106 protein-coding genes and 2 pseudogenes (1 of these 108 only partly in view) are annotated in these 110,877 nt (G+C 57.7%); 49 read left to right on the plus strand and 59 right to left on the minus strand.

From position 1 onward, the window contains the following. Positions 1 to 243: 243 nt before the first annotated feature. The gene (locus ACQ4OB_RS08130; protein ID WP_430955459.1) at positions 244 to 681 is read right to left on the minus strand and encodes a T6SS immunity protein Tdi1 domain-containing protein; all 438 of its coding nucleotides are present in this window, start codon (positions 679 to 681) and stop codon (positions 244 to 246) included. Between the two features lie 1,034 nt (positions 682 to 1,715). Next, positions 1,716 to 2,384: a polysaccharide lyase family 7 protein gene (locus ACQ4OB_RS08135; RefSeq protein ID WP_102616436.1), complete on the minus strand. Its 669-nt coding sequence runs from the start codon at positions 2,382 to 2,384 to the stop codon at positions 1,716 to 1,718. A gap of 344 nt (positions 2,385 to 2,728) precedes the next feature. Here ACQ4OB_RS08135 and ACQ4OB_RS08140 point away from each other — a divergent pair, with 344 nt between their 5' ends. The 4 genes from ACQ4OB_RS08140 (at position 2,729) to ACQ4OB_RS08155 (ending at position 8,285) form a co-directional block, all read left to right on the plus strand. Next, positions 2,729 to 3,820 carry a DUF3616 domain-containing protein gene (locus ACQ4OB_RS08140; protein ID WP_430955460.1) on the plus strand — a complete coding sequence of 364 codons (1,092 nt, stop codon included), beginning with the start codon at positions 2,729 to 2,731 and terminating at the stop codon, positions 3,818 to 3,820. Between the two features lie 439 nt (positions 3,821 to 4,259). Further along, positions 4,260 to 4,838 carry an S-(hydroxymethyl)glutathione synthase gene (gene gfa, locus ACQ4OB_RS08145; RefSeq protein WP_074875900.1) on the plus strand — a complete coding sequence of 193 codons (579 nt, stop codon included), beginning with the start codon at positions 4,260 to 4,262 and terminating at the stop codon, positions 4,836 to 4,838. Between the two features lie 234 nt (positions 4,839 to 5,072). Beyond that, positions 5,073 to 6,104, plus strand: a complete 1,032-nt coding sequence (locus tag ACQ4OB_RS08150; RefSeq protein WP_074875898.1) for a glycosyltransferase family 4 protein — start codon at positions 5,073 to 5,075, stop codon at positions 6,102 to 6,104. 24 nt (positions 6,105 to 6,128) lie between these two features. After that, positions 6,129 to 8,285: an amylo-alpha-1,6-glucosidase gene (locus ACQ4OB_RS08155; protein WP_430955461.1), complete on the plus strand. Its 2,157-nt coding sequence runs from the start codon at positions 6,129 to 6,131 to the stop codon at positions 8,283 to 8,285. A gap of 8 nt (positions 8,286 to 8,293) precedes the next feature. Here ACQ4OB_RS08155 and ACQ4OB_RS08160 read toward each other — a convergent pair whose 3' ends face one another. The 3 genes from ACQ4OB_RS08160 to ACQ4OB_RS08170 all read right to left on the minus strand — a co-directional run bounded on the left by ACQ4OB_RS08160 (position 8,294) and on the right by ACQ4OB_RS08170 (position 11,167). Continuing rightward, complete coding sequence (locus ACQ4OB_RS08160; RefSeq protein ID WP_430955462.1) at positions 8,294 to 8,551, minus strand: DUF1652 domain-containing protein; 258 nt, start codon at positions 8,549 to 8,551, stop codon at positions 8,294 to 8,296. A 206-nt stretch (positions 8,552 to 8,757) separates the two neighbouring features. Next, the gene (locus tag ACQ4OB_RS08165) at positions 8,758 to 10,416 is read right to left on the minus strand and encodes an arylsulfatase (RefSeq protein ID WP_430955463.1); all 1,659 of its coding nucleotides are present in this window, start codon (positions 10,414 to 10,416) and stop codon (positions 8,758 to 8,760) included. A 304-nt stretch (positions 10,417 to 10,720) separates the two neighbouring features. Beyond that, positions 10,721 to 11,167 (minus strand): hypothetical protein, encoded by a 447-nt coding sequence (locus tag ACQ4OB_RS08170; RefSeq protein WP_102616444.1) that lies wholly within the window; start codon positions 11,165 to 11,167, stop codon positions 10,721 to 10,723. A gap of 326 nt (positions 11,168 to 11,493) precedes the next feature. Between ACQ4OB_RS08170 and ACQ4OB_RS08175 the strand changes: the two genes are divergently transcribed. The 3 genes from ACQ4OB_RS08175 (at position 11,494) to ACQ4OB_RS08185 (ending at position 13,979) form a co-directional block, all read left to right on the plus strand. Beyond that, positions 11,494 to 12,762 (plus strand): OmpP1/FadL family transporter, encoded by a 1,269-nt coding sequence (locus tag ACQ4OB_RS08175; protein WP_430955464.1) that lies wholly within the window; start codon positions 11,494 to 11,496, stop codon positions 12,760 to 12,762. Positions 12,763 to 12,809: 47 nt separating this feature from the next. Continuing rightward, a complete protein-coding gene (locus ACQ4OB_RS08180; protein ID WP_430955465.1) occupies positions 12,810 to 13,487 on the plus strand; it encodes a DUF3313 domain-containing protein in 678 nt (225 codons plus the stop codon). 63 nt (positions 13,488 to 13,550) lie between these two features. Next, positions 13,551 to 13,979, plus strand: coding sequence for a hypothetical protein (locus ACQ4OB_RS08185; RefSeq protein ID WP_430955466.1), 429 nt, complete (start codon positions 13,551 to 13,553; stop codon positions 13,977 to 13,979). 26 nt (positions 13,980 to 14,005) lie between these two features. On the opposite strand, the gene ACQ4OB_RS08190 is transcribed toward ACQ4OB_RS08185, so the two are convergent. Together ACQ4OB_RS08190 and ACQ4OB_RS08195 are read right to left on the minus strand one after the other, a co-directional pair. Then, complete coding sequence (locus tag ACQ4OB_RS08190; RefSeq protein WP_430955467.1) at positions 14,006 to 14,908, minus strand: universal stress protein; 903 nt, start codon at positions 14,906 to 14,908, stop codon at positions 14,006 to 14,008. Positions 14,909 to 15,056: 148 nt separating this feature from the next. Continuing rightward, complete coding sequence (locus tag ACQ4OB_RS08195; RefSeq protein WP_076031626.1) at positions 15,057 to 15,677, minus strand: cell wall hydrolase; 621 nt, start codon at positions 15,675 to 15,677, stop codon at positions 15,057 to 15,059. Between the two features lie 174 nt (positions 15,678 to 15,851). On the opposite strand from ACQ4OB_RS08195, the gene ACQ4OB_RS08200 reads away from it, so the two are divergent. Further along, on the plus strand, positions 15,852 to 16,703 hold the full coding sequence (locus ACQ4OB_RS08200; protein WP_430955468.1) for a CAP domain-containing protein: 852 nt from the start codon (positions 15,852 to 15,854) through the stop codon (positions 16,701 to 16,703). Positions 16,704 to 16,899: 196 nt separating this feature from the next. Then, positions 16,900 to 17,898, plus strand: coding sequence for a GTP 3',8-cyclase MoaA (gene moaA / locus ACQ4OB_RS08205; RefSeq protein WP_102616427.1), 999 nt, complete (start codon positions 16,900 to 16,902; stop codon positions 17,896 to 17,898). Positions 17,899 to 17,900: 2 nt separating this feature from the next. Here moaA and ACQ4OB_RS08210 read toward each other — a convergent pair whose 3' ends face one another. Continuing rightward, positions 17,901 to 18,689, minus strand: coding sequence for a DeoR/GlpR family DNA-binding transcription regulator (locus tag ACQ4OB_RS08210; protein ID WP_430955469.1), 789 nt, complete (start codon positions 18,687 to 18,689; stop codon positions 17,901 to 17,903). A gap of 458 nt (positions 18,690 to 19,147) precedes the next feature. Between ACQ4OB_RS08210 and speF the strand changes: the two genes are divergently transcribed. Beyond that, the gene (speF, locus tag ACQ4OB_RS08215; protein WP_430955470.1) at positions 19,148 to 21,343 is read left to right on the plus strand and encodes an ornithine decarboxylase SpeF; all 2,196 of its coding nucleotides are present in this window, start codon (positions 19,148 to 19,150) and stop codon (positions 21,341 to 21,343) included. Positions 21,344 to 21,699: 356 nt separating this feature from the next. Then, on the plus strand, positions 21,700 to 23,376 hold the full coding sequence (locus ACQ4OB_RS08220) for an MFS transporter (RefSeq protein WP_074875878.1): 1,677 nt from the start codon (positions 21,700 to 21,702) through the stop codon (positions 23,374 to 23,376). 299 nt (positions 23,377 to 23,675) lie between these two features. On the opposite strand, the gene ACQ4OB_RS08225 is transcribed toward ACQ4OB_RS08220, so the two are convergent. Then, complete coding sequence (locus ACQ4OB_RS08225) at positions 23,676 to 24,098, minus strand: HD domain-containing protein (protein WP_430955471.1); 423 nt, start codon at positions 24,096 to 24,098, stop codon at positions 23,676 to 23,678. A gap of 65 nt (positions 24,099 to 24,163) precedes the next feature. Continuing rightward, a complete protein-coding gene (locus ACQ4OB_RS08230) occupies positions 24,164 to 24,535 on the minus strand; it encodes a PH domain-containing protein (RefSeq protein ID WP_046049313.1) in 372 nt (123 codons plus the stop codon). A 196-nt stretch (positions 24,536 to 24,731) separates the two neighbouring features. On the opposite strand from ACQ4OB_RS08230, the gene ACQ4OB_RS08235 reads away from it, so the two are divergent. After that, complete coding sequence (locus ACQ4OB_RS08235) at positions 24,732 to 25,157, plus strand: hypothetical protein (protein ID WP_076031423.1); 426 nt, start codon at positions 24,732 to 24,734, stop codon at positions 25,155 to 25,157. A gap of 18 nt (positions 25,158 to 25,175) precedes the next feature. On the opposite strand, the gene ACQ4OB_RS08240 is transcribed toward ACQ4OB_RS08235, so the two are convergent. From ACQ4OB_RS08240 to ACQ4OB_RS08255, 4 genes are all read right to left on the minus strand, one after another. Then, on the minus strand, positions 25,176 to 25,655 hold the full coding sequence (locus ACQ4OB_RS08240; RefSeq protein WP_074875872.1) for a VOC family protein: 480 nt from the start codon (positions 25,653 to 25,655) through the stop codon (positions 25,176 to 25,178). Between the two features lie 103 nt (positions 25,656 to 25,758). Beyond that, positions 25,759 to 27,528, minus strand: coding sequence for a SulP family inorganic anion transporter (locus tag ACQ4OB_RS08245; RefSeq protein WP_430955472.1), 1,770 nt, complete (start codon positions 27,526 to 27,528; stop codon positions 25,759 to 25,761). Positions 27,529 to 27,577: 49 nt separating this feature from the next. Continuing rightward, positions 27,578 to 28,399, minus strand: a complete 822-nt coding sequence (gene ppk2 / locus ACQ4OB_RS08250) for a polyphosphate kinase 2 (RefSeq protein ID WP_074875868.1) — start codon at positions 28,397 to 28,399, stop codon at positions 27,578 to 27,580. A gap of 43 nt (positions 28,400 to 28,442) precedes the next feature. After that, positions 28,443 to 29,105: a hypothetical protein gene (locus tag ACQ4OB_RS08255; protein WP_074875866.1), complete on the minus strand. Its 663-nt coding sequence runs from the start codon at positions 29,103 to 29,105 to the stop codon at positions 28,443 to 28,445. Positions 29,106 to 29,452: 347 nt separating this feature from the next. Between ACQ4OB_RS08255 and ACQ4OB_RS08260 the strand changes: the two genes are divergently transcribed. The 7 genes from ACQ4OB_RS08260 to ACQ4OB_RS08290 all read left to right on the plus strand — a co-directional run bounded on the left by ACQ4OB_RS08260 (position 29,453) and on the right by ACQ4OB_RS08290 (position 36,250). Beyond that, positions 29,453 to 30,763, plus strand: coding sequence for a flavin-containing monooxygenase (locus tag ACQ4OB_RS08260; RefSeq protein WP_076031427.1), 1,311 nt, complete (start codon positions 29,453 to 29,455; stop codon positions 30,761 to 30,763). A gap of 24 nt (positions 30,764 to 30,787) precedes the next feature. Continuing rightward, positions 30,788 to 31,204 (plus strand): RidA family protein, encoded by a 417-nt coding sequence (locus ACQ4OB_RS08265; RefSeq protein ID WP_046027689.1) that lies wholly within the window; start codon positions 30,788 to 30,790, stop codon positions 31,202 to 31,204. 153 nt (positions 31,205 to 31,357) lie between these two features. Next, complete coding sequence (locus tag ACQ4OB_RS08270) at positions 31,358 to 32,035, plus strand: DUF1028 domain-containing protein (protein ID WP_074875863.1); 678 nt, start codon at positions 31,358 to 31,360, stop codon at positions 32,033 to 32,035. Then, positions 32,032 to 33,180, plus strand: coding sequence for an acetylornithine deacetylase (argE, locus tag ACQ4OB_RS08275; RefSeq protein WP_430955473.1), 1,149 nt, complete (start codon positions 32,032 to 32,034; stop codon positions 33,178 to 33,180). The genes ACQ4OB_RS08270 and argE overlap by 4 nt, the downstream gene beginning before the upstream one ends. Before the next feature lie 378 nt (positions 33,181 to 33,558). Beyond that, positions 33,559 to 34,974 carry a purine-cytosine permease family protein gene (locus ACQ4OB_RS08280; protein WP_430955474.1) on the plus strand — a complete coding sequence of 472 codons (1,416 nt, stop codon included), beginning with the start codon at positions 33,559 to 33,561 and terminating at the stop codon, positions 34,972 to 34,974. Positions 34,975 to 35,168: 194 nt separating this feature from the next. Next, a complete protein-coding gene (locus tag ACQ4OB_RS08285; RefSeq protein WP_076031433.1) occupies positions 35,169 to 35,387 on the plus strand; it encodes a PLD nuclease N-terminal domain-containing protein in 219 nt (72 codons plus the stop codon). Positions 35,388 to 35,956: 569 nt separating this feature from the next. Further along, a complete protein-coding gene (locus ACQ4OB_RS08290; protein ID WP_102616204.1) occupies positions 35,957 to 36,250 on the plus strand; it encodes a fructose-bisphosphate aldolase in 294 nt (97 codons plus the stop codon). A 203-nt stretch (positions 36,251 to 36,453) separates the two neighbouring features. On the opposite strand, the gene ACQ4OB_RS08295 is transcribed toward ACQ4OB_RS08290, so the two are convergent. The 12 genes and pseudogenes from ACQ4OB_RS08295 to ACQ4OB_RS08350 form a co-directional block, all read right to left on the minus strand. Then, a complete protein-coding gene (locus ACQ4OB_RS08295; protein WP_430955475.1) occupies positions 36,454 to 37,098 on the minus strand; it encodes a substrate-binding periplasmic protein in 645 nt (214 codons plus the stop codon). Then, on the minus strand, positions 37,082 to 38,335 hold the full coding sequence (locus tag ACQ4OB_RS08300; protein WP_102616202.1) for an ATP-grasp domain-containing protein: 1,254 nt from the start codon (positions 38,333 to 38,335) through the stop codon (positions 37,082 to 37,084). The genes ACQ4OB_RS08295 and ACQ4OB_RS08300 overlap by 17 nt, the downstream gene beginning before the upstream one ends. Then, the gene (locus ACQ4OB_RS08305) at positions 38,310 to 39,224 is read right to left on the minus strand and encodes a hypothetical protein (RefSeq protein WP_430955476.1); all 915 of its coding nucleotides are present in this window, start codon (positions 39,222 to 39,224) and stop codon (positions 38,310 to 38,312) included. Before ACQ4OB_RS08305 ends, ACQ4OB_RS08300 begins: the two co-directional genes overlap by 26 nt. Then, the gene (locus ACQ4OB_RS08310; RefSeq protein ID WP_102616201.1) at positions 39,209 to 39,826 is read right to left on the minus strand and encodes a LysE family translocator; all 618 of its coding nucleotides are present in this window, start codon (positions 39,824 to 39,826) and stop codon (positions 39,209 to 39,211) included. Before ACQ4OB_RS08310 ends, ACQ4OB_RS08305 begins: the two co-directional genes overlap by 16 nt. After that, the gene (locus tag ACQ4OB_RS08315) at positions 39,827 to 39,994 is read right to left on the minus strand and encodes a rubredoxin (protein ID WP_102616200.1); all 168 of its coding nucleotides are present in this window, start codon (positions 39,992 to 39,994) and stop codon (positions 39,827 to 39,829) included. Between the two features lie 44 nt (positions 39,995 to 40,038). Further along, positions 40,039 to 40,854 carry an iron-containing redox enzyme family protein gene (locus ACQ4OB_RS08320; RefSeq protein WP_102616199.1) on the minus strand — a complete coding sequence of 272 codons (816 nt, stop codon included), beginning with the start codon at positions 40,852 to 40,854 and terminating at the stop codon, positions 40,039 to 40,041. A gap of 296 nt (positions 40,855 to 41,150) precedes the next feature. Next, positions 41,151 to 41,669 (minus strand): annotated as a pseudogene (locus ACQ4OB_RS08325) (cupin domain-containing protein). 73 nt (positions 41,670 to 41,742) lie between these two features. Next, positions 41,743 to 42,192, minus strand: a complete 450-nt coding sequence (locus ACQ4OB_RS08330) for a hypothetical protein (RefSeq protein WP_102616198.1) — start codon at positions 42,190 to 42,192, stop codon at positions 41,743 to 41,745. A gap of 67 nt (positions 42,193 to 42,259) precedes the next feature. After that, the gene (locus ACQ4OB_RS08335; protein ID WP_007895886.1) at positions 42,260 to 42,808 is read right to left on the minus strand and encodes a cupin domain-containing protein; all 549 of its coding nucleotides are present in this window, start codon (positions 42,806 to 42,808) and stop codon (positions 42,260 to 42,262) included. 446 nt (positions 42,809 to 43,254) lie between these two features. Beyond that, entirely contained in the window at positions 43,255 to 44,541 is a 1,287-nt protein-coding gene (locus ACQ4OB_RS08340) for an NAD(P)/FAD-dependent oxidoreductase (protein WP_008151838.1), read from the minus strand. Between the two features lie 55 nt (positions 44,542 to 44,596). After that, entirely contained in the window at positions 44,597 to 46,087 is a 1,491-nt protein-coding gene (locus ACQ4OB_RS08345) for an aldehyde dehydrogenase (RefSeq protein WP_430955477.1), read from the minus strand. A 223-nt stretch (positions 46,088 to 46,310) separates the two neighbouring features. Continuing rightward, the gene (locus ACQ4OB_RS08350; RefSeq protein WP_056745147.1) at positions 46,311 to 47,687 is read right to left on the minus strand and encodes a glutamine synthetase family protein; all 1,377 of its coding nucleotides are present in this window, start codon (positions 47,685 to 47,687) and stop codon (positions 46,311 to 46,313) included. A gap of 280 nt (positions 47,688 to 47,967) precedes the next feature. Here ACQ4OB_RS08350 and ACQ4OB_RS08355 point away from each other — a divergent pair, with 280 nt between their 5' ends. From ACQ4OB_RS08355 to ACQ4OB_RS08375, 5 genes are all read left to right on the plus strand, one after another. Continuing rightward, complete coding sequence (locus ACQ4OB_RS08355; RefSeq protein ID WP_076031438.1) at positions 47,968 to 48,729, plus strand: gamma-glutamyl-gamma-aminobutyrate hydrolase family protein; 762 nt, start codon at positions 47,968 to 47,970, stop codon at positions 48,727 to 48,729. A 369-nt stretch (positions 48,730 to 49,098) separates the two neighbouring features. After that, positions 49,099 to 50,241 carry a polyamine ABC transporter ATP-binding protein gene (potA, locus tag ACQ4OB_RS08360; RefSeq protein WP_008151829.1) on the plus strand — a complete coding sequence of 381 codons (1,143 nt, stop codon included), beginning with the start codon at positions 49,099 to 49,101 and terminating at the stop codon, positions 50,239 to 50,241. A 29-nt stretch (positions 50,242 to 50,270) separates the two neighbouring features. Further along, positions 50,271 to 51,152, plus strand: a complete 882-nt coding sequence (locus ACQ4OB_RS08365) for an ABC transporter permease subunit (RefSeq protein WP_162493971.1) — start codon at positions 50,271 to 50,273, stop codon at positions 51,150 to 51,152. Next, positions 51,149 to 52,033: an ABC transporter permease subunit gene (locus ACQ4OB_RS08370; RefSeq protein ID WP_074875836.1), complete on the plus strand. Its 885-nt coding sequence runs from the start codon at positions 51,149 to 51,151 to the stop codon at positions 52,031 to 52,033. The genes ACQ4OB_RS08365 and ACQ4OB_RS08370 overlap by 4 nt, the downstream gene beginning before the upstream one ends. Before the next feature lie 230 nt (positions 52,034 to 52,263). After that, positions 52,264 to 53,361 carry a polyamine ABC transporter substrate-binding protein gene (locus ACQ4OB_RS08375; protein WP_076031440.1) on the plus strand — a complete coding sequence of 366 codons (1,098 nt, stop codon included), beginning with the start codon at positions 52,264 to 52,266 and terminating at the stop codon, positions 53,359 to 53,361. Between the two features lie 282 nt (positions 53,362 to 53,643). On the opposite strand, the gene thpR is transcribed toward ACQ4OB_RS08375, so the two are convergent. Further along, positions 53,644 to 54,183 carry an RNA 2',3'-cyclic phosphodiesterase gene (gene thpR / locus ACQ4OB_RS08380; RefSeq protein ID WP_430955478.1) on the minus strand — a complete coding sequence of 180 codons (540 nt, stop codon included), beginning with the start codon at positions 54,181 to 54,183 and terminating at the stop codon, positions 53,644 to 53,646. Between the two features lie 60 nt (positions 54,184 to 54,243). Here thpR and ACQ4OB_RS08385 point away from each other — a divergent pair, with 60 nt between their 5' ends. Next, positions 54,244 to 54,438 carry a hypothetical protein gene (locus ACQ4OB_RS08385; protein WP_430955479.1) on the plus strand — a complete coding sequence of 65 codons (195 nt, stop codon included), beginning with the start codon at positions 54,244 to 54,246 and terminating at the stop codon, positions 54,436 to 54,438. 14 nt (positions 54,439 to 54,452) lie between these two features. Here the strand turns inward: ACQ4OB_RS08385 and ACQ4OB_RS08390 are convergent, their stop codons facing one another. Both ACQ4OB_RS08390 and ACQ4OB_RS08395 read right to left on the minus strand, forming a co-directional pair. Next, positions 54,453 to 54,806, minus strand: coding sequence for a DUF1428 domain-containing protein (locus tag ACQ4OB_RS08390; protein ID WP_076031442.1), 354 nt, complete (start codon positions 54,804 to 54,806; stop codon positions 54,453 to 54,455). A gap of 16 nt (positions 54,807 to 54,822) precedes the next feature. Continuing rightward, positions 54,823 to 55,890 carry a hypothetical protein gene (locus ACQ4OB_RS08395; protein WP_430955480.1) on the minus strand — a complete coding sequence of 356 codons (1,068 nt, stop codon included), beginning with the start codon at positions 55,888 to 55,890 and terminating at the stop codon, positions 54,823 to 54,825. A 342-nt stretch (positions 55,891 to 56,232) separates the two neighbouring features. Between ACQ4OB_RS08395 and ACQ4OB_RS08400 the strand changes: the two genes are divergently transcribed. Further along, positions 56,233 to 56,493, plus strand: coding sequence for a hypothetical protein (locus tag ACQ4OB_RS08400; RefSeq protein ID WP_430955481.1), 261 nt, complete (start codon positions 56,233 to 56,235; stop codon positions 56,491 to 56,493). Here the strand turns inward: ACQ4OB_RS08400 and ACQ4OB_RS08405 are convergent. From ACQ4OB_RS08405 to ACQ4OB_RS08430, 6 genes are all read right to left on the minus strand, one after another. Beyond that, complete coding sequence (locus ACQ4OB_RS08405) at positions 56,465 to 57,412, minus strand: NAD-dependent epimerase/dehydratase family protein (protein ID WP_074875824.1); 948 nt, start codon at positions 57,410 to 57,412, stop codon at positions 56,465 to 56,467. The two genes, ACQ4OB_RS08400 and ACQ4OB_RS08405, sit on opposite strands and share 29 nt — an antisense overlap. A 3-nt stretch (positions 57,413 to 57,415) precedes the next feature. Beyond that, on the minus strand, positions 57,416 to 58,531 hold the full coding sequence (locus ACQ4OB_RS08410) for an HlyD family secretion protein (protein WP_074875822.1): 1,116 nt from the start codon (positions 58,529 to 58,531) through the stop codon (positions 57,416 to 57,418). A gap of 6 nt (positions 58,532 to 58,537) precedes the next feature. Further along, a complete protein-coding gene (locus tag ACQ4OB_RS08415) occupies positions 58,538 to 59,386 on the minus strand; it encodes a hypothetical protein (protein ID WP_430955482.1) in 849 nt (282 codons plus the stop codon). A 2-nt stretch (positions 59,387 to 59,388) separates the two neighbouring features. Beyond that, positions 59,389 to 60,717, minus strand: coding sequence for a glycosyltransferase family 2 protein (locus ACQ4OB_RS08420; RefSeq protein WP_430955483.1), 1,329 nt, complete (start codon positions 60,715 to 60,717; stop codon positions 59,389 to 59,391). A gap of 5 nt (positions 60,718 to 60,722) precedes the next feature. Continuing rightward, positions 60,723 to 62,111 carry a diguanylate cyclase domain-containing protein gene (locus ACQ4OB_RS08425; RefSeq protein WP_074875819.1) on the minus strand — a complete coding sequence of 463 codons (1,389 nt, stop codon included), beginning with the start codon at positions 62,109 to 62,111 and terminating at the stop codon, positions 60,723 to 60,725. A 504-nt stretch (positions 62,112 to 62,615) separates the two neighbouring features. Continuing rightward, the gene (locus tag ACQ4OB_RS08430) at positions 62,616 to 63,506 is read right to left on the minus strand and encodes a LysR family transcriptional regulator (RefSeq protein WP_102616190.1); all 891 of its coding nucleotides are present in this window, start codon (positions 63,504 to 63,506) and stop codon (positions 62,616 to 62,618) included. A 134-nt stretch (positions 63,507 to 63,640) separates the two neighbouring features. On the opposite strand from ACQ4OB_RS08430, the gene ACQ4OB_RS08435 reads away from it, so the two are divergent. After that, on the plus strand, positions 63,641 to 65,071 hold the full coding sequence (locus ACQ4OB_RS08435; protein WP_430955484.1) for an MFS transporter: 1,431 nt from the start codon (positions 63,641 to 63,643) through the stop codon (positions 65,069 to 65,071). Between the two features lie 13 nt (positions 65,072 to 65,084). On the opposite strand, the gene ACQ4OB_RS08440 is transcribed toward ACQ4OB_RS08435, so the two are convergent. Beyond that, the gene (locus tag ACQ4OB_RS08440) at positions 65,085 to 65,525 is read right to left on the minus strand and encodes a cupin domain-containing protein (RefSeq protein WP_074875813.1); all 441 of its coding nucleotides are present in this window, start codon (positions 65,523 to 65,525) and stop codon (positions 65,085 to 65,087) included. A gap of 569 nt (positions 65,526 to 66,094) precedes the next feature. Next, positions 66,095 to 67,498, minus strand: a complete 1,404-nt coding sequence (locus ACQ4OB_RS08445; RefSeq protein WP_074875811.1) for an MFS transporter — start codon at positions 67,496 to 67,498, stop codon at positions 66,095 to 66,097. Positions 67,499 to 68,189: 691 nt separating this feature from the next. On the opposite strand from ACQ4OB_RS08445, the gene ACQ4OB_RS08450 reads away from it, so the two are divergent. Both ACQ4OB_RS08450 and ACQ4OB_RS08455 read left to right on the plus strand, forming a co-directional pair. After that, positions 68,190 to 69,164 carry a quinone oxidoreductase family protein gene (locus ACQ4OB_RS08450; RefSeq protein ID WP_430955485.1) on the plus strand — a complete coding sequence of 325 codons (975 nt, stop codon included), beginning with the start codon at positions 68,190 to 68,192 and terminating at the stop codon, positions 69,162 to 69,164. A gap of 67 nt (positions 69,165 to 69,231) precedes the next feature. Continuing rightward, positions 69,232 to 70,161 (plus strand): LysR family transcriptional regulator, encoded by a 930-nt coding sequence (locus ACQ4OB_RS08455; protein ID WP_074875807.1) that lies wholly within the window; start codon positions 69,232 to 69,234, stop codon positions 70,159 to 70,161. A gap of 33 nt (positions 70,162 to 70,194) precedes the next feature. On the opposite strand, the gene ACQ4OB_RS08460 is transcribed toward ACQ4OB_RS08455, so the two are convergent. Both ACQ4OB_RS08460 and ACQ4OB_RS08465 read right to left on the minus strand, forming a co-directional pair. After that, complete coding sequence (locus ACQ4OB_RS08460; protein ID WP_430955486.1) at positions 70,195 to 70,608, minus strand: DUF1801 domain-containing protein; 414 nt, start codon at positions 70,606 to 70,608, stop codon at positions 70,195 to 70,197. A 41-nt stretch (positions 70,609 to 70,649) separates the two neighbouring features. Further along, positions 70,650 to 70,886, minus strand: coding sequence for a hypothetical protein (locus tag ACQ4OB_RS08465; protein WP_074875803.1), 237 nt, complete (start codon positions 70,884 to 70,886; stop codon positions 70,650 to 70,652). Positions 70,887 to 71,055: 169 nt separating this feature from the next. Between ACQ4OB_RS08465 and ACQ4OB_RS08470 the strand changes: the two genes are divergently transcribed. Further along, positions 71,056 to 72,819 (plus strand): L-lactate permease, encoded by a 1,764-nt coding sequence (locus ACQ4OB_RS08470; protein ID WP_430955487.1) that lies wholly within the window; start codon positions 71,056 to 71,058, stop codon positions 72,817 to 72,819. A gap of 89 nt (positions 72,820 to 72,908) precedes the next feature. Here ACQ4OB_RS08470 and ACQ4OB_RS08475 read toward each other — a convergent pair whose 3' ends face one another. From ACQ4OB_RS08475 to ACQ4OB_RS08495, 5 genes and pseudogenes are all read right to left on the minus strand, one after another. Then, positions 72,909 to 73,772 (minus strand): methyl-accepting chemotaxis protein, encoded by an 864-nt coding sequence (locus ACQ4OB_RS08475; RefSeq protein WP_430955516.1) that lies wholly within the window; start codon positions 73,770 to 73,772, stop codon positions 72,909 to 72,911. Further along, positions 73,767 to 74,522, minus strand: a pseudogene (locus ACQ4OB_RS08480) (MCP four helix bundle domain-containing protein); the annotation flags it as partial. The pseudogene ACQ4OB_RS08480 and the gene ACQ4OB_RS08475, both read right to left, overlap by 6 nt. A gap of 132 nt (positions 74,523 to 74,654) precedes the next feature. Continuing rightward, positions 74,655 to 75,602 (minus strand): phosphatidate cytidylyltransferase, encoded by a 948-nt coding sequence (locus tag ACQ4OB_RS08485; RefSeq protein ID WP_102616185.1) that lies wholly within the window; start codon positions 75,600 to 75,602, stop codon positions 74,655 to 74,657. Then, complete coding sequence (locus ACQ4OB_RS08490; protein WP_074875795.1) at positions 75,599 to 76,198, minus strand: lysophospholipid acyltransferase family protein; 600 nt, start codon at positions 76,196 to 76,198, stop codon at positions 75,599 to 75,601. Before ACQ4OB_RS08490 ends, ACQ4OB_RS08485 begins: the two co-directional genes overlap by 4 nt. Next, complete coding sequence (locus ACQ4OB_RS08495) at positions 76,185 to 76,817, minus strand: CDP-alcohol phosphatidyltransferase family protein (protein ID WP_430955488.1); 633 nt, start codon at positions 76,815 to 76,817, stop codon at positions 76,185 to 76,187. Before ACQ4OB_RS08495 ends, ACQ4OB_RS08490 begins: the two co-directional genes overlap by 14 nt. A gap of 259 nt (positions 76,818 to 77,076) precedes the next feature. On the opposite strand from ACQ4OB_RS08495, the gene ACQ4OB_RS08500 reads away from it, so the two are divergent. Next, entirely contained in the window at positions 77,077 to 77,508 is a 432-nt protein-coding gene (locus ACQ4OB_RS08500; protein ID WP_076031459.1) for a nuclear transport factor 2 family protein, read from the plus strand. Between the two features lie 269 nt (positions 77,509 to 77,777). Here ACQ4OB_RS08500 and ACQ4OB_RS08505 read toward each other — a convergent pair whose 3' ends face one another. The 3 genes from ACQ4OB_RS08505 to ACQ4OB_RS08515 all read right to left on the minus strand — a co-directional run bounded on the left by ACQ4OB_RS08505 (position 77,778) and on the right by ACQ4OB_RS08515 (position 80,921). Beyond that, positions 77,778 to 78,815, minus strand: coding sequence for a GGDEF domain-containing protein (locus tag ACQ4OB_RS08505; RefSeq protein WP_173860492.1), 1,038 nt, complete (start codon positions 78,813 to 78,815; stop codon positions 77,778 to 77,780). A 186-nt stretch (positions 78,816 to 79,001) separates the two neighbouring features. After that, complete coding sequence (locus ACQ4OB_RS08510) at positions 79,002 to 79,217, minus strand: hypothetical protein (RefSeq protein ID WP_074875786.1); 216 nt, start codon at positions 79,215 to 79,217, stop codon at positions 79,002 to 79,004. Between the two features lie 138 nt (positions 79,218 to 79,355). Then, the gene (locus ACQ4OB_RS08515; protein WP_430955489.1) at positions 79,356 to 80,921 is read right to left on the minus strand and encodes a carbohydrate porin; all 1,566 of its coding nucleotides are present in this window, start codon (positions 80,919 to 80,921) and stop codon (positions 79,356 to 79,358) included. Positions 80,922 to 81,089: 168 nt separating this feature from the next. On the opposite strand from ACQ4OB_RS08515, the gene ACQ4OB_RS08520 reads away from it, so the two are divergent. The 9 genes from ACQ4OB_RS08520 (at position 81,090) to ACQ4OB_RS08560 (ending at position 89,739) form a co-directional block, all read left to right on the plus strand. Continuing rightward, on the plus strand, positions 81,090 to 82,364 hold the full coding sequence (locus tag ACQ4OB_RS08520; RefSeq protein ID WP_430955490.1) for an ABC transporter substrate-binding protein: 1,275 nt from the start codon (positions 81,090 to 81,092) through the stop codon (positions 82,362 to 82,364). A 21-nt stretch (positions 82,365 to 82,385) separates the two neighbouring features. Then, positions 82,386 to 83,348: a carbohydrate ABC transporter permease gene (locus ACQ4OB_RS08525; RefSeq protein ID WP_074875779.1), complete on the plus strand. Its 963-nt coding sequence runs from the start codon at positions 82,386 to 82,388 to the stop codon at positions 83,346 to 83,348. Continuing rightward, positions 83,345 to 84,187 carry a carbohydrate ABC transporter permease gene (locus ACQ4OB_RS08530; protein ID WP_074875776.1) on the plus strand — a complete coding sequence of 281 codons (843 nt, stop codon included), beginning with the start codon at positions 83,345 to 83,347 and terminating at the stop codon, positions 84,185 to 84,187. The genes ACQ4OB_RS08525 and ACQ4OB_RS08530 overlap by 4 nt, the downstream gene beginning before the upstream one ends. Before the next feature lie 27 nt (positions 84,188 to 84,214). Continuing rightward, positions 84,215 to 85,360: an ABC transporter ATP-binding protein gene (locus ACQ4OB_RS08535; protein WP_430955491.1), complete on the plus strand. Its 1,146-nt coding sequence runs from the start codon at positions 84,215 to 84,217 to the stop codon at positions 85,358 to 85,360. Further along, the gene (locus ACQ4OB_RS08540) at positions 85,357 to 86,859 is read left to right on the plus strand and encodes a glycoside hydrolase family 32 protein (protein ID WP_074875772.1); all 1,503 of its coding nucleotides are present in this window, start codon (positions 85,357 to 85,359) and stop codon (positions 86,857 to 86,859) included. The genes ACQ4OB_RS08535 and ACQ4OB_RS08540 overlap by 4 nt, the downstream gene beginning before the upstream one ends. A 75-nt stretch (positions 86,860 to 86,934) precedes the next feature. After that, positions 86,935 to 87,927: a LacI family DNA-binding transcriptional regulator gene (locus ACQ4OB_RS08545; RefSeq protein WP_074875770.1), complete on the plus strand. Its 993-nt coding sequence runs from the start codon at positions 86,935 to 86,937 to the stop codon at positions 87,925 to 87,927. Between the two features lie 200 nt (positions 87,928 to 88,127). Then, positions 88,128 to 88,529 carry a GFA family protein gene (locus tag ACQ4OB_RS08550; RefSeq protein WP_430955492.1) on the plus strand — a complete coding sequence of 134 codons (402 nt, stop codon included), beginning with the start codon at positions 88,128 to 88,130 and terminating at the stop codon, positions 88,527 to 88,529. Between the two features lie 80 nt (positions 88,530 to 88,609). Further along, positions 88,610 to 89,116, plus strand: coding sequence for a peptide-methionine (S)-S-oxide reductase MsrA (gene msrA, locus ACQ4OB_RS08555; RefSeq protein ID WP_074875768.1), 507 nt, complete (start codon positions 88,610 to 88,612; stop codon positions 89,114 to 89,116). Between the two features lie 203 nt (positions 89,117 to 89,319). Then, positions 89,320 to 89,739, plus strand: a complete 420-nt coding sequence (locus tag ACQ4OB_RS08560; protein WP_430955493.1) for an organic hydroperoxide resistance protein — start codon at positions 89,320 to 89,322, stop codon at positions 89,737 to 89,739. An 818-nt stretch (positions 89,740 to 90,557) separates the two neighbouring features. Here the strand turns inward: ACQ4OB_RS08560 and ACQ4OB_RS08565 are convergent. From ACQ4OB_RS08565 to ACQ4OB_RS08575, 3 genes are read right to left on the minus strand one after another with little or no spacing between them, the layout of a single operon-like run. Further along, on the minus strand, positions 90,558 to 92,066 hold the full coding sequence (locus ACQ4OB_RS08565) for a tripartite tricarboxylate transporter permease (protein WP_430955494.1): 1,509 nt from the start codon (positions 92,064 to 92,066) through the stop codon (positions 90,558 to 90,560). A gap of 24 nt (positions 92,067 to 92,090) precedes the next feature. Continuing rightward, positions 92,091 to 92,585 carry a tripartite tricarboxylate transporter TctB family protein gene (locus ACQ4OB_RS08570; protein WP_076027735.1) on the minus strand — a complete coding sequence of 165 codons (495 nt, stop codon included), beginning with the start codon at positions 92,583 to 92,585 and terminating at the stop codon, positions 92,091 to 92,093. Further along, complete coding sequence (locus tag ACQ4OB_RS08575) at positions 92,582 to 93,553, minus strand: tripartite tricarboxylate transporter substrate binding protein (protein ID WP_074875758.1); 972 nt, start codon at positions 93,551 to 93,553, stop codon at positions 92,582 to 92,584. The genes ACQ4OB_RS08570 and ACQ4OB_RS08575 overlap by 4 nt, the downstream gene beginning before the upstream one ends. Positions 93,554 to 93,735: 182 nt before the next feature. Between ACQ4OB_RS08575 and chrA the strand changes: the two genes are divergently transcribed. The 3 genes from chrA (at position 93,736) to ACQ4OB_RS08590 (ending at position 95,974) form a co-directional block, all read left to right on the plus strand. Beyond that, positions 93,736 to 94,944: a chromate efflux transporter gene (chrA, locus tag ACQ4OB_RS08580; protein WP_430955495.1), complete on the plus strand. Its 1,209-nt coding sequence runs from the start codon at positions 93,736 to 93,738 to the stop codon at positions 94,942 to 94,944. A gap of 167 nt (positions 94,945 to 95,111) precedes the next feature. Further along, on the plus strand, positions 95,112 to 95,462 hold the full coding sequence (locus ACQ4OB_RS08585; protein WP_074875754.1) for a DUF6152 family protein: 351 nt from the start codon (positions 95,112 to 95,114) through the stop codon (positions 95,460 to 95,462). Continuing rightward, positions 95,462 to 95,974, plus strand: a complete 513-nt coding sequence (locus tag ACQ4OB_RS08590; protein WP_430955496.1) for a DUF6644 family protein — start codon at positions 95,462 to 95,464, stop codon at positions 95,972 to 95,974. The genes ACQ4OB_RS08585 and ACQ4OB_RS08590 overlap by 1 nt, the downstream gene beginning before the upstream one ends. Positions 95,975 to 95,977: 3 nt before the next feature. Here the strand turns inward: ACQ4OB_RS08590 and ACQ4OB_RS08595 are convergent, their stop codons facing one another. Further along, positions 95,978 to 97,066 carry a polyamine ABC transporter substrate-binding protein gene (locus ACQ4OB_RS08595; protein ID WP_074875750.1) on the minus strand — a complete coding sequence of 363 codons (1,089 nt, stop codon included), beginning with the start codon at positions 97,064 to 97,066 and terminating at the stop codon, positions 95,978 to 95,980. A gap of 51 nt (positions 97,067 to 97,117) precedes the next feature. Next, positions 97,118 to 98,419: an NAD(P)/FAD-dependent oxidoreductase gene (locus tag ACQ4OB_RS08600; RefSeq protein ID WP_430955497.1), complete on the minus strand. Its 1,302-nt coding sequence runs from the start codon at positions 98,417 to 98,419 to the stop codon at positions 97,118 to 97,120. 149 nt (positions 98,420 to 98,568) lie between these two features. Here ACQ4OB_RS08600 and ACQ4OB_RS08605 point away from each other — a divergent pair, with 149 nt between their 5' ends. Continuing rightward, positions 98,569 to 99,471, plus strand: a complete 903-nt coding sequence (locus tag ACQ4OB_RS08605; protein ID WP_074875746.1) for a LysR substrate-binding domain-containing protein — start codon at positions 98,569 to 98,571, stop codon at positions 99,469 to 99,471. A gap of 17 nt (positions 99,472 to 99,488) precedes the next feature. On the opposite strand, the gene ACQ4OB_RS08610 is transcribed toward ACQ4OB_RS08605, so the two are convergent. Then, positions 99,489 to 99,710, minus strand: a complete 222-nt coding sequence (locus ACQ4OB_RS08610) for a hypothetical protein (protein ID WP_074875744.1) — start codon at positions 99,708 to 99,710, stop codon at positions 99,489 to 99,491. A 273-nt stretch (positions 99,711 to 99,983) separates the two neighbouring features. On the opposite strand from ACQ4OB_RS08610, the gene ACQ4OB_RS08615 reads away from it, so the two are divergent. After that, positions 99,984 to 100,241 carry a DUF2790 domain-containing protein gene (locus ACQ4OB_RS08615; RefSeq protein WP_074875742.1) on the plus strand — a complete coding sequence of 86 codons (258 nt, stop codon included), beginning with the start codon at positions 99,984 to 99,986 and terminating at the stop codon, positions 100,239 to 100,241. A gap of 132 nt (positions 100,242 to 100,373) precedes the next feature. On the opposite strand, the gene ACQ4OB_RS08620 is transcribed toward ACQ4OB_RS08615, so the two are convergent. Continuing rightward, on the minus strand, positions 100,374 to 100,772 hold the full coding sequence (locus ACQ4OB_RS08620) for a DUF5329 domain-containing protein (protein WP_074875740.1): 399 nt from the start codon (positions 100,770 to 100,772) through the stop codon (positions 100,374 to 100,376). A gap of 467 nt (positions 100,773 to 101,239) precedes the next feature. Between ACQ4OB_RS08620 and ACQ4OB_RS08625 the strand changes: the two genes are divergently transcribed. Both ACQ4OB_RS08625 and ACQ4OB_RS08630 read left to right on the plus strand, forming a co-directional pair. Then, positions 101,240 to 101,443: a hypothetical protein gene (locus ACQ4OB_RS08625; protein WP_074875738.1), complete on the plus strand. Its 204-nt coding sequence runs from the start codon at positions 101,240 to 101,242 to the stop codon at positions 101,441 to 101,443. Between the two features lie 131 nt (positions 101,444 to 101,574). Further along, entirely contained in the window at positions 101,575 to 102,288 is a 714-nt protein-coding gene (locus tag ACQ4OB_RS08630) for a metallophosphoesterase (protein ID WP_430955498.1), read from the plus strand. A gap of 90 nt (positions 102,289 to 102,378) precedes the next feature. On the opposite strand, the gene ACQ4OB_RS08635 is transcribed toward ACQ4OB_RS08630, so the two are convergent. Together ACQ4OB_RS08635 and ACQ4OB_RS08640 are read right to left on the minus strand one after the other, a co-directional pair. After that, entirely contained in the window at positions 102,379 to 102,576 is a 198-nt protein-coding gene (locus tag ACQ4OB_RS08635) for a YbdD/YjiX family protein (protein WP_007900300.1), read from the minus strand. Positions 102,577 to 102,590: 14 nt separating this feature from the next. Further along, complete coding sequence (locus ACQ4OB_RS08640; protein ID WP_074875734.1) at positions 102,591 to 104,648, minus strand: carbon starvation CstA family protein; 2,058 nt, start codon at positions 104,646 to 104,648, stop codon at positions 102,591 to 102,593. Positions 104,649 to 105,578: 930 nt separating this feature from the next. On the opposite strand from ACQ4OB_RS08640, the gene ACQ4OB_RS08645 reads away from it, so the two are divergent. Both ACQ4OB_RS08645 and ACQ4OB_RS08650 read left to right on the plus strand, forming a co-directional pair. After that, the gene (locus tag ACQ4OB_RS08645) at positions 105,579 to 106,946 is read left to right on the plus strand and encodes a cache domain-containing protein (protein ID WP_430955499.1); all 1,368 of its coding nucleotides are present in this window, start codon (positions 105,579 to 105,581) and stop codon (positions 106,944 to 106,946) included. 31 nt (positions 106,947 to 106,977) lie between these two features. Then, positions 106,978 to 107,610 carry a response regulator gene (locus ACQ4OB_RS08650; RefSeq protein WP_008154581.1) on the plus strand — a complete coding sequence of 211 codons (633 nt, stop codon included), beginning with the start codon at positions 106,978 to 106,980 and terminating at the stop codon, positions 107,608 to 107,610. A gap of 219 nt (positions 107,611 to 107,829) precedes the next feature. Here the strand turns inward: ACQ4OB_RS08650 and ACQ4OB_RS08655 are convergent, their stop codons facing one another. The 3 genes in view from ACQ4OB_RS08655 to ACQ4OB_RS08665 are tightly spaced (at most 25 nt apart) and all read right to left on the minus strand, a layout consistent with a single transcriptional unit that may run on beyond the window. Beyond that, positions 107,830 to 109,176: a glutamine synthetase family protein gene (locus ACQ4OB_RS08655; RefSeq protein WP_430955500.1), complete on the minus strand. Its 1,347-nt coding sequence runs from the start codon at positions 109,174 to 109,176 to the stop codon at positions 107,830 to 107,832. 24 nt (positions 109,177 to 109,200) lie between these two features. Continuing rightward, a complete protein-coding gene (locus ACQ4OB_RS08660; protein WP_074875728.1) occupies positions 109,201 to 109,755 on the minus strand; it encodes a helix-turn-helix domain-containing protein in 555 nt (184 codons plus the stop codon). A 25-nt stretch (positions 109,756 to 109,780) separates the two neighbouring features. Continuing rightward, positions 109,781 to 110,877, minus strand: the 3' portion of a protein-coding gene (locus tag ACQ4OB_RS08665) for an NAD(P)/FAD-dependent oxidoreductase (RefSeq protein WP_430955501.1). Its footprint extends 193 nt past the window's final position; the window shows 1,097 of its 1,290 coding nt (coding positions 194-1,290); its start codon lies beyond the right edge, outside the window; its stop codon occupies positions 109,781 to 109,783.

The raw sequence follows: 110,877 nt of genomic DNA on the forward strand, positions 1-110,877 counted from the left end.
GGTTTTCACTCGAAAAACTGCACTGTCGCTTTACTGCCATTGTTTGGCCAAACTTCAGCGATCACAAAATGTGAGGCGCATATCCGCAATGACCACTTCTGGCCGTTATCTGCCTGTCGCAAGGGGCCGCACTCGACCCAAAGCTGCCGGTTATGGAATTTCTCAGATGCTCAGAAGCAATCTGCAAATAGCCGCCTTCGGCCAACAGCAGTCCAACATCCAGCAAGGAATGCGCATGAATTGCTACTCCGTAACTTTAAGGCGGATTTGTGCACCATCTGGTAAATCGTCGATTTCCTTGGCAAGGTAGCCTGAAATTGCCACCTGTTCGTGAAGTGAGATTGTCGCCAGATTGCTCTCTTCATACTGCCCACCCAACACGGCAGGGATTTTCAGGCAATACTTGTACCCTGGGCGAAGCAGGCCAAGTCTATCCCTTGCCTGTTTGACCAATGTTTCCATGTACCAATCATGCAAAAAATCCTGGTTCTGAGAGAGGGCGTCAAGCCCCGCGCGATCATTTGCGACACGATTGCAGTACAGATCTTCAGGACACAGGCGCCAATAGCTACCCGCTACATCTTTGATGATGAGGTTGCCAAAATCATTATCGCCAACTACTTCTGCAGGTTTGATCCCGGCCCAACCCCACGCTTTTTCAATTTCTTCAATCAATTCCATAGATGCCTCACTATCCTTGCGTTTCCCAATGCCACTGTTATTACTCTTTTTGTTGCATATCATCCAGAGCGGGTGATGGTTGCTTTCTGCCTCTCGCGATGGGCAGAAAACGACCCATAGCTGCCGGTGAGCACCGACAGAAATCGGCCAAAACCGGTCACTCACAAAATAGACTCTCTCGGTGGACCACCTCACAGTGTTGCGCATCGTAGCGGCGATCCGGCTTACTATCGAACGCAGAAAGACAAACGAGGACATATCGATTGAACGCCGTAAGCGAATATAAAGATTGGCTAGTAAATGATCTGGCTCGCTCCGAAAAGGACGAATGGTGTTTGACTAATGCCAGAGAGGAGATCGTGACGAGGCTGAAACCGGACGAAGCTTATGCTGCCCTCGTAAGCGCGCTTGAGCTCACGGTAAAGCAAGACAGTCCATTCTACTTTGCGAACTGTTGCTGGTTTGTCCTTGCTCTGGCTCGCAAAGCTGACACAACGCAGTTTCCTTCAGACGCATTTTCAATTATCCCCGCTCTCGAATCCAAAGCCAGGCTGCTGTGTGAACAGCATGCACTCGAAGGAGTGTTCACGTGGTTTCGTATTAACCCTTGGACAGCCTATTGAAGTTGAAACCATAGGACGTAATACGTCATGCTTTCCAAGCAAAAAAAACACATCTGGCTTTGCTTGTTTTTTCTTTTCCCAAAGGGCCGCTTTGGGTCGATAGCTGCCCGCCGTGAACGACTGCTTTTGGCCGATAGCTGCCCATCGCGAAACGGTGCAATCGACCGACGCCTCCGCCACCAATCTGATGCATTCCTCGTCCCGCTGCGTGCCGCCACCTTCGACACACGCCTGCGATAACAGAGTCCCCCGTATGCGCACGCAATGGTTTTGAAAGGCTTCGAGGGCATCTGCCGCCCGCGCGGTTGAGTTCACTGAAAGCTAGCCACTTGGTAGCCGATCGACGAGGAAACCCACAAAAGTTTTCACCCTTCGGATCGGCGTGCCAACGGTAGTGACCTAAAGAAGCGACTAATTGTTGTGTTGGATCTCCAGCATCCTGAACGTCACTTTTCCACCCTCGGTGGGATAGCCGGTGTTGTCCTGCACATATGCGCCCGCTTTGAAATACAGTGGCTTGGTCTTCCAGCTCGGGTCGATGGTGGTTCTCCAGTTGTTTCCTGCTGCGCTGATGCCCAGCGCGCCCTTCGGGCTGAGGTGGAGCTGGTAGGAAAAGTTGCGGCCGAGCGGCACACCCGTCGCAATGGTAATGACCTGGCCCTCTTCATCGTCGGCGCGCATGCGCACCTTGGCGACAATGTTTCCCGTCGAAGCCGACGTTTTGTATTGGTATTCCAGCTTCACCATGGGACTGTTGCTGTCCTTGTTGTGAATCTGACCAATCACGATCTTGCCGGAGCTGGGCACCTGATTGACGCTCAGATTCGCCCGCAGAATGTTATCCGCCGCTGAATACTGCCAGTTGCGTAGCCTTCCATCGCTATAGGTTTCCCGCAACTCGCTGCGCGGGTAAATAGCGTTGGCCGTCCTGGAACCGGTTACAGGTGCCCAGAAAGAAAGGGTAGCGGCTTCAGAACTGAAATACTGGCCCTTGAAGCCTTGCGCCAGTCGAGGCGTTTCTATGGTGGCCGGTGGGCTGCCTTCAGGGATGCTTAAATTCCAGGTGGCGAGGTCGATCATGTCAATAATCCTGTATGCGGGGAATGTTGCGGCCACAGTTGCGCTCGAACCGACGCTATTGAGCTGTGTCAATTGGGTCTGCTGATCAGGAAAACGGTATGGCAGTAGATTGACGTCAAATGATCGTCGAGGTGATTAGTGCAGGCTTTGTGCCTGCCGGGGTTACCGTTGGTCGGCTATTTTGAACGTTGACGGAACTAATTCTGGTTGCTTGCGGCGAAGGGACCTGAGCCATCAGCGGTGCACAGGTCGGCTAGGATGAGTGGATGCACTGGACCAAGAACACGTTCAGAAGCCGGTTCTGAATAACCGGCGCGCCGCGCCATAAAAACAGGAGACCGCTCATGAGCCACCGAAGCAGTTTTGCGCTGTTGAGCTTTGATCCGGCGTTTGCGTCGTTGCGCAATGGCCTTTCGGTCGCTCAGCAGATTGACGACACACTCTGGGTGGCGAACGACGAAACCACGAGCCTGGAACGCCTGAAAATCCAGGATGCTGCGCCCGGCGGCGTTGTAAGGTGCGACGAGCACAAATCGTTTGCGCTCCTGGACTATCTGGATCTGCCCATACCGAAACAAGACGCCGAGATCGATATCGAAGGCTTGGCCTACGTCCCTGACAGTGGCTACCTTTGGGTGGTGGGCTCCCATAGCCTGAAGCGAAAGAAAGCCGAGGCCGGCACTTCTGCACAGAAGAATATCAAGCGCCTGTCGACGGTAGAGGCGGACGGCAATCGTTTTCTGCTGGCCCGCATCCCTGTGGTGCAACAGAACGACAGCTATGTACTCGCCAGGAAAGTGGATGCCGATGGACGTACAGCGGCGCAACTGCCGGGCAACGAAACCGGTAACGACCTGACCGCGGCCATTGCTGAAGATCCTCAGCTACGCGACTTCCTGCGTATCCCGGGTAAGGACAACGGCTTCGATATCGAAGGGTTGGCGGTGATCGGCTCGCGCCTTCTGCTGGGGCTGCGTGGACCGGTGCTACGCGGCTGGGCCGTGTTGCTGGAGATAGAACCTGAGCTGAACGACGCCTCGACTGACACGCTGGTGCTGAAGAAGATCGGTCCGGATGGGCGCCGCTACCGCAAGCACTTCTTCGCGCTCAATGGGCTGGGCTTGCGTGACCTGTGCACCCGCGGTGACGATCTGCTGATCCTGGCGGGCCCCACGATGGAGCAGGACGGTCCGGTAACGGTCTTCCGCTGGCGCGGCGGTTTCGCGTCCGACGAGGAAAGCGTGGTCTTCACCGATCAATTGGAGAAGGTGCTGGAGGTGCCTTTCGGGCAAGGCAACGATCACGCTGAAGGCATGTGTCTGTTCCAATCGGGCGAGCAGCCCGGGGAGGTTCTGATGATCGTCTACGACTCTGCGGCAGAGAGTCGTAAACACGGCGATACGGATGTGGAAGGAGACCTGTTCATCCTGGATTAGCCACGCACATCTACGTCAACGCGGCCTGTAGATACACGGTGGTGTTGTCGGACTTTTCAAAACTGCTAGCCATTCCTTTGCGGGATGGCTGTGACTTGATGGATGTGATCGGCCGACGCTTGCGGGCTCAAGCAGCGGAATAAATGAAAACGGGCGCCGTGACGGCGCCCGTTTTTTGTGTCCCGCCTTTTATCGTCCCTCCCCCGTGCGCAGGCCCAAGCCGCGCTCAAGGCGTCATCGCAGACTATTCTTGATCTGGGTACCCGACCGGTCGCACCGAAGGAGGTCACTCGTTTATGCGCTGTGCCCTTTTCAAAATCCGCCGCAGTTCGATCTGATGCATGAAGGCAAATCGAGCCGCGCCGTCATCGAGTTCCGATGAACTACCGGTCTGGGGCACGGCCCAGGCACTCTGTCACCCTGAAACGGAGACGCCAGCATGAGCACCTTGCAACTTCACCCCGCACTGGACAATGGTATCCAACCCGCCGCCGAGAATTTCGCCGGTGGCACCCTGCAATGCCTGTGTGCGACCGACAAGGTCGAGGTCAAGATCGACGCACAAACGCTGCATAACCACGCGTGCGGTTGCAGCAAATGCTGGAAACCGCAAAACGCGATATTCGCCGTCATCGCCGTGGTGCCACGAGATAAGGTCAGCGTCATTGCCCATGGCGAAAAACTGGAGATTGTCGACGAAAACGCAACCATCCAGCGCCACGCCTGCAAGCAGTGTCACGCCCATTTATTCGGGCGCATCGAGAACAAGGACCATGCATTTTATGGCCTGGACTTCGTCCACACCGAGCTTTCGCCACAGAGCGGATGGGCTGCGCCGGGATTCGCGGCGTTCGTGTCCTCCATCATCGAAACCGGTACGCCGCCAGCGCAAATGAAGGCTATTCGCGAGCGCCTGCGCTCGATCGGCCTGGAACCCTATGACTGCCTGTCCCCGGACTTGATGGACGCACTGGCGATTCACGTCGCCAAACAGAAAGGCCTGCTCCCCGCCGCCTGATTGATCGGTCGCCGCGGTTGCCTTTTCCGGGCCGCGGCTCCGATTCTCCCTCTAATATTGTGCAATTTGATTCGGGTGGAAAGCGGACGCTGGAGCTACCAGATCCGTCATGCCCATAGGTCTATCTATAAAACCGTTTGTCGCGGCGTTAAACCTTATTTCTCTCCTGATTGGTCGAAAAAACTGTGACGGCATGACGTTGCCAAGACCGTTGACTGATTGGGGATGGCGGTTATGAAAATCGCACAAATAGCGCCACTGTACGAATCAGTCCCCCCTTTTCTCTACGGAGGAACTGAAAGAGTAGTCGCTCATTTAACGGATGCTTTGGTCGAACTGGGACATGACGTCACCCTCTTCGCTGCGAATGGATCCCGTACATGCGCGACATTGGTCGCCGCCCGGGATCAAGCGTTGCGGCTTGACGGCACGCCCTTGAAGTCAGAATTGGCAAGCCATTTGAACTTGCTGTATGAGTTGCGCCATCGAGCGGCCGAGTTCGATGTGCTGCACTTTCATATTGATTTATTGCACTTTCCATTTTTCGAAGATATGGCCCATAAGGTCTTGACTACCCTTCATGGCCGCCTGGATATCAAGGACCTGGATGGCACCTATTCTCGATGGCCTGCCTATCCCCTGGTTTCGATCTCGCAACATCAGCGCCAGCCGTTACCCTGCGCCAATTGGATCGATACGATTTATCACGGCTTATCGCAGTCCAGTTTGACGTTCCAGCCGAGACCGGGTGCTTACCTCGCCTTTCTAGGGCGTATCTCACCGGAAAAACGTCCTGACCGTGCTATCAGCATTGCCCGCGCTGCCGGGCTGCCGTTGAAAATGGCTGCCAAGATCGATGCGGCCGATCGCGAGTACTTCGAACAGCAGATACGCCCCTTATTGACGCTTCCCGGTATTGAATTCATCGGAGAGATTGGCGACGGGGACAAGGCCGAGTTCCTCGGTAATGCCAGGGCGCTGCTGTTCCCCATCGATTGGCCCGAACCTTTTGGCCTGGTCATGATAGAAGCCATGGCTTGTGGTACGCCGGTCATCGCCTGGCGCTGCGGATCTGTCCCCGAAGTGCTTGATCATGGCGTAACCGGCTTCATAATCAATAGCGAACATGAGGCGGTTCTCGCTACCCGCCAAGTGCTTGAGCTTGATCGACAAGTGATACGTGACGTATTCGATAGACGTTTTTCAGCCAAGGTGATGGCGCAACGTTATGTCGACCTCTACCGGACACTTACCGATAGGGTTTGATTTCGTGGTGCCTTGATATAGCCCATGAAAAAAACATTTAGCGTTCCTGAACAGCCTCAACCCAAACAGTGCGCAATTGAACCCATTGCCCAAAACCTGTTTGTGCTGGTCGACCACAACACGTACCTGGTAGCCAACGCGTTTGGCGATATCGACGGCGGCGCCGTGGGCATGTTTCACCACGACACTCGTTTATTATCCAGGTACCAGTTGACCGTGGCGGGCCGGCGTCCATCGCTTCTCTCCGCAGCGGTCAGTCAGGACAATGTCTATTTTCGTTCCCATTTGACCAACCACCCGCTCCCGGCACTGGGAGAAGAAGATACGCCACGGGGGGTCATCCATATCGAGCGCAAACGCTTTTTATGGGAAGAGCGAATGTTCGAGTGCATCAGCCTTTTCAACTACAGCGACCAACCTGGAAAACTGCCGATCGACCTGCGGTTTTGCGGCGACTTTCTCGACATGTTCGAGGTCCGCGGCCAAAGCCGGCCACTGCGCGGCACCTTCTCTGAGCCTGAAATATTCGAACAAGGCGTAGTGCTTCATTACAAGGGATTGGACAATCAGCAGCGTTGCATGGCAATCAGCTTTTCTGAGTTTCCAGGACACATCAGCGGCGACAGTGCCAGTTTCCAGATCTATATCGGCGCTCATCAGAGCCACGAACTTTATATTGAAGTGGGCTCCAGCATCGTCCAGCCCGGGCGGACACGCTACCGGTCCGCCGCCGCTCAAGCTTGCCGGTCCATGCGCAGGAAAGAGCAACGAGGCGCGCGCATCAAGGCTTCTGGCCGGTTGTTCCAGGCATGGGTGAACAAGTCTCGTGCCGACCTTGCTTTACTGACGGCCGATCTTCCCTCTGGCCCCTATCCCTATGCCGGAGTCCCCTGGTACTCCACGCCTTTTGGTCGCGACGCCGTGATCACCGCTTATCAATCACTCTGGCTCAATCCGTCCCTTGCGCGAGGTGTGCTCGCCTACCTGGCGGCTCATCAAGCCAAGGAGGTTTCGACCTTCAGCGATGCCGAACCAGGAAAGATCATGCACGAGACGCGTCAGGGAGAAATGTCGAAACTCAACGAATTACCCTTTGCGCGCTATTACGGGGGCGTCGATACGACGCCTTTGTTTGTGATGCTGGCCGGAGCCTATGCAAAACGGACCAACGATCTGGCGTTCATTGATGCGCTTTGGCCCGCATTGGAATTGGCCACGCTCTGGATGGAAAGCAATGCGTTGAAGAATGCCGAAGGCTTCATCAGCTATCAGCGCGGGGAAGTCACCGGCTTGGCCAATCAAGGCTGGAAAGACAGTCATGATGCTATTTTTCATCGCGATGGCCGTAATCCCGAAGGCCCCATCGCTTTGGTAGAAGTGCAAGGTTATGCATGGCGTGCATTTTTGAGCATGAGCACATTGGCCAGACAACGAGGCAATGAACACGCCGCGGTTCGCTGGCAAAACATCGCAGTCAGGTTACGCCAGGCAGTCGAGCGGTGCTTCTGGATGGAGGATCAGCAATTTTACGCAATAGCGCTCGACGGTAATGGCAAGCGTTGTGAGGTAAAAGCTTCGAACGCCGGCCACCTGCTGTTCACCGGATTACCTTCGCCAGAACGGGGGAAAACCGTTGCCCGGCAATTTCTGACCAGTATTTTTTATAACGGCTGGGGCGTTCGAACACTCGAAACCGGAGCCGTGCGGTTCAACCCGATGTCATATCACAACGGTTCGGTCTGGCCGCACGACGTAGCCCTGTGCGCAGCGGGTATGGCCAGGTATGGCGAGCAGCTGGGCGTTGTCCGTGTCCTGAGCGGAATGTTCGAGGCAGCGACCTTCTTCGGGATGCGGTTACCAGAACTGTTTTGCGGGTTCAAGCGCGGTCCGGGTGAGGCGCCGGTTGCCTACCCGGTGGCCTGTTTACCCCAAGCCTGGGCGGCAGGCTCCATTTTTATGCTGTTGCAGGCATGTCTGGGCATCACCATCGATGCCTCAGACTATCGAGTAGTTGTCAGACAACCTCGACTGCCCATTGGTATTGACCGTTTAGAGGTGCGGGAACTGAAGTTTGATCAACACCGTGTCGATCTCGGTTTCCAACGGATCGGCGAACGCGTCGCCGCTTACATAGAGCGGCAAGACGGCCCGAATCTGATTCGGCTGGACGTAAAACTTTAAATTAGCTGTCAGCCAACAGAGTTCTGACAGGGAAGCTCCGTTTTCAAAGCCAGCATTTCACCTCGTAATTCGCTGATCAACTCCGCGATAGCGTGGCTGGAGGTTAGTGTTTCGGTTCTGACACCAGTGACCAACAATTCCACGTGACCCGTTGACGGGTCGATCACTTTTATCATGAGCGATCCATCCGGATTTGCGGTGCAGGTGCAAGAAAGAGGCAGAAAACCACATTCAATGATGTGGCGAAGCTCAAGTCTGGAGATCATGACTCGCGCCCTCAAAGTCAAAGGTGGTTTGCGTTTCTGTCTAGTAATAATAGGCAAGCCGCCTCGCGGCTGACCGGGATCGCGACCAATTGCATCAGTGGGGCCGCGACCGGCGAAATCCTGCCTCTCTCGACGGTTTTTTTAAAGAACCCGACTCTCGACAGTGGCGACCTCCGGAGAGGCCGCCATTTTTTCAGCGGGTTTGATCAGTTGCCGTTAGGCAGTGACAAGTTGATGCCTTCTTTTTTCAGCGCATCACGCACGTATTGGAATTTCTGATACTGCGACAGCTCCATCGGTCCGTCGTAGGTCATGCTTTGCATCTTGCGAGGCGGGTGATCGACGTAGGTCTTCATCAGTTTCATGATCGCTGCCGAGATCGGCACCATGGTCCAGGTCCGCTCGGTAAAGTTGTTCATGAACAGGTCGTAGCGTTCTTGCGGGTCTTGCCACAAGTCAAAAACCTGCGGCACGGTGGCCACATACTTTTGGGCGCCTTTCCAGCCCAGGTTCGAGTCCACGGCGAGACCGCCTGTTTGTGCGCCATCGTCGCCTCGCAGGTTGAACACCGCTTTGTAGTTCCCGACACGGGCCGCGCCCGGGGACAATTCATTCTCGGTAAAGTAGAACCACTCCTTGCGCGGCGAAGGGGCGCTACCGGTGAGTACTGGCGTCATGTCGTAACTGTCGAAGATGATCGGTTGACCTTCGCGATCCTTCTCGGGCAGCTTCACTCCAGCCACTGAGGCGAAAGTCGCCATCAAATCCAGGCCACCGAGTATCTCGTGGTTTTTCGTATTTGGCTTGATCTTGTCTGGCCACACGGCAATGGCCGGTACCCGGTTCCCGCCCTCACGCACCGTGCCTTTGGTGCCGCGAAACGGGGTGTAACCGGCATCCGGATAAACGTCCTGCCAGGCCCCGTTGTCGGTGGTGTAAACCACCAGCGTGTTCTTATCCAGGCCGAGCGCCTTGAGCTTGTCCATGATGCGGCCAATATGGGTATCGAGTTCGACGACCGAATCGGCATATTTGGATTTGGACATCGATTTATGAACGAACTCCGGGGCCGGCAAGTTCGGTTGGTGCACTTTCATGAAGTTGACGTTGATGAAAAACGGCTTGTCCGATTTTGCCGCGGTGTCGAGAAACTCCAGCGCAGCCTTTTCGACATAGTTATCAAAAAAAGGAATGCCGACCACGCCGGGTTTACCCTCCACGACAGGCGTATCCACGTATTGACCATTGACCTTGAATTCTTCAACCACCTTTTCGCCGGCCTTGCCCGACAGCGCGCCTTTGGTCACCTTCTGGAACATCTCCCGGGTTTCCGGATCCATGTCGGGGAACCACGTTGGGTCGGCGTAGGTATAGGCATTCAGGTGATACAGGCCGACGTACTTCATCACGTCATAACCCTGGGCATTAGGCAGCGCGTAGTCGGCTTCGCCCAAATGCCATTTCCCAGTGAAATAGGTGTCGTAGCCGCCGGTCTTCAACACGGATGCCAGTGTCCATTCGGCTGCTGGCAAACCACCGCCCTGGCCCTGGAAAGCCACGGTGGTCATGCCGCTGCGATTGGGGATGCGCCCGGTTTGCATGGCCGCCCGGCCAGGGGTGCAACTCGGCTGTGCATAGAAGGAGTAGAACGTCACACCTTCTGCCGCCAGCTCATCGATTTTGGGTGTAGGCATGCCGCGCCCGATCCCACCACCATAGGGGCCCAAATCGCCATAACCGGTGTCATCGGAGACGATGAACAGGATATTGGTCTTTTCTGTTTGAGCGGCGTGGGCAAGCCCGTTCAATGACAACAGTGCAGCAAACACGACAGACAACTTGAAACGATCCGATAGCTTATTCATACCAGCAACCTCGTTGTTTCATTATGTTGGCCGGTGACAAGTGCACAACTGCATTGATTCTGGGTGCAACGACCACCGTGCGATTAGCCTAAGTACTGCATACAGAGTCATTCCCCTTTGTTATATGAGCCCGTACGGTTTAAGGCGCACGAGGGAGTCTAGTGCGGTTTTTGCCGCTCGGCGACGGGCGCCTGTTTGGGACGCCCGTCGTTTATGGCAGCTGATCAGCCAGCGTTAGCATCAGCTCCTTCTCACAGAGCAACTGTCCGACCGACAACATGTTCCAGTTGTTCATCGCATCATTTCAGTGCTTTGCCTGCGCGACATCGCCGCAAAAGATATCGACGCTGCCATCTTCGGGTGATGTCCGTACGACGATGGAATATTTTCCGGAAAGCAACTCTGATGTTGCGACAGGCGCATTACGGTAAAAGCTCCAACCGTTGGACCCTGCTTCGCTTTTTGTATTGACCTTATCGTTCATTGCATAGGCGACTGGCCCGGGTTGCTGGCAACTGCCTTTATTGATGAACGTGTAAATGCGCGGGGGCAGGATGGTTCCGTTCGGAACACCCGTGATATAGAAGTCAAAATTGGTTTGATTGCCTTCGGCGGTCAATATGGCGTTGCCAGAATGACCCACATTGGCGTGGGTGGCAGCCAGAGGCAAATTCATTGAGTGGTTTGAAGCGGTACTGCAACCGAGCAGACTTGCCATGAGCAGCGCGAACGGGACGATGCGGGTATTCATAAACAACCTCCAAAAGTGGAAGAAGTGCATGGGGGAATATTGGGTATAGCTCATAACTGATCTCAATAAACCCGCATTTTCACCTGGGTGTGCAACTGTATGCCGCCATTGAATTGGCAGTTATCCCGGTCGCCTGTTGGCTGCTGCGACTTCGCGACCCAGATTAAGCCAAGACCAGCGCCGGCAACTTTATTCGTATCTTGCCCCTTCCAATATCGAGAATATGAACTACCACTTATGAGTGATCGAACCATGCTGGTTCAATGCTTTCTCGATGATGGCTATTACCCTTATTTCGAAAATGCACACTTGCCGGGATCTAATCCATGCAAACCAGATCAGGTGCAATTCCCGCCTTCACGTTATTGGCCCTGTGCAGTCAGCAAGCCTGGGCCGGCGGTATCATGCTCTACGAAACCGGCACCGATAACGTTGGCCTGGCCAATGCCGGTGCCGCCGCCCGGGCCCAGGGTCCTTCGACTATTGCCAGCAACCCGGCGGGACTGAGCTACCTGCCAGGCACGCAGATTACCGGTGGCTTGCAGGTGCTGTATGGCGACCTGAGCTTCGATCGCGATGCCGACACCAATGTGCCTGGCAGCGGCAGTGGCAATGCCCTCGATCCGATTCCCGGCGGCAGCTTTTTCATCAGCCATGAACTGGACGACCACTGGAGCGTCGGCTTCGGCCAGTACGCCGACTTCGGCCTGGCGGTCAACTACGACAACGAGTGGTCCGGGCGTTACTTCGCGCAAAACGCCAGCCTGGGCGGTTTGTCATTGGTGCCCAGCGTGGCGTACCGCTTTAACGAGCAATGGTCGGTGGGGCTCGGCGTAAAAGCCATGTACGGCATGCTCCAGGCCCAGACCGCGATTGACCGTTCGCCGTTCGGCTTTACCGACCGCGGGGACGGCCAGTTCAAATACAAGGATAAAGATTGGGGGTTCGGCGCCAACGTCGGGTTGATTTACGCCCCGCAAACCGGCACTCGCATTGGCCTGACCTACACCAGCAAGGTCGACCTGGATTTCGAAGACGGGCTGGATGTCAAAGGCAACGGCCCGGCGCTGGATCGCCTCGACGGCCTGAACACCCAGCTCGACATGACCGTTCCACAGACGGTCACCCTGAGCCTGTTCCAGCAACTCGACCGACAGTGGGCCTTGCTGGCTTCGGTGAACTGGCAGGACTGGTCGGAGTTCGGCGACATCGCCGTGCAGGTGGACACCTCGGCGCTCGGAGCCCAGTCAACCACGGTCGACGCGCACTTCAAGGACACCTGGCACCTGTCGCTCGGCGCGCAATACCAGGCCACGCCGCAATGGCTGTGGAACGTCGGCGTGGCTTACGACAGCAGCGCCGTGTCCGACAATAATCGCACCGTGACCGTACCGATGGCTGAATCCTGGCGCCTTGCGACAGGAGCCACCTATGCGCTGAACAAGGTCACCGACGTCAATGTCAGCTGGGCCATGATCTGGATTGGCGACATGCCGGTGGACCAGACCAAAAACGTTTCGGGCAATCGAATTTCCGGTCAATTCGACAGTGCCTGGATTCAAGCCGTGACCGGGAACATGACCTGGCGTTTTTGAGTGCTTTACCACACCAGAACGACTTCATCCGAGGAGCACACAGCATCATGAATCTGTCCCGAAATTTGCTCATCGGTGCCACCGTGGCCGGGCTTCTGCTCGGCGGTTGCACTTCCAAAGTCACCGAGAAGGAACAGTACTCCGGCTACCTGTCCAACTACGACAATCTGCAGGAAGTAGCCACTCCCAGTGGCGGCACGACGATGCGTTGGGTGAGCCCGTCGTGGAACCCCGATGCGTACAACACGATTGCGTTCGAGCGTCTGGAACTGTATCCGGCGCCCAAGCCCAATGAGCGAGTCAACCAGCAGACACTCGATGACATCCGCAACTACATGAGCAGCAAGGTCAGGGCAACGCTGGGGCAGAAATACCGGGTGGTCTCGCGCTCGAGTGCCGCGCCCAAAGGCTCGAAAACCTTGATCATGCGCGCGGCGATCACTGGGGTGAGCGCTTCGAACGAAGGCATGAAATGGTACGAAGTGGTGCCCATTGCCGCCGTCGTCGGGGCGACACAAGCCGCTACCGGTCATCGCGACCAGGACACCGAGCTGTATATCGAGGCCGAGCTCATCGACGAGAAAAACAACGAGATCGTGGCCAGGGTTGTACGCAAGGTGTTCGGCAAGCAGCTGTCAAACGAGAGCCAGAAAATCACCGCGCAGGATTTCAAGGCCGCGATTGACAAGTTGAACGCCGATCTCTGGGCATTCATCCGCCGTTGAACCCTGATCCGCCGACCAACAGGCGTTGGCAGTTTAATCACTCCCGGTAAAGGAATGGCTGACATGGCTACTCATGCATTGCTTCGACTCTCGAATTTGCACAGGCCTTTATTCATCGCAGCGCTCATTGTCAGCGCACTTGCGTTAAACGCCTGCGCCACAGTGGATGCGCAGACAACCGCCTACGTTGGGGTCGAGCATCCCGCGCCGACCCTGCCCAGCGACGTGCAGATATTACGCACCGAACCTACGCGCCCCCACGTACGGCTGGGTGAAATCCTCATCGATGCCAGCGTCGAACCCGCACCTCCCATCACCCAGGTTGAACAGAAGCTACGTGAAGAAGGCGCCAAGCTGGGTGCAAACGCGGTGGTGGTGGTTTACGACCAGATCCAACCCGTCGCCGCTTACGTGACGGGTCCTCTGTGGAGCCGCAACATCGATACGATTCAGGGTCGCAAGCTCAAAGGCATTGCCATCAAATACCAATGAGGAGGTGCACAGCGTCGCCAATACATTCACTGATTCGCAGACCCGCTAACGGCAAAAATGTTGCAGGGCACCTGGTACAGAACATGCTCTGTCGTACTGCCCACCCATTTGCCCAGTCCCTTGCGATGCGCATTTCCCATGACGATCACATCGGCCCGGTGATGGGCTGCAAAGTCGGCCAGGGCTTTGCCAGGTGGCCCTTCAACGAAGTGTTGGCGCTCAGTGGGCACGCCGTAGTGGTCGGCCAATGCGCTAAATGACTTTTGCAGTGACTTGCGCACTTCATTACTGAAACCTGGCATCGTCACGGCACCAGCGCCTGCGTCGGATATATGGGTCAGCGACAGATCGTAGGCATGCAGCAAATGCAGTTCCGCGCTGCATTGCATGGACAATCCGTTCGCCGCCTGGATGATGCGATCGTTGATGCCCGTAATCTGAGTCTCAGGTTGTGACGGATCGACTGCCGCCACGACCACCCGCGGAAGTGGGCACCTGATTTCACTGACCAAATGCACCGCCACCGGACATTCGCGCAACAGGTGCCAATCCAGAGGCGTAATGAAAACGCGCTTGAGTGCTGATTCGTGTTGCACGTCCTTGATCACCAGATCCGGCTGCATTTCTGCCACATGTCGAAGTATTTCTTGCAGCGCAGTCCGCGTAACAAGCACTTCGGTACTCACCACGACCCCGCGCGCGCGTATTAGATCGGCCTCATCCTGCAACCATTTTTCGTTTTCTTGCTGACAGGCCTCACGAAAACGTGCACCCGCGCTCTTCAAACCCAACAGGTGGGACTCTTCGATAAACACCGTGATGTGCAGCGCTGCGCCAGTGGCTTGGGCTATGGCGACAGCTCGCTCCAATGCCGGAGTGTGACGCATGCCTGGACCGGCTATCAGAAAGAGTCGTTGATACTGGCTCATGTAACACCTCCAAACGTTCCGGGATATCTAGCTCCCCCAGCGCTCTCGCCTGTCACACCACCGACGATTTACCATCGCCTCAACTATCGGGATCGACACTTTCAATATACGCCTAAGAATGGCGAAGACCTCACCCATGCAAACATCCCTACTTCGCCGACCCGGCACGCGGTTTATAAAAAAGAAACATCGAGGTCTCGGTGGTCTTGATGTATTTCCTGGCCCAAGCGGGTTTCACATTCCTGTCGTGAAAATACATTGCGCCGTGGGTTCGGTCGTTCAGTTGCTTGTTTAGCGCCTTGCGCGCGATTTCCTTGGCAATCGTGTATTGGGATTCTTCCTCGACCTGATCCGAGCGTCCATCGCACCACCACGAAAACTGACAATTTCTGGTTTCCGAACCCTGCTTGACCACGGCGCATACCGTGTCCGGAAAGCCCTCATGGCCCAGGCGGTTCATGACGACACTGGCCACGGCTTCCATGTCGGTGGTCGATTTTCCTTTGGCTTCCCAATAGATGGAGCGGGCCATACAGGTGATTGCATCGTCCAGCGGCGACGCACCGGCGGGATCGACTGCCTGAACTTCGGAGGTGGTAATGGCCTCGGACTTGGGCACCGGTACATCGCTGCCCTTCTCCGCCGCTTTATGCTCAAGAACTTCGGCCTTGTCCTCAGCCATTTCCTTTTTTTGCTGCTGCTCAGACGCGATGGCCTGGCCGGTGAAAAGGGTTATTGCCAAGCAGGTGGCTATCCAGACAACTCGCATGATCGACCCTTCGGATGGAACCGCAAGCACGCCGAACTGGCGACTTTGCTTGATTGTAGTTGCCAGAATCGATTCCAACAGACGAACAAAAAAACTGTCTTCGGGCGTGAAAGTCATTGCGCTCGCGGGGCGGAAATCGCGCATCATGAGCGCAGTCAGCCCAAGGGGATTTCCATGCGTTTCAAATCATCTGCTATGCGTCTTGCCACGTTGTCACTGGGGATGTTGTTCGCCGTGAATGCGTTGGCGGTCGACGAGAAACAACTGATTGATTCGATCAATCTCTACCGCAGCCAGGTGCAGCGCTGCGCAGGTCAGGTCTCGCAGGAACTGCCACCGCTGGCCGGCGACCCACGGCTGGCGCTGAACGCCAACAGCGTCGGCAATCTGCAGCAGGCAATGGCCAGCGCGGGTTATCCAATGAAGAATGTACAGGCGATCAGCCTGTCCGGGCCGCGTGATGCGCCATCGGCGATGAAGGCCATTCAGGAGAGTTTTTGCCAGATCGTGCTGGACCCGCAATTCGTCGATGTCGGCGTCAGCCATCAGGACCGCGAGTGGCGCATTGTGCTGGCGCGCCCACTGTTGAGCGCTCGCCTGGGCGACTGGCAGGCGGAAGGCCAGAAGCTGCTGGCCGAGCTCAACATCGTACGCAGCCAACCGCGCCAGTGCGGCACGCAATCCTTTGCCGCCGCCACGCCACTGGCCTGGAGCGCCACGCTGGCGACGGCGGCCGAGGAACATGCCCGGTCAATGGCCAACAACAATTACTTCGATCACAAGGACCGCGATGGCCGCATGCCGGGTGACCGGGCTGAATTGGCCGGTTACAGCGGCGGGCAGGTCGGCGAGAACATCGCTGCCGGCCAGGACACCGTGCGCAAGGTGGTCGATGGCTGGGTGTCCAGCGCCGGTCACTGCGCCAACCTGATGAACCCACAGTACCGGGAGTTGGGCGCGGCCTATGCGGTTGATCCGAAGAGTGATCCGGGGATTTACTGGACGGCGATGTTCGGGGCGCAATAAGTTCGGAACGCCCGATAGAAAAAAACGGAGCCCTGTCATGGGGCTCCGGTTTTTTTTGCAATCAAATCCTTCATCGACCCTGTCGATCAGCCGGTCACTAATAGTGATTGGACGCCCTCTACAGTTGCTCTTAGTCTGCGCACAACAATTCCGGGGCTAGCGGAATACTCATTTCACGGATGCAGGCGAAGGGTTCATGTCAGAGCGAGTCTTGATCGATGGGTTCTCCAGGCGAGTGGACTATCTGCGGATGTCTGTCACCGACCGCTGCGATTTCCGTTGCGTGTATTGCATGGCCGAAGACATGCAGTTTCTGCCCCGGCAACGGGTACTGACCCTGGAAGAAATCTATCAACTGGCCGAAAGCTTCGTGGCGTTGGGCACCCGCAAGATCCGCCTCACGGGCGGCGAACCGCTGATCCGTCCAGGCGTGGTGCAACTGTGCGAAAAGATCGCTGCCCTGCCCGGCCTGCGTGAACTGTGCATGACCACCAACGGTTCGCAGCTGGGCAAGCTCGCAACGCCCTTGTTCGAGGCCGGGGTCAAACGGCTCAACATCAGCCTCGACAGCCTGGACCCGCAACGCTTTCGTGAGCTGACGCGCACCGGCGATCTGGCGCAGGTCATCAGCGGCATCGACGCGGCCAACGCCGCGGGATTTCGCCACACCAAACTCAATTGCGTGGTGATGAAGGGCCGTAACGACCATGAGATCAACGATCTCGTGAGCTTTGCCATCGACCGACATCTCGACATTTCTTTCATCGAAGAAATGCCGCTGGGCACCATTCATGAACACAGCCGCGCCGAGTCGTTTTACGCAAGCAGCCAGGTCCGTGAGCGGATCGCCGAGCGCTACACGTTGATCGAGTCCGCCGAGTCGACCCAAGGCCCGTCGCGCTACTGGCGCCTGGCCGAGGCACCGCAGATTCGCCTGGGGTTTATTTCCCCCCACAGCCACAACTTTTGTGGCACCTGCAATCGGGTTCGGTTGACGGTGGAAGGCCGTCTGCTGCTGTGTCTGGGCAATGAACACGCCGTCGATCTCAAGGCCGTGTTGCGCAGCCATCCCGGACATCCCGAGCGCCTGGAAAAGGCCATCATCGAGGCGATGAAACTCAAGCCCTATCGACACAATTTCGAAGTGAACGACGATGTCCAGGTGGTTCGCTTCATGAACATGACGGGCGGCTGAACTCACGCCTCCACTTGCACCACCTCAATCCCGAGTTTCCGATAGTCCTCGACATTACCCGACGCCACGTGGCGTTCGGTGATCAGGGTATGAATGCGCTGGCATGGCGCGACCACGAAAGGCTCCACCGCCCCCAGTTTGTCGGCGGTGGTGACAGCAACGACATGGGAGGCGCTGGCGAGCATCGCCTGTTTGACCGGCACCTCATCGAAATGCAGGGAGCTGATGCCGACTTCCGGGTGAATCGCACAGACGCCCGTGAACAGCAGATCAGCCTTGATGCCCTCGATCAGCCGCAGGGTTTCATGCCCGCTGGCCGACATGGTCGCGGGGTTGAGTTGTCCGCCGGCCAGAATCACCGTGATGCCTTTGTATTCGGCCAGGGTGATCGCGATCATCGGCGAGGCGGTAATAGCCGTAATGGCAATGTCCGACGGTAGTGATCGGGCGATCTGCAGCGTCGTGCTACCCGAATCGAAAATCACAATCTGGCCGTTGTGTACCTGGCGTGCGGCGAGTTGTGCCAAGTGGGTTTTCACCTCGTCGGTTTCACTGACGCGGGTGAAATAATCCTTGCCGGTGTCCTTGGGCCGCGGCAACGCCCCGCCATGCACCCGCTGCACCAGCCCGGCGGTCGCCAGTTCCGCCAGGTCACGCCGAATGGTGTCCTCGGACACCGCGAAATGCTGGCTCAGCTCGCCCGCCATGACCTTGCCGTCACGTTCGAGAATCAACAGGATTTTTTGCCGGCGCAACTGAGGGAGTTCGGCGGCCGTGTGTGAATCGTGCATGTTTTTGCCCGCTTTTGCGCGTAATTGCGTGTTTGTGCGAGACTAGCCAAATCACGGGGTAAACACAAACCAGCCGGACATCAATTGTTTCGATGATACAAATCATAAAGCCGAATTTTTTATTTCTTTGTGACCTATTCAAGATGGCGCCATCACATGTGTTTTGGATGAAAACTTCATGAATCTAAATTTTGTCTTCGCCTGCATGATCGTGGTCTCGTTCGCGATTGCGTTGGGTCACGCCTGATCGGCGGAAACCAAGGGGTTGCCGAGGCAGAAGTGGTCGAGCGCCTGTCGGCAGTCCTTGGCAAAAGCCAGTAGAAAAGCCGTAATCCTTCCCAATAGGGTCTAAACCAGTGTCCACATGATGTGGATCAGGGACCATTGAAGGCTGCCTCGCTAAATTGATCTCTTGAAAAAAGCCGACAAGTGACTGTCCGCCAGGAGATTTCCCCCGCATGAAAGCAGCCCTGAAAATTGCCGCCAGTGATTCCGCGTTAGAGTGTTTCCAGACCTCCCGAGAAGTCATTCCGCTCAATCAAACCGACTACACCGATATCGCGGTTGCGGTGTTCTCTGTCAAGGATGTGATGGCGGGCGCCCTGGACACCTTGCAGCGAACCGGTTTCGATATCCCCATTTTCCTCGTCGCCTCCCCCGGTTCCGGCAACCGCGCCCGGGACGTCTACCAGCACCTGCAAGATGTTCTGCTTCAGGTAAATGGCATTTTTGACCCCTCGCGCAACAACGCCGAATACCATGGCAACCAATTGGAGACCGCGGCAAAAGCCTATGAAGACAGTCTGCTGCCGCCGTTCTTCGACGCACTCAAGCACTACACCGAGTCAGCCAACGCGACCTTCGCCTGCCCGGGTCACCAGGGCGGTCAGTTTTTCCGCAAACACCCGGCTGGCCGGCAGTTCTTCGACTTCTTCGGCGAAACCCTGTTTCGCGCCGACATGTGCAACGCCGACGTCAAACTCGGCGATTTGCTGATCCACGAAGGCCCGGCGCTGCTGGCGCAAAAACACGCCGCGAAAGTGTTCAACGCCGACAAGACCTACTTCGTGCTCAACGGCACCTCGGCCTCCAACAAGGTGGTCACCAACGCGCTGCTCACGCCTGGCGATCTGGTTCTGTTCGACCGCAACAACCACAAATCCAATCACCAGGGTGCGTTGATCCAGGCCGGGGCGACCCCGGTTTACCTGGAAACCGCACGCAATCCTTATGGGTTCATCGGCGGGATCGACGCCCATTGTTTCGAAGAAGGCTACCTGCGCGAACTCATCAGCGAAGTCGCACCGGACAAGGCCCGACTGCCACGGCCGTTTCGCCTGGCGATCATTCAGCTGGGCACTTATGACGGCACCGTCTACAACGCCCGGCAAGTCGTCGATCGCATCGGCAAACTGTGCGACTACATCCTGTTTGACTCGGCGTGGGTGGGCTACGAACAGTTCATCCCGATGATGAAGGACTGCTCGCCGCTGCTGCTGGACCTGCATGAAAACGATCCCGGCATCTTTGTCACGCAATCGGTGCACAAACAGCAGGCGGGGTTTTCCCAGGCCTCGCAGATCCACAAGAAAGATCGGCACATCAAGGGCCAGGCCCGTTATTGCAGCCATGCGCAGCTGAACAACGCCTTCATGGCCCAAGCCTCCACCAGCCCGTTCTACCCGCTGTTCGCCTCACTGGATGTGAACGCGCGCATCCATTCCGGCCGTAGCGGCCTGCGCCTGTGGGAGGACTGTGTGAAGTTCGGCATCGACGCGCGCAAGTTGATCCTGGAAGCGTGCACCCTGGTTCGCCCCTTCGTGCCGGACACCATTGACGGTCGCCCCTGGCAGGACCATCCCACCGAAGACATCGCCAACGACATCCGGTTTTTCGAGTTCCATCCGAAGGATCGCTGGCACGCCTTCAGCGGTTACGCCGACAAGCAATACTTCATCGACCCCTGCAAGTTGCTGTTCACCACGCCCGGCATCGACCCGGTCGATGGCAGTTACACCGACTTCGGCATCCATGCCGGCATTCTCGCCAACTTCTTGCGCGAGAATGGCATCGTTCCGGAAAAGTGCGACCTGAACTCGATTCTGTTCCTGCTCACCCCGGCCGAAGACTGGGCAAAGATGACGCATCTCGCCTCACAGATCGCGCGTTTTGAACGTTTCATCAGTGATGACGCGCCGATGAGCCGGGTATTGCCGGCTATCTATGCACAGCATCAGGAGCGCTATCGCAACTACACCATTCGTCAACTCTGCCAGGAAATGCACGACCTCTACCGCACCCACGACGTGCAGCATTTGCAGAAGGCAATGTTCCGCAAGGAACACTTCCCGAAAAAGGCGATGAACCCGCAAGCAGCGCAGTTCGAATTCATCCGTGGCAACGTCGAACTGGTGGCGCTGGCTGACGCGCAGGGTCGCATCGCTGCCGAAGGTGCCCTTCCCTATCCACCCGGCGTGCTCTGCGTGGTGCCCGGGGAAATATGGGGCGGCGCGGTGCTCAAGTACTTCCTGGCGCTGGAAGAAGGTATCAACTCGCTTCCTGGCTTCACGCCGGAACTGCAGGGTGTGTACTTGAAACAGGAAGGCGATCGCATTCGAGCCTATGGGTACGTGATCAAGACGCTCCCACATTAAGTAACGCGCACATCATCTGTAGGAGCATGGCTGCCCGCGATGGGGCCGTCGGGAACGCCAACAGCATCGCGAGCAAGCTTTGCTCCTACAGGGCTGGTTTGCAGAGCCCGCAACCACTGATGCGCCGGATCGCGATGCGGCTCACGCGGGGAATCGGTCTTGGGATGAACTTGATGGCGAGTGGATATCTGCGAGAAGCCGATTATGCTTCAGTAAACCTTGCAGCGATGCGAGGCCGTCAGCCTGTGTGCATGCTTCGCGCAATCCGTAATCCGACGACTTCAGCCCCGGGGCCTGGGTGCGGCAATAAGGTAACGAGGTACTCCGGCCTATAACAAAAACGACGGAGAAGACTCATGGCCGCAATCGACAACACTTCCACGGGCAGCACGCCCCACCACGGGATCACCAAGGAGGAGCGCAAGGTCATTTTTGCCTCGTCCCTGGGCACCGTGTTCGAGTGGTACGACTTCTACCTTTATGGGTCTCTCGCGGCGATCATTGCCAAGCACTTCTTCGCCGGCGTCAATGAGACAACTTCCTTCATCTTCGCGCTGCTCGCGTTCGCCGCGGGCTTCGCGGTACGCCCATTCGGCGCCATCGTGTTCGGCCGACTGGGGGACATGATCGGACGCAAACATACCTTTCTCATCACCATCGTGATCATGGGTATTTCCACCGCCGTCGTGGGCTTTTTGCCGGGCTACGCGACCATCGGCGTGGCGGCACCGATCATCCTGATCACCCTGCGCCTGCTGCAAGGCCTGGCCTTGGGCGGTGAATACGGCGGCGCGGCGACCTACGTGGCCGAGCATGCGCCGAAAGGCAAACGCGGCTACTTCACCTCGTGGATCCAGACCACCGCGACCCTCGGCCTGTTCCTCTCGCTACTGGTGATCCTCGCCTGCCGAACCATTCTCGGCACCGAAGCGTTCGAGGCTTGGGGCTGGCGGATTCCCTTCCTGCTGTCGATCCTGCTGCTGATCATTTCGGTGTACATCCGCCTGCAACTCAGCGAGTCACCGGTGTTCTTGAAGATGAAGGAAGAAGGCAAGTCGTCCAAGGCGCCGCTGACCGAATCCTTCGCCCGCTGGGAAAACCTCAAGATCGTGATCATGGCCCTGCTCGGCGGCACTGCCGGCCAGGCCGTCGTCTGGTACACCGGGCAGTTCTACGCGCTGTTCTTCCTGCTGCAAACGCTGAAGATCGAAGCGCAGACCGCCAACCTGCTGATTGCCGGCTCTTTGCTGATCGGTACGCCGTTTTTCGTCATATTCGGCAGCCTGTCCGACCGCATCGGCCGCAAGGGGATCATCATGGCCGGCTGCATCCTGGCGGCAGTGACCTACTTCCCGATCTTCAATGCGTTGACCCAATACGGTAACCCTGACGTGTTCGTCGCACAGGAGAAGAACCCGGTCACGGTGGTCGCCGATCCCGGCCAGTGCTCGTTCCAGTTCGACCCGGTGGGCAAGGCCAAATTCACCAGTTCCTGCGACCTGGCCAAGACCGTGCTGGCGAAAAGGGCCATTCCCTACCAGAACGAGAAGGCTGAACCGGGCACCGTCGCGCAGGTCCGCATCGGCGGCAAAGTGATCCAGAGCTTCGAGGGCACCGGCATGCCGGCCGCCGACTTCAAAGCCAAGAACGACGCCTTCGCCGCCACCCTCGGTACCGCGCTCAAGGATGCCGGCTACCCCGAGAAGGCCGACCCGGCCAAGACCAATTACCCGATGGTGCTGCTGCTCCTGACCATCCTCGTAATCTACGTGACCATGGTCTACGGCCCGATCGCCGCCTGGCTGGTGGAACTGTTCCCGGCGCGCATCCGCTACACCTCGATGTCGCTGCCCTACCACATCGGCAACGGATGGTTCGGCGGATTTCTGCCCACGGTGGCGTTCGCCATGGTCGCGGCCACCGGTGATATCTACTACGGGCTGTGGTACCCGATTGTCATCGCCGTGATGACGGCCATTCTTGGCACGTTCTTCCTGCCGGAAACCAAGGATCGGGACATTCATCACACCTGAGGCTGGCGCTCGCCCTCTCCTGCCAGGGAGAGGGCGATCCAGAGACGGTCAAACGGTCTACGCTCATCGACATGGCTTCGGGGCTCTTTCCCCGCGCACTGATGATATTGCGCAGTAATGCAACTCGCACTATGTAGCAGCTGGCGAAGCCTGCGTTCGGCTGCGAAGCAGTCGTGAAATCAGACGATGCGGTGTTTCAGACAAAACTTGCACTCAAGTTTACGACTGCTTCGCAGCCGAACGCAGGCTTCGCCAGCTGCTACCAGTGCGGGGTGTTATTGATCTATTTGTTTGGCTTGTTACGAGCGCAACACGCCAATCGCCCGCCGATATTTTTCAACGCGTTCCAGGTCTTCCCACGACGGCTGCGCGATCCGCGACAAGTCGCTGTTCTCTTCCAGGTCCGCCAGTTTCACCACCCGACCTATCGGGTTCTGCGCCGCGCGTTCGACGAAGGTTTCATAGGACTCGCCCGGCACTTTAGTGACGGACTCGATGGCGGTCAGAACGGCTTCGCTGAAGCCTTCCTTGCGCAGGTCATCAAGGCTGAGGCCGCAGTCCTCGACCACGTCATGCAGCACGGCGACGATGCGTTCTTCCAGCGTGTTGACCCGCAACATGACTTTCAGCGGATGCAGAATGTAAGGGGTGCCGCCCTTGTCGACCTGGCCTTCGTGCGCGGAGGCGGCGATGGCAATGGCGCGTTCCAGTGTCTGGCTCATGTCGCTCTCCCTGGGTAATCGGCGTTCGCATTGGAGCTCGCCGTAATAACCGTGAAAATCGGGGCTCAGCCCAACAAATGCTGTGAGATAAGTTTGGAAATCTCGACCATTGACGTCCTGCCGGTGAATTCAAACTTCACTCTGCCCAGCGCCGAGAAGTAGATTTCCAGCTCAGAATCCAGGTCGAACGTGCCCGAGGTTTCCACGGAGTAAGCGACGATGTTTTTGTAGGGCAACGAAGTGAAGTCTTTTTTGCTGCCGGTGATGCCTTGCACGTTCACCGCGATGATTCGCTTGTTGGTAAACACCACGCCATCGCGCATGGATTTATAGGCATCAATGACCTGCTCACCGTCCAGCAGCAGCGCGGTGACTCGCTCCGCGTACTCGTTGTTTTGCTTGAGTTTGAAAAAGCCTTTGTTGTTGAAATCGATCATCCGCCATCCCTTCCTTAAAGAGTGTTCCCTGGATTGCCAGCGCGTGGCGCGGCGAGCATACCATCGGGCCTGCGCTTTTTGCCCCCCCGCCCACAGCGGATCCGAAAACCAATGGAACCCCGCGCTTCATCGCGTTTTCAAAACCTTATCAGCGCTGATTTTGATCAAACAAGGCGCCATTGGAGAGGAAATCGCGATGAACAGTAGACTGCTGTTTTTGCTGGCCAGCCTGAGCCCGACCCTGGTCATGGCTGAAGGCTGTGATGTGCTGACCCGCTCTCAAAGCCCTTCGGTGCCGGTGGTCGAAACGCATAGCTGTTATGAGTACGAAAACATGCCGGTGAACGCGATCGATTGGTCATGCAGCAACGAGAGCAAAGAAATGCTGACCAGCACCAAGAAAAAAGTCGAACAGTGCGCTGATCATTCTCAGGCCACTTGCGTCGCCACGTTGACGCAAGAATCGCTGGCCAATCCTCACTCCACCAGCAAGGACAAGAGCAGCACATCGCTGATTATTCCGAACAATGCCAAGGTCACTACGTATTACTACGGCGCTGAGCACTTGGGTCAGGCAAAAATTGATTGCGAGTCGGGTGGAGGGCACTGGAAAACCCAGTAGCCCCCCAAGCAGCGCTGGTTAACCCTTAACAGCCGCTTCAATCGCAGCGATGTCGATCTTTCCCATCTCCATCATGGCGTCGAACGCGCGTTTGGCCGCAGCTTGATCAGGATTGGCTATCGCGGCGCTCAGAACCCGTGGGGTGATCTGCCATGACAATCCCCACTTGTCCTGGCACCAGCCGCATACGTTTTCCTGGCCGCCGTTTCCGACAATCGCGTTCCACAAGCGGTCCGTTTCGGCTTGGTCGTCGGTCGCCACCTGGAATGAAAAAGCCTCGTTGTGCTTGACCCCCGAGCCCCCGTTCAGCCCCAGACAAGGGATGCCCATCACCGTGAACTCAACTGTCAGGACATCGCCCTGCTTGCCTGCCGGATAGTCACCGGGTGCGCGAAGAATAGTGCCCACCTCGCTGTCCGGGAAGGTTTTGGCGTAGAACGTCGCAGCCTCCAGCGCGGTGCCGTCGTACCACAGACAAATCGTGTTTTTGCTGATCATCCTGGTTCTCCAGAAGAGGAATGGGTTCGCTCATTCTGGTACGGATTGTCTCTTCGCGCACCTTGAAGGCAGGAAACCCCAAACGACTCGGCGCCAATGCGACTCAGCGCGCGCCCTCCGCTGGATGGATCATCAGGTAGCTGTCGACGGCATTGCCGATGGTTGGAAAGAACGCCGTTTCGCCAAGCCGCGCGAACAGCCCGAATCGCTTCAGCTTGTCCTTGACCGGGTCTTTCATCTCGGCCACGCACAACTTGATGCCCGCCGCGTGCAAGGTGTCGTCCAGTTCAGCCAGCATGTCGGCAGAGGTCACGTCCACACTGGTGACGGGTTCTGCCGCCACCACCAACCAGCGCACGGGCGTAGGCGATGCTGCCACCGCATCAAGCACTCGGTCATTGAACAGTTCGGCATTGGCGAAGAACAACGGCGCATCCCAGCGAAACAGCACCAGGCCGGGGATAAGATGCGCGTCGGGATAGCGCTGGATGTCGTGGTAGCCCTTGACGCCATCGACTCGCCCCAGTACCGCGGAATACGGCCGCCAGCCATCCCACAGAAATTCGATCACAGCGATCACGATGGCCAGCCCGATGCCCTCGATCGCACCAAACACGGCCACCCCGACGGTGCAAACGATCGAGAGCCAGAATTCCCAGCGCTGGATGCGATAAATACGTCGCAGGTCAGCGACTTCAATCAGGCCGATGGCCGACGCGATCACGACCGCTGCCAGTGCGCTGGTGGGCAAGTTCTGCAACAGGTTGGGGGCCACCATCAACAGCAGGGCAACGGCCAATGCGCCGACCACCCCGGTCAACTGGGTTTTGGCGCCAGCGGCTTCGGCCACGGGGGTCCGTGAGGAGCTGCTACTGATCGCAAAGCCCTGGAAAAACCCAGCCGCCAGATTGGCAAAACCGAGCCCCGCCATTTCCTGGTTCGGATCGACATAGGTGCGGGTCCGTGCCGCATAGACACGCGAGAGCACGCTGGTGTCGGCGAACGACACCAAGGCAACGGCGCACCCGCCGATGAGCACGGGGACAATATCGGCGCGGGTAATCCAGGGGATGGCGAACGCCGGTAACCCTTGTGGCAGAACACCGAGGACCGACACACCCGCACGCTCGGCAAGGTCCAGCACACCGACGGCGATGGTCGCGCCCGCCACGGCGATCAGGATGCCCGGTACGCGCTTGAAGCCCTTGAGCAGCAGGATCACGATCAAGGTAGCGGCGCCGATCGTGAACGCAGCCCAGTTGGTCTTTCCTTCAATCACCGCGTTGACGATTGCCCATATGTTTCTCAGCGGGCCATCGGACTCAATCGAAAAACCGAAAAACTTGGGCAGTTGGCTGATCAATACGGTCAGCGCGATGCCGTTCATGTACCCGTAGCGAATCGGCTTGGAAAGCAACTCGGTAATGAAGCCCAAACGCATGATGCCCGCCAGGATACAGACGACGCCTGAAACGATCGCCATCATGCTTGCAAGTGCGACGGCGCGATGCGGATCACCGCCCGACAGGGGCAGGACGACAGCCAGGATAACCGCGGCCAGTGAAGAATCCGGGCCGAGCACCAGAATCCGGCTAGGCCCGAACAATGCATAAGCGAGTAGCGGAACGATGGTCGCATAGAGGCCATAGATGCCGGGTACGCCCGAAGCCACGGCATAGGCGATGCCGACGGGCACCAACATCGTGGTGAGCACCAGCCCGGCCATGATGTCGTGACGCAACCAGGCAATCTGGTACTCGCGCAACGTGCGAAGCCCGGGAAGCCAGCGGCTCCAGCCGGATTGCACGCTGGTATTGCGGTGTGCAATCCGGCCCGGTTCCGGGACGGGAGACGAAGCATCCGAATCGCTCATAAAGCTATGGCCTATAGGTGTACCGCGCAGATCCGCTTGAACGTGCCCGTCAGAATTTTTCGGGCACTCGCCGGTGCGGATAATCCGGCTCTTTATAGCCAGCTGGTTTCTGCCGCTTGGGCAACACCACCTCCTCGCGTGGGACTTCCTTGTACGGGATGCGGCTGAGCAAATCGGAGATGATGTTAAGGCGCGCCCGCCGTTTGTCGTTGGAGTTGGCCACCAGCCACGGGGCATGATTGGTGTCGGTTGCCTGGAACATGTCGTCACGCGCGCGCGAATAGTCATACCAGCGGCTGTATGACTTGAGATCCATGGGGGTCAACTTCCAGATTTTGCGCCCATCCTTGATTCGCTCCTGAAGCCGGCGGGTCTGCTCATCTTCGCTGACTTCCAGCCAGTATTTGAGCAGGATCACCCCCGAGTCGACGATTGCCCGCTCCACCAAAGGCGTTGTCTTCAGGAAACTGGCCACCTGCTCTTTGGTGCAGAACCCCATCACCCGCTCGACGCCCGCCCGGTTGTACCAACTGCGATCGAAGATCACCACTTCGCCGGCCGCGGGAAGGTATGGCAGGTAACGCTGGACGTACATCTGGCTTTTCTCTCGATCACTCGGCGCCGTCAGCGCCACGACCCGAAAGACACGCGGGCTGACGCGTTCGGTGATCGCCTTGATCGTTCCGCCCTTGCCAGCGCCATCGCGCCCCTCGAAGACGATGCAGATCTTGACGCCCTTGGCTTTTACCCACTCCTGTAACTTGACCAACTCGACATGCAGGCCACGCAGTTGCTCAAGATAATCCTTGCTTTTAAGTTTCGCGGTTTCAGCAGCTTTACTCTTGGGGGCTTTTTTCTTGTCTTTTGCCATGTTCGAGACCTCGCCAATAAACAGCCTAGGGTTTGCCATCTGCTCATCCGCCGAGGGCGATGATCGCAGTAATCAGTACAGCGCCGGTGACGGCCATCGCGAGTCCGCCTTGCCACGGTTTTGCGCCGGCATACGTCGAGAGCATCCAGCCGGCGATGAACAGCACCACAAGTCCGACCAGGTTAGACATGCGCACAGCGAGCGCTGTCTGGTCGAGCAACAGAAACGGCACGACTAGCGGAAATGTCGAGAACACCACCAACAGGAAAACGCCGAAAGCGCCCTTGAAATCATCCCAACCGAGGTTCGGTTGTACTGGCATGGATGAATACTCGACCAGGCGGCGGCGCAACGATTCCAGCTCATCAGGGCCGGCCGCTGCGGCAAGACGCGGGGGTAACGCCTCGGCAATGAGCGCTTGCCCGGCGGCGGCATCCGTCGCATCACGCAGATTGGTGCGAAGCGTACGGTTACGCGTGCGCTCGATCAGGGTTCGCAGCAAATACATCACCGCGTCTGCCAACCCCCAGGCGAGGTTGCAACCCAGCGCGGCGATCATCATCGTCCGTTCCTCCTCCTGACCAGATGTGGCCACGCTGATCGTCCCAGTGAACGTCATTGCCATGAGCAGGCCGAAAATGACCTCCGTGACACGGTCAACCGGATCAAGAACACGGGCCCGCTTTTGCTCTCCAGTGCTTTGCATGCGCTCATCCTCGCCACGGCGGCCGTGTCAGCGTGATCCTGGTTTTCAGCCGTGCCGGGGCGGTCAAGACCCGCCATCGGCAAGCACATCGAACAGCTTAGTTCAGACTTGATCTATCACAACGCGACCTATCCACAACGACTGATCTTTTGCGCTTGCACCTTGTTTTCAAGGAGATTTCTCTGAGCGCCATTCCCCGTGTCCGGACTCGATGCCGTTCTGCATCAGTTATTTATACTCAAATGCCAGCTTAATAATATTTTACCGATACCAGGGTGATCCCTAGTCTTGACCCCAAGAAATGGCAGGCCGTTACCGACCTAAATCCAACTTCGAAGGGTATAGAGATGACCACTGAAAAAATAAAAACAGATACGCTGATTGTTGGCGCCGGTCAGGCTGGCGTGGCCATGAGTGAACACTTGAGCAAACTCGGCGTGCCGCATTTGGTACTGGAGCGCAACCGTATCGCCGAACGCTGGCGCACCGGACGCTGGGATTCGCTGGTGGCCAACGGTCCGGCCTGGCACGACCGTTTTCCCGGTCTCGATTTCGACGACCTCAGCCCCGACGACTTCGCCCCGAAAGAGCGGGTCGCCGACTATTTCGAAGCCTACGCCAAAAAATTCAACGCCCCGATCCGCACCGGCGTGGACGTGCTGAAGGTTGAGCGCAATGTCGGTCGCCCGGGCTTCACCATAGAAACCTCTGAAGGCGTGATCGAGGCCAACCGCGTGGTGGCTGCCACCGGGCCTTTCCAGCGTCCGGTCATCCCGCCGATTGCGCCGAAAGATCAGCCATTCACCCAAATCCACTCGGCCGAATACCGTAACCCGGCGCAACTGCCTGAAGGGGCTGTTCTGGTCGTCGGTGCCGGTTCGTCGGGCGTGCAGATCGCCGATGAACTGCAGCGTGCTGGCAAGAAGGTTTACCTCTCGGTCGGCGCCCACGACCGCCCTCCTCGCGCCTATCGCAACCGTGATTTCTGCTGGTGGCTGGGCGTGCTCGGCGAATGGGATCAGGCCGCCATGAAACCTGGCCGGGAACACGTGACCATCGCGGTCAGCGGCGCACACGGCGGCCGCACGGTGGACTTCCGCGGGTTGGCCCATCGCGGCATGACGTTGGTGGGTTTGACCCAATCGTTCAACGGTGGCGTAGCGACTTTTCAACCGAACCTCGCCGAGAACCTGGCACGCGGCGATGAGAACTATCTGGCGCTGCTCAACGCGGCTGACGCCTACATCGAGCGCAACGGCCTGGACTTGCCGGAAGAACCTGAAGCGCGCATGACCTTTTCCGATCCGGAATGCGTGACCAACCCGATTCTTGAACTCGACCTGGCCCAGGCCGGCGTGACCTCGATCATCTGGGCCACCGGTTTTGCCACGGATTACAGCTGGCTCAAGGTTGATGCCTTCGACGACAACGGCAAGCCAGCGCATCAGCGCGGCGTCTCGAGCGAGCCGGGCGTGTATTTCCTCGGCCTGCCGTGGCAGTCCCGCCGCGGGTCTTCGTTCATCTGGGGCGTTTGGCACGACGCCAAGTACGTGGCGGATCACATCGCGATCCAGCGTTCCTACCTCGACTATCACGACGCCGCGCAACGCGAGGCTGAAACCGTCCCGGCCGCCCATAAAGCAACCGTCAGCGCTTGAGCCATTTTTCTTTAGGAGCTTCAAATGTCCACGCCAACCCATACCCGTATTCGCATGTTCAACACCAAGGAAACCTACCCGAACCAGAGCCTGGACAATGACCTGTGCCAGGCCGTCCGGGCCGGCAACACTGTGTATGTTCGCGGTCAGGTCGGGACTGATTTCGAAGGCAACCTGGTGGGCCTCGGCGATCCGCGAGCGCAAGCCGAGCAAGCCATGCGCAACGTCAAACAGTTGCTGGAAGAGGCTGGTAGCGACCTTAGCCATATCGTTAAAACCACCACTTACCTGATCGATCCGCGGTATCGCGAGCCGGTTTATCAGGAGGTCGGCAAGTGGCTTAAGGGCGTGTTTCCGATTTCGACCGGGTTGGTGGTCTCCGCACTGGGGCAGCCGCAGTGGTTGATGGAGATTGATGTGATTGCGGTGATTCCTGAGTAGATCGAGTCGCGGCCATCGCAGGCAAGCCAGCTCCCACAGGTTAGTCGTCGTACACAAATCTGTGGCCACTGAAGATCCCTGTGGGAGCGGGCTTGCCCGCGAAGGCGTCCGCCCAGACACCCACTTCGCCAAGGCAATACAAGGAACAAACCCATGACCTTCTCCATCGCAGCACGTTGCCCCGAAACCGGTCAGTTCGGCATTGCGATCAGTTCCTCGAGCATCGCCGTCGGCGCCCGTTGCCCCTGGCTGCTGCCGGGTGTCGGCGCCGTCTCCACACAAAACATCACCTTGCCGTCACTCGGCCCGGAAGTCCTCGCCCTGATGGAACAGGGCCTTGCACCGGCCGAGGCACTGGACAAAGTCCTGACCCGCAACGGCTACAGCCAATATCGCCAGATCACGGCAATTGACCACCTAGGCCGCACCGCGCATTTCAGCGGTTCGCAAACCCTGGGCAACCACAACGCCGTATCCGGTGATCAATGCGTCGCGGCCGGCAACATGCTGGCGGACCGTGCAGTGATCGAGGCCATGGTCGAGGCATTCGAGCATGGCGAAGGCCAACTGACCGACCGTCTGCTCGCGGCCATGAAAGCGGCCATCGCCGCGGGTGGCGAAGCCGGGCCGGTGCATTCGGCGGCGGTGGTGGTGGTCGGCGAATTGACCTGGCCTATTATCAACCTGCGGGTGGATTGGGCGGATCACGACCCGATCGGCCAGCTTGAGAAACTCTGGGACGCCTATCGCCCCCAGGTCCAGGACTACATCGACCGCGCCCTCGCCCCCGACAAATCCCCCGGCTACGGCGTTGCCGGAGACGACCGATGAGCAACAGCCTCGATTTGCTGAAAACGTTGGTGGCCTTCGACACCACCAGCCGCGAATCAAACCTGCACCTCATCGAGTTTGTCCGCGACTACCTCGAGCGCTTCGACGTGCCTTGCGAACTGGTCTACAACGAGCAGCGCAGCAAGGCCAATCTGTTCGCAACCATTGGCCCGGCGGATCGGCCGGGCATCGTGCTGTCGGGGCACACCGACGTGGTGCCCGTCGACGGCCAGCCGTGGACCGTTGCGCCGTTCGAACTCACCGAGCGCGACGGCAAACTGTACGGTCGCGGCACCGCGGACATGAAAGGCTACATCGCCTGCGTACTTGCGCTGGTCCCGTCGCTGGTGAACGCCACGCTGCGGCTGCCGGTACACATCGCGCTGTCCTACGATGAAGAAGTCGGCTGCCTGGGTGTGCGTTCGTTGCTGTCGGAACTGGAAAAGCGCCCGGTCAAACCAATGCTCTGCATCATTGGTGAACCGACCGAGCTCAAACCGGTGCTGGGCCATAAAGGCAAACTGGCGATGCGCTGCGATATTCACGGTGAAGCGTGCCATTCGGCGTACGCACCGCTTGGGGTCAATGCGATTGAATACGCCGCCGAACTGATTGGTGAACTGGGGCGGATCGGCAACCGGCTCAAAGCCCCCGAGCATCACGACGCCCGTTTCGATCCGCCCTTCAGCACCGTGCAAACCGGGGTGATTTGCGGCGGCAAGGCCCTGAACATCGTCCCCGCCGATTGCCGCTTCGACTTCGAAATCCGCGCCCTGCCCTCGCATGATCCGAGTGAGGTTGCTCAGGAGCTGAAGGCCTATGCCGAGCAGCAGGTGTTGCCGCGCATGCGGGCGGTGAGTGAGCAGAGTGAAATTCGATTTAGCGAGTTGTCGGCGTACCCCGGGTTGGCGACCGATGCGCACAGCGAAGCGGCTGAATTGATTGCTGCTTTCTGCGGCTCCCGAGAGTTCGGCACCGTCGCCTTCGGCACCGAGGGCGGCCTATTCGATGCGGCAGGCATTCCCACCGTCGTCTGCGGCCCCGGCAGCATGGATCAAGGCCATAAACCCGACGAGTTCGTCAGCCTCGTACAACTCACCGCCTGCGACGCCATGCTCCAGCGAATGCTGCAATCAATCAGCTAACTCGCCCCCACAAAAACGCGTCCGCAACAGGTTCCTGTAGCAGCTGGCGAAGCCTGCGTTCGGCTGCGAAGCAGTCGCAAAATCTGACGACTCGGTGCATCAGGAAAACCGCGTGCGCAGGGTTTACGACTGCTTCGCAGCCGAACGCAGGCTTCGCCAGCTGCTACACGTTGCGCGGTGTTTCGACGATCCAATCCCCTGTACCCCACAGGTTTTCGGCGACCACCCGACATACATTTTTTAGCGTCTATACCCACAAACTTACTAATTTATCTCTCACTCCCCACCGCACATCATCAACTCCAACAAGAAAAGCGTCGCCCCCGTGCAGCGCTCACCGAAGTACGTCCACGTACTCAAATTGCCTTGGAGTCCGTCATGGTTACCGCAGCAACAACCTCCGCCCCGCTCATCGAAAAACACACCATCGGCTACGTGCCACCCGAAGATCGCCACGGCAAAACCCGCGACCTGTTCACCCTCTGGTTCGGCGGCAACATCGCCCCACTGCCCATCGTTACCGGCGCCCTCGGCGTACAAATGTTCCACCTGAACCTGGTGTGGGGCATCGTCGCCATCCTCGTCGGCCACCTGGTCGGCGGCGTGCTGATGGCGCTGCACTCGGCGCAAGGCCCGCAAATGGGCATCCCGCAAATGATCCAGAGCCGCGCCCAGTTCGGCTCCCTCGGCGCGCTGCTGGTGGTGCTGATCGCCGGCATCATGTACATCGGCTTCTTCGCCTCCAACATCGTCCTCGCCGGTAAATCCCTGCACGGCGTGGTCGACAGCGTGCCAGTGCCGGTGGGCATCGTCATCGGCGCCCTCGGTTCGGGCATCATCGGCATCATCGGCTACCGCTTCATTCACGTGCTCAACCGCATCGGCACCTGGGTGCTCGGCGCCGGAATCGTGCTGGGCTTCGGCTACATCTTCACCCACGTGCAGACCACCGACTTCCTCACCCGCGGCAGCTTCAACATCTCCGGTTGGCTCGCCACCGTTTCGCTCGCTGCGCTCTGGCAAATCGCCTTCGCGCCCTACGTCTCCGACTACTCGCGCTACCTGCCGGCCAACGTTCCCGTGGCCGCAACGTTCTGGACCACTTACCTGGGCACCGTGCTCGGCTCCAGCCTCTCGTTCATCTTCGGCGCCGTCGCCGTCCTCGCCACACCCGTCGGCTTGGACACCATGGACGCCGTCAAACTCGCCACCGGCTCCATCGGTCCACTGATGCTCGTGCTGTTCCTGCTCAGCGTCATCAGCCACAACGCCCTCAACCTCTACGGCGCCGTGCTGTCGCTGATCACCCTGGTGCAAACCTTCGCCTACCGCTGGATCCCCACCGCCAAAAGCCGCGCCGTCCTCTCCATCATCGTCCTCGCCGCCTGCTGCTTCGCCGCCGTCGGCGCTTCCGCCAACTTCATCGGCCACTTCGTCGACATGGTGCTGGTGCTGCTCGTGGTCCTGGTGCCGTGGACCGCGATCAACCTGATCGACTTCTATGCGATTCACAAAGGTCAGTACGACATCGGTTCGATCTTCAAGGTCGATGGCGGGATCTATGGCCGGTACAACCCGCAGGCACTGTTGGCCTACGCGATTGGCATCGTGGTGCAGATCCCGTTCATGAACACGCCGCTGTACGTCGGCCCCATCTCCGAACACATCAACGGCGCTGACTTGTCCTGGCTGGTCGGCCTGCTGATCACCTCCCCGCTCTACTACTGGCTAGCCAACCGCGACACCGCCTACAAACGCCGCCTCTCAACCGGAAAACTCGCCAACTCGATCTAACTAACCCCCCAATCCCCTGTGGGAGCGAGCCTGCTCGCGATGAGGCCATGACAGCCAATATTGATTTAGCTGACAGCCCCCCATCGCGAGCAACCCCACTTGCGCCTTGCCCGCGACTACCCAAAAACCCCGAAATTTAATGAACCCCGCCCACACCCACCCACCTAACTGAATGACTATCAGGAGGGTGAACAATGCAAACCGAAACCATCTGGATCGTACTCGCCGCAATACTTGTGCTGGTCGAGGTATGGGCCATCAACAAAGTGCGCAAAGCCGAAGGCAAATCCAGCAACAAACTCGTATGGATGGTGGTAATCGTGTTTGTACCGCTGTTCGGGCTGATAGCGTGGGCAGTGGCCGGACCGAAACACACCGATCAGAACCCGCATTCACCGCAGGCCAGGCAATAACGTTGGATGCTGTGCGGTAAGGATTTTTTGAACTGCGCAATTGCAAACAACAAAGCCCCGAAGATTCGGGGCTTTGTTGTTCCTGGCCACCCGATTTCATAAACCTGACATCCGAAATTCGCGTAGGAATTCACCCTTTGTGGCGAGGGGATTTATCCCCGTTGGGTCGCGAAGCGGCCCCAAAACCTGCCTCCCATTTCCCAAGGTCCTCCAAACGGCCGGAATCACCGCAACAAGCCCGAAAACAGTGGCATTCAGCCTTGTCACAACAAACGCCAAACCGTCCTACAGCCCGGTTGTGAGCAGCAAAATGGCCGCCTATATTCGACCTGTCGCTGACACAATTAGCGATGGGTTTCGCAGCCCTATAAAACAGATGACCAATACCGTCGCATGAGAACTCTGGCAAAATTCGCCCGCGTTTCATTTCATGGCGGTTGTGCGTGGGAGACTTTCGAGTCTGCCGGGTGTCGGTCATCTCTCGGTCTGCGAACCCGCGTACAACTGCCACCCCATTTGTTTCGCAGCGAAAAGGTGGCGCCTCTATTTACTTCCGTAGAGAACTACTTATGACCATGAACAATCCGCCTCGTCGCTTCACCCCCATGTCCCAATTCGCCACCGACTACCCCGTCCTGCTCATCGACAGCGACGCCCCACTCCAAGAACTCCACAACTGCGTCAGCGAACGCCTCAGCGCAGTCCTCAAATACCTGCACCTCATGGCCTGCACTAGCCTGCCGGACTATGCCGAGAACGACATCAACACCGTCACCAACATCGCCCGGATCATGGTCCAGGATGTGAGCGATGTGTTTCGGGTGATTGAGCAGCGGGGATTCAATACGCATAAGGATCAGTGACCGAATTACCGCAATAAAAAACCCGCATTACTGCGGGTTTTTTACTAACTTTATATATCCAATAAAAAGCTTGATTTGATGGCGTATATTTTCACAAATTGATATGTCGAAAACGAACTAAAGGCAGAATGAACAACCCTGCATCCTATCGAACAAAGTACTCTGACACTCTGCGGCACATTGGTTAATGTACGGCGCAAAAACTAAAGCCGCAAACATCCAAGTTTTGACATCCCAAGATTAAGAGACTCCAGAAGAGCACCTTCAAGCTTATTAACAACGACACACGACCCTTCACCAAAATACTCCGGCGCAACGATCAATTCATCATGCAGTTTTAACTCAAGCGCAGGGAAATTATTAATTAACAAATTTGCAACATCAACCCCCACAAGCAAACTGTCTATCGACTCATCTTGAAACCCTTCAGCTAACGCGTTCAAATCCGAAAACTCAAAAAGCTTGAGCGTGTGAAATTCTGATTGCGCATAGGCATGATGATTTGAACCACTCAAGACACCCATCGATCTTGCTGCACTAAAGCTGTTCAACCGCCCCTTGTAAATAATTGCTTCTGGAGAATCGAAATAGGGCGCCGTAAAATTGTACGACAATGATCTTTTATAAGTTCTAGAAATACTGGAAAATATCGCATGCACTTCTCCTGCATCTAACGCGCGAAAAAGTTCACTCCACTTAATCGGGACAAATTGACAATCAAGTTCAGCGACTTCACACACAGCACGCAAATAGTCTAACTCAAGCCCACAGCCCACCCCACCTCTAACAAAGGTAAACGGCTTATTTTCCGAATCATAACCTATGAAATACTTAGCAACTCGCTTCATACATCGCTCGCTCTAACACTTTAAAATTTTTATAATCACGCTCAAGCGCATCAGCACTCTCATCAACAAAATAGACGATCCCAGGACACGTCTCCATACTGATCGTTTTTGTTAATTTAGATCCTTTAACCGGCAAATGAAGTTCATCAACGTAGGTCGGGAAAGCCCGAACAGCATCCACGTAATAATCATCCACCACTCGGAGATCACAAGGGCACCTCATCAACACCGCAAGACATTTAAAATTGTTACCGGAAAAGCGTTGCATCTGATGTTTGAAAACTTGAGGACTGCCATAAACCAATGCGGTTAAAGTGACATGACTATGACCTACCGCTTTCAAAACCGCATTATGGCAAATAGAACCCTGCATCCGCGCGCCCAGTTCAATCAGCACCGGCGTGTTTCTTTTCGAACACCACATAATTTCTATGTGAGAGGGTCCATGAACCATTCCCAATGCATCAAGACACTGTCTAGCATATTTAACTAATCGTTCAACTTCAACACTCGCGCCCTTAAAGTCAAGAAGGTACTCCTTATCACCAAGATAGCCATGGCACGGGTCCTCAACTCGGTGTTCTTTCCAGACATCCGAAACAAAATGCTCACCTTCACAACTAACCATATTTACAATGTACTGAACACCAGAAAGCTTCTCTTGAATGATTAGGGCTCGATTTATTGAACCCATTGAGTTCACGTTATTCAACAAGCACCTAAAAGCTGAAAATATCTCAGAGACGGTGGTACAAAAAAAGACCCCATCTGAACCAGCGCTGTCCAGTGGTTTCACAACAACCGCCGAACACTCACGACTTTCGAACCAGCTTATTGCAATATCGACAGAGTCGGTCTGAAGACTTTCTATGTATTCGATGTCGGCACTCTTCAAAGCGGACTGCATGAGGTACTTGTTTCGGCGATGCTCAGACTTTTCAATAGCATTGCCCTGCAAACCAAGTCTATTATTCAGTTGATCCGCCAACAGCACTCCCGACTCACAACCCGCAACGACAAACTCAACCCCCAAGCTTCCCAGTTCCGACGCCGTCTGCTCTATTGTTTTCGATATTATGTTCGCCACAAAACTTTCGACCCTAAAACTTTGGCGATCGAACTCAAGTATAGGATCCATTGACTGAACATGGACAATTTTATATCCATACTTCTCAAATTCCGCTGACAAAAAACGCCCTGTCGAATAAGCATCAACTATCGCAGCTAATTTTGGCATACTCGACAGCCCTCATATTCCTAACAACTTGAATTATGGATATTGAAACGATTGAAAAGCAACACACCACCGTTATTAATGATGGCGGATACGGATGTTGTAGCCATTGAAACAAAAGCACGAAAAGTGGCGTACTCGACAATAATATCTCCAAAAGCACGGGCTCAAGATATCTGATACCTTCCTGAAGTAAATACACTGCCGGAATTATTCCGAGCACAGAAATTACCAACGCCACTTCAATGATTTCGCCACTTAAGACAAAAGAGCCCTTGACCAACGAACAAACAAAGGAAATTGCGATAAGCAGATAAAATCTAGAGGAAAGAATAGTTAATGTATTCACACCTTTATCGTACATTGACTTATTGGTAACGGTGAGTGCCGCATCCGAAAACGCCGCAAACGCTGAAATGCAAAGACCTAGCGCCATAACGAAAGGTGCTATCCCTGAACCGACACGAAAACCATCGTAGAATAATAGAAGCGTTATCAGCAGCGAAAGCAGACAAATCACCATGTCGCCGCGATCGCTTTTTGAGTCGGGCCGACATATTCTGTTAATACAGAAAGTGAACGTTGGTGCCAACGAAGTTGCTACACCTATCACCATTGCGGGGGGCAGCAGTGAAATGGCTAGAAAAATTCCGCCCCAACTACCAGTAGTCCAGATATTTAAATACAGTAATTGACGACCACCCAGTGGATATTTTGTTCTTTTTAGAAATGCCACCAACATAAAAAAAGATGCCGTAAGCAACATTGACAATGATGTCATCAGGAAAACATCGTGACTCATAAACGTCGATGAGCGATAAACATCCTGCCACCCAGTAAGAATGTTATGGCTTAAAATCAGCAAGCATCCATAGATCAACCCATTCCCCATAAAAGACCTTTATCCTTAATTAAATAGTGTAATTTCCATATAGAGAATGCAACCAGATAAATACCACCAAGCCAATTTAACACTCGAAAACTGACTCTGCCTGACAATATTTTTCCTATCACATCACCGCCTAATGCATACACCATTTGGCACACGAAACTACCGATAAAAAATCCTGAAAGAAAGGCGGGAATATTGACTGCTTGCGCAGCCGATTGACTGGCAAAAACGTAAGAAGTAATTGCCACGATGGTCAGTGGATTAGTCATCGTCAAAGCAAAAACAGAAATGAACCCTGCCTGCTGCGAAACCGATATATCGGGATCTGTATACTTGAACATTTTTACGCCCAAATAAAACAGATAAACTATAGATACAACGACCAATAAGTTCCGATGTTCAACTACAAACACGCTCACAAGTGCAGCACCCATTAATGCAACCGCCGCATATAGAACATCGGCAATAGCGGCGCCTAGCGCACTCGGCAGCGCACTCAATCGGCCATACAAGATTGATTGCCTCAATATAATTAAGGCAATCGGTCCGAATGAAATCGACAGCACCATCGAAAATAGCAGAGACTGACGAAAATCATGCACTTAATCTACGAGCTCCTTAAACATTTTCTTTTTGGCACGGCAATGAGGACACTTAAAGTCGTCTGCCAGATCTTCCCACTTGGTACCTGGCTCAATGCTTTCCAAAGGCTCGCCATCGCTTTCTGAATATGTGTAATGACAGAGTTGGCACTCATATTCTTTTGACATAACTAATCTCTTTTAAGAAAGCGGGCCGTAGGCCCGCCTAACACTCACTGAATGGATGAACTCAAGCGCTTATTCAATGCAGCGAACATTTGCTCAAATCCATCCATGAAAGCCATCGCCCCTCGCAAAGCTTGCGGACCAATGCTTTCATTTTTCTCCAGATACGAAACAAGTATGTCCCGCCCCGTTGCCACGTGCATAGGTTCTACATCGCAATGAATTGCGAAAAAGGCAAGTACCGGATCGTCCTGATCCGTCAGACCATATTCACTGGCGTACCTCTGGAAGCCTTCAAGGAAGTACTGGAACTCTCTGGATGATGTCATTTCTGACGCAAGATGAAAGCCTAATGCTTCCCCAAGGAACTCCGAACGGTACATTCGGTGGGTGTTATTACCCATCGCAACGCCTTCAGGCAAAACATGCTTCGTATCAAAAAGATCAGCGTCAGAAAGGCCTAGATGGGACGTGAGTTCCTTGAACATTTGATGATGGGTCGGCAGCATGTGTTTGCTGTGTTGATGCAACCCATATTCGTCTACGGAAGCGTAGAGAATATGAGCTGCTTTAGCTGTACCGTTCCAGGTATCTTCTTTGATCCACTCATCAGTGACCCTGGCGGCCAACGCAATAATACCGGCGGGTACGTCTTTGAAGAATGCCCACACTGTTCCAAAGAATACCGCTAAACCCTCATGATCCAGAGGTTTATTCGCCAGAATCTGGCCAAATCTATCAAGTTCTTTAATCGCTCCATGTCGAACGATAGAGCCAGCAATATTATTGTAAGTAGCATCGTGTTTAGTATCGTGTAACGCCTGCTCATTTTCCCTTACATTGAACGCTTCCTGAATGCTCATCAGATTCTCTCCGTGTATTCCTTGGTTTTATTATTGTCGATCCTTGTTGCGCTATCCTGCGCCGGAGAAATATTCAATCTCGCAAAAAAAATGTCAACAGTTTTTTCGAAAAATACTCGACCCCGTAGATACCTATATTGCAGTTCTAACCTGAGACGCCCGAGCTAGAGCGTCACAACCTTGAAGAAATCCAAACTGAAAATCAGCGATTGCTAGCAACTAACTTGTACGAAATACGAGTCAGAATATTCATACAAAAAAAATATAGCCGCCCACCTCATGCAACTTCATTGACGTCAGAAGTTAGCCGGCGCATTCGCACAAATACAGCCTCATCCGCCCCAATACTCCGAAACCGATGCGGCAACGTCGTCGGAAAGTAATACCCATCCCCAGCATTCAGCAGACTAATCTGCCCATCAACCGTCAACTCAACCGTCCCCCGGGTAACCAACCCACACTCCTCCCCTTCCGAATGCACAATCGGCTCTTCCCCCCGAGCACGCCCCTGGCGCGTATTGCTCGCGCAAAAGGCGCATCTGCCCACTCGGCACCTAAGCGCCAATCAGCAGCAACTGCAGCCCATGACGGCCGTGATCCGGCTGTTCATTGGCGCGGAAGACGTATTGGTGTTCGCGGAGCGGCTGGTCGAAGGTGAAGAAGTCCGCCAAGGACATGGGGATGCCTTCGAGCAATTTTTTCAGGAAGCTGACGGAGGGACTGACGCGATTTTGTTCGATCAGGGAGATGGTGGCATTGGTGACGCCGCTACGCCGGGCCAGCTCGCGTTGGGAGAAAAAAGGTGACAGATCTATTTATCCAAATAGATCTGTCACCTTTTTTTGCTGGTCACCTTTTTTGCTGAATTTTTGTTGATCATCGAATTAATTAGTGCCTGCGACCCGGCTTCCAAACATAGTGAGAAAAAACAAACACGGTACATGCAAAAGCAAAAAACAAAACCCCAATGGCACCCCAATGAGGTAAATCACTCAAGAATTTGATCTTATCTATCTGAGGAATAAAAATTATGGTCCCAATTGAAGCACCGATGAAGATTGCTATCCTGGAAGCTCGCACACTGGTGTACCTGTCGTTCAACGTCTCATCGAGTTCCATTCTCCGCAACCTTGGAACGTAGTAGCGCAAGCCGAGAAAGCAAAAAACCACATAAACTGCAAGGCCTACAGCATAGAACTGCGTGTCTTCCAGGGTTATTACTTGCATCAACCCCAACATAAGTATCACGGAATAAAAAGCAGCACAGGCAAAGACCATGATCCATGCCCAGAGGTAATAGCCAATTGTTCGAATATCCTTCAACACATAATCCATCATAAGTACAACGTTCAAAATCTTCAGGGCCCTGCATCCAATGCAGGGAAACACTGAAACAGTTAACTAATTAGAAGTTAGCCGGCGTATTCGCACTAATAATCTCAGCCTCATCCGCCCCAATATTCCGAAACCGATGCGGCAACGTCGTCGGAAAGTAATACCCATCCCCGGCATTCAACACACTAATCTGCCCATCCACCGTGAGCTCAACCGTCCCCCGCGTAACCAGCCCACACTCCTCCCCTTCCGAATGCACAATCGGTTCTTCCCCCGAACTCGCCCCCGGCGCGTATTGCTCGCGCAACAGGCGCATCTGCCGACTCGGCACCGAAGCGCCAATCAGCAGCAACCGCAGCCCATGACGGCCTAGATCCGGCTGTTCGTTGGCGCGGAAGACGTATTGGTGTTCGCGGGGCGGTTGGTCGAAGGTGAAGAAGTCCGCCAAGGACATGGGGATGCCTTCGAGCAGTTTTTTCAGGGAGCTGACGGAGGGACTGACGCGATTTTGTTCGATCAGGGAGATGGTGGCATTGGTGACGCCGCTACGCCGGGCCAGCTCGCGCTGGGAGAGTTTGTAGCTTTCGCGTACTAGTTTGAGTCGTGAGCCCGTGTCCATGACAGCCTTATGCGAGGAATACTTAAGGGTTATGGGGGTGGATGGCGGGCGACTTTTGGCCGCGAAAAACACCGCTTCCCTGTCCCGGAAATTTGAAAGGCGGGTATTAAATCACGTTTGGTTGTGTTGCTCAGCAGGTTCGATGAATGGGTGGATGAAAAGGTTGTTTTAGCCTGAAGTTGGGGGATTTGGGTGTGAAAGGTGTAGGTGTGGTTGCTGTGTGTCAGTTGGGGTTGATAGTGACTGGTATGGCCTCATCGCGAGCAGGCTCACTCCCACAGTTTGGTTTTGGTTGGTCACGGATTTTGTGTATGGCATGGATCTCTGTGGGAGCGGCGGTGCGACGATTCGACTTGCTCGCGAAGGCGGTTTGTCAGTCGACATCAATGTTGACTGTGCCGCCGCCTTCGCGGGCAAGCCCGCTCCCACAGGGATTGTGTTGACGACTAGATGCCGAAACGGTCACGCAGTGCGTAGTACGCGGCGCCCATGGCGGTGAGTGGGGCCTGGAAGGTGCGGCCGCCGATCATGGGCATGTGCGGGAGTGAGGCGAAGGCGTCGAAGCGTTCGGCGTCGCCGCGGATCATTTCCGAGATCAGTTTGCCGGCCAGGTGCGAGCAGGTGACGCCGTGGCCGCTGTAGCCTTGCATGTAGTAGGCGTTTTTTTCGATGCGGCCGAATTGCGGCATGCGTGACATGGTCAGCAGGAAGTTGCCGGTCCAGCGGTAGTCGATCTTCACGTCCTTCAGTTGCGGGAAGGTCTTGAGGATTTTCGGCTTGATCAGTTGTTCGATGTCGTCCGGCTCGCGGGCGCCGTAGACCACGCCGCCGCCGTACAGCAAGCGGTTGTCGGCGGTGAGGCGGTAGTAGTCGAGCAGGTAGTTGCAGTCTTCGACGCAGTAGTTGTTTTTGATCAGGCTGCGCGCAACCTTTTCGGACAACGGTTCGGTGACGACGATTTGCGAGCCGCACGGCATGCTTTTGCGCGTGACGCGGTTGTCGAGGTCTTGCGGCAAATACGCGTTACCGGCGATCAGCAGGTACTTGGCGCGGACCACGCCTTTGGCGGTGCGCACGGTGATCGGTTCGCCGTAGGTGATTTCCACTGCGGCCGATTGTTCGTAGATTTTGCCACCCAGGCCGATGATGGCCGAGGCTTCGCCGAGGGCCAGGTTCAACGGGTGGATGTGGCCGCCCTGCATGTCGAGCAGGCCGCCGACGTAGTTGTCGCAGCCGACTTCGCGTTTGATGTCTGCGGCGTCGAGCATTTTCAGGTTCTTGTTGCCGTAGCGTTCCCAGCTGCTTTTCTGCTCGGCCAGGCCTTTGAGTTGCTTTTTGTTCAGCGCGGCGAAGATACCGCCCGGGCGGTAGTCGCACTGGATGTCGTAGTGTTGAATGCGCTGACGGATGATGTCGGCGCCTTCGAAGATCATGCTGCCGAGGACTTCGGCGGTTTTGTCGCCGTAGCGTTCTTCGATGACATCGACGTCGCGGCTGTAGGAGTTGACCAGTTGGCCGCCGTTGCGACCGCTCGCGCCGAAACCGACTTTGGCGGCTTCGAGCACGGTCACGCTGTAGCCGGCTTCGGCGAGGAACAGCGCCGAGGACAGACCGGTGTAGCCGGCGCCGATCACGCAGACGTCGCATTCCACCAGTTCTTCAAGCACCGGGAAATCGCCGGTGAAGTTGCGGGTGGCGGCGTAGTAGCTGTTTACATGTGTTGTTTGTTTCATAGGTTTCTCCGATGGCCGCTGGCACCTGCCGGCGACCGTCGCTTTTTTATAGGTGTTAGAGCTTTATCCAGGTCGCTTTGAGTTCGGTGTATTTGTCGAACGCGTGCAGCGATTTGTCCCGACCGTTACCCGACTGCTTGTACCCGCCGAACGGCGCGGTCATGTCGCCGCCGTCGTACTGGTTGACCCAGACACTGCCAGCACGCAAGCCGCGCGCGAAGGTGTGGGCCTTGCTCAGGTTGCTGGTCCAGACGCCTGCGGCCAGGCCGAAGATGCTGTCGTTGGCGATGGCCAGCGCTTCTTCTTCGGTGTCGAAGGTGATCAGCGACAGCACCGGGCCGAAGATTTCTTCCCGGGCGATGGTCATGGCGTTGGTCACGCCGTCGAAGATCGCCGGTTCCAAGTACAGGCCGCCGGTGGCTTCGAGGGTGCGGCTGCCGCCCGCGATCAGTTGCGCGCCCTGGTCTTTGCCGACCTGGATGTAGCGCAACACGTTGTCCAGTTGACGCTGATCGACGACCGCGCCGACGGTGGTTTCCGGGTCCAAAGCGTGCCCCGGTTTCCAGGCTTGCAGTGCTTCCACCAGCAGCGGAATGAACTGCTCGCGGATCGAACGCTCCACCAGCAAGCGCGAACCGGCGGTGCAGACTTCGCCCTGGTTGAAGGCAATCGCACCGGCCGCCGCTTGGGCTGCCGCGCGCAAATCCGGCGCGTCGGCGAACACCACGTTCGGGCTCTTGCCCCCTGCTTCGAGCCAGACGCGTTTCATGTTGCTTTGGCCGGAATAGATCAGCAGTTGCTTGGCAATCGCGGTCGAGCCTGTGAAGGCCAGCACGTCGACGTCCATGTGCAACGCCAGCGCCTTGCCGACGGTGTGACCGTAGCCCGGCAGGACGTTGAATACGCCTTTGGGGATGCCCGCTTCCAGCGCCAGTTGGGCGATGCGAATCGCGGTCAGTGGCGACTTTTCCGAAGGCTTGAGGATGAACGAGTTACCCGCCGCGAGGGCCGGGGCGAACTTCCAGCTGGCCATGATCAGCGGGAAGTTCCACGGCACGATGGCGGCGACCACGCCCGCAGCTTCGCGGGTGATGAGGCCGAGTTGGTCGTGCGGTGTGGCGGCGACTTCGTCGTAGATCTTGTCGATGGCTTCGGCGCTCCAGCGGATCGCGTTGGCGGTCGCCGGGATGTCGATGTTCATCGAGTCGTTGATCGGCTTGCCCATGTCGAGGGTTTCGAGCAGGGCGAGTTCTTCCTGGTTGGCCAGGATCAGGTCGGCGAAGCGGATCAGGATGCGCTTGCGTTCGGCCGGGGCGAGATTGGCCCAGATGCCGGATTCGAAGGTGCGGCGTGCGACGGCGACTGCCGCATTGGCGTCGGCTTCGTCGGTGCTGGCGACGTTGGCCAGGAAGCGGCCGTCGACCGGGCTCATGCATTCAAAGGTGTCGCCGCTGAGTGCCGGGCAATATTGGCCGTCGATGAATGCGCGGCCTTCGAGTGTTAGGGACTGGAAGCGTTGTTCCCAGTCGCTGCGAGTGTTTGTCATGGTTGTGACTCGACGCAGAGGAATAAGTAGTTGTCGGATTGAAGCCAACCAGCGAACACCGCCACTCCCTGTGGGAGCGGGCTTGCCCGCGATAGCGGTGTGTCAGGCAAAATCAATGTTGGATGTGCTGCCGTCATCGCGGGTAAGCCCGCTCCCACAGGGATGGGAGGTGCGCACTTGTTTTGTGTGCACCCCATGACCCATAACTGCCGGGTAATAGCCATCAGACGGTGTGCAAATACCAGTTGTACTCAAGGTCCGAGATGGAGTTTTCGAACTCGGCCAGCTCGCTTTCCTTGCACGCCACGAACACGTCGATGTACATCGGGTCGATGTAACGGGCCATGACTTCGCTGTCGTCCAGCTCGCGCAATGCATCGCGCAGGTTGTTCGGCAGGCTCTGCTCGTTCTGCTCGTAGCTGTTGCCTTCAACCGGTGCGCCCGGCTCGATTTCGTTGGTCAGGCCGTGGTGAATACCGGCCAGGACCGACGCCATCAGCAGGTACGGGTTGGCATCGGCGCCCGCTACGCGGTGTTCGATGCGCACCGAGTCCGGCGAACCGGTCGGCACACGTACCGCAACGGTACGGTTGTCGATGCCCCAGCTCGGCGAGTTCGGCACGTAGAACTGCGCGCCGAAACGACGGTACGAGTTGACGTTCGGGCACAGGAACGCCATCTGCGCCGGCAGGGTCTCGAGCACACCGCCGATCGCGTGTCGCAGCGCGGCGTTCTGCTCGGGATCCTCGCTGGCAAAGATGTTGTTGCCTTCTTTGTCGAGAATCGAAATGTGCACGTGCAAACCATTGCCCGCCTGGCCCGGATACGGCTTGGCCATGAAGGTGGTGTCCATCTCGTGGTCGTAGGCGATGTTCTTCACCAGACGCTTGAGCAACACCGCGTAGTCGCAGGCCTTGATCGGGTCGTTGACGTGGTGCAGGTTCACTTCGAATTGCGCCGGGGCGCTTTCCTTGACGATGGCGTCGGCAGGGATGCCCTGCTCTTTCGCGCCTTCAAGGATGTCTTGCAGGCAATCGACGTATTCGTCGAGGTCGTCGATCAAATACACCTGAGTCGACATCGGACGTTTGCCGGAGACCGGCGAGCGTGGCGATTGCGGACGACCGTTCACGTTATCCTGGTCGATCAGGTAGAACTCGAGTTCGAACGCGGCGCAAATGGTCAGGCCCATTGCATCGAACTTGCTCACGACCTGACGCAGCACTTCGCGCGGGTCAGCGAAGAACGGCTGGCCTTCGAGTTCGTGCATGGTCATTAACAGTTGCGCGGTTGGGCGCTTCTGCCAGGGCTCGATGCTGAGGGTATCGGGGATGGGGAAGCAGATTCGGTCTGAGTCGCCGATGTCCAGACCCAGGCCGGTGCTTTCCACCGTAGAACCGTTGATGTCCAGAGCAAACAGAGAGGCCGGGAGGTTGATGCCTTTTTCGTAAACCTTATGAAGACTGGTGCGCTCGATGCGCTTGCCGCGCACCACACCGTTCATATCCGCAATCAGAAGGTCGACGTACAAAACCTCAGGATATTTCTTAAGGAATGCGTTTGCTTCGTTGAGTTGAACGGTACGCAGAGGGACCGACATGATGCACCTATTAGCTGTTAATTATTATGTTCACTACCTTGTTGCGAGCCCAGTCAACCCGAACGGCAAAGTGAAGTCAATAGCGAACACTCAGCCTCTCAACCTTTATTTTCGGGCCTTTCTTGGGCACGAGAGTGCCTAATCAGTCTTGCGCACCGTGTAAATCCTGAAGATCGGACGTGCGGCGTTTAGAATTTTTTACATGAGAGTTGTTAATTAAAATCAACAAGGCTAAGCTCCGGAAAAGCTCGTTCAAGTGTGAAACTTCGAGGTGATAAAAATGGCACTCAAGCCATTGATCGGCGTTACAGCCTGCGTCAAACAGATTGGCCTGCACCCTTACCACGTCAGCGGCGACAAGTACTTGCGTGCTGTCAGCGTCGCGGCTTTGGGGCTGCCAGTCATCATTCCTTCCTTAGGCGACCTGACCGAAATCGATGACCTGCTCGCGCAGCTCGACGGTCTGCTGCTGACCGGCTCACCCTCGAATGTGGAACCCTTCCACTATCAAGGCCCCGACAGCGCTCCCGGCACGGATCACGATCCGCAACGGGACGCCACCACCCTTCCTTTATTGCGTGCGGCCATTGCGGCAGGCGTTCCAGTGCTCGGCATCTGCCGGGGCTTTCAGGAAATGAACGTGGCGTTCGGCGGCAGCCTGCATCAGAAGGTCCACGAACTCCCGGGCATGCTGGATCACCGGGAAGCGAATCATCCGGACCTGGCGGTGCAATACGCACCGGCGCATGCGGTCAACGTGCAACCGGGCGGTGTGTTCCAGGCGCTGGATTTGCCGCAGGTGTTCCAGGTCAATTCGATTCATAGCCAAGGCATCGACCGATTGGCGCCCGGCCTGCGCGCGGAAGCCGTCGCGCCGGATGGTTTGATCGAAGCGATTTCGGTTGAACACAGCCCGACTTTTGCCGTTGGCGTGCAATGGCACCCGGAATGGCAGGTGCTTTCGAATCCGCCCTACTTGAGTATTTTCCAGGCGTTCGGTGATGCATGCCGGCGACGGGCGGCGCTACGTAACAAGCGCTGACTTCAAACACAACTAAATCAATTACTGCCCCCGAGAGTCAGGCGGGCGTGCCTTTGCGCGCCGGTCCCTCACGACAACGACAAACGCGATAACAACAAGTACCACCAGGCAGCCAGGACGGCGGCGCCGAATAAGCCCGAGCATGGGCGATGCCAGTGAAGTAAGCGCAAATCCCTGTGGGAGCGGGCTTGCCCGCGAAAGCGGTGTGTCAGGTAACGATGATGTCGACTGACACACCGCCATCGCGGGCAAGCCCGACTCCCACAGGGTCCGCAGTTGAATTGACTGACACCGTACAGCTCGGGCTTGCAATCAACTATTAAGTCAGGCCGCGTTGGCCCGACGACTGAAACCTGTTGGGAGTTTCACATGGCAAACGCCTCCAGCATCTACAGGAAGGCTCTTGAAGGTCACCAGTCACCGAAAAAGGTGCTGGTGAAAGTCGACCGCGTCACCAAGAAATTCGACGAAACCACCGCGGTGGACGATGTCTCGCTTGAGATCCATCAAGGGGAAATCTTCGCCCTGCTCGGCGGTTCCGGTTCGGGCAAATCGACCCTGCTGCGCATGCTCGCAGGTTTCGAGCGCCCGACCGAAGGGCGGATTCTGCTCGACGGTGTCGACATCACCGACATGCCGCCGTACGAACGGCCGATCAACATGATGTTCCAGTCCTACGCACTGTTCCCGCACATGACGGTGGCGCAGAACATTGCGTTCGGGCTGAAGCAGGATCGTCTGTCCACCAGCGAAATCGACGCCCGCGTTGAAGAGATGCTGCGACTGGTGCACATGACCCAATATGCCAAGCGCAAACCGCATCAATTGTCCGGCGGTCAGCGTCAGCGCGTGGCCTTGGCTCGCTCCCTGGCCAAGCGTCCGAAGCTGTTGCTGCTCGACGAACCGATGGGCGCGCTGGACAAGAAGCTGCGTTCGCAGATGCAACTGGAGTTGGTCGAGATCATCGAGCGGGTCGGCGTGACCTGCGTGATGGTGACTCACGATCAGGAAGAGGCCATGACCATGGCCCAACGCATCGCCATCATGCACCTGGGCTGGATCGCACAGATCGGCAGCCCGGTAGACATTTATGAGGCGCCGGTCAGCCGCATGGTCTGCGAATTCATCGGCAACGTGAACGCCTTCGACGGCACCGTTGTGGAGGACCTTGAAGGTCACGCGATCATTCACAGCCCGGACCTGGAGCAGAAGATTTACGTCGGTCACGGCGTCAGCACCTCGGTGCAGGACAAGTCGATCACCTACGCCATCCGCCCGGAAAAACTGCTGGTCAGCACCACCCAACCGGACACCCGCTACAACTGGTCCAGCGGCAAGGTGCATGACATCGCCTACCTCGGCGGCCACTCGGTGTTTTACGTGGAATTGCCTGGCGGCAAGATCGTGCAGTCGTTCATGGCCAACGCCGAACGCCGTGGCGCCCGTCCGACCTGGGACGACAAGGTCTACGTGTGGTGGGAAGACGACAGCGGCGTGGTACTGCGCTCATGAAAACACTCAATCAGCGGTTTATGCGGCTGATGCCGAGTGGTCGAAAGCTCGTCATCGGGATTCCTTTCCTGTGGCTGTTCCTGTTCTTCATGCTGCCGTTCTTCCTGGTGATGAAGATCAGCTTCTCGGAAGCGGCCCTGGCCATTCCGCCTTACTCGGAGATCTACACCTTCGCCGAGCAGAAATTCCAGCTGTTGCTGAACCTCGGCAACTACACGTTGCTGACTCAGGATGAGCTGTACATCTCGGCGTATTTCGGCTCGTTGAAGGTGGCGTTTTTAAGCACGTTGATGTGCCTGGTGATCGGTTTCCCGATGGCCTATGCGATCACCAAAGCGAACAAGGAAACGCAAAACGTTCTGCTGCTGTTGATCATGATGCCGACCTGGACTGCGATTCTGATCCGCGTCTATGCGTGGATGGGCATCCTCAGCAACAACGGATTGCTCAACGGTTTCCTGATGTGGACCGGGCTGACCGATCACCCGATCGAGATCCTCAACACCAACACGGCCGTGTACATCGGCGTGGTTTACGCCTACTTGCCGTTCATGGTGTTGCCGCTGTACGCCAACCTGGTCAAGCACGACGGCAGCCTTCTGGAAGCCGCTTCGGACCTGGGTTCGAGCAACTTCAACAGCTTCTGGAAAATCACTGTGCCGTTGGCCAAGAACGGGATCATTGCCGGCTGCATGCTGGTGTTCATTCCGGTGGTTGGTGAGTTCGTGATCCCGGAACTGCTGGGTGGCCCGGAGACGCTGATGATCGGTCGCGTGCTGTGGCAAGAGTTCTTCAATAACCGCGACTGGCCGGTGGCATCTGCCCTGGCGGTGGTGATGCTGTTGATCCTGATTGTGCCGATTCTGCTGTTCAACCGCAGCCAGGCCAAAGAGATGGAGGCACGGGGATGAAACGCTTCGGATTTTCAAAGTTCATGCTGATTTTCGGCCTGTCGTTTATCTACCTGCCGATGTTGATTCTGGTGATCTACTCGTTCAACGCCTCGAAACTGGTAACCGTGTGGGGTGGCTGGTCGTTCAAGTGGTACGCCGGCCTGCTCGACAACTCGCAACTGATGGGTTCTGTGGTGCGCTCGCTGGAAATCGCCTGCTACACCGCGATTGCCGCGGTAGCGCTGGGGACGTTGGCAGCGTTTGTGCTGACGCGCGTCACACGCTTCAAGGGCCGCACGTTGTTCGGTGGTTTGGTGACGGCGCCGCTGGTGATGCCGGAAGTGATCACCGGTCTGTCGTTGTTGCTGCTGTTCGTGGCGATGGCGCAGATGATTGGCTGGCCGATGGAGCGTGGCATCGTCACCATCTGGATCGCTCACACGACGTTCTGCGCAGCGTATGTGGCGGTGGTGGTTTCGGCGCGTTTGCGCGAGCTGGACCTGTCCATCGAAGAAGCGGCCATGGACCTCGGGGCGAAGCCGTTCAAGGTGTTTTTCCTGATCACCATTCCGATGATCGCGCCGTCACTGGCGGCCGGCGGCATGATGTCGTTTGCCCTGTCGCTGGATGACCTGGTGCTGGCGAGTTTCGTGTCCGGCCCGGGCTCCACGACCCTGCCGATGGAAGTGTTCTCGGCGGTGCGTCTGGGCGTGAAACCTGAGATCAATGCCGTGGCCAGCCTGATCCTGTTGGCGGTATCGCTGGTGACCTTCATGGTCTGGTACTTCAGCCGCCGCGCCGAAGCGACCCGCAAACGTGCGATCCAGGAAGCGATGGACCAGACCGCCAGCGAATCCTGGCAGCAACCTAAAAAGCAGATGGTAGAAGCGACGGCATAGTGTCATTGCCGATGAGGTAAGTGAACTTCATCCTGTGGCGAGCGAGCTTGCTCGCGCTGGGTTGCGAAGCGACCCCAAGGATTCTGGCAACCCTGCCAATTTTGTGAGTGCTGCGCACTCAAGCGGGAGCAAGCTCCCTCGCCACAGGGTTTGTGTTCGCTGCACAGGTTTTGTGTTCACTGCCTTTTTGCTGTGTGATTTTGAATAAAAAAAGAAATGGAGTTGTACCGATGAAAATGTTTGGCAGGACTCTGCTGACACTGTCCTTATTGGGCGCGATGACCACCGGCGCCCAGGCCAATGACAAGGTACTGCGCGTCTATAACTGGTCGGATTACATCGCCCCGGACACCGTCAAGAAATTCGAAGACGAGACCGGGATCCGCGTGACCTACGACGTGTTCGACAGCAATGAAACCCTTGAGGCACGGCTGCTCGCCGGCAAATCCGGCTACGACATCGTCGTGCCGTCCAACAGTTTCCTGGCCAAGCAGATCAAGGCTGGGGTCTACCAGGAACTGGACAAGTCGAAGCTGTCGAACTGGAAAAACCTCAACCCGGTCCTGCTGAAAAATGCTGCCGCCAGCGATCCCGATAACGGCCACGCCTTCCCGTACATGTGGGGCTCGATCGGCATCGGCTTCAACCCGGAGAAGGTCAAGGAAGTGCTCGGCAGCAACGCGCCGACCAATTCCTGGGACTTGCTGTTCAAACCGGAAAACGCCGCGAAGCTGAAAGCCTGTGGCATCAGTTTCCTCGATTCGCCGACCGAGATGCTCCCGGCTGCCCTGCACTATCTGGGCTATCCGGTGAACTCTCAGGACAAGAACCAGATCGCCGAAGCGGAAGCGCTGTTCATGAAGATTCGCCCTTCGGTGGCGTACTTCCATTCGTCGAAATACATCTCGGATTTGGCCAACGGCAATATCTGCGTGGCGGTCGGTTACTCCGGTGATGTGCTGCAAGCCAAGGCCCGTGCCCAGGAAGCAGGCGATAAGGTGAAGGTCGATTACAGCATTCCCAAGGAAGGCGCCGGCAGTTTCTACGACATGGTCGCTATCCCACGGGACGCGGCGAACGTGGAAAACGCTTACCTGTTCATGAACTTCCTGATGCGCCCGGACATCATCGCCGAGATCACCAACAACATCGGCTACAGCAACGCCAACTCGGCAGCCACGCCTTTGGTGGATGAAGCGATCCGGGATAATCCAGGCTCGTATCCGTCGCAGGCGGTGATGGCGACGTTGTATGCCATTCCAGACGTGCCGATTGGCGTTCAGCGAGTGATGACCCGCGGGTGGACGCGGGTGAAGCTCGGCAAGTAATTCACTCGAAGCCGCCATCGCGACATCCAACATCAAAATTGCAGCCTACCGTGATCGTTCCCACGCTCCGCGTGGGAATGCAGCCCGGGACGCTCTGCGTCCCTTCCAGAGCCGAACGCGGAGCGTCCGTGGAGGCATTCCCACGCGGAGCGTGGGAACGATCGGTTTCAAAGTTTTCCGTTCACGCAGCGCCTTACCACCGCTGCACTCCTGTCTGTAGAACGGCCTCACCTGGCTTCCTCGGTTAAGGTGAATTTGGGCGCCCTCCTCGGGCGCCTTTTTTTATGAGGTAACGAGCGGCCACTCGGCCAGCGCTCGGTAGCGGCCCTTATGGGATTCGAACAGGGTGAAGTGATCGGCCCGTAGATAGAACTCGGGCGGTGTCGCGGACTCTGGCACCGGCACTCGGTAATCACGCATCAACGTCAGATGCGGCCGGAACTCCTTCGGCGAGTCCTCAAACCCGAACGGCAGCATGGCCTGCTCAAGCGCATACACCAACCGCAGCAGTTCCGGGGATGCCTGCTCCGGCGCGAGCACCAACACCCCTGCCCTGCGCCAGACATCCAGCCGATCAAGCGCCACCCTCAAAGGCACGCCCGGCGTTCGAATACTGGCAGCGGCTGTGCAGATATCGGCGATTTTTGCCACCTCGACAGCGCCCAAGAACATCAACGTCAGATGAAAGTTTTCCACCGGCACCGGCCGGCCATCCCTGAGCCCGAGTGCGCTGCGCCATTGGGCAATGGCTCGACGTTGCTCGGGCGTGCAGTTCAAGGCAAAAAACAGGCGTTTTAACGGCTCATGGGATTCGTCGCTCATCGCTGGCACCTCCTGACATCCAAGTTATAGTTCATGCAAACGATTCAACTGGAGGGGGCCATGCGCGAGATCATCAGCAAGGAACCGTGGTGGGCCGTACCACCGAAACCCGGTCAGGATGAGTCCGAGCTGGAATGGGGCTGGCTGGTTCATTACAACGAAGGTGAGCCGCGCTTCGAATTCATCAAAGAGCGGCCGACAGACAACGAGATTCGTAATCGCAAGAGTTGCAGGATCACCCCGACGCCGGAGTGATCCTGTCGTTGGTTTCAGGCTTTGACGATCATTTCGAACCCGCCAAAGATCAGCCTCTGGCCATCGAATGGCATCGGGTTGACGTCCGGTTGCATGCGCGGATCGTTCATGAGTTTTTCCATGCCTGCATCGCGGGTGGTCTTGTCAGGCCAGACGATCCAGGAAAACACCACGGTTTCGTCTTCCTTGAGTTTTACTGCCATCGGAAACGAGGTCACTTTGCCGTCAGGGACGTCGTCGCCCCAGCATTCGGCGACGCTGAGGGCGCCGCTTTCCTTGAAAATGACCGCGGCGGTTTCGGCGTGCTTCTTGAATTTTTCGCGGTTGGCGGTGGGTACGGCTGCGATGAAGCCATCAACGTAGGACATGGGCGTTCTCCTTGGGTTATGGGGCGATCTGCTGGTTAGTCGATTCCGGCGGCGCCCAATCGACAGACCCGCTGCCCGAGCTGACCGACGGTACTTCGGCGCTCCCCGCCAGATTGCCCTCGATCTGCGCTGCCATGTACAACGTACCGGCCATCACGCCGCTGGTCGGGTTTTGCACCAGCTTGAGCCAGGCCTTATCGAACGTGTTACCCAGACTGCTGCGAATCAGCGCCTCGCTGTCGGGCCGATCATTGGCCTGGATAAGCGCGCGAATCCCCGCCACCCCTACGGAAATCAAGCCCCCGGCCAATTTTCCCGCAGCGGCAGCCACGGCACTGGCGGCACCTCGCGGGATCATTTCGGCTTCTATCCGTTTACTGGCGCGCTTGGCCACCGGTGCCATGGCGGTGTCTGTCGAATCAACGCCCCTGTCGCCACCGGCCTTGTGGATTTTCTCGATCAGCGCCGCATAGGCCGGCAACGTATTCAGGGGCTGGGTGTGCACGACCTGATAAAGCGAGGCGTCCCTGGCGGGGGGCGGTCCCAGGGCGATGGCGGGGATTTTCTGGATCCGCCCGTTGAGCTGAGCCATCGGCACGCCGTGGCGCTTGGAGATTTTCTGCAGCTCTTCCTGAAGAATGTCGACGTAAAACGCGGTTGCCAGGCCGAGAATCGCGTCGGGATCGATTTCCACTGCGACCGGCGCCAGCACGCGCCGCTGGTATTGCTCCAGCAGATAGGCCGCCAGGCGCTTGGCCGAGGCATCTTGCTCACCCTTGGCGTTGAGGGTGTACCAGCTGACCTTCATCGACAGCCATTCCTGGGTCCAGTAACTGCTGAACCAGGGTATGAAGTTTTCTTCGGTCAGTTGATAGACCCGCGTTCGCCAGTATTCCATGGCACCGCGCGAGTAGATTTTGGTCTGTTCGGTGGCCGATTGCGACGCCGCGACAATCTCTTGATCGACGATCTGCCAGGTGCTGGGGGAAACAATCACCGGCACCACTGGCACCGGGGCAGGCGCAGTCGTGACGCATCCCGCCAACACCACCAACACGGCGACGATCAGCGAACGCACGTTCAAGATCGCGGTTCCTACAGACTTGCCCGAACGGGATGTCCGGTGTTCAAAGGTCTATTAATTTGAGTATAGGTGTCGGTGTTTGTTCGTTTGGGTTGAGGGTGTTCTTGCTCGCGAATAGGCCGGAACAGTCAGCGATAATCCCACCATCACTTATGTCGATATCCACCATCGCCACGAATGCCTTTCGCTCGAAAATCGTCAGCGTAGGATCGCCCTTAACCCAACGCAAAACCCCGCATCGGAGGGGCGAATCATGATTATTCATCTCTTGACCTGCCTGGCCCTGACGGCCGTCACCCTGAGCGTTTTTTCCTGGTACGTCCTGTCCGAGGAGCGCACGTCATGATTCATTCCGTGACCCTGGCCGTGAGTTTTGCGGCGTTCGGCAACAACTACTATTCCCAGTCATTCGTTTCGCGCAAAACGCTCGAACTGGTGTTCGACGAAAACTTTGAGGCGTTGTTGATGCCGTCCGCCGCCAATCACTTCAACAATGAAGTGATCGGGCTCAATGATCAGTTCCGGTTCTTGAGCGACGTGCTGGAGAAGCACCTGCTGGCGACTGAACTCGCCGCTACCGCCCCCCGGAATCGATACTTCTGAGCAACTGCCCCAGGCCCTCAGAAAAACAGGTCGGCGAGCGCAAGGAAAAACGCTCAAGCAGGCGACTGTTGTCGGCCCGCGAATGCTTGATATCACCGGAACGCGGCGTGTCGTAGTTCAACGTCAGGGACCGCCCCAAAAGCTCGCTCAAGGTCGCCGCCAGTTCGTTAACGCTGGTGGATCGGTTAAAACCGACGTTGACCGGCTCGTTAATCGGTTCTGACTGACTGACCGCCTGTACCAGCACTTTCACCAAGTCATTGACGTACACAAAATCCCTTGTTTGCTCTCCATCACCGTAAACCGTGATGGGGAGTTTTTTTTGCGCCCTCTCGCTGAAAATGCTGATGACACCGGAGTAAGGCGATGAAGGGTCCTGACGGGGACCGTAAATATTGAAAAACCGCAGGATGACCGGTTCGAGCCCATGTTGGCGGCGATAGAAATCAAGAAAATGTTCGCCGGCCAGTTTGTCGGCGGCATACGGCGTCAGCGGATTCTTGGGCGTGTCCTCAGTGATCGCCATGCCCTCGCCATTGTTGCCATAGATCGCCGCGCTGGAGGCGTAAACCACTCGTCGTACGCCCGCCTGGCGCATGGCTTCGCAGATATTCAGGGTGCCGACGAAATTACTCTGGTGAGTCGCCACCGGATCATCGACCGACGCCTGCACCGAGGCCACAGCCGCCAGATGCACCACCGCGCTGCAGTCTTTCATCGCCCGCTCCACCGTCGGTGCGTCGGCGACATCGCCCACAACCAAGGTCAAATGGCAGCGATCAACCGGCAAATTCGACAATTTTCCACTGGAAAGATTGTCCAGAACCCGAACGCTATAACCGCTTTCAAGCAGTGCTTCGACCAGGTGCGAACCGATGAAACCGGCACCGCCCGTCACGAGAATTCGTTCAGCAGTCATGATTTATTTACTCCCCGGTGCAGTGGTGGGTGTTTTATCCATTGCAATGAAGTCGCCTAACTGTTCAATGAGCTCACGGCTGTCACTGAGCATTCGTTGCCAGTCGGTGGGAAAACGAACATTCAACGGCAGTTGATCGATTCTCCAGCGCGGCGACAGAGGACGGTCGAACCGGGCGGCAACCTGCAGACCCATCTCGCTGGCAGCGAACGGCCCACGCAATACCGTCGGCGTACGACCGGCGCTGTCGACAGCCTGGACCACATGGGCGGCCAACCACTCGCCATCGGGCATGCGAACGCGCAGCGGCTGGCCAATCGCGGCGTAGCTGATATTCAGCGGTTCCAGATAAATCCACAGCAGAGGCTCTTCCAGCCGCTCAAGGCGCATCAACAAGGTACCCGCCCCGACGTTTTCGCCAGGCGTGACCAACACCTCCGCAATTCGACCGCTCTGCGTAGCCTTGACCGACAACGCGGCTAGGCGCGTTTTCAACCACTGCTGCTCGGCCGTCTGTTGAATGATCTCGCGCTCAACGCTCAACGGCGATTGACGAGCCAGTTGTTCGCGGCGCTCGAACGCCAACAGGTCGGCTTTGAAAGCGTCGAGTTCGGACTGGGCGGCCAGCACTTCTCCACGAGAGACCGCGCCTGATAAAACCAGGTCCTCGAGTACCTGCACGCGCTCCTCCGTCCTGCTCACCCGGGTCCTGAGCAACTGACGCTCGCGGGTGTCCAGTTTGGCGTTGGTGGCGGGCACCGATTTCTTCGGCATTGCGGCAAGTTGCGAGAGCCGCGCACGCCATTCGGGATTGTCGAGACTGACCAACGGCTGATCGATCTGGACCTGCTCCCCGGCCATGACGAACAGCTGATCGACCCGGCCGGCATCCCGTGCGCGCACCTCAAGAATCGGCAGGCGCAATTGCGCCGGCGCGTCGATCATCACCAGGCCATACGTCAGCTTCGCGCCCAGCCAAATCAACGGGCTCGCGACCAGGAACAGGATCAGATACCACCGCGCGCGAAACGCCATGCGTTTGCCCGGCGCGTAGAGCACAGTCAAACCTTGTTCCTGGGTAGGGTTGAGTTCTTTGCGACTATCGAATCGAATCTTCATGACGGCTCACCGTTTTGGAAAGTCTCGCCAGGCTTGCCAGTCAATACCGGCAATCCCCCGTGGTTGCAGCTGTTCGCGCCAGACGCTGGTCTGGTGCTGCAACTGCTCAGTCGACGCGCCGGCCCAGGATTCAGTGGCATCCAGTTGCGGCTCTGTGCTTTGCGCGAGGCGAAATTGCAGGTCAGGCCAACGTTGGGCGATCTGCTCTGCCTTGCGTGCACTGTTTTTCGGATTACGGGTGTAGATCATAAGGCTGACCTGACGCACGCCCGCCTCGGGAAGCGCGCACGGCAGACAGGTTTTCCCGGGTTTTACCTCTTCAAACCAACGATGATGGCTGGAGATTTCTACCGGCCATTGGCTGGCGGCAGAGGCTGCGTGCAAGGTGTCGAGCAAATCCTTCAAGCGCTGATCAGGGACCGGAACGCCCAGTTGTTCGAGTTCCAGGTCCAGGTGCAGGCTGGTGAATGAAAGCCCCTTCAGTTTGGCCAGTAAATCGGTGAGCTGATGGCGGTCCTGCGGCTCCATCCAGGCCGGATCACCGAGCAACAGGCTGACCTGCACCCCCTGGCCGGCCGCGTCCTGCAGCAATTGCGCCAGCCGTTGGCGCGTGGTGGCAAGGTCTTTCAACTGGGAGGACTTGAGGCCAAGGTAGATCTTGTCCATCCCGGCCTTACGCAATTGTTCGAGTTCCGCCTTGCGTTGATCGGGATCGAGCAATGCTTCGCTGTCCCAGACATAACTGCCTTGGGACCATTGGCTGGACGGCGTCACCGCCGCCTGGGCCGCCAAGGGTTGTGCGGCCAATATCGTCGGGGGTAACGACAGCGTCAGCAGCATCAGTATCGATCGCATAATCAAAACCTCGTGGCTCGTTTAAGTACCCACCACGGCGCCATAGAGCTTTCTTCGTGACCCCTGCGAAAGATCTCGTTGAGCATGGCCACTGCGCTCCAGCACCGCAGGATTAGCATGAACAGCGGGAAGAAAGGCACCAACAACCCCAGGATCACGTCTTTTGCAGGTCGATCGGAGACCATCAACAACATGGCGCCGAATAACATCGCGGTGATCGCCAGGTACAACGCATAAATCAGGATGAACAGGAACAACAGCGTCTTGCCCGGCAGAACGAATAGCGCCAGCAAGGTGTAGCTGAAGATGAGAAACGGCAGCACCAGCTGAAAAAAGAAGCCGCTGAGCAGGATCATCAGAAAGCTCGGCCAGCCCAATAAATTGGGGCTGATGTTGTGGTTGTGCTTTCTGATGTACAGAAAAAACAGGTCGCCATCCCAGCGCAAGCGCTGCATCAGAAACTGACTGAGCGTCGACGGTGCATCGGTGTGCCCAATCGCTTCCGGCTCGAAGGGGATCCTCAAGTCGTGTCGCTTGAAGTAACTCTTGATGCGCAACGTCAGGTCCAGATCCTCGGCGGTGTGCGTGTTCCAGCCACCGATTTTCACCAGGAAGCTGCGACGGAATGCGCCGAAGGCCCCCGAGACGTTATTGACCAGGTTCCATTCGGCCAGACCGATTTTCGACATGTGAATGGACAACAGGTATTCCAGCGCCTGCATCGCGGTCACCCATGACGCCCAGACATTGCGCACTCGCAGGCTGCCAGCGACCGCCGGCACCGACGGGTCCTCGAAATGGCGCACGATGGAGCTGACCATGTTGTTGTCGAAGGACGTATCTCCATCGAGTGCCATCACGATTTCGCCGCTGGCAAGCGACAGGCCGGCGTTCAATGACGACACCCGCCCGCCCCTCTGCCATTTGGCGATCGGGCGCAAATGACGTCTGGGGTACAACTTCGGGTCCACGTTGAACTTGCGAACGGCGCTGAGCGTCGGCTGGTTCACCGTGGCCCCGTCCACCACCGGGATCATCTCGATGTGGCCGGGGTACGTCTGCTCGCACAGGCTTAACAGCGTGGTCTGAACGTCCATCCCTTCGCTGTAACAGGTAATGATGCAAGAGACCTTGGGCCGATAGACACTGATCTTCGGTACACGGCTACGACGACGTGCAAACCAGCGCAATACCCCCAGCATCACCATGATCATCAGGGGTAATTCGAAGATCAGAAACAAAGGGAAAAGCATGAAGAACACCCGGCTCAAACCATCCGGCCCCATGAGCGCACTGAATGCGCTGAAGAGTTGCTCGAAGAAAGGGCTCATGGCGGTCACGCCAATTCACTGGCCAGACGGGCCAGTAGTAGTTCGCCATCTTCCTGCTCGAGCAGATCCTGGGGTGCCGTGATGCTGACGACACGCAAGGAAATGTCGCTGACCTCCGGTGCTGAAAACAACTCGGCGACCCGGCTCAAGCGTTGTTTGACGGTTTCCAGGCCCGTGTCATCGGTATGCGGAAGCATGATCCAGAAATACTCTTCGGTACTGCGAGAGCAGCGGTCCGTGTCCCGGACGGTTTCTTTCAACCGTTCGGCCACGCTATCGATGAAGGCATGACCGTGATGTTCACCCAGGCGGGACAACGTACTGGCCAGGTTGACGAAGCGCAGGCCAAGCACTGAGAAAGCCGGCACCGGGTAGCGGCGCACGACCTGGATCTGCCAGGTCAGCAGGTCATAAAAATCCTTGCCGCCTAACAGATTGAGTCGACCAAAGTGCCTGACCGATTGATCGCTGAATTCCTGACGGCAGCGGAATCGCCCGGCCTCGGCCAGGCGAAAATCCCTGACCTCGCGTACTCGCAACTTGTCAGGCGTGTGCGACAGGCCGCAGTCCAGGCAGCGCGCCTGCACGTCGGCATCGACAAAAAACGCCTGACAGGAGCGACAGCGATAGTTTTCCATTGGACGGTCGTAATCGCTGCCGATATGCCGCAACCGGTTCAAGCAGTTGGGGCACAGCAATACCCCGTCTTTGAGAAAGTTTTCCTGTGGCCCCACGTGCCCACAGGTAAAGCAGTGCAATGAAGGTTGCCGCGAAATGTCCAGGGCCTGGCATTCGGCACACACATCGATGTAATTGAGCCGGCCCGAGCCACACTCGGAACACAGGCGCACGCGATCGACCAGGACCCCTTCTTCCAGCCAGTCTTGCTGCACCATCAAGCTGAGCCAGACAAACGGGTTGATCTGCTCGCTATCAGCCAGGGCGTCCAGCAAGGGGTAGCGATAGTGCTGAGGCACCTCGGGGTCTCGCAGGGCATAAATGTGCGCGTTGTCGCGCAGCCACAACCATGAAAGCACCCGACTTTCAAAACGCTCAGTGGCAGAACCCTGGACGAACAATTTGTAGCGTTCGCGCCATACGCCCCAGAGGGCTCTTATTTCGCTGGAATCGACAGGGCACGCGCCATCACCCAAGGCTTCACACCAGCCGTTCTGATCACGGCAACAGTAAATGAGGCTGTAGCGATAAGGGGGAATCGTACGCAACTTTCGAAGCACCCGCCCTGCGTAAGCGGCGGGCAGATCCAGCAACACGACATCGAATGCGGGGGCAGCCAACAAGCTGGCTATATCGGCAAAGTGTTCAAGTTCTGGACTATTCAAGCTTGGCGCTCTAATACCCAGTATTGCAATCCGTGGAATTGGAGACGGCATAACGCACGGCCTCTGCAGACAGACAAGTACGATTAAGTGGAGTTAGAAACACTAGCACCGCAGCAGAAAAACGTCAGCATTATTATGAAGTTATTTTTCAATTGCTCGACTGCCAACATTTTGTCATCGGCGTTCAGCCAAGCGGCCTATTCAACTGTGCCGCGACACGATTTTAACTGCGATAAAACCAAATTAATATTTTCTTGTTATTCATATACTTACACCAACTAAGTAACTCCTGCTTTACAACCATTTTCACTGCTAGTTAATTGCCATCAATTGATAGCGTTGCGCCACTTCATGGATTAGTAGTCAATTCGCATTTACGATAAACCACCCGCAACACTTGCCTATCATCGTCGTTACCGCATATGCATTAATAAGTTCAAACTCTTTTTATAGCAAAATCGCACACTGTTAATGTCGGCGCTATCAGCCAGTCGTTACATATATGAAACACTGAGTGTTTCAACAATGAACACACGCTAAAAATTGACAACTTTCTTAATCCGCACAAACATCCCGAAGGCAACTGCGCAACCAGCGATGCACAGGATCGGCATCCAGCCGCGGATGCCAGAGCATGGCGACGGTGAACGCCGGCAGAGACAACGGCAGGGCAAAACTGTACAGGCCGGCGCGCAGGCTGGCGGTGTGGCGTTCGGGAACGCTGGCGATCAGGTCAGTGGTCCGGGCGAGCGCCAGCGCGGTGGAGAAGCCTGCAACGATGGTTGCTATGTGCCGCTCCAGTTCCAGCAGCTCAAGAGCCTCATCAATGGGGCCTTTGTCGAGCCCTCGCCGGGAAATACTGATGTGGCTGCCCGCCGCATAACGTGCGGGGGTTATCTGGCCGTCGCTCAGCGGATGCCCACTTCGCACGACGCCGATAAAACGATCCCGAAACAAGCCTTGGGTACGCAACTGCGGGCCAGTGGCCTTGCCCACCACCCCTGTTTCCAGATCGACCGTCCCGTCCCGCAGTGCCGCGCTGTCCTTGTCGGGTTTGTGCATGAAACGCAGCCGCACGCCTGGGGCTTGCTCGGCGATGCGGGCAATCAGGTCCGCGCCAAAATTCTCGACAAAGCCTTCACTGGTGCGCAGCGTGAAGGTGCGGCTCAGCTGTTTTAGGTCGGGTTGCTCGGCAGGCCGAAGGACCGCTTCTGCGTCCTGCACCAGCTGACTGACTCGCTCGCGCAGTTCGAGCGCTCGCGGGGTGGGCACCAGACCCCGTCCGGCCCTGACCAACAGCGGATCGCCGGTGGTTTCACGCAATCGCGCCAGTGCCCGGCTCATGGCCGACGGGCTCAGCCGCAAGCGTTTGGCGGCGCGCGCCACGCTGCCTTCGGCAAGCAGCACATCAAGGGTGATCAGCAAGTTGAAATCGGGAGTGGACATGCGGCGCCCCGTGGCAGAGTGACATGGCGTTGGACGCACGTATGAAGTGCAAACGGTGCGCCTTCCGCCATGTTAGGCCGGGGCGTAGCTTTCTGATAGCTCCGCTTCGGGAGTGGCCAGAAAAGAGGAACCGCATGAAATCAATCAGCGCAATTGCAGAGCGTGCGCAACAGACACCGTCAATTCGGTGGGCGTTGGCCAGTCTTTCACTGTCGATGCTGCTGTCCTCGCTCGGCACCAGCATCGCCAATGTGGGTTTGCCGACCTTGGCCCAGGTGTTCAACGCCTCCTTCCAGCACGTGCAGTGGATTGTCCTAGCCTACCTTCTGGCGATTACCACCCTGATCGTCAGCGTCGGGTGGATCGGTGACATTACAGGCCGTCGGCGGCTGCTCTTAGTGGGCATCGGCGTGTTCACCCTCGCGTCGGCCCTGTGCGGTTTGGCACCCACGCTGTGGTTGCTGATTGGCGCCCGGGCGCTGCAGGGGATTGGTGCAGCAATCATGATGGCGCTCACCATGGCCTTTGTCGGCGAGACGGTGACGAAGGCAAAGACCGGTAGCGCCATGGGCTTGCTCGGGACGATGTCGGCGATTGGCACCGCGATGGGACCGTCGCTCGGTGGCCTGCTGATCGACGGGTTCGGCTGGCAGGCGATCTTCCTCATCACCGTACCGCTGGGCTTGCTGACGCTGGTGCTCGCGCATCGCTACTTGCCCGCCGATCGCCAGCAGCCCAAGACCGATCGCGCCGGTTTCGATCCGCTGGGCACATTGCTGCTGGCATTGACCCTCGCCGCTTATGCTCTGGCAATGACCCTTGGGCGAGGCAGCTTCGGCCCGCTCAACATCGCCTTGCTGTTGGCGGCGGGCGGCGGCGCCTGCCTCTTTGTGTTCACCGAGGCGCGAGTCACCTCACCGTTGATTCGCTTGGCGATGTTCCGTGATGCGGTACTCAGTGGCAGCCTCGCCATGAGCCTGCTCGTCGCGACCGTGATGATGGCAACGCTTGTGGTCGGCCCCTTCTATCTCGCGCATGGGCTGGGGCTCGATGCCGTTCTGGTTGGCCTGGTCTTGTCGGTCGGACCGTTTGTCGCGGCACTGACGGGTGTGCCCGCAGGCCGTATTGCCGACCGCTTTGGCGCCTACCGCATGACCCTCGCCGGGCTCTTCGCCATGGCGATCGGGTGCCTCATGTTGTCTGTACTGCCGGAGTCGTTCGGCATCGGCGGCTACCTCTTGCCGATGGTCGTGATCACGATTGGCTATGCCCTGTTCCAGACCGCCAACAACACGGTGGTCATGGCGGATGTTCAGCCGGACCAGCGCGGCGTCATCTCCGGCATGCTCAACCTGTCGCGCAATCTGGGGCTCATCACGGGAGCGTCCGTCCTGGGTGCGGTGTTTGCGCTCGCATCGGCCGCTGCCGACATGGCAACGGCGCGACCCGAAGCAGTGGCCAACGGTTTGCGGATCACCTTTGCCGTGGCGCTGGTGTTGATCGTTGTCGCACTGGCCACCGCGCTGGGAAGCCGCGCGTTGGCTGTGCGCCGTGACCGCCGGTAAGCCGACGGCTCGTTTACTTTTCCAGCACGACCAGAGGCGTGTCTTTCTTCACGATGTACGTCGCCAGCTCAGACGCTTTGCCCGCGCCGACGTTCTTCGCGACATGCGCCGTGCCTGCGGGGATGTACAAGGAGTCGCCAGCCTTGAGCGTTATTGGAGGCTGACCTTCGAGTTGATATTCAAACGTGCCTTCAATGACGTGGGCCACTTCCACCCCGGGATGCGAATGCTTGGGAGACACCACGCCCGGATCAAAATCAACGAGGACCTGGATCACTTCACGACCGGCGACGTCGAGGTCCTGGCGCAGCAGATCGGTGCGATGAAGACCCGCCTGCCAGCTTTTTGCCGGCGGCGCCTCTTGGGCTTGAGCGAGGCCCGCGAAGGCGGTGAGTGCTGTGGCAACGGCGATGCCAAACATGCTGGCGCCCATACGGTGGTTGAAACGGAACATGGCATTTCTCCAATCTGTGCGCGGGAATGTCGCGCGGAGCCTGCCGCGGATGCGGTGGCTCTATTGGGAGGTTGCCGTGTATCGCGCAAGTGTCGCCAATGCCCTGGTTTTGTATGCGAAGGTAGCTGCGGGTGCGCGGGATACGTTCCGATACAAACCGTTCCGGCGGACATTAAAAAGCCCGCACAAGGCGGGCTTGGTAAATCGAGTAGGTGGCCGGTGCTGGTCTCCGGCTTACAAGGTTTATCAGGCTTCCCACAGAACAGTTTTGTGCTGTCCTGCTTCACACGGCATAAGGGCTGGATCTCAGCGCGGAGATCTTTCTAACCGTGTACCCTTCGGAACGCGCCCCACGTTTCCTCGCCATCCGCTTGCGCATCAGTCTGCGTCTTCACCTACAACTTCAAGATTAGTACAAACTCCAAAGCGCAAGGCGGGCTTTTTAGAACGATTTTGCACAGCGGCAAGCGCAGCAGGATGGAAAAACACTAATGCCCGTACTCCCTCACGGGTTCGGACCGGGCGAATGGCCTGCGCACGGGAAGTCAGCAGGCCAGGCGCGTCGTCGTTTACAGGTCGGTGATTTCCTTATGGCGTGGCACCAGCGCCTTCATCACGCTCCATGCCACCAGATAGGCCAGCGCACAGATGGCAAACATGATCATGTAGCCGGTGTGGATATCGCCGATCAGTTTGTAATGGTCGATCACCCAACCGCCGGTCTTGGTCATCACGACGCCGCCCAAGCCGCCGGCCAAACCGCCAATGCCGACCACCGATGCGATGGATTTTTGCGGGAACATGTCAGACACCGTGGTGAAGATGTTGCACGACCACGCCTGGTGCGCCGACGCGCCCACGCCGATCAACAGCACCGGCACCCAGTAACTGATGTAACCGAATGGCTGCGCCAGCAGTACCAGCAGCGGGAAGAAAGCGATCACCAGCATGGCTTTCATGCGACCGTCATACGGCGCATCGCCGCGTGACATGAAATAGCTCGGGAACCAGCCGCCGCCGATGCTGCCGATCATGGTCATGCTGTACAGCACGGCCAGCGGCAATACGATGGCCTGGCCCTTCATGCCGTATTGCGCCGACAGGTAGGTCGGAAGCCAGAACAGGAAGAACCACCACACGCCGTCGGTCATGAATTTGCCGAAGGCAAAGGCCCAGGTCTGACGGTAGGTCAGCAACTTGAACCACGATACTTTTTTGGCAGCGGCACCCGAGTCGGTGCCGGTGAGCGCTTGCGCGCCCTGATCGCTGCGGATGTAGGCCAGTTCCTGCACCGACAGGCGTTTTTGCTGCTCCGGCTTTTCGTACAGCGCAATCCATACCACCACCCAGACGAAGCCCAACGCACCGATCACGATGAACGCCGCTTCCCAGCCCCAAAGGCCGGCGATCAGCGGCACGCTGATCGGCGCCAGGATCGCGCCCACATTGGCGCCGGAGTTGAAGATGCCGGTAGCGAAGGAACGTTCCTTCTTCGGGAAATATTCGGCGGTGGCCTTGATCGCAATCGGGAAGTTCCCTGCTTCGCCAATCGCCAGTACGGCGCGCGACAGCATGAAACCTGCAATCGAAACCGGAATGACGGCAAGGCCCAAGGCGCTGCTGATGCCGGCAATACCCTCGCCCATCGGCTCTGCAAAGGCGTGCATGATCGCACCGGTCGACCAGATGCAGATCGCAATCACATAGGCCTTCTTGGTGCCGATCTTGTCAACGAAGCGGCCGGCGAACAGCATGGAAATCGCGTACACGAACTGAAAGACAGAGGCGATGTTCGCGTAATCGGTGTTACTCCAGCCAAATTGCGTCGACAGATCCGGCGCCAACAGACTCAGTACCTGGCGGTCCAGGTAATTGACGGTGGTGGCAAAAAACAACAGCGCGCAAATCGTCCAGCGGTACTTGCCGACGGCCTGGCCGACGCGTTGCACATTGATGGGCTCGTTCAGATTCATGGCATCACTTTATTGTTGGATTAGGGTGATGATCTCTCGGTTTCAAGCGAGATCTAGGGTGTCGTGAAGCATCGTCAAAACGCGATGGAGCCACGCCACGGTATTGCGGGATCGAAAATGGGACTCCAAGCTCAGCGGCTGGAGTCGGACATTTGGCAAGAGCTATCGAGCGTTGGGCGGGACAGTCGTATGCGACGGGCCTGACCGTGGGGATGGGCAAGCAGTCGAGGTCGAACCATAGGAAGCGGCATTCAGGGGGATGCGCAGACGGGTTGAATTCATGATGGGGCCGACACTCGTTTTTATTTTTAGTGTTTAACAGTCGATAATCGTCTGTCGTCGTACAACTGCGCCTTTTATATCGAGTTCAATGCCGGGCTGTCAATCTGAAAAAACAGCCGTTCGTCTCGACAAAGTCTGCCCATTAAAAGTGCAACTTTGTACAGATGCCGCTGGCTGTAGGGCCATCAGTTTTTTATTTTTCGGGTGTTGCTCGCTAGGTCTGAGCGTCTTGATATCAAAAAAAGTCGTACGACAACGCCATCCAGCATGATGACAGGCCAAATCCAGACCGTATTGTCTCGCCGACCATTGCTGCACCTGCTACAACAATGAACTGCAATTACCCTTACTAGTGCTTCACTGGCAACTCATTAGACTCCCAGCACGACCAACGCATCGGGAGTTCCAAATGGTAAGCACCGTTACACTTCAGGAAACTGGCGGGCCTCAGGTTTTGCAGCTCGAAAAAACCACGGCGCAAGCACCGGGAGCCGGAGAAGTCTGGCTGGCGCAAGCGGCCATCGGGGTGAACCCTTTGGACGTGAGCCAACGCTCCGGTGCTGCCCGTGTTCCCCTGCCCTCAGGACTTGGCCTTGAAGGCGCCGGACAGGTGACGGCGATAGGTCCAGGCGTCACCGAAGTTGCCGTTGGGGACCGGGTCGCGTACGCCACTGGCCCGATGGGTGCCTATGCAAGCGGTCGCCTCTATCCGGCGAATCGGCTCGTGAAGATTCCCGATGACCTCGGTTTCGACGAAGCAGCGGCCCTGCTCTTCAAGGGCATCACTGCCCACTATTTGCTCAAGACGACCTACCCCGTTGGCCCAGGCACCAGAATGCTGGCGTATGGCGCCGCGGGTGCGTTGGGGCAAATCATGGTGCCCTGGGCCAAACACCTTGGCGCCTTCGTGATAGGTGTGGTCTCGAAACAGGACAGCATCGAGCGGGCCAAGGCCGCCGGTTGTGATGAAGTACTGGTGTTCGACGCAGCGACATTGGCCGCCCAGGTTGCCGAGGTCACCCACGGGCAAAAGGTTGACGTCGTATATGACCCTATCGGGCGGGTGTCTTTCGAAGCCTCCCTCGACAGCCTTCGACCGCGTGGCTTGATGGTGTCTTTCGGCATGGCCTCGGGCATCCCGCCGGCTGTCGAGGTCAGCACCCTCAACGCCAAAGGTTCTCTGTTCCTGACCCGACCGTCTCTCGCCGCGCATACGGCCACCGCGCAGGAGTATCAGGAGCGCGCACAGGAGGTGTTGCAAGCGGTCGCCGCCGGTATCATTCAACCTCGAATCTGGCGTCGCTACCCATTGGCTGACGTAGCACAGGCGCACGCCGATATGGAAAGTGGACTGTCGCAAGGTGCAATTGTCCTTACGCCCTGAGTAGAACCTGGGACGATGCCTGCGGCCCGTGCCCTTGTTTCCTTGAATTTGCGAGGTTTGCCGTTGCATGGATCTGTTCGATAGCCGACAGGCAGATGAACTCGCCACCCTCTTGGCGCTGTCCGAACACGGCTCTTTTGCGGCCGCCGGAAGGATGCTGCAACGGCATCCGTCGGTGCTGTCCAAACGGCTCAGTGCCTTGGAACTTCGTCTCGGAATACGTCTGGTGGAGCGGACGACAAGGCAACTGCGTTTTACCGACGAGGGACAGCGTCTGGTCTCACAGCTTGGTCATGCCGTCAGTTTAATTACCCAAGCGGAGCAAGAGGCGGCCCAAGGCGCGGCACAGGTCAGGGGACGATTGCGACTCGCCCTGCCAGCCGCGATGGGGCGATTATGGCTCAGCGCGATGGTGTCCGAGTTCGCCCTGGCTTACCCCGAGGTGACGCTAGAGGTTGAATACTCGGAGAGATTCGTCGACATCGTCGCGGAGGGTTTCGATGCCGCGATCCGAATCGGTGAGCTGTCAGACAATCGACTGGTGGCCAGGAAGTTGTGCGATCACCGCCGAATCCTCTGTGCGGCACCCGCCTACCTGCAACGCCAAGGCGAACCGACGACACCGGCAGACCTCGCCGAGCACAATTGCCTGGGCTTCACCGGGCTGCATTCGTACCCGGAATGGAAGCTGACACGCGATGGCGATCAGCAGAGCATCAGGGTGCGCAGCGCCATGGTCAGTAACGACAATGAGGCCCTGCTGTCCGCCGCCCGCATGGGGCTGGGCATTCTTGCCGGCGGTGAGTGGCTCATGACGAGGGACATCGATAGCGCTCACCTCGTCAGAGTGCTTCCCGACTGGCAGCTGGATGCAGACGCGGGTGTCTATCTGGTGCGCCCGTCGGCCAAGTACAACACGGCAACGACGACGGCGTTCAAGCACTGGATCGAGGCAGCGTTTGCACGAGGCGCGCCCTGGCAGTTGCCCCAACCGTAGCGCTTGAAACCGAAGCCTGTCAGCGAGGCCGCGTCAGGGTTTCGCACGCCTGCTCGTGTTGAACGCCACGGCGGCGAGAATCAGCGCCTTCAAGGCGTTCTCATCGAGTGTGTCGCCCTCATGCAAATCGATGGCACGTCGGGTGTTGCCTTCCAGGCTGGCGTTGAAGAGGCCGGAAGGGTCTTGCAGCGCGGCGCCCTGGGCAAACGTCAACTTCACGACCTGCTTGTAGGTCTCGCCGGTGCAGATGATTCCGTCGTGCGACCACACTGGGACCCGCCACTTCCATTCCTCGACCGCGTCAGGGTCGGCCTGGCGGATGAGCGTTCGGACCCGGGCGAGCGTCTCGCCCCGCCAATCGTCCAGTTCCTTGATTCTCGCGTCGATCATCTGAGAGGCCGAAGCTCCCCTCTCTTCTTCATTTGCACCGCCCTGCTCTTTCTTCATGGTGGTTGTCGCCTTCTTCACGAGGGTGTCCAAAACCGCGTTTACAGTGTTTTTTGACTGTTGCCGAGGGTCTTGGCCTTTTCGATCCCCCAGTCAAAGGCAGCCTCCATGTCAAGCAGATGCGGTTTGGGATCGTGATCCTCAACAATGGCCGTGCCGTCCGGCCGGTAAACACCGATGAACATCCCCAGTGAGCCGTCCTTCAATATCTCGGCTTTGACTTCGATCCTGCATCCGTTCGACAGCGTTTCCTTGTGGTGCATATGGCGTTCAGTCATGGCTGCATTTCTCCTGTTGAAATCCGAGTTGCGCATTTACCCATTGGCCATGTTAGCTCAGCGCGGCCCACTCAAAGGCCTGCCAGGACAGCGGCGTAATGCCACCTATACTAGAAGCCACCGCCCCCTCGGGGTCTGCACGCCCAACAATAAAAAGCAGAGGTGGAACATGGTCTGGCAGCAAATCTACGATCCGTTCGCAAACCCGATACTTTCAACCCTCATGGCAGCCGTGCCGGTCGTGGTGATGCTGGCAGCCCTGGCGTTTTTCCATGTGAAAGCGCATCTGGCCGCATTGATGGCCCTGGCGTCTGCGCTGGTGATCGCGATCTTCGCCTTCGACATGCCAGCGGACATGGCCGGCTCGGCCGCCCTGTACGGCGCCGCCAACGGCTTACTGCCGATTGGCTGGATTGTGCTCAACATTATCTTCCTGCATCGGCTAACCACCGAGAACGGCTCGTTCAAAGTGCTGCAGGATTCCCTGGCGCGCATCACCGACGATCGACGTTTGCAATTGCTGCTGATTGCCTTCTGCTTCGGTGCATTCTTCGAAGGGGCTGCGGGTTTTGGTACGCCGGTGGCGGTGACCGGGGCGATTCTGATCGGGTTAGGCTTCTCGCCACTGGCCGCCTCTGGCCTGGCGTTGATCGCCAACACCGCGCCCGTGGCGTTCGGTGCGCTGGGTACGCCGATCATCACTCTGGCCAAGGTGACCGGCCTGGATGAAATGGAACTGTCGATGATGGTCGGCCGGCAATTGCCGTTCTTCTCGGTGATCGTGCCGTTCTGGTTGATCTGGGCCTTCGCCGGCTGGCGCAAGATGCTGGAAATCTGGCCGGCGATTCTGGTGGCCGGGGTCAGTTTCGCCGTGCCGCAGTTCCTGGTGTCCAACTACCACGGGCCGATGCTGGTGGACGTGATCGCCGCACTGATTTCCATGGCCTGCCTGACCGGTTTCCTCAAGGTATGGAAGCCGGCCACCGTGCACACCTCCGCCGCACTGTCAGGGCGCGTCGACAACTCAAAAATTGCCGAAGAGCATGACGAAAAACCCGTCGCCAGCGCGACCTTTGCCAACGATGCCAAGCCTGCGGTGATGCGCGCGTGGATGCCGTGGATCATCCTCACCGTGTTCGTGTTCGCCTGGGGCACCCAGGGTTTCAAAAACATGTTCGATACCCGCCCGGCGATTGATCCGGTCACCCACTCGGCCAAGCTCGACCCTCAAGGCAAACCGATGCGTGAAGCCAACCCGATCTTCGCTCCGGTCGTGACGTTCACCACGATTCACCAGCAGATCGAGAAGGTCCCGCCTGTAGTGCCCGCGCCTAAAACCGAGGAAGCGGTCTACAAGTTCACCTGGTTCACCAGCACCGGTAGCGGCATCCTGCTGTCGGCGATCCTCGGCGGGCTGCTGATGGGCTATTCCATCCCGCAACTGATTCACCAGTACCTGCGAACGATCTGGGTCGTGCGCTACTCGCTGATCACCATTGTCGCGATGCTCGCCCTGGGTTTCCTCACCCGCTATTCAGGACTGGACGCCACCATGGGCCTGGCCTTCGCCGCGACGGGCATCTTCTACCCCATGTTTGGCACTCTGCTCGGTTGGCTTGGCGTGGCGCTGACCGGCTCGGATACCGCATCCAACGTGCTGTTCGGCGGTTTGCAACGGGTGACTGCCGAGCAATTGGGCATCAGCCCGGTGTTGATGGCTGCCGCCAACAGCTCCGGCGGGGTCATGGGCAAGATGGTCGACGCCCAGTCGATCGTGGTCGCCTCCACCGCCACCCGCTGGTACGGGCATGAAGGGGAAATCCTGCGTTATGTGTTTTTCCACTCGATCATCCTGGCCATTCTGGTCGGTGGTTTGGTGACGTTGCAGGCGTATGTGGCGCCGTTCAGTCATATGGTGGTGGGTGGGCATTGATGGATGCAGTTCGGCGTGTACACCCCGGTGATCGAATGATCATCGGGGTACGCGGTGTCGACCAGCTTCTAGAACTTGAGTAAAAGTCCTCAAAGCCGAAACCGATCCACCGACTGCGAGAGCTGGCCCGCCAGGCTAGACAACTCATCGGTGGTAGAGGCGGTCCGGCCGATGACCTTGCTATTGCCTTCGGACATGCCGGCAATCATTTCGACCTGATGGGCGATTTCATTGCTGGCCAGGCTCTGCTCACCAATGGTGCGGGTGATGTCGTTGACCAGTTGCGTAGTGTTCAGCGTGGCGTCGAGGATTTCGCGGATGGCGCGCTCGACGTCGGCGGTCACCGCCATGCCTTTGTCGACCTGCGCCACGCCCGCCTCCATGCTGGTCACCGCCTCGCGGGTGCTTTGCTGAATGCGTGAAACCATCGTGGCAATTTCCTGGGTGGAGGCGCTGGTGCGTCCCGCCAGGCTGCGCACTTCGTCGGCCACCACGGCAAATCCACGGCCCTGCTCACCGGCACGAGCGGCTTCGATCGCGGCGTTGAGCGCCAGCAGGTTGGTTTGATCGGCGATGCCCTTGATCACCTGGATGATGCTGAAAATCCCTTCGGACTCCTTGTCCAGTGTGCGGATCACCTGGGCCGACTGCTGCGCCGAACGCGCAATACCGTCCATGTCGTTGACCACCTGATGGATCACACGACCGCCATCCTTGGCCAATGCCTCGGCCTGATTGGCCATGTTCAACGCACGTTCGGCATGCCGGGTGATTTCCTCGATGCTCGCGGTCATTTCGCTGGCAGCCGCTGCCATGGTGCTGGCGGCAACGCTTTGCTGCTGGCTGCTACCGGCCACTTCGTGACAGCCGCTGCTCAATTGTTCACTCATGCCGCTCACGCCGTGGGCGTTGCTGCGCACGGCTTCGATCATGCCGCGCAGGTCGCGCTGCATGGTCGCGAGGCTGCGGATCAGGGCGCTCGCTTCGTCGTTGTGAGTGGGCTCGACAATCGCTTCGCTCAGGTTGCCATGGGCGATGCTGTCGGCGATGCGGCTGGCGGTCTGCAACGGCCCCATGATGCTCAAAATCACCCAGCGGCCTTGGGCCAACAGCAATAGCAGGCTGGCGATCAGGACGCCGCCGAGGGTGAAGTTGGCGTTACTGATGACTGTCTGAGTGCCGACGCTGGTCTGGTGGGTGTTGGTTTCGATCAGCTCACTGAGCGCGGCCATCTGAACTTCCAGCTGGCTGAATACGCTACTGAAACTACCCAGTTGTTGCTGCGCGGCCTCCGGATTTTCCAGCGCCTGCGCGACGATGCGTTCGGCTGCGCTGATGTAGGTATCGAGGCTGGGCTTGATCTTATTCAGGCCCGCTTTAAGAACGTCGTTGACCGGCAGCTTGAGGTTTTCACCGAGCATTTCACGAAAGTGCGCCGCATGCTCCTCGGTGGAACTGCGCACCTCGGCTTTGCTGCTGGTGCTTTTACCCAGCCCGACCAGCATCGCCGACAGCACGTCGGCGCGTAACGCGTCGTGCATCATGTCGGCTTCGAGGTGATTGCGCAGCAAGGCCATACTGACCTCGTTGTCATTCACCGCCTCAGCCATCCGGGTATTTCCCAGGTAACTGACCAGGCTCATGAGCAACGCGGTAATCAGCCCGGTGCCAATCAGCAGAATCAAACGTAATTTTATGGACACTCTGGGGTTCCTCTCGCGGATTGGGTCGCTCAAGAGGTTATCGACCGGCAAGAGTGGTTAATGAAGCGAATGTCCATACGCGCATGTCTTTACGACATGCGGTATGTTTTTTCGGTTTTGAGGGCGCCTGAATCAGGCAGCGGAGAAGAAGTAGCGCGTCAGGTGAAAGAAGATCGGCGCCGCGAAGCAAATCGAGTCCATGCGATCGAGCATGCCGCCGTGACCTTTGATCATGGTGCCCCAGTCCTTGGCGCTCAGACTGCGTTTGATCGCCGACATGACCAGACCACCGAGGAAGCCCATCACCACGATGACGAACGACATCAGCAGTGACTGCCAGAAGCTGAAGGGAGTCATCCAGAACATGCAGCCGCCAATCAGCGTTGCAGACAGCCCGCCACCGACCAGACCTTCGACTGTTTTTGACGGACTCACCAGCGGCGCAACTTTGTGCTTGCCCAAGAGCTTGCCGAACACGTACTGCAACACGTCACTCAACTGAACGACGAACACCAGATAGAACAGCAGCAGCGCGTTTTGGCCGGCGAACCCTTCCAGGTCCAGCAGCAAAAGTGCGGGCGCATGGCTGATGCAATAAATGCAGATCATCACGCCCCACTGGATCTTCGCCGTCCTTTCCAGGAAGCCGTCAGTGTCCTGGCTCAGCACCGCAATCGCCGGTAGCAGGAGGAATGAATACACCGGAATCAGCAGCGTAAACATCGAATACCAGTGCGTGCCGATGAGGATGTATTGCAGCGGGATCAGGATGAAAAACGCCGAAAACAGAGCGTTATGATCACCTCGCCTGGTCGGTGTCAGGGTGATGAATTCCCTGAGCGCGAACAGTGAGATGAAACCGAACAGAACGACTGTTGCATTACCGCCCAGCAGGTAGGACACAAAGAAGATGATGACCATCCCCCACCAGGCATTCACGCGCTGATTGAGGTTTTCGACGGTCGAGACAGCGCCTTCCGTTTTGGCCCGCAGGGCCAACAATCGACCGGCCAGCGAAGCAATTGCCAGCAAGCAGGCCAATCCGAAAAAGAACCACAAAAACTTTGCATCAAGAGTCATTTCGACAGCTCCACGATGGCGTTACGCGCGCGTTCCAGAAACACCTGTTTATCCTCGCCAGCAATCCTTTCCATCGGATTGCCGATACGGATCGTGCAGATGATCGGCAGAGGGACGTGTTTGCCTTTGGGCATGGAGCGATGAAGGTTTTCCAGGTAGATCGGCACCAGGTCGACATCGGGAAAGGTCTCGGCCAGCCGGTACAGACCTGATTTGAATTCCCCGGGCAGTGCCTCGGATGAGCGCGTGCCTTCGGGAAAGAAGATGATCGAATGCCCCGCCTGCACCACATCGAAAATGGGCTCCAGTGCGTTTTTACCGGGCGCCGGTTTACGGTCAATCAGCACCGCATTCAGGCCTTTCTGCGAGATGTACGACAGAAACCGGTTCTTTCCCCAGTAATCGGCAGCGGCAATCGGCTTCACATTCAACCGGGCCTCGGGCGGCAGGGCCGCAATGATGGCCAAGGTGTCCATGTGACTGGTGTGATTGGCGAAATAGATTCGCTGACGGGTGAGATCCGGCGGGCTCTCCCATCTGGCCGTGACGCCAATCAACAGTCGAAGAACAGAAATCAGCGCATTACTGATCCACATGGTCGGCCCCTTTCAGCTGCCTGGCGATTGCCAGCGTTCGCGTGACGCAGGTGGCGACGGAGCCGATGGCGATGCCAGCCAGTGCGATCAACAGTACGTAGTGAGTGCCATAAACGCTGGCTTCGACGGCATTCAGCAGCAGTCCTGCGGTCATCACGGCCATTCGATGCTGCTTGGCCATAGGGCCGATGAAGGTCTGCTTGAGGCCGATCGAGCCGCCGAACACCCTGACATATGCGGTCAGTGCTGCCGCAAGGGCAGCAAACCATCCGAGGTCGGATTGGCCAATGGCATACCCGAGCCCGACGATCAGCAAGCTGTCGGCGATCCGGTCCGGGAATTCGTTGTAGAGGCTGCCGATATCCGACTTCTTGCCGCCCTCTATCGCCACCATCCCATCGAAGAGGTTGCACAGCAGGCGCAACTGAATGCCGATCGCGCAGCAAATCGATCCAACGACACCGCTGTCAATATTGAGGGCCACGACGCCGACAAACGCGAAGGCGATGCTGGCGACGGATATCTGATTGGGGGAAATGTCTCTTTTCACCAGCATGTCGGTGAGGTGTCTTGCCCAGCCCGCAGAGCGCGTCTTGATGGGCCTTCTGTTGTCATCCACTGGCCAATATCCCTATAAGTGATGTGTTACTGCGTATTGCATTGTAATGGCGAGTTGCGCTGACCACATCCAGCAATATGAAGACTTTGCCAACAAACCCTGCTTCACCCCATCAAAAATTTTCTGTTCATTTTCGGGATGTCGTTCCGACTTTCAAACCTCGAGACAAGCCCTCAACACCTGTTCGTTTTTTTCCATGCCTCGTGCTAAGTTGTACGACGACCGACAAGCAACCACCCAAAACAACAAGGAAACCCCCATGAAAAAAGTGAAAGTGCTGATTGGATTCTTGTGCCTCTTCAGTGGCTATGTAGCAGCCGCCCCTGCTTCCGCGGACAAGGATGTTGCGCAAGCCGTCGATCATCTGACACAAGCCATGCTGCACAAGAACATTGCCGAACTGAAAGCACTGACCGCCGAGAACCTGACCTACGGGCATTCCAGCGGGAAGATTCAGGACAAGAAGGAATTCATCGCCGATATCGAAACCGGGAAAAGCGCGTTCAAAACCCTGGAGATGCAGAACCAGACCATCACCGTATCGGGTGACGTAGCGTTGGTTCGTCATCACTTCTCGGCACAAGCGCTCAAAGGCACCGAAGTGGTTCCAACCGAAATCGAGAACTTCCAGATCTGGCAAAAACAGAAAGGCCACTGGTTGCTGGTAGGCCGACAAGCGTTCAAGTTCTGATTTTTGCGTAACGAAGGGATACCGGTCAGCCCGACTGCGGTGTCCCGACTCTCTCCTTGCTCCGTTCCAGGGCCAGCCCGCTGCCGATCAACTGCTCAGCTTGCCGGTCACTGGGGCGCGGTGAAACGCTACAGCAAAGGCCAGCGAGCCTGATAATTCCGGGCCTTCTGATCGAACAGATCGGGCTGATGATTCACCGGATTGATCCCTTCTTCGACATCTCCGCTTTTCTAGCCAGCAGTCTTAAAAAATAAAATACATCAATGATCTCAGCTCACTCGGTTGCGCCCGCTGCGCTTGGCTTGATAGAGGGCATCATCGGCACGAGTCAGAAGGCTTTCCACATCGTCACCAGATTTGGCGACGGCGACACCCAAAGACGCAGTTACAGTGTCCAGCACCTCATCCGTGCCACGAACCTTGATCCGCAGCGCCTGAATTTTCAGGCGCAGCTGCTCAGCAAAAGCATGAGCACTGGTGAGATCAAAACACTCTTGCAGGACTACACAGAACTCTTCACCCCCATAGCGTGCCGCCAAGGCCTGAGGCGGGATTGAGTTCCGTAACACCTGACCAACATGCTCAAGTACGCGGTCGCCCAAAGGATGGCCATAGCGGTCATTGAACTGCTTGAAATGATCGATATCCAACATGACCAATGCCACCCCATGAGGAGCGTTGATCAATGCATGCTCCAGCAAGCGAGTGAAGGTAGCTCGGTTCAACACCTTAGTCAGACCATCCAAAGATGCAGCCAGTTGGGCTCGCTCGAGCTTGTCTCTCAGACTCTTGATTTCATTTTGCGCTGAGTGCAACTGGGACAGGAAAAGCTCTTGCTGATCCTGCATGACCTGGGTGCTCTGTTGCAGCTCGCTCAGAATGGCAGGCAACCTCTGGTCAACCGGCTCCGCGAGCATTTCCATGCAATGGCCAAGACTGGCTTGAAAGTTGGAACTGCCATTCACACTACGCGAGACATTACGCTCCATGTCGTCAACCAGATCGATCGCTTGTTGTTGCCCTGCGCGCGCCTCCTCCAATTCGTCACGAATGATGTAGTCGCGAAAAAGCTTCGTAGCGGATTCTGGAGGGAAACAGTCGAAGTCTTTGACCACCCTGTCCAGATGGCGATTAAGCTCTGGCTCCTGACCTTTGCTGTAGGTGTACCAGAGAGCATAGTGCACGGGGTTTGGTGGAATGTTGTGACGCACCATCAGTGGTACGGCCTGCTTCAGCAGGGCCGCCGCCTCTCGGGAGTCCTCTGGATACAGCGTTAGGGCAGTCGCACGCGTCTCTAGTTGGCTCATAACGTCACTGTGGTTGGTTTTTATTGGCATACATGAAGTCGGGGGCAGCATATCCTTACGTACACCAACCAGCCATACATAAGGCGTCCCTACCCGGCTGACCCACCGGGATAGCTCGGACGGGTCAACGCGCCCTTGGCCCAAGCCCAACGCGGCATACAGACCAAGAGACGTCACCGAGAATGATCACGCGAGCTTTATGGCTCCGCCTTGGATATCGTCACGCGCCGCTCGTAAGTCCATGGCGTCCTGGTTGAGTCGGTGAATCATGTTGAGCAACCGCTGGCGTAGCACTTCGTCTTGGAGATGCTCTGCTGCGCGCATCATATCTAGCGCCGCTACCTCATTGTTAGTGGCGACGGCGTCGAGCAGTTTGCGCATGCTTCTTGATGGTCGATTCATCTCCAACTCCCTGGATTTCAGTGACGCGAATCATATGGCCAGAATGTTTCGTCAGTATTTCAGCTGCAGGAACCATCTCTGTTTGCAACAACCGCCAGCAGACGCACTGAAGGCGGGTTGTCCGGACGCGTTCAAGTATTAAAACCAGGTTTCCATTTGTATCCCGTATTGCCACACACCTCCGGCGTTGAAGTCCGTCTTGCCGAAGTTGTCTGTGGAACTGTATCTGTCCAGGTCCGAAGACCAGTTCATGAGACTTGCGAACACTCGCAATTCGGGACGTGTGAGAAGGTCTCCAAAATCAGGCTTGAATGTCGGAGCGACCGTGAATTTCCAGAAGTTACCGTCGACCGCATTGCGTTGCATGTAACCCTTGGGGTCGAGGTCCATGGTTTGCCAGCTCATTTCGTAGGCCATCTCGAAATTGCTGTTGATTTCATTGGCCAACCGCACGTTCAGGGTCATCCAGCGGTAGTCGTCACCCTTGACGTATCTGTCCTTGCTCTGTTCGGCCAACAAACTGGGGCCGATACGCCAGCCGGGTGCAATGGGTGTCTCACCATAAAGCGCCAGGCGCAGAGCGCGGGCGTCGTCGATCAGTTCGCCATCCGAACCGATGTTCTTGACCTCTGCCCCCAGACCTTGCCCATAGAGCAGTGCTGTTTTGAAGAAGCCTTCCCTGCCGAAAAAGTTTTTCTGGTGATTGGCCAGCATGCTGTGCAAGCCGGAATCCGCAGGCGCCAGGCCCGCTTCATTGCTGCGAGTGCCAAAGTCGTTTTTCTTTGAGCCAATGCCATTGAACATCCACTGCCACTGACCACTGTCGAAGAACTGGTTGGAGGTCAGGATGTAGCTTTCCACATCGGCGTTGATACCGCCTTCACTGAAATCCCCGTAGTTGCGCCCGATCAAGGAGTAATTCGAGCGCCAGTCCTTGTTCATCTGCACATCGTAGATCCCACCCCCGGTGCCGGCCAGAAAGACCACGTCCGAGTCCAGCCAGTGGATATCGAAATTGTCCCTGTCGAATCGCTTGCCCGCCCACAGAGTGGAGTTCTCGAACACTGAATTGCCCTTGAAGGCGGCGAGATGATCGAGTTCAGTAAATACCTGACGCACGTTCAGGTTGCTCTCGTCGGCCGTCCAGTCATTGGAGCTTTCCACACCGTCGGCGATGGACACGGTGAATTTGGATCGGGTGCCGTTCTGCGCATGCATCTCTTTCGACAGGTCTATGCGCATGTAGGTGTCGTCTTCGTTACCGAGTCGCCCGACGGCACCACCGACTGAACCGGCAGGCGTTGTATAAGGGCCACCACGACCACCACCCAGCCCATCGTTGATCAGCAATCCGGAGCGGGCGTAGCCCTTGAAGCTGAAGCCGTCAGTGAGGTGTCCGCTGCTGCCCTGCTTTTCCATGCTTTGCTGACGGGCTTCGAGTTTTGCCAGTCGGGTGTCCAAAGCAGGCGCCGAAATAGCTGCGGCAGTAGACGCGGCGGGCTGCAAGGCGGGAGCTGCGAGTTTGATTTGCTGCAATTCCCTGGCAAGTGCCTGGGTTTGCTGTTCGGCTGCGGCTGCACGCTTTTCCGCTGCGCTGGTACGGGCTTCAAACGCAGCCATGCGTTCTTCCAGAGTCGCGGCCTGAGAGGTTGCCGCCGATGTGCCGAGCACGCCAGCGAGTAGCCAGCCTGATGCTTTGTGCATGTGGATTTCCCTGTTTTGTTTTTATTGTTTTGTTCCCGCGACCGGCCATTTTTCGTGAGTTGTAAATTGTCGCAATCAACGAAAAAAAGGATGCCTCATCGCAAATACGCTGCTACATTTGGCGATGTTAACGTTAACTTTTCTAAAAACAAAAATAAAGAGGGCTCTATGAAACAGCTGAAATCTCTTCTTCCAGCAGCACTGCTCACCCTCTGTGCCGGGCTTCCATCCCTCTCGAGCGCGGCCAATTTGACGATCTCGTGCGGTGCGGTGGGTGCTGAGTTACAACTCTGCAAGGAGGCTGTCGAGGCGTGGTCGAAACAGACCGGCAACAACGTCGAGGTGGTTTCCACGCCTAACTCGGCGACCGAGCGGTTGTCGTTCTACCAACAGATCCTCAGCGCGCAGTCCGCCGACATCGACATCATTCAAATCGATATGGTGTGGCCGGGAATGCTGGCCAAACACCTGATGGATCTGCGCGAGGTGCTTCCAGCCAACGCGACCCAGGGTTATTTCCAGGCACAGGTGGATAACGCCACAGTGAACGGACAGCTGGTGACGATGCCGTGGTTCACCGATTCAGGCCTGCTGTATTACCGCAAGGACTTGCTCGAGAAATACGACAAGCAGGTTCCCCAGACCTGGGAGGAAATGACCTCTACCGCAAAGGATGTTCAACAGGCTGAACGCAACGCCGGGAACCCCAATGCGTGGGGTTACATCTTTCAGGGACGCGCCTACGAGGGTCTGACGTGTAACGCGCTGGAGTGGATCAGCAGCCAACCGGAAGGCGGGCTGGTCAATCCAAAAGGTGACATCGTGGTCAACAGTCAGGCCTCAAGAACGGCTTTGACCCTGGCGAAAAGCTGGGTAGGCGACATCTCCCCGCGTGGCGTACTCAATTACACCGAGGAAGAAAGCCGTGGCGTATTCCAGTCGGGCAATGCGCTGTTTATGCGTAACTGGCCGTATGTCTGGGCTCTGGTCCAAAGTCAGGACAGTGCCGTAAAAGACAAGGTCGGGGTCGCTCCCCTGCCCCGCGGCGGCGAGACCGGCAGCCATGCATCCACTCTCGGTGGCTGGGGCCTGGCGGTATCGCGTTACAGCGCCCATCCAAAACTTGCCGCAGAACTGGTGAGCTACCTGACCAGCGCTCAAGAGCAAAAACATCGTGCCCTGATTGGCGCCTATAACCCGGTTATCGAGTCGCTGTATCAAGACCCCGAACTGCTCGCGGCCATGCCTTATTACGCTCAGCTGCACAGCATTCTCAACGATGGAGTCATGCGCCCCGCCTCCATCACTGCCGATCGTTATCCACGGGTCTCCAATGCGTTCTTCGATCGAGTGCATGGCGTGCTGGCGGGCGAGTTGCCTGTCGATCAGGCGCTGGCCGAACTGGAAAACGAACTCACGCGCATCAAACGCCGGAACTGGTAAGCCACAAGGAAGGAAATCACCATGTCTGTCTCTTCTACCCATGCCCCCTGTGATGAGCTGCTGCTCACCAGGGAAACGCCCGTACAACGACGCCGAGTACGCGCTGCCTGGCTGTTTCTGACGCCGATGTTGCTGTGTCTGGCCCTGGTGGCAGCCTGGCCGCTACTGCGCACATTCTGGTTCAGCCTGACCGACGCCAATCTGGCGGATACCGGTGGCGGAACCTTCGTTGGCTTGAGCAATTATCTATTCCACAACGGTACCAACTGGTCGGGCATTCTGGTCGATCCACAATGGTGGAACGCGGTGCGCAACACCTTGCATTTCACCGTGGTGTCGGTGGGACTGGAAGTCGTACTGGGACTGCTGGTGGCGTTGCTGCTGAACATCAAGTTCACCGGCCGTTCGCTGGTGCGGGCGTTGATTCTGATTCCCTGGGCGATTCCGACCATTGTCTCGGCGAAGATCTGGTCATGGATGCTTAACGACCAGTTCGGCATCATCAATCACCTGATGCTGAGCCTCGGCCTGATTGACGCGCCTCTGGCCTGGACGGCCGATGCGGATCTGTCGATGTGGGCGGTGATCATCGTCGATGTCTGGAAGACCGTCCCTTTTGTCACGCTGCTGATGTTGGCCGCCTTGCAGATGTTGCCAAGCGATTGCTACGAAGCCGCCAGGGTCGATGGCATTCATCCACTGAAAGTGTTCTGGCGTGTCACGCTTCCCCTGCTCATGCCCGCACTGCTGGTGGCGGCGATCTTCCGCATCCTCGACTCGCTGCGAGTATTCGACGTGATCTATGTGCTGACCTCGAATTCATCGAGCACCATGAGCATGTCGGTGTATGCCCGCCAGCACCTGGTGGAATTCCAGGACGTCGGTTACGGCAGCGCGGCCTCGACGCTGTTGTTTTTGGTGGTTGCAGTCATCGCCCTGCTTTATCTCTACCTCGGACGCCGTCAACTGGAGGTCCGGTCATGAACCTGCGCCTACTGAAAAAAGCCCTGTTGCGCCTCGGATTCTGGTGTCTGATCGGGGTGTTGCTGCTGTATGCGGTCTTCCCTTTCTACTACGCCATCGTGACGTCGCTGAAGCCGTCCAGCGCCTTGTTCGAGGTGAGTTACTGGATCGAAAACCCCGACTTCTCCAATTACGTGGCAGTGCTCAATCAAGCCTCATTCCTGCGGGCGATCGGCAACTCGCTGGTGGTTGCGCTGTGCGTGGTGACATTGGCGCTGTTCCTCAGCCTGACCGCCGCCTATGCCTTGGGCCGGGTGAAGTTTCGGGGGCGTGGCACGGTCTTGATGATGGTCCTTGGCGTGTCGATGTTTCCTCAGGTCGCGGTGTTGTCGGGGCTGTTCGAAGTGATCCGTGCACTGGGTCTGTACAACACCTCCTGGGCGTTGATCCTGAGCTACACGATTTTCACCCTGCCCTTCACAGTCTGGGTACTGACCACGTTCATGGGGCAACTGCCCCATGAACTGGAAGAAGCGGCAATCATGGATGGCGCCTCGCCCTGGGTCACGCTGACCCGCGTGCTGTTGCCGTTGCTCTGGCCCGCACTGGTCACCACTGGCTTATTGGCCTTCATCGCCGCGTGGAACGAGTTCCTGTTTGCCCTGACCTTCACCCTCACCGACACGCAACGCACGGTGCCGGTCGCCATCGCCTTGATTTCCGGCGGCAGTCCCCATGAGTTGCCTTGGGGGTTATTGATGGCCGCCTCGGTGGTGGTCACCGTCCCACTGGTGATTCTGGTGCTGATCTTCCAGCGCCGAATCGTTTCCGGTCTCACTGCCGGCGCGTTAAAGGGTTGATGCCCAACAAAGACAAGGAACAGCATCGTGATCAAATTGAAACTGGACAACGTGAACAAACAATTGGGCGGCATGCGCATTCTTCGCGACGTCAGCCTGGAAATCGCGGCGGGTGAATTCGTGGTGTTCGTTGGCCCTTCGGGCTGCGGAAAGTCGACCCTGCTGCGACTGATCGCCGGGCTGGATTCGATCTGCGGCGGCGACCTGCTGATCGACGGGCGACGGGTCAACGACCTGGAGCCGCGCGAGCGTGGTGTCGGCATGGTGTTTCAGTCTTATGCGCTGTACCCGCACATGAGCGTCTACGACAACATCAGCTTTGGTCTCAAACTGGCCAAGACTGAGAAGACCAGCCTGCGCGAGCGCGTGCTGAAAACCGCACAAATCCTGCAGTTGGACAAACTGCTGCAACGCAAGCCAAAGGAACTGTCCGGTGGGCAGCGTCAGCGTGTGGCCATGGGCAGAGCCATGGCGCGGGAACCGGACATCTTGTTGTTCGATGAGCCGCTTTCCAACCTGGATGCGTCCTTGCGGGTGCAGATGCGCAACGAAATTGCCCGACTGCATGATCGGCTGGGCTCGACCATGATCTACGTCACCCACGATCAGGTTGAAGCGATGACCCTGGCCGACAAAATTGTCGTGCTCAATGGCGGGCGCGTAGAACAGGTCGGCTCACCGCGCGAACTCTATGAACGCCCGGCCAGCCGCTTTGTCGCCGGTTTTCTCGGTTCGCCCAGAATGAATTTTCTGCCGGCGCGCCTGCAGACGCCAGGCGAAACCAGCCTGGTGGATACCCTCGTATGGGGTATCACGCCCCTGCCCTTCGACAGCTCGAACCTGGCGACGAGCACGCAGCTGAGCCTGGGGATTCGCCCGGAGCATGTGTCGCTCAAACCGGCAGATGGAACTGCCGGCGTCGTCGTTACCGCGGTCGAATACCTGGGCAGCGAAACCTATGTGCACCTCGAGACAGGTCAAGACGAGCCATTGATCTGTCGTTGCGAAGTCAGCGCCGGATGGCAAGCGGGCGATCGGGTTGAGCTGCAGCTGGACATCGACAACCTGCACCTGTTCGACGCCGACGGCGCGGCCTTGAAGCGTCACCCGCAAACCATTGAAACCCTGCCGGATGGCGTCCCTCTGCGCTCGGCACGAGCAAGCGCCCTATGACTGTGTATTTGAATCCCATGAACGACCCAATGTCTTGCGCCCTTGACCTTGCGCAGCATGCGCTGAGTGATGGCCTGTCTCGCGTCAGCGATGATTATCGTCCCGGTTATCATCTTGCCCCCCCAGCGGGCTGGATGAACGACCCTAACGGGGTGGTGTACTTTCGTGGCGAATACCATGTGTTCTACCAACACCACCCCTTCGACGCGAAATGGGGCCCGATGTATTGGGGGCATGCCAAGAGCGCCGATCTGGTCCATTGGCAGCATTTGCCCATTGCGCTGGCACCCGGCGATGAGTTCGACCGTGACGGTTGTTTTTCCGGCAGCGCGGTGGTGTGCGGGGAGACCTTGGCACTGATCTACACCGGGCACACCTGGCTGGGGGACGTGGGCGACGAGCGCTCGATCCGTCAAGTCCAGTGCCTGGCGACCAGCAGCGACGGCATCCGGTTCGTCAAGCATGGCGCCGTCATCGAGACCGCGCCGCAAGACACGATCATGCACTTTCGCGACCCAAAGGTATGGCAGGAAGATGACTGTTGGTACCTGATTGCCGGCGCACGTCTGGGCGATGTGCCGCTGCTGCCGCTGTACCGTTCCACGGATCTGCACGCCTGGGAATTCCTCGACTATGTGGCCAGCGGCAGCGAGGGTGATGGCTATATGTGGGAGTGCCCGGACCTGTTCCGGCTGAACGGGCGCGATGTGCTGCTCTACTCCCCTCAAGGCATGCAGCCCCAGGGTTACGATCGGCTCAACAAGTACCAGACCGGTTATCGAGTGGGCCGACTCGACAGCGAATGGCACTTTACTGGCGGGCCTTTTATCGAGCTGGATAACGGCCACGATTTCTATGCGGCGCAAACGCTACTGGCCGCCGACGGTCGGCGCCTTGTGTGGGCGTGGCTCGACATGTGGGAAAGCCCGATGCCGAGCCAGGCTCATCACTGGTGCGGCATGCTCGGTTTGCCGCGCGAACTTGAACTGCACGCAGATCGCCTTTGCGTCTATCCGGCACGTGAGCTCACCGCTCTGCGCAAAGCGCCATTGCAGGGCACGCTCTGGTGGGGTGAGTCGGGTACGCGGTCGGTGCCGGAAGTGAATGGCGATATGCTCGAAATCCATGTGCATCTGGATCTGCTCGGCTGCACCGATGGCCACCTCGGAATCGCCTTGCGTTGCAGCGATGATGGCAAGGAAGAAACCCTGCTCTATTACGATGCGTCACTGCAGCGCCTGGTGCTTGACCGCAGCCGCTCGGGTGCGCAAGTCACCGGTCAGCGCAGCGTGGCGATAGACCCGACACAAGGGCAACTGGAACTGCGGGTGTTCCTCGATCGCTCGTCCATCGAGGTGTTCGACGAAAACGGGCGCTTCAGCCTCAGCAGTCGCCTCTATCCGCGGCCCGACAGTCTGGGCGTGAAGCTGCTGGCCAGCGGGAGTGGCGGGCGTGTCTCCATTCCCAAGGCATGGCCTCTGGCCTCGGGATGGTTATGAACAGCGTCAATCGAGTCGCGAGAAGCGCGGGCCCTGTGTCATGATCCTGCGTCAACCTGACCGGCCTCGCCTCGCATGACTTCAGTGAAAGACGTTGCACAGCTGGCCGGCGTGTCCCTGATGACGGTTTCTCGAGCGCTCAACACCCCGGAAAAACTGAGCCCCGAAACCCTTCAGCGGGTACGTCGCGCCATTGATGAACTGCAATTCGTACCGAGCCTGTCGGCGCGCAAGATGCGCGGCGACAACCTCCAGTCGCGCACCATCGGAGTGTTCGCGCTGGACACCGCGACTACACCGTTCGCAGTCGAGTTGCTGCTGTCCATCGAACAGACCGCACAGCAGGCGGGCTGGAATGTGTTCATCCTTAACCTGTTGAGCAACCCGCCCACCGACCAGAACATCGACCTGATGTTGTCGCACCGTCCCGACGGGTTGATCTTCAGCGCCATGGGGTTTCGCCACGTGAACATTCCCGAGCGCTTGAAGAGCAAACCCCTGGTACTCGCCAATTGCCTGGCGGATGACAGTCGCCTGGTGAGTTATGTGCCCGACGACGAAACCGGGCAGTATCGAGCCGTACATCATGCGTTAAGCCAAGGCTATCGGCGCCCTCTGTGTATCAATTTGCCAAAACAGAGTCTGGCCTGGGACCTGCGACAAAAAGGCTTGCTGCGTGCCTGTCAGGCATTCGGTCTTGCGCCTGACGCACTCCTGCAATACGACCTTTCCGATCATGATGCCTATGGTGAAACCGCAGCCATCCTCGACCGGCACATCATTGATGGTCGTCCCCAATTCGACATTCTGATCTGTGGCAATGACCGCATTGCATTTTGTGCCTATCAGCTGTTGTTGGGCCGAGGCCTGAAAATCCCCGACGATGTCGCCGTACTCGGCTATGACAACATGATCGGTATCGCTGAGCTGTTCATCCCGCCGTTGACGACGGTGCAACTGCCGTACTACGAGATCGGTCGCAAGGCTGCCCGGCACCTGATCGAGACCATTGAGGTATCAGGAGCTCAGCCAGTTGATTGTCCATTGGTGGTCAGGGCATCACTGTAAGAATGAGCTCATTCGGTGATTACACGCCCGCTTGCTTTCGATGGGTCGTGAAAGAGCTTCGGGCGGCAACGATGAGGATGCATCAAATCCTGGGGGCTGCCGATGCATTAAAACCGCCTGACGAAAGACCGGGCTCTTGGGTTTCACTCAACCCGGCAGACCGCTAAAGTGGCGCAACCGACACCTGAGAAACGATGAACATGGATGTACTTCACCAAGGAAGTTGCCTGTGCGGCGCAGTGAAATATTACGTGGCCGCCGAGCTGAAAGCGGTTACCCACTGCCATTGCAGCCAATGTCGCAAGGGCCACGGGGCAGCATTCGCGACGTATGCAAGCGCACCCAGGTCGGCGATTACAATCATGGCGGGGGTCGAAACGCTCAAAACCTTTAACTCGTCTGGAGGCGTCGCACGACAGTTCTGTGGCGACTGCGGCTCTTCGCTGTTCTGGTCTGATTCCAAAGGCGAGTTTTCGGATTGGATGTCCGTGGCGATAGGCACGCTGGATACGCTGTTTCTGAATGAAAAACAGAAACACGTGTGTGTTGCATCGAAAGCGCCGTGGTACTCAATCGAGGATCGGTGGCCGCGGACGGAGTGAACGCTTTTGGCCAAAAAAGCGAAAGCACATGAGGTAGATTGAGACCTGATGCCAAATTCACTGATGGGAGGGACCGTACTATGACGACGCGAACTGAAACTGCCATCCTGGCCGGTGGCTGCTTCTGGGGCATGCAGGATTTGCTGAGACGCTACCCCGGCGTAGTGTCCACGCGGGTGGGCTACTCCGGCGGCGATGTGCCCAATGCGACTTACCGCAATCATGGCACGCACGCGGAAGCGATCGAGATTGTGTTCGATCCGGACCAGATCAGCTATCGCCAGATCCTCGAGTTTTTCTTTCAGATCCACGACCCGACGACGAAGAATCGTCAGGGTAACGATGTGGGTATGAGCTACCGCTCGGCGCTCTTCTATCTCAACGATGAACAGAAGCAGGTGGCCGAGGACACGGTGGCCGATGCTGATGCATCCGGCCTCTGGCCCGACAAGGTCGTCACTGAAATCATGCCCGCAGGCCCGTTCTGGGAAGCAGAACCGGAGCATCAGGACTACCTCGAACACTACCCCAACGGTTACACCTGCCATTTCATTCGGCCAGACTGGAAACTGCCCAAACGAGGGTAATGGTGCTGTGCACTTGCGAAGAGTCGGAGGCAAGATGATTTGTATCGCTCTGTATGTTCGCGGGCGATCTTACACAGCCATACACAACCGCAGGATCAGGACACATACGCAGTACATGAAGGTGAAAAAGTGGGCGGCGTCGCACACCTGGTGTTCTGCGATGAACCCAGGCTAAAGAGCCCACCCCCAGCAGGAGTCACCTCATGATCAATGAAATCGAAACCGTGCTTTACACCGGCAAGACCCACACCACCGGAGGCCGTAACGGCGAGGCGCGAAGCGACGATGGACGTTTGGACATCAAGCTTTCCGCGCCTGGCTCGTCCGGGAATGGCACCAATCCTGAACAGCTGCTGGCTGCGGGTTGGTCGGCCTGTTTCATCGGTGCAATGGCTAAGGCGGCAGTCGCCTTGAAGGTGACCCTGCCGAGTGACGTTGCCGTCGATGCCGAAGTGGACCTGGGCAAGACCGAAGACGCCTTTTTCCTCCAGGCACGCCTCAATGTCAGCCTTCCAGGTCTGGACCCTGTTGTCGCACGGGCGGTGGTGGATGGTGCCCATCAGCGGTGCCCGTACTCGAAGGCGACCCGTGGCAACATCGACGTCACGATCAATCTGGTTTGATCGAAGCACCTCGTGGGGCCTGATGCTGTTCACTTAGGGTTGTTGGCGTACATATCCGTTTCTGCGGTGATGGCGGCTGGCGGTTTCGCTCTTACAGCGAGTCACTTGGAAAAGCGCCAAGTAACCAAACGCTCTTGCCCCTGACGCACGGTGCCTCGCCTAGGCTCGCCATGCCCTCGCTCCGGTCCTGCTCCGTGGGCCCGCCGCCATCGGCCATCCATGGCCGGGGGCGGCTAACCCGGCATCCATGCCGGGTTGCCCACTGCGCAGAACCTGCGCTCGGCCTTCCGACGGGGCAGATCAAGATCAAAAGCAAGATCAAAAGCCCGGCGTTTTACCTGTAGGAGCGAGCCTGCTCGCGAAAGACGTGAACGATAACGCGTGCTGTCAGAATGAACGCGGTGTCCGGACGTTTTTCGCGAGCAGGCTCGCTCCCACAGGGGGAATGCGTACGCTTGAAGAGGCAGGCCGGCCGGTAGGCCGCCTCGCGGTGCTGTTGCGGTAGTCGCCCCCTCGGTAGGCCGAGTGGAGGTTCTGCGCAGTGGGCAACCCGGCATGGATGCCGGGTTAGCCGCCCCCGGCCATGGATGGCCGATGGCGGCGGGCCCACGGAGCAGGACCGGAGCGAGGGTATGGCGAGCCTAGGCGAGCCACCGTACGAAAGGGGCAAAAGCCCTTGGTTACTTGGGGCTTTTCCAAGTGACCCGCCGTAAGGGCGGAACCCTAAGCCGCCGTGACCGCGGAAACGGATATGTACCCCGACCTCGGTGAACACCCATGCAGCCAGCCTACCCGGCAGGCGGCACCAGCCACTGCAATCAATCATCCTCATGCAACTTGATACCGCGAGCATGCAGCACATACGGAACCAACAGCACCAGCAGCGTCAGCGCAAGGAACGCCGCCGATATCGGTTGCGTCACAAACACCAGCCAGTCTCCCTCGCTGATGGACAACGCATTGCGCAGCTGCTTTTCAGCCATCGGCCCCAGCAGCATGCCGACGATCACCGGCGCAACGGGAAAGTCGAAACGACGCATCAAGACCCCGCCCCACCCAATCGCCAACATCAGCAAAAGATCGAAGGAAGAGTGACGCATGCCGTACACCCCGATGGTGGCAAACACCAGAATCCCCGCGTTCAGGTACGGCCGGGGAATCTGCAGGAGCTTGACCCACAGCCCCACCAACGGAAGATTCAACACCAACAAAATCACGTTGCCGACATACAGCGAAGCCACCAGCGTCCAGACCAATTCTCCCGACGTCTGGAAGAGCATCGGCCCCGGTTGCAGGTTGTAGTTCTGGAACGCGGCCAACAGAATCGCCGCGGTGGCGGACGTCGGAATGCCGAGCGTCAGCAGTGGTATCAAAGAACCCGTCGCGCTCGCGTTGTTGGCCGCCTCGGGTCCGGCAACCCCCTCGATCGCCCCCTTGCCCTTGTTGCCCGCAAACTCTTTCGGGTATTTGCTCAGTTTGCGTTCTGCCGAATAGGACAGGAACGTCGGAATCTCAGCGCCCCCCGCAGGAATCGACCCGAATGGAAAGCCGATCAACGTGCCGCGCAACCAGGCAGGAACCGAGCGTTTCCAGTCAGCGCGCGTCATCCACAACGAGGTTAAACGGTGCCGGCCAGACGCTTCTTCTTTCTGATAAAGCAGGCTATACAACGCCTCACCCACGGCAAACAAACCGACCGCCACGAGCACAACTTCGATGCCATCCACCAACTCCGGCACCGCCAGGGTGTAACGGGCAATGCCCGAGGTCGAGTCCAGGCCGATCAAGCCGATGGTCAGCCCAATCCCGAGCGAAACAAAACCGCGCAGCATCGAAGCGCCGAGTACCGCAGACACCGTGGTGAAGGACAGCACCAGAATCGCGAAATACTCGGCAGGACCAAACCTGAGCGCCAGCGTGGCAACAATCGGGGCAAACAACGTCAGGAACACCGTCGCGATGGTGCCGGCCACAAATGAGCCTATCGCAGCCGTCGCCAGGGCCGGTCCTGCCCGGCCGTTGCGCGCCATGAGATTGCCTTCCAGGGCCGTGACCATGGAGGACGATTCACCGGGCGTATTGAGCAGGATGGAAGTGGTCGAGCCACCAAACTGCGCGCCGTAATAAATCCCGGCGAACATGATCAAGGCCCCCGTAGGATCGACCTTGGCGGTGATCGGCAGCAGCAGCGCAACGGTCAGCGCCGGCCCGATACCCGGCAAGACACCAATGGCGGTGCCGAGCAAACAGCCGATAAAGCCCCACATCAAATTGATCGGGGTCAGCGCAGCGGAAAAACCAATGGCCAGGTTCGCGAGCGTGTCCACCTTGTTTACCTCCTTCGGCCCGAGTCAGATCCAGGCGTTGACAAGGGGCGGCAGGGAAACCCCTAGCCCGGCGTTGAACAGCCAGTAAATCGGCAGGGTCAAGGCAATGCCGATGGCGAGGTCCTTCACCGGGCGACGACTGCCAAACCCCCGCGCCGAACAGGCAAACAGCAGCCCGGCGGCCAAGACGAAGCCGATGAGATTAATCAGCACGGCCACCCCCACCAGCCCCGCGGTCACCCAGGCTGCGCCGGCTTTGCCGCCGGGCAGCGCTTGGGCAGCTTCGGCGCTGTGGTCTGCCAGCTCGCGAAAACCACCGGTGACGGCCTGATAACACAGCAACAGCCCGACCACACCCAGGAACACCGCGACACCGTACGGATAGACGTGGGCTCCCAGGATGACGAACCCCATCTCGGGCGGAAACCGGAATGCGCCCACCGCCAACACGGCGCTGATGGCAATCACGCCGACGCCGATCGCCAGTTGTACCGGCACGATTGCGCGAGGCTGAGTCATTTCGAAACCAGCCCGACCTCGACCAGCATCGCACGCAGCCGCACATGCTCTTCGTCGACGAATTTGCCGAACTCATCGCCGGTCAGGACGTTGGGTGACCATTTGTTGGTGTCGATATTGTCTTTCCAGACTTTGCTGTTGCTGGCGGCCACGACAGCGTCGATCACTTCCTTGCGCTGCTCGGGCGTAAGGCCAGCGGCACCGTAAACACCTCGCCAGTTGCCGATGGTCACGTCGTAGCCTTTCTCTTTGAGGGTCGGCGCATCGATGCCTTCAACGCGTTCTGGCGCGCCGATGGCGAGTACTCGGAACTGGCCGTTCCTGATGTATTGGCCAAGCTCGGCATAACCACCGGTGATCACCTTGATCTGACCGCCCAATGCCTGAGCAACGACTTCACCCCCACCCGCGAAGGCGACGTAATTCACCTTGTTGACCGGGACACCCATTTTCGCGGCCAACTCGGCAATGCCGATGTGATCGATCGACCCCTTGGAACCACCGCCCCAGGAAATACTGGTCGGCTTGTCCTTGAAGACTTTCAACAAGTCCTCCAGGGTTTTGAATTCAGATTCCTTGCGCACGGCAATCACGTTGTATTCGGTGAACAGACGGGCAATCGGCGTCACGTCCTTCAAGGTGATTTGCGGCTTGTTCTGTTCAATGGCAGTGACCATGATCGCGCCGACAACCAGCAGCGCATTCGGATCGCCCTTGGTGCTGTTGGCGAACTGCGCCAGCCCCAACGTCCCCCCTGCTCCGCCCTTGTTCTCGAACGTGGTGGATTTGGCCGTGTTGGCCTCGACCATGGCTTTGCCCAAGACCCTGGCGGTCTGGTCATAACCGCCACCCACGGACCCTGGGGCCATGAACTTGACGGTGTCCAGCGCAAAGGCCGGTGTCGCGAGCGCAGCTGCGGTAACGGCCGTTGCGATGCAGCGGCTGAATCGACGGAACAAAGCGGACATAAGTTGTCTCCCGATTGCATTGTTTTTATAGGTGCCGGGGCAATCGACCAGGGCGAAAAGCCTGCTCGATGCACATTGGCCTGCCAATAAGCGTAGGCCATGGTTAGGGAGACAGCATTTAACGAATTCGCTATCGTCACTCGCCTATGAAACGGACTCGCTCGAACCAGGAAGATGAACACATGACCAACCCTCATACCGATGACCGCAGCAGCGCGTGGTCGGTGTTTTTGATCTTCCTGCGCCTCGGGCTGACTTCTTTCGGCGGGCCCATTGCACACCTGGGTTACTTCCGTGAGGAGTTCGTCACACGACGACGCTGGCTGACCGAGCGCAGCTATGCGGATCTGGTTGCGCTCTGCCAATTCCTGCCGGGTCCGGCCAGCAGTCAGGTCGGCATGGCGCTGGGTCTGTCTCGGGCGGGATATCGTGGGGCGCTGGCCGCCTGGACGGGTTTCACGCTGCCTTCGGCCATTGCACTGATCCTGTTTGCACTGGGCATTTCCCATTTCGGCACGGCCCTCGCGCCCGGCGCGTTGCACGGCCTCAAAGTGGTGGCTGTCGCGGTGGTTGCGCAAGCAGTCTGGGGCATGGCACGCAACCTGTGCACGGACGTACTGCGAGTCACCCTCATGGTCAGTGCAGCCTGCGTCGCCCTGCTTGAACCGTCCGCCTGGGGACAGGTCAGCGTGATTGCCGCTGCGGGCCTGGCCGGCCTACTGTTGTTCAAACCCGATCAGAGTGCCAGGCGCGAGCCTCTGCCGATCACGATCAGCCCCCGGGCCGGGGCGCTCTGGCTGTCGCTGTTCCTGGCATTGCTGGTTGGCTTGCCGCTCTTGACCCAGTTGCTGCCCAGTCAAACCGTGGCGATGGTGGATGCCTTCTACCGGTCCGGCTCACTGGTATTCGGCGGGGGGCACGTTGTTTTGCCACTGCTGCAAGCCGAGGTGGTGCCTTCTGGCTGGGTCGACAACGAAACCTTTCTTGCCGGATATGGTGCCGCGCAGGCCGTTCCCGGCCCCTTGTTCACCTTCGCCGCGTTCCTCGGCGCCTCGATGAACCTCGCCCCGTCGGGCTGGATCGGCGGCATGATCTGCTTGTTGGCGATCTTTGTGCCGTCCTTTCTGTTGATCGTGGGGGTCTTGCCTTTTTGGGAGCGCTTGCGCCGCAGTTTGCGCACACAGGCCGCGCTGGCCGGCGTCAATGCCGCGGTGGTCGGCCTGTTGTTGGCGGCGCTGTACCAGCCTGTCTGGACCAGTGCCATTTTCAAGCCGCAGGACTTCGGTTTGGCACTGATCGCTTTGGTTGCATTGATGTTCTGGAAACTCCCGCCGTGGCTGGTGGTGGTCGGCTGCGGGATCGCGGGCTGGCTGTTGAATATGCTGTTGTGAGGAACAGGACAATAGCCGACAAGCAAGCTATTGATATTCAAACATCTACTACTTCAGAAACATTTGCCCGGCGCAATGTTGAAAAATGACGGGCTATTCTAAAAACCTCTGTGGCGAAAACACGTCAGGACTCACGTTGATCAATGATCTGCAACAGGAGACTTGTCATGAAAGGCATGCTCGGCAGCATTGGATTGTCACTGTTACTGGCTGCGACGGCGGCGTTCGCGCATCACGGCTGGAGTGAATACGACTCCAGCAATCCCCTGCAGCTGAACGGCACGATAGAAGAATCCGGTTACTCCCATCCGCACGGCTTCGTGCGTCTCAAAACACCAGACAAAACCTGGAACGTCGTCCTGGCACCGCCCTCGCGCATGGAGAACCGCGGCCTTTCCCGGGAGATGCTGAGTGTGGGTAACACCGCCAGTGTGGTCGGCTATCAGAATCGCAACAAACCCGATGAGATGCGCGCCGAACGCATCACGGTCGGCGACAAGACCACCGAGTTGCGGTGATGCAGGCCAGTGATACCAGCGCCGGATCGAGTCCGGGCAGCTGGCTGGACTGGGTCGGCGAGTCGCAGCTTGGCGCGGCCATGCGCGGTGACCTGTGGCTGTATCCGATGGTCGAAGTGGTTCACATCATCGGATTTTCAGTGCTGGTCGGCTCTGTCGTGATGTTCGATCTGCGGGTCCTGGGGCTGTCGAAAGAGATTGCAGTAACGGCCCTGGCTCGCCACCTGCTGACCTGGTCCGTCCTCGCCCTGCTGTTGATCGTGCCCGCCGGGCTGATGATGTTTTCCGCCCATCCCCACGACTTCGCATCGAATGACATCTTCATCCTGAAGCTATGCCTGATCGCTACTGCCGGGCTCAACGCTGCGCTTTTCCACGTCGGGATTTTCCGCTCGGTCACCCAGTGGAACACGGGTGCTGCGGCGCCTGGAATCGCAAAAATCCAGGCGCTGTTTTCGATTGGGTTATGGGTCAGCGTGGTGTTGTGCGGTCGGTTATTGGCCTACACCTGATCATCAGGTATTGGTTTTCAACTTGGTCCACAGGCGGGTCGTCAGCCGTGCGATGGCCGCAGGGAGTTCCTCTACGGTAAACAACTTGTCCAGCACACCTGTCGGCGGATAAATCGCCAGGTCCTGCTTCACCGCAGGAACAACATACTGGTCCGCCGCCAGGTTGGGGTTGGCGTAATGGATGCTGTTGCTGATGTTGGCAATGACTTGCGGCGTCAGCAGGTAGTTCATGTAGGCGTAGCCATTCTTTTCGTGCGGCGCGCTCTTGGGCATGACCACCATGTCGAACCACAGTGTCGAGCCTTCGTCAGGGATCGAATAAGCGATTTCGATGCCGTTGTTGGCTTCCTTGGCGCTGGCGGCCGCCTGCACGATGTCGCCGTTGAAACCGATCACCGCGCAGACATTGCCGTTCGCCAGGTCGCTGATGTACTTGGAGGCGTGGAAATACTGGACATAAGGTCTGATCTTGAGCAGCGCCTGCTCGGCTTTCTTGTAATCCGCCGGCTCGTGACTATGGGACGGCAGCCCCAGGTAATTCAGGGTGATCGGCAGGATCTGCGTAGGGTTATCGATAATCGCCACGCCGCACTGGCTCAGTTTCTTGATGTTGTTTTCATCAAAAAACAGATTCCACGAATGGGTGACATCGGTGTTGCCGAAGATCGCCTTGATCTTCTCGACGTTGTAGCCGATACCCGCCGTGCCCCACATATACGGATAACCGTACTGGTTGCCCGGATCATTGACCTCGAGTTTTTTCATCAGCGCCGGATCGAGGTTTTTCCAGTTCGGCAGCTGGCTTTTATCGAGTTTCTGCACCGCCCCGGCTTTGATCAACCGGGACAGAAAATGGTTTGAAGGGCTCACCACGTCATAGCCGGTGTTGCCAGTCATCAACTTGGATTCCAGCACTTCGTTGCTGTCGTGAATGTCGTACGTTGCCTTGATCCCCGATTCCCTGGTGAACGTGGTCAAGGTGTCGTCGGCAATGTAGCCGTTCCAGTTTGAAATATTGACGACTTCGTCAGCGTAGGTGGCTGCCGACAACGTCGTAAGCACGACCATCAGGGAAATGTTATTGACGCGCATGTTCAATCACCGTGTGTTTGATGAGTTTTTATTGTTTGATCGCCGGGTGTTCTAGATTTCTGTTTTGGCCCTGACCGCCTCCACGCGCATTCGAAGCATGGCACCGATATCGAGAAAGGGGCGCGGCGGCAGCCAGCCCGGTTGGGCCCTGCGCATCACCGATTCGAGGATGGGCGAGCTGTCACCGGATGCCAGTTCGGCGAGCAAGCGCCCCCAAAGGGTGCCGCGTGCGACGCCCGAACCATTGCAGCCGGCCACCGCAAACACACCTTCGTCGACCTTTGAAAAATACGGTTGCCCGGTGCGCGAAGCGCTCAAGTGTCCAGTCCAGGTGTATTGAATGTCCTGCTCGTTCAAGAATGGAAAACGGCGTTGCAAGCCCAGCACATGGTGTTTGCGACGGTGCAGCAGCTCACTGTCGGACAAATCCCGGGAACGGTATTCCGCCGTATTGCGGATCATCACGCGGCGGTCCGGAGTCAGTCGCACCGTGGCGCCCAGGGGCCGGGTGGACAGCACGCCCCAAGGCTCAACCGCGCCGATGGACGTGAACTCGGCGTCGCTGAGCGGCCGTGTCAGGCTGGCGCTCAGTTCCATCGGGAACGTCCCGCTGTCCTCTATCCCTGAGCGCGGAATGAACGCGTTCAGGCACACCAGGACTTGCCTGGCCTCGATGCTTCCATCGGCACCATTGGCGCGAATACGCCCTTTGCCCAAACGCTCCAGGCCAGTGATATCGGTGTTCTCGAACAGGGTCACGTTGGCCGGCAGCGTATCCAGCAGGCCCTTCACATATTTCGCCGGTTGCAGCAATGCGTTGCCATTGCCGCACCAGATCGCGGCCTGGTAATGCGCGGTGCCCAGTTGTTTGCTCAGCGGTTCACCTTCCAGAAAATTCGCAGAGGCGCTAACAGCACGTAGCGTTGCCAGTTTGGCCGCGACGTCGGTCAACTTGCCGGGATCGTTGACGGCGAAGAAGTAGCCCGATTCCCTGAATTCACATTCGATGCCCAGATGAGCGATGCGCTGACGCACTTCGTCACTGGCGGCACGTGAAATCGAGGTATCGACTTCAAAACCAGCAAACCCCGGGTTGCCGATCAACTCATCCTTGGAGGGATGTTCATGCCCGACCACGAAGCCCGAATTGCGCGCCGAAGCGCCCTGCGCGGCCCGCTGCCTGTCGACAATCACGATCCGCGCCTGCGGGTGCATTTCAGCGAGTGTGTGAGCGGCGCACAGCCCGGTGATACCGGCACCGACAATCAGCCAATCGGCTTTTTGCGTGCCTTTGAGAGCATCGCGAGCGGAAGAATTCCCCGCCTGCGCAATCCAGCCACATACATTGGTCATGCATCACCTCGTCTGCCTGTAGTTCCGCAAGCGCCGCACATGACGTCATCGCATGAGTCTTTCCGGCCGGCGCTGGCTAGAGCTAGAATCTATAAGGCCTGTAGTGATACAACCAACGTTATAAACTCATCGAGCCATTCAAAAAGCGCATGGATAAAATTCACCACGTTCCTTCTCTCCAGGCCTTGCAGGCGCTGGTCGAGGTCGCAGGCTCGGGCAGCTTCACGCAAGCGGCGCAAAAGCTCTGTCTGACCCAAAGCGCAGTGAGTCGAAAAATCCAGCAGTTGGAGAGCCACTTCGACTTGCCGATGTTCGTCAGGAACAGCCGCAGTGTTCGGCTGACACCGGAAGGCGAACAGGTGCTTGCGACCGCCCGAAGTATCCTGGCGCAACTGAAAACCCTGGAAGATCGGCTGACACCGCAAAAACGCCCCTTCCGCATCCGCATGCATGTATCGCTGGCGGTTCGATGGTTGCTGCCAAAGTTGAGCGAGTTCTATCGAAGTCATCCGCAGGTTTCGCTGTCGATCGAAACCGTGGCCACGGAAGTGGTGGAACCGGCCATCGACAGCGACGCCTACATCCTCTATCTGCCCGAGCCGTCCCGCGATCCTGACTGCCTGACCTTGTTCGAAGAGGCGCTGGTGCCGGTGTGCGCCCCTGGCCTGGGCAGCACGACCCAGCCGTTGGAATCGGTGGCCGATCTTATGCGTTTCCCACTGTTGCATCGCTCGGCGGACAAGCATGACTGGGGCCAGTGGCTGCACGCCAATGACGGCCAGTCACTGGAGGACTACCGCCATATCCCCTTCAACCTCGACGAGTTGGCGCTCGATGCGGCGGCGCGAGGGTTGGGCGTCGCCATGACTGACCTGACCCTGGCAGGCGAATCACTGGAACGAGGCGTGCTCGTCGTTCCGTTCGGCCACCCCTTGAAGACCCGCGGCATTTACGCCTTGAACCTGCAACCTTCCGCCGCGGCTCATCCCGCCTGCTCGCTGATCATGCAGTGGTTCGCCCAACAGGCCGAACGGCCAACAGGCGAAGTTTGACCATCAGGATTTGACCCCTACGTTCCGCGCCCCAACCCTTCTGTCGCATTGGCAAAAGCAGCGCTCGCCTCTTGAACCAGCTTGCGCCATTCAACGCTGTTGATGAGCCCGGTGCGCTCCATTTCATCGGCAGCCTTGAGCAACTGGTCATATTGCTCTTCGGCATCCATCCGGATTTCGGGCACTTTCAGCAGCTGATACCAGGCCGCCAGGGCTTCGCTCTTTTGATCATCACTCATGCTCAAACTCCCAAAGACAGTCTTCGTTTCGAAGTTTTTTCATGAGTGACGTTCCTCGCTCCCGACATATGGCAGGCAGGAACGCGACCACCATCAAGCTGCCATCGAGCCACATGCCTTGAAGCCGCCGGTCGCCCCCCGTCATTTCGGCGCCGTTTCATTACAGAATTGACATTCAACCGTGGGTCGATTGTGCGGATCGACTGGCTGACCTGGCTTCACTGCCAGGCAACCCATCGGCAGCCAACCCGCCCCTGAATAGAGGAAGTCATCATGAAAATGTTAATCCTCGGGTTTGCTGCTCTCCTCGCCACGAGTTCGGCCGTTGCCGATACCCAGACCGCCGAACCTGTCATTCACGACAAGACCGGTTTCTTCGTCCACCTGGATATCGCCAAAGACCTGTCCAGCAACATCATCACGCAGGATTGCGGCATCGTCCCCGCGCAGCTGATATACCTCGACCATCAGGGTCGCAAACACGTGCTGGATTACCAGGTCCAGGGCATGGGTTGCATCGGCGCTAACTGATCAGTCGCCTGTATTCGCAGAGGACCGGGCTACATTGGCGCCACTGGCTGACCTCTGTAGCCCGCCGCTGTGATAGGTCAGGTTGCCGACACCGCTTAAGGTTTGGGTACATATCCGTTTCAGGGAATAGGCTCAATGAAGCTGACGATGTCTCTGTAGCTCCGTCTTCAGCCAGGTGCTCGTTGGCTGAACGCCAGTTGCGCACCGCACTTCATAGGCTTTGCCAGACATGCTGCTTTTAGTGGCAGCAAGATCGATGAAGTCTTCTGCGCTGCTCACCAGGTTCTTGCCTTCGAGATAATTCAGCTTCTTTTCGAGATGTGCCCGAGCCTCGGGTCCAGGGTACTCACTGCCGTTGCGCACGAACTTGCACTCGCTGCGCTCCACAAAATCCAGCAAGCCCTTTATCTCCTGGTTCGCCTGTGTCGAGGTTTGAGCCTGTACACCGCCCGCCACAAAAAGGCCGATAGAAGCAGCGATCAGCCATTGGCGGAAAATGGATTGATTCACCGCTTCTTTCAAAATCCACATGATTACTTCCTTGTCCTGAAAGGGGTGACTTTCTGTGGAAAAAAAGGGGATCAATGAGCCCAATGCCTGTGCGCGAGCAGTTGGCCAAAGTCGCAGTTACTTATCCCTGTATCGGCATCAGACTCATTGATCGTTGCCCAGCTCAATGTTGGGCGATTTCCATCTAACAGAATGGAGATGCATTGGCGCGTCAACAGCGACCATGCACTATTTTTTTAGCAAAACTACTTCTGCACGTCTAATCACCTTTTTCCCCCGCCTTATAGGCTCAGGAAATATCCCGTTAAGGCCCCGCCACCACCATTCGTCGCATCAGAAACCTGGTGCGATTTTTTTGACAATGACTGGCTCAAGGTTTGCACAAGACGGTCGTAGCTGCCCCAGAACGACGTAATTCTGACGCGACAGCACTTACTTAACGCTTAGGACGCCAGCGATGCGCTTGGTCAGTCACCGGGAGATGTAACGTGTCAACTCTCAACGAAATCGCAGCGAACCACGCGAGAATGGCCAAGGCTCTTGTCGAAGCGTCGACCGGGCCGAGTGAGCGCCACACCCAGATTGTGGAGACTTTCGAAGTTCCAACCCTGGATGCGCAACACATGCCTCTGCACCTTATCGCCAGCGTGCAGGACAACCCTTTCGGGCAAGCAACGGCTTATTTGCTCTGACAAAGTTTGATCCGGCCAGCTTGTCGGGCAAGCGGAAAAGGTCCGCTTGCCGGCGCGGTAAGGTCGTGTACCACTTATTGGCCTAAACTCACTTGACTAGCCCGTTGGGGAGCTGCCGGAGTGGCATTCCCATGCTCGAAAATTTAGAGATGTCACGCGTCAAGCACTTCGCTGCAAACGTTGCCGGCCGGGATTTCGCGGTCGGGGATATTCATGGCCATTTCACTCGGTTGCAGGATGCTCTGGATGCCGCCGGGTTCAACCGCTTGGTAGATCGCCTGTTCAGTGTTGGCGATCTGATTGACCGTGGGCCGGAATGCCATGATGCCCTCGATTGGCTGGGCAAGGCATGGTTCCACCCGGTGCGAGGCAACCATGACGACTACGTGGTTTACTTCGACACCTGCGACGTCGACAGCTGGCTCGACAACGGCGGTTCATGGTTCATGGACCTCCCTCTGATCGAGAAGCACGCCTTCGCGGCGCAGTTCGCCAGGCTTCCTATCGCGATTGAAGTCGAAACAGCCTACGGCCTGATCGGCATCGTGCATGCCGATTGTCCATTTCCGTCATGGCAGCAATTGCGAAAGGAACTGGAGTCGCCGGAAAGCAACAGGCGTCTGCAGGAGGTGCAGCACTTCTGCATGTGGTCACGACGGCGGCTCGATCAGCAAGAGACGCATGGCGTCGAAGGCCTGCGCGCACTGGTCGTGGGGCATACGCCGCTTTATATGCCCGTCAGCCTTGGCAATGTGATTCACATCGATACGGGGGGCTGGAGACCGGACCGTGGTTATTTCACCCTGCTGGATCTCGAAACGCTCGAAACCATTCCCGCAAGCTGACTCAACACGGATCGGCCACTCATAAAAAAACCCGGCTTCATCAGCCGGGTTCTTTATTAGCGATTCAGGTGGCATTACTGCCACCGTCCATCAACAGCACTTCGGTCCAGCCTTGCTTCCGTAACGCGCTTCCTGGCGTTCCCGAAAGAACACCTCATAACTCATCACCGGTTTGTCCGGGTGCTTGGTCTGCATGTGCTCGACGTAGGTGTCGTAGTCGGGCATCCCGACCATCAGGCGCGCGGCCTGACCGAGGTATTTACCTAGGCGACTCAGGTCATTGAACATGCTGCACTCCTCGATCAAGCATCCGGCAGAGCCTGGAATGGCGCTTCTTTATCCGTACGTTCCTTGCTGCCCCAGGCGGCGATACCGACCTTGAGCGCAAAGAACAGGATGCTGAAGACCACCAGCAAGAACAGCGCCGTCAGCGTTGCGTTGGTGTAGGCGTTGTAGATCACGTGTTGCATCTGGTCGATGCTTTTCGCCGGAGCGAGAATTTGACCGTTGGCCAGGGCATCGCTGTACTTCTTGGCCAAGGCCAGGAAACCGATCGCCGGGTTGGCGTCGAACAGCTTGATGAAACCTGCCGTGGTGGTGCAGATCAGCAGCCACACAGCCGGCAGCATGGTGACCCAGACGTAGCGCTGGCGTTTCATTTTGATCAGCACGACAGTCGCCAACATCAGCGCGATACCGGCCAGCATCTGGTTGGAAATACCGAACAGCGGCCACAAGGTATTGATGCCACCCAGCGGATCGATCACGCCCTGGTACAACAAGTAACCCCACATCGCCACACAACCGGCGGTGGCGATCAGGTTGGCGGTCCAGGATTCGGTGCGTTTCAGCGCTGGCACGAAGGAACCGAGCAAGTCCTGCAGCATGAAGCGACCGGCACGGGTACCGGCGTCTACAGCCGTCAGGATGAACAGCGCCTCAAACAGGATCGCGAAGTGGTACCAGAACGCCATGGTGTTTTCACCCGGCAGAAGCTGGTGCAGGATCTGCGCGATACCGACCGCCAGGGTCGGCGCACCGCCGGCACGGGCCAGGATGGTGGTTTCACCGATGTCCCTGGCGACCGCTTGCAGCGCTTCCGGGGTGATTGCAAAGCCCCAGCTGCTGACGGTCTGAGCAACCGTAACAGCATCAGAGCCGACAAGCGCCGCCGGGCTGTTCATGGCGAAGTACACGCCCGGCTCGATCACCGACGCGGCGACCATGGCCATGATGGCAACGAAGGATTCCATCAGCATGCCGCCGTAACCGATGTAACGGGCATGGCCTTCACTGGCCAGCAACTTCGGCGTGGTGCCGGAAGCAATCAGTGCGTGGAAACCGGAAACCGCACCACAGGCGATGGTGATGAACAGGAACGGGAACAGACCGCCCTTCCACACCGGCCCGGTGCCGTCGACGAACTGGGTGAGTGCCGGCATTTTCAGGTCGGGCATGGTGATCAGGATGCCGATCGCCAGGGCCACGATGGTGCCGATTTTCAGGAAGGTCGACAGGTAGTCCCGCGGCGCCAGAATCAGCCACACCGGCAATACCGCGGCGACGAAACCGTAGCCGATCAGCATCCAGGTGATCTGGATCCCGGTAAAGGTAAAGGCCTTGGCCCAGACCGGATCAGCAGCAATCTGCCCGCCGAGCCAGATCGAACCCAGCAGCAACAGCACACCGACGATGGAGATTTCACCGATGCGGCCCGGGCGGATGTAGCGCATGTAAATGCCCATGAACATCGCGATCGGGATGGTCGCCATCACCGTGAAAATCCCCCACGGGCTCTCGGCCAGGGCTTTCACAACGATCAGCGCCAGCACCGCGAGGATGATGATCATGATCAGGAAGCAGCCAAACAGCGCGATGGTCCCGGGGATGCGGCCCATTTCTTCACGGACCATGTCACCGAGGGAACGGCCGTTGCGGCGGGTGGACATGAACAGGACCATGAAATCCTGAACGGCACCGGCCAGCACTACGCCGGCAATCAGCCACAGCGTACCGGGCAGGTAACCCATCTGCGCCGCCAGCACCGGACCGACCAGCGGCCCCGCACCAGCAATGGCTGCGAAGTGGTGACCGAAGAGCACGTGTTTATTGGTCGGCACGTAGTCCAGACCGTCATTGTTAACGACAGCGGGCGTGGCACGATTGGGGTCGAGTTGCATCACTTTGGTAGCGATGAACAGGCTGTAGTAGCGGTATGCAACGAGATAGATAGCGACTGCTGCGACTACGATCCAGAGGGCATTGATCGCTTCGCCGCGGCGCAGGGCCACGACACTTAGCGCAAACGCTCCCAGGACAGCCACGGCAAACCAGGCGAGGTGTTTAGCCAGACGGGGCATAGCGTGTCTCCTGCCGACAGCCAATGGACTGCGGCGGTAATTTTTATAATTGTGTCCGCTGTGCGGAGCTGGCCCAATATCCCCGCATGCCGTCTACAAATAAATCCGCGTTACTACGTACGTGGCGCCTACGTAGTTCTACGTAGATGACGGTGGACTTCTTGTTGGAGCGACGGCGCAGCGATTCGACTTGGTTGCGAATGCGAGTTGTCATTCAAGATTGATGTCGTCTGATATACCGCCATCGCGAGCAGGCTCGCACACAGGGGAATGGTGTACACCTGCAAGTAATTGGTCGGCTGTCAGGCCGCCTTCGCAGGCAAGCCAGCTCCCACAGGGATTGGATGTTTGGCAGGAAGTGATTGGTCGGCTGTCAGGCCGTCATCGCGAGCAAGCTAAGCTCCCACAAGGGATTGGTGTTCGCCTTTCGCCTTTCGCCCCTAACCACTCATCAGGCCGAGCGTTAGCTCGCCTGCAGCTCTTGATCTTGATCCACCCGCCCCTTCGGGAGGCTGAGTGGAGGTGTTCATCTGGGGGGCAGGCGCGCAGCGCCGTTCGACGCAGTCGAACACATCGAGAGGAGGTCGAAGCGAAGCCGACCGGAGGCGATGCCCCCAGATGAACACCGGAACGAAGGAACGCCGAGCCCAAGCGAGGGGCCGGACGCTGGGGCGAGACTTTTTGGTTCCTTTTGTGGCGTTTGACAAAAGGGACTCGCCGTAAGGGCGAAACCATTAGCCGCCGTTACCGCAGCAATGGATATGTACACCTGCGAGTAATTGGTCGGCTGTCAGGCCGCCATCCGAGCAAGCTCAGCTCCTACAGAAATCCAAGCCACAAGTCATTCCGTCCAGCACCGCTACTGGCCTCGCGTATCTTTGACATATGATGCCGGGCCTTCGCCTTCCCTCGGTCCGGACAGGAGCACAGATGCAGCTCAAACACAAAATCGTCGCGCTCGGGATTCTGCCGCTGATGCTGGCCATCGCCGTCATCTGCGCGCTGGTGATTTCCATGAACCGGCAACTGGGTGAACAACAGGCGCAACTGATCGAAGACAGCATTCTGGCCAGCAAGCGCGCTGAACTTAAGAACTACGTCGAAATGGCGCAAAGCCTGATCGAACCGCTGTACGACGACGGCCACGGCGACGAACACGCACAGCAAAAAGTATTGGAGGAACTGCGCAAGCTCAGCTTTGGCATCAATGGCTACTTCTTCGTCTACGACCACGAAGGCCGCAGCCTGATGCACGCGCGCCAGTCCGAGCTGGTAGGCAAATACCTGTGGGACATGAAGGACCCTCACGGTTTGCCGGTGATCCAGGCATTGCTCAAAAGTGCGCAATCGGGCGAAGGCTTTCAGCGCTACGCCTGGAACAAACCCTCCTCCGGCCAAGTGACCGACAAGCTCGCCTATGTAGTGATGCTGGATCGTTGGGGCTGGATGCTCGGCACCGGCATCTACCTTGAAGACGTTGAACGCGCGACCCAGCAGGCGCGTGACGAAGTGGCCCAGGGCATTCGCAAGACCATGCTGGCGATTGCCGCGGTGGCCCTCGTGGCGGTGCTGTTTGTCTTCGCCAGCGGCATGACACTGAACGTCAGCGAGCATCGTCTGGCCGACAAAAAACTGCAGCGCCTGACCCAGCGTATCGTCAGCTTGCAAGAGGAGGAACGCTCACGGGTTTCCCGTGAACTGCACGACGGCATCAGCCAGTTACTGGTCTCGATCAAGTTTCAGTTCGAACTGGCCAGCCACCTGCTCGAGAATGGCCAAGCACATGACAAGGGTTTGAGTACGCTAAGAGACGCCACGGAGCGCCTGGGCGAAGCGATTGGCGAGGTTCGCAGCCTCTCCCACGACCTGCGTTCCTCGCTGCTCGACACCCTGGGCCTGCCGGCGGCGATCGGTCAACTCGCCGCAGAATTCGAGCAACGCAGCGGCCTGGTGGTGACTTTTAACGACAACGAATTCGACTGCCACCTGGTCGATGGGGCAGCGGTCTCGCTGTTTCGCATCGTGCAAGAAGGCCTGACCAATATTGAACGACACGCCCAGGCTAAAAACGTCTCCATTACCCTGCACGGGTCCGAAGATTCCATTCGTTTGACGGTGGTCGATGACGGTATCGGTTTCAACGTCGCCCAGGTCGAACGTCGTCATGCGGGCATTGGCTTGCGTAATATCCGTGAGCGTGTCGAGCATTTTGGTGGACGATTCGACCTGATCTCGATGCCGGGAAGAAGCGAGCTGGACGTTTGGCTGCCAATGAAAACGCCCGGTACAACACACTGACTCGCCCCCACAACAAGAGTGAATACCCGCGATGAACCTGCCCTACCCGATCCGCGTCGCACTGGTCGACGATCACGCCCTGGTCCGCGACGGGATCAAAGCGCTGCTGGCGGTCATGCCTCCCCTGGAAGTCGTGGGCGAAGCCGAGAGTGGCGCGGATGCCATTGAAATGGTCGGGCGCTGCCAGCCGGACCTGTTGCTGGTCGACATCAGCCTGCGGGACATGAATGGGCTCGAACTGACCCGGGTGTTACGCAGCCAGTACCCGTCGCTCAAGGTGCTGGTGCTGAGCATGTACGACAATAACGAATACGTAAGTGAATCCGTTCGCGCGGGGGCCAGCGGCTATGTCCTGAAGAACTCACCGTCACGGGAAATCATCGCGGCGATCGAAGCCATCGCCAGTGGCGGCACGTTCTACAGCGCCGAGATCGCCCAGCGGCTCATCGCCGATAAAAATACCGACAACGAGCTGACACCGCGCGAGAGCCAGGTGTTGTACAAGATGGCTCAAGGGCTGAACAACAAGGAGATGGCCCGCGAACTGGACATCAGCGTTCGCACGGTCGAAACCCATCGTCTGAGCATCCGGCGCAAACTCAACATCGACAAACCCGCGGCCCTGGTCAAGTACGCGATCGATCACGGGATCATTTCGCGGTAGCGGATATACATTTGTCGCGAATTTCAGGCAAAAAAAATCCCAGGCAGCTGATGGACGCCCGGGACTCAAAATGCATAAACCGTGGTGGTGAACGCGGGCGAATATTACTTAATATTTCCGCCTGTAACAAGATATTTTGACTCACCAACTAGTTACTAAACCTTCTAACTCATTCAATATCCACACATTTTTTATGGATGCACCTTAACAAGGGCTGACTTAGAGGTACCAGCGATACTCCCGCGCGCTGATGTCGTGCAGGAATGCCAAATGGTCCTGGCGCTTGTTTTCGCAGTAGACATCCACAAACTCTGCCCCCAAACCCTCGCGCAGTTGCACATTGTTTTGCATTGCACGCACGGCCTCCAGCATCTCCAGCGGGAAGTCGACTCCGCTGCCACGATCTTCGTTGAGGGATGCAATCGGTTCACGACCCACTTCCAACCCGTGCTCCAGCCCGACCAGAATCGCCGCCAACACCAGATATGGATTGGCATCCGCGCCCGCCAGGCGATGTTCGATGCGCAGATTCTTCGCGTCCGACTCAGGCACCCGCAGGCAGGCGTCACGATCTTCAAAGCCCCAACTGGCGCGCGTCGCCACATTCACCGTGCCGCTCAAGCGCCGCATGGCGTTGTGATTCGGTGCAAAGATCGGCATGCAATGCGGCAACACTTCAAGGCAACCGGCCACGGCATGGCGCAGCGCCTGCTGATCGTTTGCCGCCAACAGGTTGGTTCCCGCCTCGTCGTAAAGGCTCACATGCACATGCATGCCGCTACCGGGATGCTGCAAATAGGGTTTTGCCATGAAGCTGGCGCGGTGATTGTGCTTGAGGGCCACGCCCCGCGTGCTGCGGCAGAACAGGGCCGCCCAGTCGGCCGCACGCAGGCCATCGTCAAGGTGACCGAAATTGATCTCGAACTGGCCCGGACCCAACTCCGCAGTGATCACCGTGGCATCGATGCCTTGGGCCCTCGCCGTCTCGACCATGTCATCGAGTACCGGTGAAAATCTCGACAGCCGTTCGATGTGCATGTTCGGCTGATCATCGGCATCGTCGGTCAGCGGATCGCGAGGGAACTGTGGCAAGCCGTCCCGCAGCTGGCGATCGAACAGATAGAACTCCAGTTCGAACGCGACCACAGGGAAAATCCCTTTTCGGCCAAGGCGCTCGAGTACCTGCGCCAACACCTCACGCGGCTCGAAAACGATAGGCTTTTCAGTACCGCTTGAGGTAATCAGCATCTGCCCCAGCAGTTGGTTTTCCCAACTCACGGGCTTGAGCGTACCGGGCACCAGGCGGCGGGGAGCATCCGGGTCGCCGTCGTTGAAACAGTAGTCACCGATTTTGAACAGACCGCCCTGCGTACCCAGCAACACGCAGTTTTGCGGCAGCTTGAGCGCGCTGCCAGCGGCGACCTTTTCGAGCATTTCTATCGGGTAGCGTTTGCCATAAAAATGCCCGGGAATATCCAGGGAAATCAGGTCAACGTAACGCACCTGCGGGAAGCGCTGGCGAAACGCGCGAACCTCAGCAACCAGATCAGAGCAGACAGCATCCATCGTTAGTGTTCCTTGTTGTTTTTATCAGGTGTAAACCCAAAGCACCCGGGCGAGCCGATCCGAGAGGTTGCCGTAGCGGCAATGTGTGTGACTGGCCAGCTGGAAACTGTCGCCAGTGCGCAACGTCACCGGTTTGTCGTCATCCAGCCATAGCGTCAGCTCCCCCTCGAGGACATAGCCACCCTGCTCCGAGCTGTCGTTCATGTGCCGGTCACCGCTGCTGGCGCCGGGCTCCAGTTGGCTTTCAAGCATTGAAAAAGACGCCCTCATCTTCGGTGAGACGAGGATGTCGGTGATCCCGTCGGCGTAATACAGCGTGCGTCGTTCATCCGGACGGGTCACCCAAGGCAACGCCATGGGCTTGGGCAAGCTATAGAAATAGGTGGTCGGCACGCCGAGGGTTTCGCTGATGGCGGTCAAGTCCGCCACCGTGGGACGTGACAACCCCCGCTCGACTTGGGAGAGAAACCCCACCGAACGACCGATTTTGTCCGCCAAGTCTTTCAGGGTGTATTTTTTGTGTTTGCGCAGGTCCTGGATCAGGATCGCCAGCGCCGAGATTTCTTCTTGCATGTCCATCAGGAGGTTTCCGGAAATTGATGTTTCAAAGGCTGTCGCGCAGGCGATACCAGGCTTTGCCGATGGCTTCCAGCGGTGCGGCCAAATACTTCCCTCCGGGAAAGCTGCCGTTGATCAACCCCTGGTACAACGCCAGCTCATCGGGCTGGCCAAGAATCGCGTCGGACACAGCACGCGCCCCGGCCAACGTCGGCAGCACGCCATGCCCTGAGTAACCCTGTAGCCAGTAGAGGTCGCCACGTCGACCGATGTCAGGCGTGCGCTTGAGGGTCAGATCGATGTGCCCTCCCCAGGCGAAGTCCAGTTCTACGCCCTTGAGTTGGGGAAACACGCGTTCCAGATAGGGCCGTGTCGCAGCGGCGATGTCCTTCGGCATGCCGCCCAGGTAAGTGCATCCACCGCCGAACAGCAGGCGGTTGTCTGGCGTACGGCGGAAATAATCGAGGACAAACTGGTTGTCGGTGACGCACACATTGCTCGGTATCAGCGCAGTCGCCTGTCGCTCTGAGAGTGGCGCGGTTGCCACCTGATAAGTGCCAACCGGCAACACACAACTCGACAGCTTCGGATCAAGCCGATCAAGGTAGGCGTTGCACGCCAGCACCAGCACGTCGGCGCGAATCTGCCCGCGCTCAGTGGCAACTACATACTGACCGCCCTCTTCGCGATAACTCAGCGCCTTGCTCTGCTCATGAATGCATCCATCGGCCTGCTCAATCGCAGCGGCGAGGCCGAGCGCCAGTTTCAGCGGATTCAAATGCCCGCCTTCAGGATCGAACAGGCCCGCCTGATAGCGCTCACTGGCGACCCAATCAGGCAACGCCTCACGCGAAATGAACTGCAAATTATCGTGGCCCCACTTGTGGCTGGCCTCGTGTTGCCATTCTGTCAGCAGACTCACCCGACGCGGCATCACCGACGTCCACAGGTGACCAGGCCGATAGTCGCAATCGAAACCATGGCGGCCAGGCAAGTCTCGCAACTCCCGGGCAGCCCAACGCATGCTGTCCCATAACCGGCGCGCACGCTCATAACCCAACGCCGCCTCCAACGGCGGCATGTCACACGACCAACCGAGAATGGCCTGACCGCCATTGCGCCCTGAGGCGGCCCAGGCGACCC

Source organism: Pseudomonas sp. ES4 (assembly GCF_050586665.1).
GTDB classification, from domain to species: domain Bacteria; phylum Pseudomonadota; class Gammaproteobacteria; order Pseudomonadales; family Pseudomonadaceae; genus Aquipseudomonas; species Aquipseudomonas frederiksbergensis.

Excerpts from the sequence above, each read along its gene's own strand:
- ACQ4OB_RS08130 (WP_430955459.1), bottom strand. The coding sequence starts at position 681 with ATGGAATTGATTGAAGAAATTGAAAAAGCGTGGGGTTGGGCCGGGATC.
- ACQ4OB_RS08135 (WP_102616436.1), bottom strand. The coding sequence starts at position 2,384 with ATGATCGACCTCGCCACCTGGAATTTAAGCATCCCTGAAGGCAGCCCA.
- ACQ4OB_RS08140 (WP_430955460.1), top strand. The coding sequence starts at position 2,729 with ATGAGCCACCGAAGCAGTTTTGCGCTGTTGAGCTTTGATCCGGCGTTT.
- gfa (WP_074875900.1), top strand. The coding sequence starts at position 4,260 with ATGAGCACCTTGCAACTTCACCCCGCACTGGACAATGGTATCCAACCC.
- ACQ4OB_RS08150 (WP_074875898.1), top strand. The coding sequence starts at position 5,073 with ATGAAAATCGCACAAATAGCGCCACTGTACGAATCAGTCCCCCCTTTT.
- ACQ4OB_RS08155 (WP_430955461.1), top strand. The coding sequence starts at position 6,129 with ATGAAAAAAACATTTAGCGTTCCTGAACAGCCTCAACCCAAACAGTGC.
- ACQ4OB_RS08160 (WP_430955462.1), bottom strand. The coding sequence starts at position 8,551 with ATGATCTCCAGACTTGAGCTTCGCCACATCATTGAATGTGGTTTTCTG.
- ACQ4OB_RS08165 (WP_430955463.1), bottom strand. The coding sequence starts at position 10,416 with ATGAATAAGCTATCGGATCGTTTCAAGTTGTCTGTCGTGTTTGCTGCA.
- ACQ4OB_RS08170 (WP_102616444.1), bottom strand. The coding sequence starts at position 11,167 with ATGAATACCCGCATCGTCCCGTTCGCGCTGCTCATGGCAAGTCTGCTC.
- ACQ4OB_RS08175 (WP_430955464.1), top strand. The coding sequence starts at position 11,494 with ATGCAAACCAGATCAGGTGCAATTCCCGCCTTCACGTTATTGGCCCTG.
- ACQ4OB_RS08180 (WP_430955465.1), top strand. The coding sequence starts at position 12,810 with ATGAATCTGTCCCGAAATTTGCTCATCGGTGCCACCGTGGCCGGGCTT.
- ACQ4OB_RS08185 (WP_430955466.1), top strand. The coding sequence starts at position 13,551 with ATGGCTACTCATGCATTGCTTCGACTCTCGAATTTGCACAGGCCTTTA.
- ACQ4OB_RS08190 (WP_430955467.1), bottom strand. The coding sequence starts at position 14,908 with ATGAGCCAGTATCAACGACTCTTTCTGATAGCCGGTCCAGGCATGCGT.
- ACQ4OB_RS08195 (WP_076031626.1), bottom strand. The coding sequence starts at position 15,677 with ATGCGAGTTGTCTGGATAGCCACCTGCTTGGCAATAACCCTTTTCACC.
- ACQ4OB_RS08200 (WP_430955468.1), top strand. The coding sequence starts at position 15,852 with ATGCGTTTCAAATCATCTGCTATGCGTCTTGCCACGTTGTCACTGGGG.
- moaA (WP_102616427.1), top strand. The coding sequence starts at position 16,900 with ATGTCAGAGCGAGTCTTGATCGATGGGTTCTCCAGGCGAGTGGACTAT.
- ACQ4OB_RS08210 (WP_430955469.1), bottom strand. The coding sequence starts at position 18,689 with ATGCACGATTCACACACGGCCGCCGAACTCCCTCAGTTGCGCCGGCAA.
- speF (WP_430955470.1), top strand. The coding sequence starts at position 19,148 with ATGAAAGCAGCCCTGAAAATTGCCGCCAGTGATTCCGCGTTAGAGTGT.
- ACQ4OB_RS08220 (WP_074875878.1), top strand. The coding sequence starts at position 21,700 with ATGGCCGCAATCGACAACACTTCCACGGGCAGCACGCCCCACCACGGG.
- ACQ4OB_RS08225 (WP_430955471.1), bottom strand. The coding sequence starts at position 24,098 with ATGAGCCAGACACTGGAACGCGCCATTGCCATCGCCGCCTCCGCGCAC.
- ACQ4OB_RS08230 (WP_046049313.1), bottom strand. The coding sequence starts at position 24,535 with ATGATCGATTTCAACAACAAAGGCTTTTTCAAACTCAAGCAAAACAAC.
- ACQ4OB_RS08235 (WP_076031423.1), top strand. The coding sequence starts at position 24,732 with ATGAACAGTAGACTGCTGTTTTTGCTGGCCAGCCTGAGCCCGACCCTG.
- ACQ4OB_RS08240 (WP_074875872.1), bottom strand. The coding sequence starts at position 25,655 with ATGATCAGCAAAAACACGATTTGTCTGTGGTACGACGGCACCGCGCTG.
- ACQ4OB_RS08245 (WP_430955472.1), bottom strand. The coding sequence starts at position 27,528 with ATGAGCGATTCGGATGCTTCGTCTCCCGTCCCGGAACCGGGCCGGATT.
- ppk2 (WP_074875868.1), bottom strand. The coding sequence starts at position 28,399 with ATGGCAAAAGACAAGAAAAAAGCCCCCAAGAGTAAAGCTGCTGAAACC.
- ACQ4OB_RS08255 (WP_074875866.1), bottom strand. The coding sequence starts at position 29,105 with ATGCAAAGCACTGGAGAGCAAAAGCGGGCCCGTGTTCTTGATCCGGTT.
- ACQ4OB_RS08260 (WP_076031427.1), top strand. The coding sequence starts at position 29,453 with ATGACCACTGAAAAAATAAAAACAGATACGCTGATTGTTGGCGCCGGT.
- ACQ4OB_RS08265 (WP_046027689.1), top strand. The coding sequence starts at position 30,788 with ATGTCCACGCCAACCCATACCCGTATTCGCATGTTCAACACCAAGGAA.
- ACQ4OB_RS08270 (WP_074875863.1), top strand. The coding sequence starts at position 31,358 with ATGACCTTCTCCATCGCAGCACGTTGCCCCGAAACCGGTCAGTTCGGC.
- argE (WP_430955473.1), top strand. The coding sequence starts at position 32,032 with ATGAGCAACAGCCTCGATTTGCTGAAAACGTTGGTGGCCTTCGACACC.
- ACQ4OB_RS08280 (WP_430955474.1), top strand. The coding sequence starts at position 33,559 with ATGGTTACCGCAGCAACAACCTCCGCCCCGCTCATCGAAAAACACACC.
- ACQ4OB_RS08285 (WP_076031433.1), top strand. The coding sequence starts at position 35,169 with ATGCAAACCGAAACCATCTGGATCGTACTCGCCGCAATACTTGTGCTG.
- ACQ4OB_RS08290 (WP_102616204.1), top strand. The coding sequence starts at position 35,957 with ATGACCATGAACAATCCGCCTCGTCGCTTCACCCCCATGTCCCAATTC.
- ACQ4OB_RS08295 (WP_430955475.1), bottom strand. The coding sequence starts at position 37,098 with ATGAAGCGAGTTGCTAAGTATTTCATAGGTTATGATTCGGAAAATAAG.
- ACQ4OB_RS08300 (WP_102616202.1), bottom strand. The coding sequence starts at position 38,335 with ATGCCAAAATTAGCTGCGATAGTTGATGCTTATTCGACAGGGCGTTTT.
- ACQ4OB_RS08305 (WP_430955476.1), bottom strand. The coding sequence starts at position 39,224 with ATGGGGAATGGGTTGATCTATGGATGCTTGCTGATTTTAAGCCATAAC.
- ACQ4OB_RS08315 (WP_102616200.1), bottom strand. The coding sequence starts at position 39,994 with ATGTCAAAAGAATATGAGTGCCAACTCTGTCATTACACATATTCAGAA.
- ACQ4OB_RS08320 (WP_102616199.1), bottom strand. The coding sequence starts at position 40,854 with ATGAGCATTCAGGAAGCGTTCAATGTAAGGGAAAATGAGCAGGCGTTA.
- ACQ4OB_RS08330 (WP_102616198.1), bottom strand. The coding sequence starts at position 42,192 with ATGATGGATTATGTGTTGAAGGATATTCGAACAATTGGCTATTACCTC.
- ACQ4OB_RS08335 (WP_007895886.1), bottom strand. The coding sequence starts at position 42,808 with ATGGACACGGGCTCACGACTCAAACTAGTACGCGAAAGCTACAAACTC.
- ACQ4OB_RS08340 (WP_008151838.1), bottom strand. The coding sequence starts at position 44,541 with ATGAAACAAACAACACATGTAAACAGCTACTACGCCGCCACCCGCAAC.
- ACQ4OB_RS08345 (WP_430955477.1), bottom strand. The coding sequence starts at position 46,087 with ATGACAAACACTCGCAGCGACTGGGAACAACGCTTCCAGTCCCTAACA.
- ACQ4OB_RS08350 (WP_056745147.1), bottom strand. The coding sequence starts at position 47,687 with ATGTCGGTCCCTCTGCGTACCGTTCAACTCAACGAAGCAAACGCATTC.
- ACQ4OB_RS08355 (WP_076031438.1), top strand. The coding sequence starts at position 47,968 with ATGGCACTCAAGCCATTGATCGGCGTTACAGCCTGCGTCAAACAGATT.
- potA (WP_008151829.1), top strand. The coding sequence starts at position 49,099 with ATGGCAAACGCCTCCAGCATCTACAGGAAGGCTCTTGAAGGTCACCAG.
- ACQ4OB_RS08365 (WP_162493971.1), top strand. The coding sequence starts at position 50,271 with ATGCCGAGTGGTCGAAAGCTCGTCATCGGGATTCCTTTCCTGTGGCTG.
- ACQ4OB_RS08370 (WP_074875836.1), top strand. The coding sequence starts at position 51,149 with ATGAAACGCTTCGGATTTTCAAAGTTCATGCTGATTTTCGGCCTGTCG.
- ACQ4OB_RS08375 (WP_076031440.1), top strand. The coding sequence starts at position 52,264 with ATGAAAATGTTTGGCAGGACTCTGCTGACACTGTCCTTATTGGGCGCG.
- thpR (WP_430955478.1), bottom strand. The coding sequence starts at position 54,183 with ATGAGCGACGAATCCCATGAGCCGTTAAAACGCCTGTTTTTTGCCTTG.
- ACQ4OB_RS08385 (WP_430955479.1), top strand. The coding sequence starts at position 54,244 with ATGCGCGAGATCATCAGCAAGGAACCGTGGTGGGCCGTACCACCGAAA.
- ACQ4OB_RS08390 (WP_076031442.1), bottom strand. The coding sequence starts at position 54,806 with ATGTCCTACGTTGATGGCTTCATCGCAGCCGTACCCACCGCCAACCGC.
- ACQ4OB_RS08400 (WP_430955481.1), top strand. The coding sequence starts at position 56,233 with ATGATTCATTCCGTGACCCTGGCCGTGAGTTTTGCGGCGTTCGGCAAC.
- ACQ4OB_RS08405 (WP_074875824.1), bottom strand. The coding sequence starts at position 57,412 with ATGACTGCTGAACGAATTCTCGTGACGGGCGGTGCCGGTTTCATCGGT.
- ACQ4OB_RS08410 (WP_074875822.1), bottom strand. The coding sequence starts at position 58,531 with ATGAAGATTCGATTCGATAGTCGCAAAGAACTCAACCCTACCCAGGAA.
- ACQ4OB_RS08415 (WP_430955482.1), bottom strand. The coding sequence starts at position 59,386 with ATGCGATCGATACTGATGCTGCTGACGCTGTCGTTACCCCCGACGATA.
- ACQ4OB_RS08420 (WP_430955483.1), bottom strand. The coding sequence starts at position 60,717 with ATGAGCCCTTTCTTCGAGCAACTCTTCAGCGCATTCAGTGCGCTCATG.
- ACQ4OB_RS08425 (WP_074875819.1), bottom strand. The coding sequence starts at position 62,111 with ATGCCGTCTCCAATTCCACGGATTGCAATACTGGGTATTAGAGCGCCA.
- ACQ4OB_RS08430 (WP_102616190.1), bottom strand. The coding sequence starts at position 63,506 with ATGTCCACTCCCGATTTCAACTTGCTGATCACCCTTGATGTGCTGCTT.
- ACQ4OB_RS08435 (WP_430955484.1), top strand. The coding sequence starts at position 63,641 with ATGAAATCAATCAGCGCAATTGCAGAGCGTGCGCAACAGACACCGTCA.
- ACQ4OB_RS08440 (WP_074875813.1), bottom strand. The coding sequence starts at position 65,525 with ATGTTCCGTTTCAACCACCGTATGGGCGCCAGCATGTTTGGCATCGCC.
- ACQ4OB_RS08445 (WP_074875811.1), bottom strand. The coding sequence starts at position 67,498 with ATGAATCTGAACGAGCCCATCAATGTGCAACGCGTCGGCCAGGCCGTC.
- ACQ4OB_RS08450 (WP_430955485.1), top strand. The coding sequence starts at position 68,190 with ATGGTAAGCACCGTTACACTTCAGGAAACTGGCGGGCCTCAGGTTTTG.
- ACQ4OB_RS08455 (WP_074875807.1), top strand. The coding sequence starts at position 69,232 with ATGGATCTGTTCGATAGCCGACAGGCAGATGAACTCGCCACCCTCTTG.
- ACQ4OB_RS08460 (WP_430955486.1), bottom strand. The coding sequence starts at position 70,608 with ATGAAGAAAGAGCAGGGCGGTGCAAATGAAGAAGAGAGGGGAGCTTCG.
- ACQ4OB_RS08465 (WP_074875803.1), bottom strand. The coding sequence starts at position 70,886 with ATGACTGAACGCCATATGCACCACAAGGAAACGCTGTCGAACGGATGC.
- ACQ4OB_RS08470 (WP_430955487.1), top strand. The coding sequence starts at position 71,056 with ATGGTCTGGCAGCAAATCTACGATCCGTTCGCAAACCCGATACTTTCA.
- ACQ4OB_RS08475 (WP_430955516.1), bottom strand. The coding sequence starts at position 73,772 with ATGCAGCGCGACCTGCGCGGCATGATCGAAGCCGTGCGCAGCAACGCC.
- ACQ4OB_RS08485 (WP_102616185.1), bottom strand. The coding sequence starts at position 75,602 with ATGACTCTTGATGCAAAGTTTTTGTGGTTCTTTTTCGGATTGGCCTGC.
- ACQ4OB_RS08490 (WP_074875795.1), bottom strand. The coding sequence starts at position 76,198 with ATGTGGATCAGTAATGCGCTGATTTCTGTTCTTCGACTGTTGATTGGC.
- ACQ4OB_RS08500 (WP_076031459.1), top strand. The coding sequence starts at position 77,077 with ATGAAAAAAGTGAAAGTGCTGATTGGATTCTTGTGCCTCTTCAGTGGC.
- ACQ4OB_RS08505 (WP_173860492.1), bottom strand. The coding sequence starts at position 78,815 with ATGAGCCAACTAGAGACGCGTGCGACTGCCCTAACGCTGTATCCAGAG.
- ACQ4OB_RS08510 (WP_074875786.1), bottom strand. The coding sequence starts at position 79,217 with ATGAATCGACCATCAAGAAGCATGCGCAAACTGCTCGACGCCGTCGCC.
- ACQ4OB_RS08515 (WP_430955489.1), bottom strand. The coding sequence starts at position 80,921 with ATGCACAAAGCATCAGGCTGGCTACTCGCTGGCGTGCTCGGCACATCG.
- ACQ4OB_RS08520 (WP_430955490.1), top strand. The coding sequence starts at position 81,090 with ATGAAACAGCTGAAATCTCTTCTTCCAGCAGCACTGCTCACCCTCTGT.
- ACQ4OB_RS08525 (WP_074875779.1), top strand. The coding sequence starts at position 82,386 with ATGTCTGTCTCTTCTACCCATGCCCCCTGTGATGAGCTGCTGCTCACC.
- ACQ4OB_RS08530 (WP_074875776.1), top strand. The coding sequence starts at position 83,345 with ATGAACCTGCGCCTACTGAAAAAAGCCCTGTTGCGCCTCGGATTCTGG.
- ACQ4OB_RS08540 (WP_074875772.1), top strand. The coding sequence starts at position 85,357 with ATGACTGTGTATTTGAATCCCATGAACGACCCAATGTCTTGCGCCCTT.
- ACQ4OB_RS08545 (WP_074875770.1), top strand. The coding sequence starts at position 86,935 with ATGACTTCAGTGAAAGACGTTGCACAGCTGGCCGGCGTGTCCCTGATG.
- ACQ4OB_RS08550 (WP_430955492.1), top strand. The coding sequence starts at position 88,128 with ATGGATGTACTTCACCAAGGAAGTTGCCTGTGCGGCGCAGTGAAATAT.
- msrA (WP_074875768.1), top strand. The coding sequence starts at position 88,610 with ATGACGACGCGAACTGAAACTGCCATCCTGGCCGGTGGCTGCTTCTGG.
- ACQ4OB_RS08560 (WP_430955493.1), top strand. The coding sequence starts at position 89,320 with ATGATCAATGAAATCGAAACCGTGCTTTACACCGGCAAGACCCACACC.
- ACQ4OB_RS08570 (WP_076027735.1), bottom strand. The coding sequence starts at position 92,585 with ATGACTCAGCCTCGCGCAATCGTGCCGGTACAACTGGCGATCGGCGTC.
- ACQ4OB_RS08575 (WP_074875758.1), bottom strand. The coding sequence starts at position 93,553 with ATGTCCGCTTTGTTCCGTCGATTCAGCCGCTGCATCGCAACGGCCGTT.
- chrA (WP_430955495.1), top strand. The coding sequence starts at position 93,736 with ATGACCAACCCTCATACCGATGACCGCAGCAGCGCGTGGTCGGTGTTT.
- ACQ4OB_RS08585 (WP_074875754.1), top strand. The coding sequence starts at position 95,112 with ATGAAAGGCATGCTCGGCAGCATTGGATTGTCACTGTTACTGGCTGCG.
- ACQ4OB_RS08590 (WP_430955496.1), top strand. The coding sequence starts at position 95,462 with ATGCAGGCCAGTGATACCAGCGCCGGATCGAGTCCGGGCAGCTGGCTG.
- ACQ4OB_RS08595 (WP_074875750.1), bottom strand. The coding sequence starts at position 97,066 with ATGCGCGTCAATAACATTTCCCTGATGGTCGTGCTTACGACGTTGTCG.
- ACQ4OB_RS08600 (WP_430955497.1), bottom strand. The coding sequence starts at position 98,419 with ATGACCAATGTATGTGGCTGGATTGCGCAGGCGGGGAATTCTTCCGCT.
- ACQ4OB_RS08605 (WP_074875746.1), top strand. The coding sequence starts at position 98,569 with ATGGATAAAATTCACCACGTTCCTTCTCTCCAGGCCTTGCAGGCGCTG.
- ACQ4OB_RS08610 (WP_074875744.1), bottom strand. The coding sequence starts at position 99,710 with ATGAGTGATGATCAAAAGAGCGAAGCCCTGGCGGCCTGGTATCAGCTG.
- ACQ4OB_RS08615 (WP_074875742.1), top strand. The coding sequence starts at position 99,984 with ATGAAAATGTTAATCCTCGGGTTTGCTGCTCTCCTCGCCACGAGTTCG.
- ACQ4OB_RS08620 (WP_074875740.1), bottom strand. The coding sequence starts at position 100,772 with ATGTGGATTTTGAAAGAAGCGGTGAATCAATCCATTTTCCGCCAATGG.
- ACQ4OB_RS08630 (WP_430955498.1), top strand. The coding sequence starts at position 101,575 with ATGCTCGAAAATTTAGAGATGTCACGCGTCAAGCACTTCGCTGCAAAC.
- ACQ4OB_RS08635 (WP_007900300.1), bottom strand. The coding sequence starts at position 102,576 with ATGTTCAATGACCTGAGTCGCCTAGGTAAATACCTCGGTCAGGCCGCG.
- ACQ4OB_RS08640 (WP_074875734.1), bottom strand. The coding sequence starts at position 104,648 with ATGCCCCGTCTGGCTAAACACCTCGCCTGGTTTGCCGTGGCTGTCCTG.
- ACQ4OB_RS08645 (WP_430955499.1), top strand. The coding sequence starts at position 105,579 with ATGCAGCTCAAACACAAAATCGTCGCGCTCGGGATTCTGCCGCTGATG.
- ACQ4OB_RS08650 (WP_008154581.1), top strand. The coding sequence starts at position 106,978 with ATGAACCTGCCCTACCCGATCCGCGTCGCACTGGTCGACGATCACGCC.
- ACQ4OB_RS08655 (WP_430955500.1), bottom strand. The coding sequence starts at position 109,176 with ATGGATGCTGTCTGCTCTGATCTGGTTGCTGAGGTTCGCGCGTTTCGC.
- ACQ4OB_RS08660 (WP_074875728.1), bottom strand. The coding sequence starts at position 109,755 with ATGGACATGCAAGAAGAAATCTCGGCGCTGGCGATCCTGATCCAGGAC.